Origin of the sequence: Brevibacterium permense (assembly GCF_025506275.1) — a bacterium.
GTDB lineage: Bacteria > Actinomycetota > Actinomycetes > Actinomycetales > Brevibacteriaceae > Brevibacterium > Brevibacterium permense_A.
Genome location: NZ_QYCP01000089.1, coordinates 1 through 113739, shown reverse-complemented (window position 1 = coordinate 113739; position 113739 = coordinate 1). Strand labels below are relative to the sequence as shown.

Below are 113739 nucleotides of genomic sequence, written 5' to 3'. Positions count from 1 at the left end.
ACCTGATGTTCACCCTCCACCGACAATCACAAGGGGTACCCGAGTGGGCTCAGTCATCAAGAAGCGCCGCAAGCGTATGTCGAAGAAGAAGCACCGCAAGCAGCTTCGCAAGACACGTCACCAGCGTCGCAACAAGAAGTAAGACCCAACGGTCCTACGCCCCCGCTCGAGTGATTTCTCGGCGGGGTTTGTTGCACCCGATGAGGAGTGAGCCATGGTCGATCTGACCTTTCTCACGCGTGTCGACTGCCATCTGTGCGCTGACGCGCTGCAGGCCGTCACCGAGGTGGCTGCGGGCAGAGATGTGACCGTGACGGAGATCGACATCGACACCGATGACGATCTGGCCGCGCAGTACGGCTGGGACGTTCCGGTTGTTCTCCTCAACGGGCGACAACACAGTTTTCATCGAGTCGATAGGGATCGGCTGTCCAAGGCGCTCGACGCCTTGGGCGCATGAGATCGATTGAAGGAGTGAGGCGGATTCGTGGGCGAGATTCTGTCCGCCAACAGGATTGAGGGTGTCGTTCGCAAGGACGTACCCGAGCGCGTGATATCCCGACTCCCGATCTATCTGCAGACCGTTGAGACGATTGCCGCCACCGGCCAGGACACAGTGTCGTCGGAGGACCTTGCCGCCCGCAGCGGTGTGTCCCCGTCGATTCTGCGCAAAGACCTTTCCCAGCTGGGACGATCGGGAACCCGCGGGGTCGGCTACTCCTGTCCGGAGCTGGCCGCGACGCTGCGGACGTTCCTCGGCCTTGACCGCGACCGCCGCGTCGCCATCATCGGCGCCGGACGTCTCGGCTCGGCGCTGGCCGACTATGCCGGATTCCGTCGGCGCGGCCTGCGCCTGACCGCCGTCTTCGACATCGACGAGGAGAAGATCGGCACCTCCATCGGCGCCCTGACCGTCTCTTCCCTGGACGACCTTCCCGCCTGGTCCGAACACATCGACCTGGCGGTCATGGCCGTCCCCGCAGCCGCGGCACCCGCGGCGGCCCAGAAGGCCGTCGAAGCAGGTGTGCGCGGCATTCTCAACTTCTCACCCACCGTGCTCGACGCACCGGATACCGTGCGTGTCCATCAAGTCGACTTGGCCAGTGAGCTGCAAGTACTCGCATACTATTCGGCGCTGGACACGGCACCGCTCAACCCTGGTTTTGAGGAGCACAGGAATTGACTCTCTTGGTTCTCGGCATTTCACATCAGTCGGCTCCGATCGACATGCTCGATCGGCTGGCCTTCGGCGCCGGTGAGGTCGGCACTCTGCGACGGGACGCCCTGGCCGGAGAGAACATCGAGGGACTCGCCGTGCTCTCGACGTGCAATCGTCTCGAACTCATTGCCGACGTCTCCGCCTTCCACGGGGGACTGGCCGACCTCGGCAACGCACTCGTGTCGTCGATCGACAAAGAATGGTCCGATATCGCCGGGCACTTCTACGCCCACTACGACCACCAGGCCATGGAGCACCTGCTCAAGGTCGCCTGCGGACTCGACTCCATGGCCATCGGCGAAGCCCAGATCCTCGGTCAGCTCCGGACGGCGTTCACGGAATCGCAGTCGGACAAGGCTCTGACCTCCGAACTCTCCCAGGCGCTGCAGCAGGCGCTGCGTGTGGGCAAGCGCGCCCATTCGGAGACCGACCTCGGAGACGTCGCCCGGTCCCTGTTCGGCGCAGGCATCGAAGCATCGGCCGCGCACATCGGGTCCCTGCGTGCCGCGAATGCACTCGTCATCGGCGCCGGAGCCATGTCGGGGCTCGTCGTGTCCGGACTGCACAAGGAAGGCGTCGCCCACATCACCGTGCTCAACCGGACGCTCGACAAGGCCGAACGCCTCGTCGCCGAGGTGGGCGGACGTGCCCGCGAACTCACTCCGCGCATCATGGCCGAGGAGATCGCCGACGCCGACCTCATCGTCTCCTGCACCGGTGCCCGCGGAGTCGTCGTCAGCCGCGACGACATCGTCGCCGGACTCTCGCAGAACCCCAAGGGCGCAGCGAACAAGGCCTTCATCGACCTCGCTCTGCCGCACGACATCGACCCCAGCGTCCGCGAGTTCGAACATGTCGCCCTCTTCGGCCTCGGCGAGATCCGCGAACTCCTGCGCGGCTCCGACAGGGAAAGCGATGCGAAGGTCGCCGGCACCATCGACGAAGTCCGCGCCATCATCGCCGCCGAGCTGGAGAACATCGCCACCGGCAACAAGGAGCGCTCGGTCGCTCCGACCGTGACCGCTCTGCGCTCCCACGCCAAAGATGTGCTCGCCTCCGAGACCCAGCGCCTGGAGAAGAAGCTCGGCGACTCCGTCGACGAGAAGGCGTTCGCAGAAATCCGCAAATCCCTGCACCGGGTGGCGGAGAAGCTCATCCACACCCCGACCGTGAAGGTCAAGGAACTCGCAGTGACCGAATCCGAGGTCGACTACGCTCAGGCGCTCATGCAGCTCTTCGACCTGCCGGTCAACAAGGTCGCCCACGCCAAGACCGCTCCGGAGACGAAGGTCGCGAAGGCCGCCAGCGTGCATCATGTCGAGGCCGACGGCATCCGCCCGGTCGCCGATCACACCCTCGACATCGTCGAACCAGAACACTTCACCGGCCGCACCGTGCGTCTGGGCACCCGCCGATCGCAGTTGGCTCGCTCCCAGTCCACGGCGATCGCCCACCAGATCGCGGCTCTGACCGGCTGGCGTGTCGAGATCGTCGAGGTCGTCACCGAGGGCGATGTCAATATGTCGCCCCTGGCCGGTTTCGGCGGCACCGGAGTCTTCGTCTCCGCCGTCCGACAGGCCCTCCACCAGGGCAAGATCGATCTGGCCGTGCACTCGCTCAAGGACCTGCCCACCACCCCCGAGGCGGGAATCCAGATGGCAGCCATCCCACCGCGCGTCGACCCGGCCGACGTCCTCATCGGCCGCGACGGGCTGAGCTTGAATGACCTGCCCTCCGGGTCCGTCATCGGCACCGGTTCGCCGCGTCGTGCCGTTCAGCTGCGTGCCGCACGTCCCGATATCGAGGTCCGCGGAGTGCGCGGAAACGTCGACACCCGCATCGCCCATGTCCGCGACGGCCGACTCGACGCAGTCGTCCTCGCCGCCGCCGGAGTGCGTCGCATCGGGCGGCTGGCCGAAGCCACCGATTCGCTCAACTTCGATGTCATGCTCCCGGCCCCGGGCCAGGGCGCCTTGGCGGTCGAGACTCGCAGCGCCGACAGCGCCTTCGCCACCACCGCGGACATCCTCGACGGCGACGCCGAGGTGCGGGCGGCTCTGCGCCGGATCCACGACCAGACGACCGACCTCGCCGTGACCTGCGAGCGCGCGATCCTCTCCCGTGCCGAAGCCGGCTGCTCGGCTCCGATCGGCGCGCTGGCGAAGATCGAGGGCACCGAGTTCATCGTCGACGCCGTAATGGCCGATGATGACGGCAAGCTCGCCCGCACGCGTCAGAGCACCGAGCTGCCCGCCCTGCTCGATGTCGACTGGAGCAGCACCGGCGAGCAGCAGCTGTCGGTAACCGCGAAGGAACTCGCCCGTATCGCCGACGAACTCGGCACCGCAGCGGCTGAGGATCTTCTGGGACGCCTCGGCATCGACCCGGCCGCCAGCGCCGAACACCTCACCCCCGTCAAGGCTCAGGAGCAGGGATGAACAGCGAACCGACAACGGGCCAGGTGCAGCCGCGCCGACTCCTGCCGGCTGCTCCGCGCGTCGTCTTCATCGGCAGCGGGCCCGGCGAATCGGGTCTGATGACGATGCGCGGCGCCGAGATCCTCGCCACCGCCGAAACCGTCGTCTATGACGCCGATGTGCACTCGGAGATCGTCACCGCCTATGTGCCGCAGGCCGCAACGCTCATCGATGCCGCCGACCTCGGAGTCGCCGCCTCGACCCGAGGTCGCCGCATGGCCGAACTCGCCCGCCCGGACAAGACCGTGGTGCGGCTGAGCTCGGACGACGGAATCATCTTCACCACGACGACAGCGGAAGCCGGAGTCTGCCGCAAGGAACAGGTCGAGGTCGAAATCGTGCCCGGAGTGGGACTCTCCGCCTCGACGGCTGCCTACACCGGAACGGCTCTGACGACCAACCGCGTCCGGTCGGTGCGCTTCATCGAAGCAGGACCGCAGACCCATGTCGACGTCTCCCGCCACCGGAACACGACCCACGTGCTCACCGGCAGCGCAGCCGCCCACGAACAGGCCATCGAAGCCCTGCTCTCCGACGGCTGGGACGAGGATACGAAGGTCCTCCTCGGGTGGGGGATCTCCACCATCGAGCAGACGAGCGTGGAGACGACTTTGCAGCAGGCGCTGTCCATGGCGCAGACAGGTTCGGATCGTATGGTGGTGATCATGGGGCAGGGAGTGGAATCCAGAGGAGAGCTCAGCTGGTTCGAATCCAAACCGCTCTTCGGCTGGCAGGTGCTCATCCCGCGGACGAAGGAACAGGGCACCTCCACCGCCGAAGCCCTGGCCGAGCTCGGCGCCGTCGGCACCGTGGTGCCGACCATCGCCGTGCAGCCGCCGCGCACCCCGACCCAGATGGAGAAGGCGATCCGCGGCCTCGTCGACGGATCCTACGAATGGGTCGGCTTCACTTCGGTCAACGCCGTGCGTGCCGTGCGCATGTGGTTCGAAGACTTCGGACTCGATTCCCGTTCGATGGCCGGCGTGAAGGTCGCCGCTGTGGGCGGCCGCACCGCGGCAGCGCTGGTCGATTGGGGGATCACCCCCGACCTCGTCCCCGACGGGGAGCACTCCGCTCGCGGTCTGGCCGCGGCTTGGCCGGACTTCGTCGATGACATCGACCCGATGAACACGGTGCTCCTGCCTCGTGCCGATATCGCCACCGAGGTGCTCGTGGCCGGGCTGCTGGAGAAGGGGTGGGACCCCGACGACGTCACCGCCTACCGCACCGTGCGCGCCTCCCCGCCTCCGGCTCCGATCCGCGAGTCGATCAAGGCCGGCGACTTCGACGCCTTCCTCTTCACCTCCTCATCGACGGTGCGCAACCTCGTCGGCATCGCCGGCAAACCCGCCCCCACCTCGGTGATCTGCTGCATCGGCCCGGCGACGGCGAACACCGCAGCCGAACACGGACTGCGCGTCGACGTCCTCGCCGAGGAAGCCAACCTCACCTCTCTCATCGACGGTCTCGTCGAATTCGCACTCACTCAGCGCGCCGATGACGTGGAAGCCGGGATCTCCCCGCAGCGTCCGAGCCAGAAGCGCCGCAGAAGGAAGGCCTGACATGTCATTGGTTCCCGGAACCGTCCGTCCCCGTCGGCTGCGGTCGACCCCGGCCCTGCGTCGCCTCGTCTCCGAGGTGCGACTCCACCCGACCGAGCTCATCCTGCCGATGTTCGTCAAGGAGGGTCTGAACGAACCTCTGCCGCTGGGTGGAATGCCCGGAGTCGTCCAGCACACGTTGGATTCGCTGCTCGTGGCCGCCCGGGAAGCGGTGGCGGCCGGCGTCGGCGGACTCATGCTCTTCGGCATCCCCGAGCACAAGGATGAGATCGGCTCACAGGCCGACGACCCCGACGGCATCCTCAACCGGGCGCTGTCGCTGCTGGCCGGCGAATTCGGCGACGACACAGTGATCATGGCGGACCTGTGCCTTGACGAGTTCACCTCCCACGGCCACTGCGGAGTCCTCGACGAGTACGGTGCGGTCGACAATGACGCCACCCTCGACCGCTACGCCTCGATGGCGCTGGCCCAGGCCCGCGCCGGGGCCGAGGTGCTCGGGCTGTCAGGGATGATGGACGGCCAGGTCGCCTACTGCCGTGAGGCCCTCGACGCCGCCGGATTCACCGACACCGTCGTCATGGGCTACACCGCGAAGTACGCCTCCGCGTTCTACGGTCCCTTCCGCGAAGCCGTCGACTCCGAGCTCAAGGGCGACCGCAAGACCTACCAGCAGGATCCCGCGAACGGTCGCGAGGCGCTGCGCGAACTCGGTCTCGACCTGGCCGAGGGCGCCGACATCGTCATGGTCAAGCCGGGTCTGCCGTATCTCGATGTGCTCGCCGAGGTGGCCCAGGAATCCATCGTGCCCGTATGGACCTACCAGGTGTCCGGAGAGTACGCGATGATCGAATTCGCGGCCGCCGCCGGAGCCATCGACCGGGAGAAGGCGATCGAGGAGTCCCTCATCGCCTTCAAACGTGCCGGTTCCGATGCGATCCTCACCTATTGGGCCACCGAGGTCGCCCAGCGCCTCCAATCTGAGGCCGCGGGTCATCTGACCAACCGCAGCGCAGTCGGAGGCCGGTGATGACCGAGCCTCGCTGGCTGTCGGCTGTCGACCAGAAGGCCTGGCGCAGTTACCTCAACGGCTCTCAGCTGCTCAGCACACAGCTGGACAAGGAGCTGCGTGAGAAGCACGGCATCGGCCTGCCCGAATACGAGATCCTCGTGCGTCTGTCCGAACACGCGGACCGGACGATGCGGATGGCGCTGCTGGCCACCGATACGACGATGTCCCGATCACGACTGACCCACAGCGTCGCCCGAATGGAGAAGCGCGGACTGCTCGAGCGCTCCGCCATCCCCGAGGACGGCCGTGGGGTCAACTGCGTGATGACCGCGGCCGGATGGCAGCTGCTGCGGGCCGCGGCACCCGATCACGTCGCCGGAGTCCGCAGCCACCTCGTCGATCTCCTCGACCCCGAGGAGATGGAGACCCTGGGGCGGATCTTCACCAAAGTCTTCGACCATATGACAGGCATCGACGGCTCCTGAGTCGTCCCCACGTGTAACTGAGAACGATCCCAGGACGAAACCCGACCCGCGAAGAATCAGAGGAGAACCATGACGACAGCAGAGACGAACGGTCACACCACCGATCGGTCCGCCGCCCTCTTCACCCGCGCCGAGGCGGTCATCCCCGGCGGAGTGAACTCCCCGGTCCGCGCGTTCAAGGCCGTCGGCGGCACCCCCCGTTTCATCACCGAGGCGACCGGTGCGTGGCTGCGCGACGCCGACGGCAACGACTACATCGACCTCATCGGATCCTGGGGTCCGATGATCATGGGCCACTCCCGCCCCGAGGTCGTCGCCGCCGTCCAGGAAGCCGCCGTCAAGGGATTCTCCTTCGGCACCCCGTCGACCGGTGAGGTCGAACTCGCCGAGGAGATCGTGCGCCGCGTCGATCCCGTCGACCAGGTGCGCCTCGTGTCCTCGGGCACCGAGGCGACGATGTCGGCGATCCGTCTGGCCCGGGGTTACACGGGACGGTCCAAGGTCGTGAAGTTCGCCGGCTGCTACCACGGTCACGTCGACTCGCTGCTGGCCCAGGCCGGCTCCGGACTGGCCACATTCTCTCTGCCCGACACACCCGGAGTCACCGGAGCCCAGGCACAGGACACGATCGTCGTCGACTACAACGACGCCGCCGGCCTCGAAGCCGTATTCGCCGATCACGGAGAGGACATCGCCTGCGTCATCACCGAGGCCAGCCCCGGCAATATGGGCGTCGTGCCTCCCCGCGACGGTTTCACGAACACCGTCCGCCGGCTGACCAAGGCCCACGGTGCGCTGATGATCAGCGACGAAGTGATGACCGGCTTCCGCGTCTCCGCTGCCGGCTGGTACGGCTATGAGTCCGAGACTCTCGGCTACCCAGAGGGCCCGGCAGACCTGTTTACCTTCGGCAAAGTCATGGGCGGCGGCTTCCCGGCAGCGGCTTTCGGCGGTCGCGCCGAGATCATGGCCCACCTCGCCCCATCCGGCCCCGTCTACCAGGCCGGAACGCTCTCGGGCAATCCGGTGGCCACCGCTGCCGGTCTGGCCACGCTCAAGCTGACGACCGAACTCGACGTGTACTCGCACATCGGTCGTGCCGCGGACATTCTGCGCCCGGCCGTCGCTTCCAGCCTGGAGGCCGAAGGCGTCGCCCACGTCATCCAGTCGGCGAACTCGATGTTCTCAGTGTTCTTCACCGACACCGACGTGACGAACTACGACCAGGCACGGGCTCAGAACGTCGACCGCTACACCGCTTTCTTCAACGCCATGCTCGATCAGGGCATCCATATGCCCCCGAGCGCGTTCGAAGCCTGGTTCCTGTCCTACGCCCACACCGATGAGATCCTCGACCGGATCGTCAGCGCCCTGCCGGCGGCGGCCAAGGCCGCGGCCGCTGTTCCGGAGGCCGGGAAGGCGCAGTCATGACCACCATCCACCTCGTCCGCCATGGCGAAGTCGACAACCCCGACGGCATCCTCTACGGGCGTCTGCCGCATTTCGGTCTCACCGAACGGGGACACGAGATGGCCGTGCGCGTGGCCGAGCACTTCCACGCCGCGCCCACTCGTCCGGTCGAACTCGTCGCCTCCCCGCTGCTGCGGGCACAGCAGACGATTCGTCCGCTGTCGAAGTCCCTCGACCTGACGGTGTTCGATGACGACCGGGTCATCGAGGCGGCGAATTCCTTCGAGGGACAGAAGCTGGGTGTGCGTCGGCTGGCCGAGCCGAAGAACCTGGTGCGCCTCTACAACCCGCTCACCCCGTCCTGGGGAGAGCCGTACAAGCAGATCGTGCTGCGCATGCGGGCCGCGATGGCCAGCCTGAGAGCCAAGCTCGACCTCCACGGTCCGGATGCCGAAGGAGTCATCGTCTCCCACCAGCTGCCGATCTGGATGACCCGCCTGTCGGGGGAGGGACGATCGCTCGTCCACGACCCGCGCAGACGCGAATGTGACCTGGCTTCTATCACCAGTTTCACATTCGATTCCTCCACACTGGTGTCCGTGAGTTATGAGAGCATCTGTGCGGATCTGCAGCCGGGCACTGCGGTGGCGGGAGCATGAGCTTCGGACGCCATTCCCTCAACCGCCGGGCCCTCTTCACCTCGGCGCTCGCCGCCGGAACGGCCCTGGCGCTCAGCGCCTGCAGCGAGAACGATGAGCTGGCCGATCAGGCCGGATCCGACCAGGGGTACGTCTCCGGTTCGGGAGTCGTCTCGCAGGTTGCGGCCGAGGACCGCGGCGAACCCCTCGATCTGAGCTTCGAGACCCTCGACGGGAAGTCCATGTCTCTGGCCGATCTGCGTCCCACCCCGGTCGTCGTCAACCTCTGGTACGCGGCGTGCCCGCCGTGCCGGAAGGAAGCCCCGGACCTGAAGTCCGTGTCCGAGGAATTCGGGGACAAGGCCCAGTTCATCGGCGTCAACGTCCGCGACCAAGAGGCTGCGGCCAACGCGTTCATCCAGAACTACCAGGTGCCGTACCCGAACATGCTCGATTCGAACGGTGAGATGGTGTCTCTGCTCTCCGGAGTCCTGCCCCCGCAGGCCACCCCTTCGACGGTGGTCCTCGACGCGAAGGGCCGGGCCGCGGCCAGAGTCGTCGGTGAGATCGATGCCTCGACTCTCAAGGGACTCATCGAGGACGTGCTGGCCGAGTGAGTGGGCTCGGGGCGGACTTCGCCCAGACCGTTCTCTCCGGCCCGCTGCTGCTGGCCGCCGGCGCAGCCGCCCTGGCCGGACTCGTCTCGTTCGCCTCACCGTGTGTGCTGCCCCTGGTTCCCGGATATGTCGGGTACGTCACCGGGCTGTCCGGATCCTCGCTGAGGGACAAGCAGACGTGGCGAGTGGTCGTCGGCATCAGCCTGTTCGTCCTCGGCTTCACCGTCGTCTTCGTGCTGCTGGGGACCAGCTTCTCCGCGCTGGGAGCGCTGTTCTCCCAATGGCAGCCGGTCATCCTCCGCGTCCTCGGCGTCATCGTCATCCTCGCTGGTTTCGTGTTCATGGGCGGATTCGGTCTGCTGCAGAACGAACGTCGCATCCGTGCCAGACCGAAGGCCGGACTCTGGGGCGCACCGGTGCTCGGAGCGACCTTCGCCCTCGGGTGGGCACCCTGTGTGGGACCGACCCTGTCGGCGGTGCTGAGCATGTCGGTGAGCTTCGGCGGTGACGGGATGATCTGGCGCGGAGCGCTGTTGGCCTTCGTCTACTGTCTCGGCCTGGGCATCCCGTTCATCCTCCTGGCGCTGGCGATACACAAGGGCGCAGGACGACTCGTTTGGGTGCGCAAGCATCAGACCGCGATCGTGCGGGCCGGGGGCATCATGCTCATCATCCTCGGTGTGCTCATGGCCAGCGGCGTATGGAACATGTGGATGACCTCTCTGCAAGGTCTCATCAATGGATTCGAAGTGGTGATCTAGTGGCGGGCTCAACCGAAGGCTCGGAGAAGACGCAGCCGAAATCGAGTGCGAAGACGACGGCGAAGCAGGGAGACAAGACTGCCGCGAAGTCGACCGTGACGCAGCCGCAGCTCGGATTCATCGGCATGTGCCGCTGGGCCTGGACCCAGCTGACGACGATGCGTGTGGCACTGATCCTCCTGCTCATCCTCGCCCTCGCCGCGATCCCCGGATCTCTGCTGCCGCAGCGGATCCAGGACCCGGGCCGGGTGAACACCTTCCTGGAGAACAACGGTGCCTGGGGGCAGTTCCTCGACACGATCCAGATGTTCGACGTCTACTCCTCGGTCTGGTTCTCAGCGATCTACTTGCTGCTGATGATCTCCCTCATCGGCTGCATCATCCCGCGGACGAAGCAGCACTGGAAAGCGATGCGCTCGTCCCCGCCCAAGGCACCGAGGCGGCTGTCCCGGATGCCCGGATACGCCGCCTTCACCTCGGCGCAGGCAGACGCAGAGACCCGTGAGGATGCGGATGAGGCGTTCCTCGACGCAGCGGAGGCCCGGCTGAAGAAGTCCGGGTACCGCATCAACCGGCAGTCCGATCACATCGCCGCCGAACGCGGCTATCTCCGCGAGACCGGCAACCTCGTCTTCCACATCGCGCTGCTCATGGCAACCCTGACGATGGCGATCGGATCGCTGTTCGGCTACGAAGGTCAGCGCATCCTCGTCGAGGGGGAGACGTTCTCGAATTCGCTGGTCTCCTACGATTCCTTCGAACCCGGCTCCTACTACGATGCCGACAATCTGCCGGACTTCCGGCTCAAGCTCGATTCCTTCACCTCCACCTTCGACGATCAGGCGGCGGGCAACCAGTTCGGTCAGCCGCGCACCTTCGATGCGAAGGTGACGACGACGGCGGATGGGACGACCGAATCGCACGTCCTCAAGGTCAACGAACCGGTGCGCGTGGGCGGCGTCGGCGTCTATCTCACCGGCAACGGCTACGCGCCCGAGGTGACCGTGCGTGATGCGAAGGGCGATATCGTCCAGTCCGGTCCGCAGGTGTTCATCCCGGACGGCGGGGACCCCGGATACACCTCCGAGGGCGTCATCAAAGTCCCGGACTCGGCCGGCACGCAGATGGGCTTCGTCGGGGTGTTCCTGCCGACGGCCGCACAGAATGAGAACGGTGAGCTGATCTCGAGCTTCGCCGAGCTGCGCAACCCCTACCTCGTGATGAGCGGGTACACCGGCGACCTCGGCCTCGATTCCGGCATCCCGCAGTCCGTGTACTCCCTCGACGCCGAGAACATGACGGAGATGACCGATGAGTCGGGCAACCCGCTCGTCATCCAGCTCGCCGAGGGGGAGACGCAGAAGCTGCCGAACGGCGGTTCGGTGACCTTCGACGGAGTCAAGAAGTACATCGCCGTCGACATCTCCCAGGACCCGACACAGGCGCTCATGCTCATCAGCGCGATCCTCGTCCTGGCTGGGCTCGGCCTGTCCCTGTTCATCCCCCGTCGACGCGTTTGGGTGCGAATCAAGAACGGCGACGCCGAGGTGGCCGCCCTGGCCCGCGGTGAGGATCCGCTGGTCGAACGTGCCGTCGATGATCTGGTCAAGGACCTGCGCGATCCGGAACCCGATGAGGATGAGCACGGTGACGACGACGAAAGATGAACCCGAAGTACTACGCGGAGTAGAATAGCCGCGGAGTGCGCGTCGCCGGTGGCTTCGTCACGGAGTCGGCAGTGCGCGCACCGACATGTGGTCAGACAGAGAGTCTGGCAGCAGCAACCTGCGACAGAAGAGCACTTCAGCGGTGCGGAGGATGAATGGACGTCAACACTGACCTCGCAATGTGGTCGAACCAGCTGATCATCTCGGCGATGATCGTCTACGCCGTCGCTATGATTTTCTACGCCTTCGATCTCTTCGGCGCGCGTGAGCTCAAGACATCCGAAGCCGAGGTCGCCACTTCGGCCAAGACCAGCACGGTGCGGCGGACGAACCGGAAGACGGCGACGACTGCCGTCCTCAACCGACCCGGTGACGACGACTCCGCGACGGTGAAGTCGTCCCGGAAGAACAAGCACCGCGGAGCCCGCATCGGCACCTCGCTGCTCGTGCTCGCCATGCTGCTGCACGTCGGCGGCGTGCTCACCCGTGCCCTGTCTGTCGCCCGTGTGCCGTGGGGCAACATGATGGAGTACGTCCTCACCGCCACCGCGATCACCGTCATCGTCTTCCTCGTCGTGCTGACGAAGAAGGACGTGCGCTATCTGGGAACGTTCGTCTCCGGGGGAGTGCTGCTGTGCCTGGGACTGGCGATCACCGTCTTCTACACGCCTGCCGCGAAGCTCATCCCGGCGCTGGATTCGTACTGGATCGCCATCCACGTGCCGATCGCGATCCTCTCGACCTCCCTCCTCTACATCTCTGCGATCCTGGCAGTCTTCCAGATCCTGAAGAGCGTGCACGAGACCAAGGATCCGAAGTGGCTGCGGTTCCTGCACCGTCTGCCCTCGAGCACCGACCTCGAGCGGATCTCCTACCGGATCGCGGCAGTCGGCTTCATCACCTGGACGTTCACACTCATCGCCGGCGCCATCTGGGCCGAAGTGGCCTGGAGCCGTTACTGGGGCTGGGACTCGAAGGAGATCTGGACGTTCGTCGTCTGGGTCATCTACGCCGCGTACCTGCACGCTCGTGCGACTCGCGGTTGGGGCCCGACGAAGGTGGCCGTGCTCAACCTCATCGGCATCGCCTCGGTGATCTTCAACTTCACCGTCGTGAACATGTACTTCAACGGTCTGCACTCGTACTCCGGGCTCGACTGAGGCGCTGGGTCGCTCTCAAGGCCGCTCTGACTTCCAGCACCGGGCGCCACCGCCTGCACCGGGAGCCACCGCCTGCACCGGGGAACCACCGCCTGCACCGGGCGCCACCGCCTGTACCGGGAACCATTACTGCTGACGGCCCAGTCTGAGGCGAACAGCCCATGTTTGAAACTGGGCTCTCCATCTCAGACCGTACCGTTTGCGTGCTGGTTCGATGCCGTGATCAGGCGGCGGGCGACTGTTTCGGCTCAGTCTGCTCTGAAATCACCACGTTCCTCGGTGTGTAATTCAGAGAAAGCAATGACTATTCGCCGAATCGCAGCATGGCAACGCACCTGCGGTATCGATGCCGTCGTCGAGCAGCGGCAGTGCGGCGCGGCTGCGGCAAGGGTCGAGAGCGGGAAAGCTGCTTGTCCGCGAAGACTGTCTGCTTCACAGCAGCAGTTGCCCGCGAGGATCTCTTACCGCGGAGACGTCTTCACGCGAGGATGGTCTCGCATACCAGATGGGTCTTCACGCGAGGATGGGCTCACACACCAGAAACGTCAGCACGCGAGGATGGTCTAGCTCGCCAGAGGCGAGAGCGCGCCGAGGATGGGCTCAATTCGAGCGGCCGCGGCCGTCGCCTTTGGTGCCCCGGTCGTCGGAGTCGGCTGTCGTATCAGCGGAGGAATCCGCGGGATCGCTGTCATCATCCTGCTTGGCAGAATCAGCGCCCGGAGATTCCTTCTCGTCGTTGTCCTGAGGCGGAGGCGCATGCTTGCCGAGCTTGAGTTCGCGATCGACCTGTCGCAGATAGTCCGGATCATCATCCGGGGCGACCTGACCGCGAGGGCGGGTGCCGCGGGTGGGCTTGTCTTCCGAACCGCGTCCGAACAGATACCAGAGGATGAACCCGAGGACGGGAATGAAGAGGATGATGAGTGCCCATACAGGTTTGGGCAGGACTCGAATCAGACCCCGATCGCGTAGCAGGCAATCGAAGAGTCCGTACAGTGTCACCGCTGCCGCCAGGACGATCGCGGCAATGAGTAGTCGAGCCATGCAACAAGGATAGTCCACCAACCTGAGCGCGGCCTCCAGCAGGCGGTGACAAGACTGTCACGATCGGAGGCTAAAATGAGTTCAATGCGCACCTTCTGGCTCTACACACTCGCTCGCTTCGGCCTCATCATCGCCGCCGGCCTCGTTCTGTTCCCGTTCCTCGGCTTCAACCTCGTCATGGCGATCGCCGCCATCATCATCGGCGCGCTGCTGAGCTACCTCTTGCTCGGCAAGATGCGCGCCCAAGCAGCGACCGAGATCGAAGCAAAGGTCGCCAAGCGAGCCTCCAAGCCCAAGCGCGTCGGCGCCGATGAAGCGGCAGAAGATGAGATCGTCGAGGAACGCCTTGGAGAAGACGGCGACCAGTTCAAATGAACTTGTGGCTCGGCCGAATGAGCTGCGGCTCGGCTGAGCCGGTTCAGATCCGAATGAGCTGGGGCCTTTCAGCGCGCTGAGCCTTGGAACGACAGGCGGCTGATCCTTGGAACGCCAGGTTTCAGCACTGAAATGCTTCAGAGCGCCAGACCGAGACCCATCAGTGCGGAGAAGGCCAAACCGGTCAGTCCAGTGGATTTGATCGGCGGAATCAGGCCAGGGCCCGTTGTGCCGCTGAGCACCGTCTTGAGCGGATTGAGTGCTGGGACGAGGGCGAGGATCGCCAAGGCCACGGCGGGATGTCCGTCGAGGATCGCCAGCGCCAGCAGCGCGAATGGCAGCAGCACGAGCACCGCATAGGCGATGCGTGCGGCATTGTCGCCCATCCTCACGGCCAGGGTGATCTTGTCTGCCTCGATGTCTGTCGGGATATCGCGGAGGTTGTTGACCATGAGCACAGCCGAGGCCAGAGACCCGATTGCCACGGCACCGGCCCAGCCGCTGAGGCTGAGATGACCGACCTGCATCCACATCGTGCCCAAAGTCGCCACGAGCCCGAAGAACACGAACACGAAGACCTCGCCGAGGCCCATATAGCCATAGGGTCGTTTGCCCCCGGTGTAGAACCAGGCGGCGGCGACGGCTGCGGCTCCGACGACGAGGAACCACCACGCCTGTGAGATGAGAATGAGCACGATGCCCGCGACTCCGGCCAAGCCGAAGAAGATGAAGGCGGCCCGTTTGACTTCGTGAGGTTCGGCCAGGCCGGTCGCGGTGAGCCGGACCGGTCCGACGCGTTCGTCATCGGTGCCGCGGACGCCGTCGGAGTAGTCGTTGGCGTAGTTCGAGCCGATCTGCAGGCACAGGGAGACGAGGAGAGCGAGGAATCCGCGCAGCAGGATCTGTCCGAAGCTGACGTGGTCGTCCTCGCCCGAGATGTCGTCGAGGATGAAGGCGGTGAATCCGCCGAGCGATCCGATCGCGGCGCCGGTTCCGATGAGGACGGGTGCGAGAGCCAGGGGCAGAGTTCGCAGTCGAGCTCCAGAAATCCACTGGGCGGCATCAGCCATAGTCCTCGCTCACCTTCCTGTCGAATTGTGGAGCCGTCTTATGTTACCGGTAGTTCACCGGTATGGGTATTCGCATCACTCGCGATGAGATCGGCGGCGATGCGGGCCGCCGCCTGGCGATCGGGCTTGCCGATCGACCGGTTCGGAATCTCGGCGACCTGGAAGACGAGCTGCGGCAGCAGCTGCCCCGTCATCCCGTGATCGAGGGCGTTGAGCCTCTGTGCTGATTCTTGCGGATCCTCGGCTCCGAAACCACCTCCGCCGTCGGCGAGGCGGACGAGCGCGACGATCCGTCTGCCCCATTCCTCGTCGGGCACCCAGGTCACGAGCATCTCTTCGATTCCCGCCTTCTGCCAGCTCGGCAGCAGGCCGGTCTCCAGGGCGTGCGGGGAGACGTTCGTGCCCCCGGAGACGATGATGTCATCGGCTCGACCGAGCACGCTGAGCACGCCGGAATCGATCCGGCCCAGATCGCTGGTGTGTATGATCCGCCGTCCCGCCTCGTCGACGGTGAGGGCAGGGGACTCGACCGGTCTGATGGTTCCATCGATGCCGATCTCGACGTAGCCGTCGGCGACGACGGGGCCGCTCAGATCGATCGTCCCCGCCTCGGTGATGGTGATGTCGACTCCGTCGAACGGAACCCCGTCATAGACGCAGCCGCCCGCCGTCTCGCTCATCCCGTAGGTCCGTACGATCGCCAGGCCCGCGGCCTCGGCGCGCTCGAGCAGGGACGGAGAGATCGCCGCCCCGCCGAGGAGGATGTGCGTGATCCGTGCGGCTGCAGCGGTCGCCGAGTCGTCCTCGAGGATGCGGTGGAGCTGGGTGGGCACGAGCGAGGTGTACGTCGGTCGGTCGCCCGCCCGCTCCAGCAGAGTCGTGATCTCGGCGGCGAAGGACTGGGCGGTGAACCTCGCCGAGGCCGCCCTGACCGGGGCGCGGCCCGCCAGCCGGGCGCGCAGTTCGACTTGGAACCCGGCGATGTGGTTGACCGGCAGGCACAGATGCCAGTCACCCGGCCCGGAGAGGAACCGTTCGGTCGCCCGGGCCGAGGTTGTCAGTGCGTCTGCTGACAACGCCACCGCTTTCGCCTTCCCTGTCGACCCGGAGGTGAAGAGGATGAGGGCCGGAGCGGGACTAGGTCCTGCCCACTTGCCGGGGGACGCCTCGGTGACGGCACCGTCCCGATCCGAGGGGAGGATGAGGATCGAGGTCCGGGTCAGTGCCCGATCAATCGCCTCGGGCAGCTCGTGAGGGCTGAGTTCGCGCATGGACACAGTTGTGGGAACCGGCCGCTCAGTAGTACCAGGGGAACGGCGACCAGTCGGGATCGCGCTTTTCGAGGAAGGCGTCGCGGCCCTCGACCGCTTCGTCGGTCATATAGCCAAGTCGGGTGGCTTCTCCGGCGAAGACCTGCTGGCCGACGAGCCCGTCGTCGACGAGGTTGAAGGCGAACTTGAGCATGCGCTGCGCGTTCGGTGACTTGCCCAGGATCTCCCGCGCCATCTGGAGGGCCGCGGTCTCGAGATCGGCGTGGTCGACGACTTCATTGACGGCTCCCATATCGGCCATCTCCTGCGCGGTGTAGGTGCGGCCCAGGAAGAAGATCTCACGGGCCTTCTTCTGCCCGACCATCTTCGCCAGGTAGGCGGAACCGTAGCCGGCGTCGTAGGAGCCGACGTCGGCATCGGTCTGCTTGAACTTCGCGTGTTCGCGTGAGGCGATCGTCATATCGCAGACGACGTGGAGGCTGTGGCCTCCGCCGGCTGCCCAGCCGGGGACGACGGCGATGACGACCTTCGGCATGGTGCGGATGAGGCGCTGGACCTCGAGGATGTGGAGGCGGCCGGCACGAGCCGGATCGACGCTTTCACGGGTCTCACCGGAGGCGTACTGGTAGCCGGAGCGGCCTCGGATGCGCTGATCGCCGCCGGAGCAGAATGCCCAGCCGCCGTCCTTCTCGCTCGGGCCGTTGCCGGTGAGCAGCACTGCGCCGACGTCGGAGGTCTGGCGGGCATGGTCGAGGGCGCGGTAGAGCTCGTCGACGGTGTGAGGACGGAAGGCGTTGCGGACTTCGGGGCGGTCGAAAGCGATGCGCACACAGCCGATGTCGTTGCCGCTGGCGGGGTCGATGGCCCGATGGTAGGTGATATCGGTGAAGTCGAAGCCGGAGACTTCGCGCCAGGCAGAAGGGTCGAAGATTTCAGAAACCGTCATGACCCCAGCCTAGCGCTTGGTCGTTGTGGTGAGGTCCGGGGCCGGGCGGCGGACGGTGAGGTTCCGAACGGCAGACAGGGGTGGCAGGGTCGGCGGAGGCTAGTCTGGGCTCATGGCCGATTTCGCACGTTCGCACACTGGCGCACTGGACTCAGAGGCTCCGGCTGCGGCACCTCTTGATCTGCCCCAACGCTTCGATGAGGTCATCGAGGACCTGCATGTGGTGCGGCTGCCGATGGTCACCCGGTTCCGGGGGATCACGGAGCGGGAAGTGGCGCTGTTCACCGGTCCTTCCGGGTGGGCGGAGTTCTCCCCTTTCGTCGAATACGGCACCGAGGAGGCCAGCCGGTGGCTGCGCGCCTCCCTCGAATTCTCGGGGCTGATCCCGCAGAAGACTGCCCTCGCCGAGGCGGCACCCTCCACCGTTCCCGTGCGCGGTTCCTTTCCGGCGGAGGCTGAGGCGGAGGGTGAGATCGTATACGTCAACGGCACCCTGCCCGCCTGTCCACCTGATCAGGTCGCACCGATCCTGTCTCGCTATGACCGGGTCGGCACCGTCAAGGCGAAGGTCGCCGAGCACGGATTCGCCTCCCTCGAGGAGGATCTGACACGCCTGCGGGAATTCCGCAGGCTCTACTCCGAGACGACGCTGCGCCTGGACGCGAATGCCGGTTACACGCTCAGCGAAGCCCTTCAAGCTTGTGAGGCATTTGCCGAGTTCGATATCCAATACTTCGAACAGCCCGTGCCCGAGGTCGAGCAGCTGGCCGAACTGCGCGATGAGCTCGCCCGGCGAGGACTGCCGATCGTCATCGCCGCCGACGAATCCATCCGCAAAGCCGAGGACCCGCTGCGCGTGGCCGAACTCGGAGCGGCCGAGGTCATCATCGTCAAGGTCCAGCCGCTGGGCGGGATCGGCGCCGCCCTCGAGGTCATCGGCGCTTCGGGCCTGCCTGCTGTCGTGTCCTCGGCTCTCGAGTCATCCGTCGGTCTGGCCGCCGGCGCCGAACTCGCCGCCAGACTGCCGCGCACCGATCGCAGCCTGAACATCCTCGGTGATCGGGTGGCCTGCGGTCTGGGCACCGGGCGCCTCTTCACCGCCGATGTCGTCGCGGAGGATGAGGCCCTGACTCCGGTCGACGGCGCCATCCCGGTCACGCGAATCGTCCCGGACCCTGACCGCCTGGAGCAGTTGGCGGTGGATCCGGGACGATTCGCGTGGTGGGCTGACCGGCTCCAGAGCTGCTGGAGCGCCCTGCGCGGTTGAGCCGATTCTGATTGAACCGATCGAGACTGAACCGGCTCAGCCTGCGTTCTTCACCGCGTCGACGAAGGCACCGGCGGTCTTCGTCACGGTGGCCTCTTCGACATCGGCGATATTGGAAACGGCCACGACGTTGTTGCCGACGAGGGCGTAGACCATGCGCAGGTTCATGGCTGTCTGTCCGCCGGCCTCGACGGAGGCGACGATTCCATTGGTCTCGTCTGCCCCGTCGACCTTGGCGTCGAAGGTCTTGTACTTCATCGACATCTCGACGCCGGCGGTCTTGATCTTCACATCGCTGCATTCTTCTGCGATCTTCGAGGCGCCCTCGATCTGGGTCTGTGCGCCGTCCAGATCGTCATAGCTCGACAGTGCCGCGGAGAGGATGTTGTCGGTGGAGGTTCCGGCGACCGTAGTGCCTTTGGAAGCGAGGTTGGCGTTGAGGAGGTTCATGGTGATGTCTTTGCACTTGGCCGGTTCGAACTCAGAACTCTCCAGGGCCTTGACTGCCTCGCTGGAGGAATTGCCGGCACCGTCGACGGCCTTGAACGACTGACCCTCGGCCTTGGTCGACTCAAGGATCTCCTTGAGCTTCGCCTCATCGAGTTTGCTTGCCTGCGGGGTCTCTTCGGCTGACGCCTGCGAGGAGTCCCCGCCGCTGTCAGCCTGGTCCGGCTTGTCTCCTCCACCCGTGCAGCCGACGAGGGAGAGTCCGGCGAAAAGAGCGATGGCTGGGAGTATGCGTTTCATGGTTGACCTCTCGAGTCAGCGTTCTGAAGAATCAGCGGCCGTCGATTCGCGACCGCTCTCAATATAAACGCCAGTGGGATCGTCCGCGGATTCTGTCTGTGACGGATCTGGAACATCGGCTGTGGATCGTTCGCCATCGACGGCCGCCTTACCGCTGACCTCGGCCGCAGCTGTGTGTCGGCCATCGGCCGCCGCCCTGTCGACCTCAGCCGAGCTGTGCCTGCGGTCTGCTGCCGCGTCGACCGGTGCCGAGGCGATCCTCACCGTGGTCACCTCGTCCTGTCCCAGCGTGGCGAAGTGAGCGGTGCGCTTTCCGGGGATGATCGGATCGTGCATGGCCGCGGCCAGGCGACCGGTGAATGTCAGCCGCCCCTTCTTGTCGGCCTTCTGCTGATAGGCATTGTCCCCGCTGGGACCGGACACGCTGATGTCGTAGCGGCGGCCGGGATCGAAGAGACCGGGAGTGCGCACACGGAAGCTGCCGGTCCCGGTCAGAGAGAAACCGGAGGCGCTGACTGCGTCGAAGCGCACCACCTGCGCGCGACGACGGGAGATCTCCACCCGCCACCCATGGATGTCGAAGAGGGCATGGCCGGTGAGGAAGGTGAACTGTCCGCCATCGGCCACGCGATCGGTCCGACGGCGATCCGAACTCGCATAGTTGCGCCGCTTGGCGAGGGTCTTCAGCCAGGCTCCGAGTTCCCGTTCCCAGCTCGTCCAGTTGTGCAGGCCGCTGGTGCGCGGAAACCAGGAATGGCGGATGCCGAGGGAGTTGAGACGGGCGGAGAAGCGCTCGCCCTGCGAGCTGATCATCGACTCCAGCAGGTCGCGATCCTTCGCCCCTTCGAGGCTGCCGGAACCGGCGCTGAACCACAGGTCGAGGCCGCGGAGGTTCTCGGCCAGAGCGTACGGGGAATTCGCCAGCCATTCGCTGCGGTCGAGAGCGGGATCGCCGAACAGGCTCAGTGATCGCGCGCCTTCGCGCATCGCGATGATGTCGAAGGCGGGCACGGTCGACAGGGGATCCAGAGGAGAGGAGAACGCGGCGGCCGAGCCGTACCTGTCGGGATGCCAGGCTGCGTACTTCATCGCCCCGTACCCACCCATCGACAGCCCCGCCACCAGCTGGCTGGCAGGCGCCCAGTCGACGGAGAAATTTGCCTTGAGGAACGCCGGGATCTCCTCGGTGTGGAAGCGCGGCCAGTCGTGGACCTCGCTGCCGACAGCCAGACGCGAATAGGTTCCTGCCCCGCCGTCGGGCATGACGACGAGGTACGGGGAGTCGAGGGTGAGCTCCTCGGCGGAACCGAAATCCGTCCATGAGCGGAAATCATCGCCGCCTCCGTGGAAGAGGTGGATGACGGGGCTGACCTCGGCTGGAATCCCCGGCAGCAGCACACGCACGCCGACGGTGCGACCGAGCGCGGGGGAGTAGAGGAAGAATTCGCGCAGCCTTCGCGAGAGTTTCCGTTTGTCCCGGATATGCCAGGTCCGGGCATCCTTGCCACGGGGTTCGGGGCCGAGGAAGGAAGTGGTCTGGTCGCGAGCGGGATAGCGTCCGCGATGGGAGCGGGCCGCGGTCAGAGTGCGGATGGCTCGTGCTCCCATCGCAATGATCAACGAGCGGCGCATTTCTCGAGGTTAGAGGGCGGAGGTGAACCACAGATGGTCAGGTGGTTGAATATCAGGTGATGTCGAATTCGAGCGCGGTGGCGCAGCAGATTGCCCGAAGCCTGGTCCATTCCGGGGTCAGTGATGTCGTCTTCGCCCCCGGTTCACGGTCCGCCCCCTTGGTCTATGCTCTGGCTCCGCTCGCCGAGGCGGGGCTCATCCGCGCTCATGTACGCGTCGATGAGCGTGATGCCGCCTTCCTCGCCCTCGGCCTGGCCCGCGGTCTGCGTGCGCGCGGCAGTGAGTCCGCTGTGGCGGTCGTGACGACGTCCGGCTCGGCCGTGGCCAATCTCCATCCCGCCGTCCTCGAGGCCTCGTACGGGCACCTGCCGCTGCTGGCACTCACCGCGGATCGTCCCGCTCGGCTGCGCGGCACCGGAGCCAACCAGACCATCGACGACCAGTCGCAGGTGCTCAGCGATGTCCGTGCCCGTTTTGACATCCCCTCCGGCGACACCGCGGAGGCGGTCCACCGAGCGATGTCAGACGCCGTGGCCGCAGCATTGGGATCACGCTTGGACACCGCCACCGAGGCGGCCGGCCCCGTCCAATTCAATGTGCAGTTCGACACCCCCTTGGTTCCCACCCCGGAGGAACTGGACACGTGGAAGGACGAGATCGGCGAGCTGGTCGGGAGCATGGCCGGGCAGCGTTCGGCCACAACCGCGTCGGAGTCTCATTCGAACCTCAGTGTCACCGTGACCGAGGGAACCGTCATCGTTGCCGGAGACGCAGGCGGGCATTCGGCCGAGTCCCTGCGCGCGCTCGCCGCTGATCATCATCTTCCGGTGCTTGCCGAACCCTCGAGTCCGCTGGCCCGCGCCTCTGCCGATCATTCGAACTCGTCGGCCACAGGAGCCGCCGAAGCGTCAACCCTCGTGCCCGCCCATGCCCGAGTGCTCAGCGAACACCCCGATCTGCGCGAGTCGATCCGCACCGTCATCCTCCACGGAAAACCGACCCTGACCAGACCCGTCGCCGCACTGCTCGCTGACGAAACCGTGACCGTGCAGCGCATTCCCGATGCCGTCGATGCATTCGACCTGACCGTCCGCGACGAGAGGACCGTCGCAGACGACGAGACGGCTGCGGGCGAGACGCAGGGCGCCGCCGCCTCGGAGCAGACCTGGGTGCGCGCCTGGATCGACGCCGGGACGTCCCTTGTCACAGCCGCACGAACAGAGCGGTCTGCGGAACGATCCCCGGAACCGAGCACGGGAGAGAAATCGGGTGCCGCCTCGGCGAAGGACTTCCAGTCGACGGCACGGACGATCACCGAGCACCTGGCCGCCCAGGACATCACACTCTTCGTCGCCAGCTCGAACTCGGTGCGTTATCTCAGCGACGCCACCGACATCCGCGCCCGCATCCACGCCTCACGCGGTCTCGCCGGAATCGACGGACTGATCTCGACGGCGACAGGACTGTCCGTGGGCATGGGGGAGCCGGTCGTCCTGCTCATCGGTGATATCGCCATGCTCCACGACATCGGCGGACTGCTCACCCCGAGCGCCGAGGACGCCGGTGACGTGACGATCGTCGTGCTCAACGACGACGGGGGAGCGATCTTCTCCGGGCTCGAGCATTCCCAGCCCCACCTCGAAGGTTTCCTGGAACGATATTTCACTGTCCCCCACGGTCGCGGTTTCGCCGACCTCGCTGCAGGGTACGGCTGGGATCATGTTGAGGTGACCGGTGCGGAAGAATTCGAAACGACTCTCGGCCGTATCGAGGGTCTGCGAGACGCCGGTGCCCGTCGCATCATCGAGGTGACGGCACCGCACTAGGCGACGGAATTCTCACCGGTCTTCCGGCGACACCGGTCTTCCGACAACAGGGTAGGCGCGGTGAGCGCGAAAAGTCAGTCTCGGTCGAGACCGAGCGCCCGACGCATCGGGGCCAGCTTCGCGTTCGTCTCGGCCACCTCGGTGGCAGGATCCGAATCCGGCATGATCCCGGCACCGGCATACAGTCGGATGCGGTTGCGGTCCTCGAGCTGGCCGCAGCGCAGCGCGATGCCGAACTGGCCGTTGCCGCGCCCGTCCATCCATCCCACGGGACCGGAGTAGCGGCCGCGGTCGAGGGGTTCGAGCTCATCGACGTGCGCCACGGCGCTCGCCTGCGGGTAGCCGCCCACGGCGGCAGTGGGGTGGACCGCTGCGGCGACGTCGAGGGCGGTGAGCCCGGAATCGGGGGAGAGGTTCGCCTGCGCATCGGAAGCCGAATGGATGACATTGGCCAATGGCAGCAGGTGAGGGCGCTCATCGACGGTGACATCCTCGGCGACCGAACCCAGACTGCGCTGCAGGGAGGCGATGGCGAATGCATGTTCGGTGCTGTCCTTGTGCGCGCTCAGCAGCTTCCGAGCCGCCGACATCTCCTCCATCGGGTTCTTCTCCACCCGGTAGGTTCCGGCCAGCACTCGTGAGGTCACTCTGTTGTTCTCGACCCCGATGAGCAGCTCCGGGGTCGACCCGATGAGACCGGCGATGTCGAAGGTCCAGCAGCTCGGGTAGCTGCGGTTGAGTGCCCCCAGCACCGCACGCACGTCGATGTCCTCTTCGGTGGTGACGACTTCATCGCGGGCGAGGACGATCTTGCGCAGAGTCGGATCATCCGAGAACGCGTCCACCTCCGCCGAGTTATCGATCGGAGTGAGCATGGCAGCGACCTGCTCGACGAGCCTGGACCACTTGTCGGGATCGAGCTCCCCGGCCTCGGCCCGGGCCGATTGCACACGCTGCAGCGGCTCGGCATGGAGGATCGGCGGCAGAGGAGGCTCCTCTGCCACCGAGATCGAGGTCAGCCACACGCGGCCGCCGCGGCGGCCGAGAACGAATTCGGGGACATGGATGATCGAATCGAGCGCTGATTCCCCCGAATAGGCGACCGTGGCAAAGCACATGAGTCCGGAACCGAGCAGATCGACCTCATCCTCGATCGCAGCCGCCTCGGTGATGGCCTTCCACGCATCCGAGAGTTCGGTGAACCTCTCGGGGCCGCAAGCCCGAATGCGCAGAGTGCGGCCGAAGCCGATGAGGCCGGAGGTGTCACGGACCCAGCAGGAGAAGCCGTCGGTGGGCAGCAGTTCGAGCGTCTGCTCCACGGTCGTGGGCAGTCCCGATTCGAAGGGGAAGCCGGGCCCGGGATCGACATCGTCGACGAAACGGGACCGCACATGCAGGCGCGGAGGGGCGGAGAGGATGTCGGAAGTGCCGAAAGTCGTAGTCATGTCGCGTCGATTCTAGTTCAGGATCGCGGGTACCAGCGATCCGGATTCGCCCTCCCGGTTCAGGTGTTGAGAGAATATGGTCATGAACCGTGCCAAGCTGGACAAACAGCCCGCAGACGTCGCGTCGATGTTCGACGATGTCGCCTCCCGCTACGACCTCACGAACGATGTCCTCTCCTTGGGCTTCGCCCGTGCCTGGAGGCGCACCGTGGCCCATTCCGTGGCCGCCGGGCCCGGTGAGCGCGTGCTCGACCTGGCTGCCGGCACCGGCACCTCCTCGATGACGTTCACCCACCACGGCGCCGAGGTGGTGGCCGGGGACATCTCCACGGGAATGCTCGCCGAGGGGCGTCGTCGGCATCCGCAGATCGACTTCATCTACGCCGATGCGATGGACCTGCCCTTCGCCGATTCGAGCTTCGACGTCGTCACGATCTCCTTCGGCATCCGCAACGTCCACGATGTCGACCTGGCGCTCACCGAGATGCTGCGCGTTCTCAAGCCCGGCGGACGTCTCGTGATCTGCGAATTCTCCACTCCGACGCTCGATGCCTTCAGCCTCGTGTACAAGGAGTACCTGATGAGGGCCCTGCCGCCCTTGGCCAGTGCCGTGTCGTCGAACCCCGAAGCCTACGTCTACCTGGCTGAGTCGATCCGAGCCTGGCCGAACCAGGACGCCTTCGCCCACCAGATCCTCGACGCCGGCTTCGACCAGGTGAAGTACCGCAACCTCACCGGCGGAATCGTCGCAGTCCACCATGCCCTCAAACCCGCCGAGGCGGCAGGCGCCTCGGAGCCGACCCAGCCTTGACGATGAATGAGTTCGATGCCGAAGCCGTCGTCGTCGGTGCCGGCCCGGCCGGCTCGGCGATCGGCGCCTACCTCGCCCAGGCCGGGCACGAGGTCATCATCCTGGAGAAGTCCGGATTCCCGCGCGACAAGATCTGCGGCGATGCCCTGACTCCGCGCGCGGTCAAGGAGGCCGGCTATCTCGGAATGGATCTGCCGGAATCCGACGGCTGGCACAGGAACAAGGGGCTGCGCCTCATCGGCGGCGGCCACCGGCTCGAACTCGACTGGCCCGAGATCGACGGCACCCCGAACTACGGGGTGACCCGCCCGCGGATGAGCATGGACGAGGCCTTCGCTCGTCATGCCCAGCGCAGCGGGGCCCGGCTCTTCGAACAGGTTCGCGCCATGTCCCCGGACGTGGGCGACGACGGGTGGATCCGCGGCGTCCACGCCTCCGGAACAGATCACCGCGGTCGCCGAGTGGGGCCCGAGGCTCACTTCCGGGCACCGATCGTCATCGCAGCCGACGGAGTCTCCTCCCGCCTGGCCGTGTCCATGGGGCTGGAGAAGCGCGACGACCGTCCGATGGGAATCGCCGCCCGTGCCTATCACACGACGCCACGGCACGCCGATGACTACATCGAATCCTGGGTGGAGATGCGGTCGACGAACGCGGCCGGGGAATCCGAGACCCTGCCCGGATACGGGTGGATCTTCCCCCTCGGCGACGGCACAGTGAACATCGGCGCCGGACTGCTCGACTCCTCGCCCCAGTTCGGATCCGTGGATCTGCGCGGAATGATGAACCAGTGGATCGCCGACATGGGCCACGAGTGGGGCATCGACGAAACCACCTCATTGGGTCCGATCAAATCCGCGGCCCTGCCGATGGCCTTCAACCGCACACCGCACTTCCACCGTGGTCTGCTGCTCGTCGGCGACTCCGGAGGAATGGTCAACCCGTTCAACGGCGAAGGCATCGACTACGCCCTGGAATCCGCACGCATCGCCGCCGAGGTGATCTCCACCTATTCGCGCTACCCGCAGTCCGTGATGCGTCGTCGGTTGGAGGAGTACCCGGCTCTGCTCGGAGATTCGCTGGGCGGCTACTTCACCCTGGGACGCGTTTTCGCCTCGATCATCGGCCATCCTGCGCTCATGCAGTTCGGAATCAAGTACGGTATGGGTGTTGACGTTGTGATGGAGTTCGTCGTCAAATTGTTGGCGAACCTCTACCGCGACCCGAAGGTCTCCGAGGCCGATCTCATCGACAGGATCATCTCGGCCCTGACCCGAATCGTCCCGGCCACCAGCAATGTCTGAGCGCAAGGACCACGGTGAGACCACAGTGAAGAACTCTGAGCGCAAGGGCTGCGACAACACCATGCCGACACCGACTACGACGAATGACGAGGACATGAGCCACCCAGCCTCTCCGGCCACCTTCACCGGTGACGACGCCCAGCTCGCGGCAGAGCTCTCGACTCAGTTGGAAACCGTGGAGGCCCGTCTCTACGAGGTCACCGAACAGACGCGGAGACTGCCGGACGAGACATCGAAGCATCTGCTGGCCGCCGGCGGAAAACGCGCCCGCCCGAACCTCGTGCTGCTCACCGCCCGCCTCGGCGATGCGGAGAACGACGACATCATCGATGCGGCCGTCGCTGTCGAACTCATCCACCTCGCATCGCTGTACCACGACGACGTCATGGATGATGCTCCCGTGCGCCGCGGTGCGAAGGCCGCCCACGAGGTGTGGGGCAATTCGGTGGCGATCCTCACCGGCGATCTGCTGTTCTCCAAGGCCTCCGGCGTCACCGCGAAGCTCGGTCCCGAAGCCGTGCGCATCCAGGCCGAGACGTTCGAGCGTCTCGTCCTCGGTCAGCTCAACGAATTCGCCGGCCCGCCCGAAGGCGCCGACGAGATCGAGCATTACATCCAGGTGCTCGCCGATAAGACCGGATCGCTCATCGCGACCTCGGCGCGCTTCGGCGTCATGTTCTCCGGAGCCGATTCTGCTCTGGCCGAACCCGTCCGGGTCTTCGGCGAACGCGTCGGTGTGGCCTTCCAGCTCGCCGATGACATCATCGACCTCACCACCACATCCTCTGAGTCGGGAAAGACCCCGGGCACGGATCTGCGCGAACGCGTTCCCACCCTGCCCGTGCTCTACGTTCGGGCTGCTGCCGCCGACGGGGATGCCGCCGCCGCCGAAGTGGTCGACCTCCTCGACGCGGATCTGACCTCCGATGACGCTTTGGAGACCGCCCGTGCGGCGCTGGCAGCGCATCCGGTGACGGAGAAGGCCCGAGCAGAGGCTGCGCGCTGGGCCGATGAGGCCAAGGCGGCTCTCGCGCCGCTGCCGGAGGGCCAGATCAAGGAATCGCTGTTCGCCTTCGCCGACTCCGTCGTCGCCCGCACCTCCTGAGCTCCCACCCCTCACCGTTTCTCTTCTGTCTCTCAGCCGTGTCGGCACAGGCACAAAGGACATACCGCGATGACGCATACCTCGGCTTCGGCACCGATTCGGACTCCGCAGAGGCTCGGCGCCGCCGACTGGATCGGGGTCGGCGTACTCGCTGTGCTGCTCGTCGTCGGCCTGAGCTGGTCGAAATGGCTGCCGTATTGGGACAAGGCGTGGACGATGAGCCGGACGTCCCTGTGGGACGGTGCCCCGCTGTTCGATGCCGCCGGGGACACGGTGTCGCTGTCGGGCGCGTGGGTCTTCACGCTCGTGTACTTCACCGCCGTGTGGAAAGCGCTGCTGGTGGCACTGCTCGTCGCGGCGGCTATCGACGCACTGGTGCCGCGTGGCTGGCTGCTGAGGCTGCTCAACCGCCGCAGCCACACCGGTCAGTCCCTCGTCGGTGCCGCCTTGTCGATGCCATCGATGATGTGCACCTGCTGTGCGGCACCGGTGGCTGCAGGCCTGCGGGACTCCGGTGTGCGCCGTTCGGCCGCTCTTGCCTATTGGGTGGGCAATCCGCTGCTCAACCCCGCGGTCATCATCTTCTTGGCCCTCGTCCTGCCGTGGCAGTACATGGCGGTGCGCATCGTCTTCGCGCTCCTCGTCGCGGTCGGTGCCGCCGCGCTCATCGGACGGTGGGTGAGCGGACCCGCCGAGGCGGCACCGGAGCCCGCACCCGCCTCGGCGAATCTGCTGTCTCTGCCCATGCGCTATCTGCGGTCCTTGGCCAGGTTCACCCTCATCCTCGTGCCCGAACATCTCGCGCTCGTCTTCGTCATCGGACTCATCGCACCGTGGCTGACCGGTGTCTTCGGGCTCGAAGCCCGATTGGGTGCCGGTGCCGTCCTCATCGTGGCGGTTGTGGCGACCCTCTTGGTCATCCCCACCGGCGGAGAGATCCCGATCATCCTCACCCTCGTTCCCCTTGGGGTCGGGGCCGGTGTCACGGGTGCTCTGCTCATCGCCCTGCCGGCGCTGAGCATCCCGTCGATGGTCATGGTCGGACGGGCCATGGGGTGGAAGACGACAGCAGCGATGGGTGCGGCCGTGGCGGTTGCCGCGGTACTGGCCGGGGGAGCGCTGGCCCTGCTCAGCTGAGCTGCTGACCGCGTCGCCGCCTCGGTGAGGGCGATTGCGGACTATGTCGTCAGGCGGCGCAGGGTGAGGTACGAGCCCATGGCGAAGATCACTGTCAGCCCCAACGCCCACAGGGCCAGACCGATCGCCTGCGTGTCCGCCAACCACATCCACAGCTCGCCCCACGCCTGCTCGAAGCTCAGCCGAGCGGCGCCTGCCAACAGCACCAGGGCGATGACGATGAGCGAGAGTGTGAGGATGAGTGCCCCGAAGCGCTTGTTGACGATGGCGAACCAGAACCCGAGGATGAACCACAGCATCGTGAGGACGAAGTAGATGATCCCGGCGGCGAGCGGTCCGCCTTCCCAGACCCACGGCAGGTAGGCGAAGTAGCCGCCCATTCCATAGCCGCCCGTCGCCTGTTCGATGACTCCGAGCGCGACGAAGACGGCGGAGACCCCCACGGCGCTCATCGCGGCCGCGAGCAGCGAGCCGAGGTAGAACTCACGCCGGGTCAGGCTCATGGCCTGCGAGAAGTAGAACGTGAGGTTCATCGCCTGGGCCCCGACGACGGCGAAATACCACAGCGGGGCCTGTGATCCTCCACTGTACATCGGCCCGTCGACGCCCGAAGCCGAGATGATCCAGTAGATGGTGAGGGTGATCAGCCAGACTCCGCCGAGCACCAGGACGGGGACCCATACGAAGGTCTGAGTGTTCGTGAACTGGAGGCGGACGACCCCCAGGGTGCGGTTCTTCGGACGGGAAGTCGGTGAATGGGGCGAGTGGTCGATTGCGGCGGTCATGACTGCAGGCTCCTGACTTCGATGTCGTCGGCGGGCTGGTCGTCTGCCTGCGTGCTGCGCACGATGAGCTGCTGCAGGGAGACGGGAATGAGGTCGAGATTGGCGTCGGCGATGAGTTCGCGATCGGCATTGCTGAGCTGGCCGAGCATCGTCACCGAGGCGACTCGCCCGAGGGACTCGCGGTGGATGACCTCGCGACCGGCGACGAGCCGATTGATCGCGTCGGCATCACCGACGACGTTGACCGCGCGACTGCGGACCTCCTCGGTGGTCTCATCCATTATGATGCGGCCACGGTCGATGACGATGACATTCTCGATGAGATCGGCCACCTCGTCGATGAGGTGGCTCGAGAGCACGATGGTGCGCGGGTGCTCGGCGTAGTCGGCGATGAGGTGGTCGTAGAAGGTCTGCCGGGCCACCGCGTCGAAGCCGAGGTAGGGCTCGTCGAAGAAGGTGATTTCGGCGCGGGAGGCCAGCCCGATGATGACGCCCACGGCCGACTGCTGGCCCCGTGAGAGCTTCCTCGTCATCGTCTTCAGCGGCAGTCGGAACTCATCGACGAGTTCTTCGGCGAGGTCCTGATCCCAGTGGGGGAAGAACAGGCGGGCATTGGCCAGGGCATGTCCGGCATTGGAGTCATCCGGGTACTTCTGGCTTTCGCGGACGAAGCACATGCGGCTGAGCACCCGGGCGTTCTCGTACGGGTCCTCTCCGAAGACTTCGACGTCGCCGCTGGTCGCGAAGTTCTGGGCGGTGAGGATCGACATCAGCGTCGTCTTGCCGGCGCCGTTCCGTCCGAGCAGTCCGTAGATCGAGTCTTTTTCGATGCTGAGGCTGACGTCTTCGAGTGCGTTAGCGGTCTTGTACGTCTTGGTGAGGTGGCGGACCTCGACGACGGAGTTCATGGGTCATCCCTTCGCTGCGGTCGGATCGAGTGCGGTGGTCAGGTGGAGTTCTCGGGAGCGCTCTTCGATGAGCGCGATCACGTCCTTCGACCCCAGCCCGAGGCGATTGGCCTCATTCAGCAGGGGGCTGATGAAGTTCTCGGAGAAGGTGGTCCGGTGTTCGTTGATGAGCAGAGCGCGGGCCCCCTCGGTGACGAACATTCCGATGCCGCGGCGCTTCTCGAGCACGCCTTTGTCGACGAGTCGGTTGATGCCTTTGGCGGCGGTGGCCGGATTGATGGAGTAGAAGGTCGCGAGTTCGTTCGTCGATGGCGCTCGGGAGAGCTCGGGCAGGGTGCCGTTGAGGATCGAGTCCTCGACCTTCTCGGCGATCTGAGTGAACAGGGGTTTGGCGTCGTCGATCACATTCGGCTCCATGCGAGTTGGTTAGTTACTTAACTAAGGAACCATGGTGCCAGACGTGGTGTCAAGGGCCGGAGGCGATCCGAGCGGGTAATCCTGGGACCCGCCCCTATTGCTACCTGACGGCGGCTCAGCAACCTCGCGCGAGGTTGCTGAGCCGCCGTCAGGTAGCAATAGAGAGGTGTCGGGGGTTTCGTTCCTGGTCAGCGGTGCCGGCTGTGGCGGATCATGTCCGTGCACAGCAGGATCACGGCGATCCATATGACGAAGAACCCGATCCAGCGGGTCGTCGACATCATCTCGCCGAGCACCGTGACGCCGAGGGTGAATTGGATGGTCGGAGTGAGGTATTGGAGCATACCCACCCAGGACAGCGGGATGCGGCGGGCGGCGGCGCTGAAGAGGATGAGCGGGATCGCAGTCGCGGGACCGGTGATGATGATGACGAAGACGTGCCAGCCGCCGACGCCGGTGAACGTCTGCAATCCCAGTGAGCCGAGGGCGATGAGGTAGATCGCCGAGGGGACAGCGAGGACGAGGCTTTCGACGGCCATGCCCTCGAGGGCGCCGACTCGGCTGCCGACCTTGTTCTTCACCAACCCGTAGAGGCCGAACGAAAGGGCGACGGTGAAAGCGAGGTAGGGGACGCGGCCGAGGCCGATGCCGACGATGATGACCGCGAGCAGACCGAAGCCCACGGCCGTCCACTGCAGCGGACGCAGCTTCTCACCGAGGAAGACCACGCCCAGACCGATGGAGATGAGCGGGTTGAGGTAGTAGCCGAGTGAGATTTCGACGAGCTGATTGGTTTCGACCCCGTAGATGAACGTCGTCCAGTTGATGGCGATGAGCACCGAGGCCAGAAGCAGCAGTCCGAAGAGGCGCGGTGAGCGCAGAATCTGCCAGGTGCGCAGGAACCCGCCGGTGAAGACGAGGAGAATGGCGCAGAAGACCAGCGACCAGATGACTCGGTGGGAGACGAGTTCGAGGGCGCCGGTGGGTGCCGCGGCCGCGAAGAGCAGCGGCATCACACCCCAGAGAAGGTAGGCGGAGAATCCGTTGATCAGGCCGGCACGGCGGATTGCGCTCTCATCGGGGGCAGGGTTCTGGCTCACAGGCTTAAGTCTAATGAAGCGGGCTGTCGAGGGTGCGGTGGGACCGACGGTGAGATGGCGTCGTGTGGGGGAGGCCTGCCGTCTGCTTGTCATGCTGCGGCAATGCGAGTTTGGTCACGTCATTGTAAGGATGACCTACATTGACGATAGACTCGGTGGGACTGAACAGAGAGGTGTGAGAATGACTCGTCCCTTCCGGGTGGCCATCGTCGGCGCCGGTCCTGCTGGGATCTACGCGGCCGATCTTATGACTAAGGCGGAACGTGATTTCGATCTGAGCATCGATCTCTTCGATCGTCTGCCGACTCCCTTCGGGCTCGTCCGCTACGGAGTCGCTCCCGACCACCCGCGGATCAAGGGCATCATCAATGCCCTGATCAAGGTCCTCGACCGAGGCGACATCCGCCTGTTCTCCAACGTCGAGTACGGAGTTGACCTCCACCTCGAAGAGCTTACCGACCGCTACGACGCGGTGATCTTCTCCACCGGATGCTTCGTCGATGCCGCACTCGATCTGCCCGGCATCGATCTGCCCGGATCCTACGGTGCAGCGGACTTCGTCAACTGGTACGACTCGCATCCCGACGTCCCGCAGTCCTGGCCGTTGGACGCCGAACGCGTCGCCGTCATCGGCAACGGCAATGTCGCCCTCGACGTCGCCCGCGTGCTGGCGAAGCAGGCCGACGATATGCATACCACGGAGATCCCCGATCACGTGTACGAGGGGCTGAAGTCCTCGAAGGTCACCGACGTCCACATATTCGGCCGTCGCGGACCGGCTCAGGCGAAGTTCACCCCGCTGGAGCTGCGCGAACTCGGCGCCGTCAAAGACGTCGACCTCATCGTCTACCCGGAGGACTTCGAGTTCGACGAAGGGTCGATGCAGGCGATCGAGTCGAGCAACCAGACCAAGCAGGTCGCAAAGACGCTTACGGACTTCACCATGCGTGAACCCACCGGAGCGAAGCGGCGTCTCCACCTGCACTTCCTGCACTCACCGGTCGCCATCCTCGGCGAGGACAAGGTGACGGGGCTGCGCACCGAACGAATGGAACTCGACGGTTCCGGCGGTGTCAACGGCACCGGCAGCTTCCACGATTGGGAACTCGACGCGGTCTACCGCGCCGTCGGATATGCGGGCACTCAGCTGCCGCAACTGCCCTTCGACGACCGCAAGCGTGTGATCCCGAACCATGAGGGTCGCGTCGTCGACTCCGATGATCAGACCACGGCTGCCGAAGCCGATGTCGTTCAGGGCGTGTACACCACGGGATGGATCAAGCGCGGACCCGTCGGTCTCATCGGCCACACGAAGGGTGATGCGCTCGAGACCATCGGCCACATCCTCGACGACCGCGCCGCCGGCGTGCTCACCGATCCGGTCTACCCGGATGAATCGGCCATCTTCGAACTCCTCGAGTCCAAGGGCGTCGACTTCGCCGATTGGGAGGGCTACCACCGGGTTGAGGCCGCTGAGAAGGCGGCCGGCGAGGTCGAGGGGCGTGAGCGGATCAAGCTCGCCACCCGCGAAGCCATGCTCGCCGAGGCGCGCGGACACGTCACCGCCGAATCCGTCGGGCAGCCGTCCGCAGGCATCTGAGGTATGCCACCGGGCGCTCTTCGCGCCGTCGGAGTGTCACACATGGCTGAGGCCTCCCGCGCCGTTCGAGCACCACGCACGACCGTGGCACCTCCCAGAGCTTAGGCATCCAGCACCGTTAGTGCCTTACCGTCCGCTTAGCCTTACTTTCTCCACTCCTGGGGCCATCTGGCACCGGCAGTGACTTCTCCTCCCGTAGCAATGGCTGGACGAGTCGCTGCCGGTGCCTGATGCTTCCACCGCGTAGAGTCGGAGACGTCCAGAGCACGCCAGCGCACACCAAGTCACGCCCGCGTGCAGCAGATCGCACCAGCGAGCATGGACCATTGGACTGAAGGCCGGCAGGGGAGACCGCGTGAGAAATGAATCGCAGCTCAAAACGATCGTCGAACGTGCCTATGTCGAACGGCTCAACGCCTGGCAGACGGCGGCGGTGCGGATCAAACACTGGCTGACCGAACAGCAGAAGGGTCTGCTCAAGGACAAGGACATCTCCCGCCTCGACGTCGATGGTCATCGGATCAAGGACGCCGCCCGGACCCTGGCGAAGCTGACGGAGAAGACCGCAGACGATCCGAATCTGACGATCACCTCTACCGAGGATGTCGAAGACCAGGTCCGTGACATCGTCGGCGTCAAGGTGCTGTGCAAATCACCGCGTGATCAGTCGATGATTTTCGCTGCGCTGCGCGATCCCGATCAGCTGGGCGCCTTCGAACTCATCGAGTGGAAAGACTATACGGACCCGCCGAAGGCCAGCGGCTATCGCGCCTGCCACGTCATCCTGCGCATCCCATCTGACCAAGGGCCGCCGGTCTTCGCCGAGATCCAGGTCAAGACCCGCCTCCAGGACGCCTGGAGCGAACTGACCCACGAGGACATGTACAAACCCGGCGCTGCGATGAAGCCGAGCAAGCTGCACGGCGAATTCGCCCGTGCCATGGCGAACATGCTCGCGACCGTCGATGACATGGCCGATACCCTGGCCGTCGAGCTCACCGCGCTGACGAACCCGGAACCCGTCGTCGAACTCGACGAACTGCGGGAACAGGACACGGGCATCGACGTTCGGGTCCGCGCGACCGGCCCGAAGTACGCGCTCGCCGTCGACGCTTCGGGACGCCAGGGGCTCATCCCAGCCTTCGCCATCCGCCGCCTCAGCGGCCAGAAGGGCACCATCAAGGTCAACGATTTCATCCACCTCGACGATCGCCTCCGGGCCATTGTCGAAGAGGACTCGAAAGGTCTGTACTACATCCCACTCGAGCTTCCCGAACACTGACCCGGACCCTGCCGGGGTGACCCTCGCCGAGGCGGCTCAGACCGTGACCGGGACCGATTCCACCACGGCCTGCCGCGCGGCGACGAATTTGGCCAGAGAGGCGCGCACCTTAGTGTAGTCACGCGTCTTCAGTCCGCAGTCGAGTTTGATCCACAGACGATTCGCGGGCACATGCTTGAGCGCCGTCTCGATGAGTTTGCGCAGCTCCTCCACGCTCGGCACGCGTGGGGAGCGGATGTCATAGATTCGCGGGCCGATGCCGAGAGCCGCGGGGTGACGAAATGAGTCGTCGACGGGCCGAGCCGGGCCGGTCCATGACCCGGCTCACCCCGAGGCGGGATCAGCGGTAGTTCGTGAACTGCAGGTCGACGTCGAGGTCCTGTCCCTTGAGCAGAGCGATGACTTCCTGCAGGTCGTCACGCTTCTTTGAGCTCACGCGCAGCTCGTCGCCCTGGATCTGGGCTTTGACGCCCTTGGGGCCCTCGTCGCGGATGATCTTCGAGATCTTCTTCGCATTGTCCTTGTCGATGCCCTCCTTGAGGGACGCATCGATGCGGTATTCCTTGCCGGAGGGGTACGGTTCGCCGTCCTCGAGGGACTTCAGCGAGATTCCGCGCTTGACCAGCTTCGACTGGAAGACGTCGAGGATGGCCTTGACCCGGTCCTCGCTGTTGGCTTTCAGCTGCACGGCTTCGCCGCTCCAAGCGATCGACGCATCGGTGCCGCGGAAGTCATAGCGGGAGTTGATCTCCTTCGCGGCCTGGTTGAGTGCGTTGTCGGCTTCCTGGCGGTCGACCTTGCTGACGATGTCGAATGAGGATTCGCTGGCCATGAATGCTCCTTAGTCTGCGATCGTTGATGCCCGTTGGAAACGGGCTCGGCTGTTGAGTCCGAGTCTAGTCGAGGCCTCGAACTGTGATCTGCGTCTACCGAGTTGGAGATTCGGGTCCGAGCCTTGTATTCTTTTCAGGTGCTCATCGAGCGCCACCTGCGGCAGATTGCCCGAGCGGCCAAAGGGAGCTGACTGTAAATCAGCCGGCATTGCCTTCATAGGTTCGAATCCTATATCTGCCACGCAGACCGGAGAAGCTCCGTGACCGAGAGGTCACGGAGCTTCTCTCTTTACCGCCTCTTTCCCTTGCCCGGCGGCCGCACCGACGCCTACGGTGTGAGGACAGGGCGGAAATGCTCCGCCGAGGAGGGCGAACCGATGAGCGATGACATGGACGACGCGCAGTCGCCTCGGCGTCTGAATTCACTCGAGGACCGAAACGCCGTCGTCGAATCCGCCCTCGACCGAGCCATCAAGCGCGGTGATTTCGATGATCTGCCGGGGCTGGGCAAGCCGCTGTCCGGGTTGCACAGCTCATCTGATCCTGATTGGTGGATCAAGCAGAAGATGGATTCCGAAGGCATCAACGGCGTCGCTCCGGCGGCGTTTCAGCTGCGCAAGGAGAACGCCGTTCTCGAAGATACCGTCGACGCTTTCTCCACCGAGTCTGAGGTTCGCGACTACCTCGCCGGCTTCAATGCTCGGGTGCGCGAGGCCGTGATGGATCTGCGTGACGGACCGCCCGTGTTCACTCCGCCCCGCGATGTGGAGAAGGAAGTCAGCGCGTGGCGGCTGCGACGCAGCCACCGAACCACGAACACCGATAACGCCGAGGTGGCCCCGCCCGTGAGTGGTCAACTGCAGACGGACGGCGGCCCTGAAATGGCGACCGGTGACGCTGGGCCCGGGGGGTCACCTCGGCGATGGTGGCACTTCTTCCACAGGTGAGGCAGCTACGGATGGTCGCGGCCTTGACGCACTCGTAGGTTCGCGGTCGGCTGCGGAACGCAGTTATGACGTCAGCGTCTCCTTCGCAAGTCTCTCGATCGCGAGGTGGGACAGAAGAGCCGCCTGAACGCCGAGCACCGAATCGTCGAAGATGACGAAGGGGGAGTGGTTGTTGCCTTGTCGATCGGCGGGCACGTCCGTGCGCTCGGCCCCGAGCATGAGATAGGAGCCCGGCACTTCACGGAGGACGAATGAGAAGTCCTCACTCGGCATGATCGGTTGCTCGAGCACCTCCACTCGCTCCTCGCCGAGTAGGCTGCTGAGCTCGTCGATCGCCCACGCGGTCTCATCGAAGTCGTTGACGGTCACCGGGTATTGGACGTTGAAATCCACCTCGGCGGTGCAATCGTGAGCCGCGGCGATGCCGTCGGCCAGCTGCTTCGACCGGGTGCGAACGATGTCCAGGGACTCGTCGGAGAGCGTGCGCACGGTCGCTCCCAGGCTCGCCGAGGCGGGGATGACGTTGACCGCATCCGAGGCACGCAGCTGAGTCACGGACATCGCGATGGGGTCGAAGACATTGATGCGGCGGCTGATCATGTTCTGCAGTGCCGTGACGAGTTCGGCCAGAGCCGGCACAGGGTCGATGGCGGTCTGCGGCTGAGACCCGTGTCCGCCCCGTCCGTGGATGGTCACCTGAAGCGTATTCGAACCCGCCTGCAGAGTTCCGGGGCGAGTGGCGACAACGCCGCGAGTATGCGGGAGCACATGGACTCCGAACGCGGCGATCGCCCGCTTCCCGGCGGCATCGAGCACACCCTCGTCGATCATCACCGAAGCGCCGTTGCAGCCTTCCTCTCCGGGCTGGAACATGAAGACGACGTCGCCAGCCAGCCGTTCCCGATGTGCGTGGAGGAGTCGTGCGGCTCCGACGAGTCCTGCGGTGTGCAGGTCATGGCCGCAGGCGTGCATATTTCCATTCGTCGAGGCGAACGTCTCATCGGTCTCCTCCGCGACAGGGAGTGCGTCCATGTCTCCGCGCAGGAGCACGGCGGGAGCCTCGACGGGTCTGTCCGGATGCGAGCCGCGCAGAACGGCGACCACCGAGGTGGTGCCCACGCCCGTGGTCACCTCAAGATCGAGGTCGGCCAGGGCTTCGAGGACCGCGGCCTGAGTGCGGGGCAGGTCGAGGCCGATCTCAGGGTCCGCATGGAGGAGACGTCGCAGGTTCTGGAGTTCGGGCAGCATGGCCTCGCCCTCGGCGAGGAGTCCCCGCGTGCCGCTGTCCGCCGCGCTCACAGCAGGCTCACGAGGACGCTGGCGATGACGACGGATCCGGCCGACACCGAGGTGAATCCTCCGACGAGCATCGGCGGCAGCATGACGTTGAGCAGCGCTTCCTTCTCGTCCTCGTCGCGAGCGATGGAACGTGCTACCTCATTGGTGAGCAGATAGTCGGCAGGGAAGCCGTACATGGCGGTGAGGGCGACCGACATGCCGAGCCCGGACTTCCAGCGCAGGAGCTTGGTCGCGACGAATCCGCCGAGGACGATGCCTGAACCGCCGACGATGAGGATAGTCACGGTGGGGATGAACGCGTTGATGACGTCCTGCACCGAGGCAGTCACCAGTGGGGCCATGACGATGGCGATGACGCCGGCCATCGCGATGCCGAAGGAGTTCGACCGTTCCATGGCTCGGTCAGGGGACAGACCGACCGCAGTAGCAAGAATGCCGAGGATGAGCGCGAGGATGGATGAGGGGATGTGCGTCGGGACAGCCAGCAGCGTCGCGAGCGACCCGCCGACGAGGATGAGGAAGAGCATGAACAGCTGATTGTCGACGAGGAACCCCGGCAGAGTGACGAGCTTCTTCTTCTGGGCGGCCGCCTCTTCCTCCTCGTGGTGGGCTTGAGCGAGTTCGTGCAGCTCTCCGCTGTCGCGCAGCTTCGTGGCATAGCGACGCAGGAAGTAGTTCGTCAGCGGCATCGAGGGCAGGGACTGCAGCATGAGGACCAGAGCGGGGAGCACGACGATCGACGAGGCGGCGCCTTGCGCCGACAGCCCCTCCGTCGTCAGGCTGGTGGCGACGATGCCGCCGGCCAACGGCCCGGATCCGGCGACGAAGGTTTCGAAGCCGAAGAGCGGGGCGACGATCGCCAGAATGAGCAAGACGGCCACGAGCATGCCAGAGACGGCGATGATCACCGACCGCCACTGCTTGAGCATCACGCGCAGAGGGATCAGTGAGCCCATGTGGAAGAGCAGGGGTGCAACGAGGAAGGTGTACGCCTGAAGCAGCAGAGAGTCATCGATGACAGTTTCTGGGACTACGCCGATCTTGGCGAAGATGAATATGCCGAGCATCGCAACCAGAAGGCTGGGGACACGCGCCTTCGACCAGATCGAGACCAACTCACCGAGCGCGATGAAGGCGAGGACGATTGCGGCAGCGTAGATAGCTTCCATGGTGAACCTTCGCATCTAGGAAGTGAGGTTCCTCACAAGATATCCGCTGCAGTCGTGTCTGTGTCGAAAATGAGGCGAGTTCCCATCATTCGGGACACGTCCGCGGTGCGTACCGTTCACCGGCGGCATCTCCTCCGTGGCTGATCCGTGGAAGGGCGGCCGCCTGTCATGCGACTTTGTGCTCTCAGGGCATAGGCTGAAGCCATGAGTTTTCTGCAGTTCCTCCACGAACGGGGCATCGTCGAGCGCCCCGGATCCGGAAGCCGCCCACTGGTGATCGCGCACCGCGGCTATTCGGCTGTTGTGCCCGAGAACAGCCTCGCCGCTGTCGACGCCGCGCGTGCCCTGGGTGTCGACTTCATCGAGGTCGACACCTCGACCAGCGCCGACGGTGTCCCTGTCATCCTCCATGACCCGGATCTGGACCGAACCACGAATCGCAGAGGTCCCGTCGTCAATCTCACCGCCGAAGAGCTGTCGTTCGTCGACGCCGGTTCGTGGATGGGCCCGGGATTCAACGGAGTGCGCATCCCGACCCTGTCGGCCGTGATGAGGGATATCCAGCACCGAGGCGGCGAACTCCTCCTCGAACTCAAGGGGGAGTGGTCATCGGGCGCGGTGGCGAGGATCTCCGAACTGGTGGTCGAAACCGGGATTGCCGACCGGATGATCGTCCAGTCGTTCAACATCGAGACGCTGGAGACCTGTCGGGACATGCTGCCGATGGTCGCTCGCTTCCTTCTGCGTATGGTTCCCAAGCCTGAGGACATCGAGATCGCTCGCGAGCTCGGGGCGGTGGCGATCAATCCTTCGTACAAGGGATTCTCGATGCGCAAATCGGTCGTCACCGAGATCATGGACAACGACCTCGGCGTCTTCGTCTGGACTGCCGACGAGATGAACGAATGGCGGGAACTCCTCGGTGCCGAGGTCGATGGGATCATCACGAACCACCCAGGTCGACTGCAGGGATTCCTTGCAGGGCGATTCGATCCCGTGAAATAGATACTTTCGCTGGTCGCACCGATGCGGGGCAGGGCTCGATGGGCGTTTTCGCCTCCGACTCCAGGGCGTGTGAGTGACGTCACTGAAATCCGATTTGCCCGGAGCGAGCGAACCCGTGTAAATTCTTACCTGTTGCCCCGATAGCTCAGTCGGCAGAGCATCTCCATGGTAAGGAGAAGGTCAAGGGTTCGATTCCCTTTCGGGGCTCTCGTGCCGCCTAGAATGCGGTGCTGGGGCGGGGTAGCTCAGCTGGTTAGAGCGCACGACTCATAATCGTGAGGTCGGGGGATCGAGTCCCCCTCCCGCTACCGATAAGCCCCTCACCAGGGATTGAGTCCCGGTGAGGGGCTATTTTTCCGCTCGACTCCCGACATCTATGCGGTTACGATGCGCTTTGAAACCATTCGTCGAGCACGCCAACCACGCCCTGCGGCCCAATATTGACCTTCTGCACATAGTGCTTCGCAGTCACTCCCACCTCAGAATGTCCAAGCTGCTGGGACGCATTGTCCAAGCTATCCGAGTTGTAGATCGTCGCCGCCACGGTCTTGCGAATCGTCTTCGGTGTAACCCAATCCAAGCTGGCGAGCTCACGCACCTGTCGGAAATGCACTCGATACGCGGACGGGTTCCGCCACGTCCCCACCTCGGATACAAATACGGCTTCAGACTCCGGGCGGAACTCCCTGTCAGCGAACTGCCGCCGCAAAGCCTCAACAGCGATCGACTGCAGATAGAGAGTCCGCTTCGATGTCTCCGACTTCGGCGCCGGCTTCCAAACCACACCCTGGCCTTTTTTGGAAGACACAGTGCCCATCACCGACACCGTCGGCACATCCGCGTCGAGGTCAATGTCCTGCCAGCGAATGCCGAGCAGTTCGCCGGTGCGAACACCGGTGCCGAGCATGACGTCGATACTGTCGAGAATGTCGCGCCGGTACGGCCTGAACGACTTATGCGGTGTCGCCTCCCAGGTCCGGGCACCGTTGCGCAAAGCCACCACATCGCCCTGAGCCATGGCCCGCACCTCGCCTGCCCTCGGTTTGATGGGGGAGACGCCGAGCGCCGGGTTCGTCGCCAACGCATCGAGGCGTACTGCGTCCGCAAAGATGTGGCGTAGAACTGTGCGAGCTTGTTTCGCGGTCGTCTCGCTGTGTCCTTCCGCGATGCGCTTCACCCCGTTTTCGAGTTTCCAGGTCCCGCATTCGACGAGGCGGAGCATGCCGAGCTCTTCGCGGATCCATTTCACCGCGGCCGTGTAGGTGGCAAGGGTCGCCGGCGGGTGCTCGTCCGACTCTTCCCACCTTTGCAACCAGTCGTTCGCGAACGAGCCGACAGTGGTGGAGTTGGAGAGCCCACCCGCGATCGCCTGCTCTCGAAGCTCGGTGAGATGCTCGAGGAGCGCGTGGCGGGCTGCCTCTTTTGTGGTTCCGAACCGTGACCGCGTGATGGTTCGCCCGTTAGCTTGCCGCAACCTCGCGGCGGCCCGGTAGTCCCCGCGCTTTCCGGAGACGCTGATGTTGCCCCATGCGCCCACGGGGATGGGTTATGCGTGCCATTTCGTCGTTTCTCTTTCTACGCGTGCCTGGAGGCAGCAATGAGTCTCAGCAGGCTCTTCTCGTGAGGGCGGAGGAATCGGAGACGGTCCTCAAGGACTTCGGGTGTCACCCACAGTTCGTCGGCGGCTTCTAAGGCTGTGTGGGCCCATTTGAAGACGTCGACGAGGGCATCCCGGTGAATGAGCTTCTGGGCGGTGAGTCGGCGTGCTGCTTGTTCTTCTCTCGGGTTGTCACATTATGTGTACCCGAGGTCAATGTGTGCTTGCTCGTGTTGGATGGCGAAGCGGCGCTTCCTAGCCTCTGCAAGGAAATCGTAGACGCCTACCAGGTCATGTTCTACACAAACCGCGGTCGTCCATATTTCCAGATTCCATCGTGGGAAGGCCATCAAGTGACGCAACGTCGAGCAAAACGCAGATTCCCAACCTTCGAGGATGAGAACTCAGTACTTGACCAGGCAATACATGATCTTCCTTGCGGTGACCAGGAACTTCCTAGCCGAAGCAAGGAAAACGCTAGTACGGAACAGAGGAACAGGGGAACAGTTCTTCTCGTCCGGGATCGCAAGCGATCCCGAACCCGATGAACAAGAGCCCGAACCGAGAGACGACATCGACGGACTCCTCAACCTCCTCGACCTCGAGATCGAACGCAATGGCAACAAACGCCCGAAGCGCAACAAGACCAACCACGACGCCATGCGACTACTCCTCGACCGCGACCAGGCCACCGAAGAGCAGGTCGCCTACGTCATCCGCTGGTCCCAGCAAGACCAGTTCTGGAAGGCCAATATCCTCTCCGCTGCCAAGCTGCGTGAGAAGTTCCCACAACTCGTCGCAAAGATCCGCTCCGAAGCCGAACGACCAACGAGGCGGGACGCACCCCGCAACCGAGCCCAGGAACGCATCGACAACAACAAAGCCGTCATCGAGGAGCTCCGGCGAATCGAAGAAGACATGGACAACAACCACAACACATTCCAAGGAGAACTGCTGTGAGACTCAGCGAAGCCGGTGAAGTCATGGAACTCATCAACATGTACGACAACCGACAGATGACCAAAGAGGTCTCGACTGCCTGGTACGACCTCATCTACCCGTACACGCTGGACGAAGCGAAGTACGCGGTGAAGAAACACTACAACGAATCGGACGAATGGCTGATGCCCGTCCACATCATCAAGATCATCAAGGCCAAACGCCGGGCACGCCTGGCCAAGGTTGGGGTCATCGCCACCTCGCGGGCAGACATGACCGACACGGCAACCGAACTGGATACGGCACGCCAACTCACTCGGGCGATCGCATCCGGGCAGCTCACCCCGGAGCAGTACGAAGCCTACGTGCACGGCAACACCCCGTGGTCGCGTACTGGCGGGGGATCCTCGCACTCAGGGGAGCGGCATGAGCACCGTCAACGAAATCCTGACCTCGGGCCGATACACGGACAGGCGCGGGCGGCAGTGGGGCGTTGTCGCCTTTGATCGCGGTTGGGGGCGAGTTGACCATAGTGGCTACGCGCTTGGCGGTCCCACCTTCCGGCCCTCCGAGGTGCGCCTGTTGATCGAACGCGACCAACATCGGGACGTGTGCCCCGGTCTGCGGCAGTGCGGAAAACACCCGGTGCCCGTCGTGGTCAATTGGACGCGTGAGGCGGGCTACTCGCAGTTTGGGGCGCACCACCTCGGCAAGCATCACTGGGTTAGCACGCATGTCGCAGCCTTAGGCGCTGCCCGTGCATTGGCGGTGGGCGAATGATCCGCCTCATCGAGTACCTCATCACCCGCCGGCGACTCACCTTGGCACACCGAACCTCACCAACCATTGAGTTCGAAACCGAACCTCACCAACCGCGTGTCGGCACTGGGAAAAATGCCGTGAAATAGAAGAGACTAAAGGCATGAACTTGAAGCGGTGACCGCGGAGGCTTTGGGACAGGCGTTATCCAAGTAGCCTCGGCGGTCCACCGAGTGCCGACAGTGGTGGGTCAAGAGCGGCGGGAGCTCGTATGGACAAGCAGGAACTGATTGAGAAAACCAGCGAAGACTGTGGATTCTCAGTACACGCAATAACAGGCGTCATCAACTACCTCGACGACGAGGGGTGGTTGCGTAACCCAGATCCAGTTGGCATTGAGAGAGAGCATGCTGAAACTGTGAGCGCGCTCGAAGAAGCTCTCTATGACAGTCGGTCGAAAATCGATGATCTGCGTGATGATCTTGTCGAATTGCATTCGAAGCACATGACTTTGACCGAACGGCTCGAGGTAAATAGAGCAGATGAGTGGAGAGAGCATGAACGCATGATCAAGCTGAAGACAGAGAACGAAGTGCTTAGAAAGCAACTCGAAGATAGAGACGTCCTGATTGAGCGGCTAGTGGAAAAGTCACGCAAACGGCTCGGGCTCTTCTAGGCGGCCCCCCCGACTGAAATCGACATCGTCGACTGCTCCGTACCCGAACATATGAACAGTCACGGCATCTCTACAGCCATAGAATCAAGACCATGATCGAACTTGACCCCTCGGACCCCGACCATAACTGGGACAACTACGACTCGGAAGACCTCGTGACCGCCAATATCCGTGAGTACATGATCGAAGACGGAGACGACGACCGCATCGACCTGGAATCACTCAAGGAGGCAGAGGGCCAACTGCGGAACCGCCTCAACGACGACCAGAACCAACGCAGAGACCAGCACAAAACGGCAGAGTCGAAGAAGACGATTAAACGCTTCGCACAGCTCACCAAAGGCGGACCCGCCTCCGAAGCGTTCAAGAAGCTCGGCATCACGAATTCCCTCACCGGCACGGGCAAACCAGAAGACCTCGTTGGCAGCAAGATGAAACGCGTCTCCGTCGATATCCCCGAGTACGAACCCGCACCTAACCCAGTGCCCGAAAAGCTCGATGACCTCATCAAAGCGGCTTCAGACCAGCTCACCGAACAGAAGGAAATCACGAAGACCGCGAAGCAGGCAGCAGCGGATTCCAAGAAGCGTGCCGACGACGCAGAAATATCGGCGCAGAGAAGTATGTACCTGGCCATCGCCAGCATGCTAGTCGCAATCCTCGGCATAGCCACAAGCATTTACTTCTCGGCCACCCCTCACGGCCCCCAGACGCCACCGCAACCAAACAGCACGCCAACAATCGAGCAGACCACCAAATAGCCTCCACCGAGTTGCAGGAAGCCCTAAACCGGGAACGCGATCGCTACTCCAGACTGCTGGACTGGTTCACCGCCGCTCCGAGTATTTCCCAGGATGGAGTACACAATGAGCACCACCAGCGACCCGGCCGGCCGCCTCGTCCGCCCCCTGCTGGGCCGAAAGTATTTCAACCTCATGCCGACATGGACACGAGGCGAATGGCACTGGCACTGGCTGCTGACGAGCGGGCAGTACATCAATACCAGTGACCCCGACATGCGCAAAGGATACGGGTGGAAGATCGTCGGAGAGGCTGGGCCGGAACTGGTGAAACTTCCCTGGGCGAAGTAGCCTCGTCGAGGTCAACCGTGGCCGATGAGCCATGGAAAGCGAAAGCGCCGCGAACGTCCAGTTCGCGGCGCCAGTTTGGATTCAAGTCGTATCATAGATCCGGAGTACTCATAAGGCTTCCTCTCCAGCAATTATCTAGTCTGTTATTGCGATACTACCCGCTCCTAGCTCGCTCGTCACACTCTCTAGCGATCTTTTATAATCTCGGACACCACGCAGAAGTGGCCAGGTCAGAAGATGTGACTCGGGTAGCTCCCCGTTCGCGATCATGCGTTGCGCGATCTCATACGCTTTCTCGTTCTCATCGAGGAGTGCATGTTTGGCCAACTTGTAATCGTCTGACCGATTCGCAACAGGTAGATCCTCGACTTCTTTACGCGCAGTTTTGAACCTACCCATCTCTTTGAGCGCTATCCAGCGATTCACGCGAATTATGAAAGCGCAGTGTTCTCCCTTTTCGCCCTTCAGACTCTTGAGGGGCGCCGTCTCTCCAATCTTCTGCACAAGTTCAAAGCGATGCTCCTGAAGAAGGAAGAATGTCCTGTTAGTGAAGGTGGTGACAAAATGGTCTCGCCAGTAGGGTTCAGGATTAATTTTCATGGCGAGGGCCCAGGATAAGCTATACGCAATCATGAACATGGAGTCAGCTGCAGTCTCCACATAGTCGGCATCGACGTCCAAGAGGTCGTTGAGCTTGGTCTCGACATTGAAATCACTGAGCTTGTTCAAATACTGCTGTGAGGCGTGTCCAGCGTTATGGACGATGCAGTGCCGACGCTGGGTTGCTTCAATTGCTTCGAACGTCCTCGCTGCGTCGATTTGATCGAGACCAAACCGCGTCTCAAAGAACTCCACCCATTGCAAGAGTGAGCCGCGTAGCAATTCGTCAATTGTCTCGTCCACTACCATGTCGCGGACTTCGTCAATAGAGTCGCACCCTGCGATGGTCGCCCACGTAAGTTGCCGACCGCCTTGGTCCAACGCCCCCGGTCTGACTTCGAAGCATGCTCTTGCGAGCTGATTGATGAACATCTCCATTTCGCCAACGAGTATTGTAAGTAATGAAGAGTGGAGGAACCTCGAGCCAACCGACCGACGCGTCGCTCGCGTGATTGCCGCCACGTATGTTGACTCAATACCTTTTGGAAGTTCACTCCCAACGGCGTTCAAGCCTTCAGCGAAGGCAATTTCGCGTTCACTCCGAGTGGTTTCATCGTTCTCGACCGCGAGTTCATCGTAGCTTTCGAATACTCTTAAATATCGGTCGAGGAGATCTTCATCTACTTCTTCCTGCAGGTGTCTTTCAATGCTGCGTTTCGCCCTCAGCTTCGAATCGTTGAGCTCTGCGTCTCGCTCGGCAAAATACTCGGACATCCGAAGAATCTCTGTTTGGCGATGGGCGAAAGTGGCTAGGAGGGACCTTAGCCTCAGATAGAATGCTTCGCCCGGTGTTGCTTCTCGCTCCTCCTGGCCGGTAGGCGCTTCGTGGTCGCCTTCATGATCTGAGTTACTCATCTCCGCATCCTATCCCGGAAAACTACATCCAGCGTCGCGGGGACGACCTATCGCATGAACGTTTTCCATCGGCCTTGCCGGCGTTCGAACGCGAACCGTTCCGCCCGCAACCGCCTCACCCGCTCCACAACCTCCGGGGCGTAACTGTACGCCGCATCCGTATCCGCCAGCCCCTCAAGCACAACAGCGTACTTCTCGACCGGCAAGTTGATGCGCCGGCACAACGCGTCACGCGCAGCCACCGTGTGCGCGGCCTTCTCCAGGTCAAGGATCAACCGATCATGCTCGGAGAGCTCATGCACAGTGCCAGGAACCATAGATGCCAGTGTGGCACAACGGGCGAAATTTCATACTTTTAGAGGATGCGAGACTCGTCCAGTTCCTTATAGATTCATCAAGGCTGCCTGATGTGGGCAGTACCCCCCCCCTGAGAGAATCCGGAAAGGAACATCCCCATGAAACTGCTCAAGTCTCTAATGGCCAGCGCTGCTATGGCGACTATGCTCGTCAGCTTCGCTGTCACCCCGGCTGCGGCCTCGAATCAGAGCGAGGTCACCGACGAAAAACTGACGAGCATGCAAGGAGCCTCACCCTACGTCGAAGCCGACACCGAAGAAGAGGCCATGAAGAAACTCGACAAAATCGAGCAAGAGAACCCTGGTGGAATATCGGTTCAGGCCGCCAGTGTCCGGTTCGGGCCGTGCGTTCTATATCCAGAAAGCTTCCATACCAGGAAATCGAGCGGTCATAAGCACGGCGGGGTCAAACCAGTCACCGTGTGCACGAAGAAGGTAACTGGGATCAAGATGGCCTCCCAGCTGCGCTACAAGAACGCGTTGATGTGGGTGAAAACCGGTGTACAGATACCGCAAACTGCGACCGACAAGGACCTGAAGCCTGGAAAGTACCGGTACAAAAAGAAGGACTGGGTCGTTAAGTTCCAGCAAACGAACATGGAATACAAGTGCAAGGGGACCAAGAGCCACAAGTGGTCTGCGAGCACGATCGGGCGTCTGCGCTATCAAGGTCGAACACTGTGGGCGCGGGTATACGCATCGCCAATCAGTGCAGAATGCGGACCACACTAACTGACAGGATGCGAGACTTAACCAATGAGTAAGCAGAAGTTGTACCTACTGTTCGCTGAACAGACGTCTCCATTCGATCCAGACGAAAAGATCGATCCGCTGGTCGGCATATTTAGCGATGAGGCCGAGTGCGAACGAATCGAAAGGGAACAAACGGGCTACAAGATCAGCTGGGAGGAACGGGACGTCGAGGATGCAGGTGAACACACGATCGAGCCCGGCGACACCGTTTACGCCTACCACTACATGGCAACTTACAGGCCGACACCAGATGGTGGGGAAGCCATCGAGGTTCTGAGCGACGCCGCAGTAGAAGATGTCTTCTTTCAGGAGGAGAACGCCCGGAAGATGCTTGAAGTCGGCGACCTCCAGGTGATCACGGTCGGCGAACTTCGGCTGAACGGCGACTTTCAGATCATCGAAAGCTAACACACCAGAGTAATCTCCACCTCGAGGAGTGGCCCACGCAAACGCGGTCGGGCCACTCTTCTTTTGTCACCCGCGTGTCGCCCCTGGTAACTCTCCCGTGCCTGCCCACAAGCTTCGGGCATGATCGTCAGACACCTCAATGCAAGCGACCTCGGCAAAACCGTCACCCTGCCGACCCTCGCAGCCCTCGGCCGATGCCGAAGCGGCACACTCCACTCCTTCACCCTCGAAACCGCCACCGACACTAGCACCCTCCGCGTCGGCGACCACCTCCACTCGGTACCCAACGACGCGACCGTGTACGTCACCACCGAAGTGAGCGGACTCTGATGGTCGACAAAACCGGTTGGGATCCGGAGAAATGCCAAGCCACGTCGAAGAAGCGCGGCGACCAGTGCAAGAACTACCCCGTCCGCGGCCTCCGCGTATGCCTCCGCCACGGCGGGGGATCGAAGAAAGCCCGCGCCGCAGCCACCCGCAACCTCGAGCATGAGAAACTCACCTGCGTCGCCCGCAGGCTCGGCACACCCCACGAGCACCTCGACCCCGCGCAGGCGCTCCTCGACCTCGTCGCATCCAAAGCCGGCGAAGTCGAATGGCTCAGGCATCAGGTGGAGTTGCTCGAAACCGATGGGGACCTGTGGTGGGGTGAAACGAAGGTCGTCGGCAAGGACAACCCGGAGTTCGGGGAACAGTTCGAACGTACCGAGGAGGCCCGCCAGCACGTCGTGTACACGCTGCTGCACAAAGCGCAGGACCAACTCGCCAGGTACGCGGCTGAGACGTTGAAGGCCGGCGTCGACGAACGCCAGGTCAAGCTGGCAGAGCAGACGGGCGCCCAGTTCGAAACCGTCCTCACGTCCCTCCTCATCGCTATCCAAGCCACACCGGAGCAAATGCAGACTGCGGCGACTGAGATCCCGCGGATCCTCCGCAACCTCGCAGGGGGAGGCAACTGACCATCCAACAGGTGATGGCACAACGTCAACGCCTCTTCCGCGCCGCGGGACTCCTCGCACTCGAATACGACCGTCTCGGCCGCACACCGGACGGTTGGGCTATCGCCCATCACCAAGAGGTCATCGCAACTGAGGCGATCGAGCAGGCCGAAAACATGGCGGCAACCGGGGCAATGCGATGGACTCACGCGGCCAGCATGATCGCCGAAAGGCTGGAAGAGAACGTGCAAGGACTACAGGAAGTGAACACGCCATGAGTTACGACATAAACGCAGGCGGGGAGTGGTTCAACTACACCTCGAACATGCACCGGTTCTTCACCGACTTCGGAGCTTACCCCGGCGACTGGGCAGGGCAGAACAGGCATGAAGTTGCCGACAAGCTCGACGTGGCGATCAAGCAGATCGAATCCAACGACCTCGACGCCCTCAAGGTCGAGTACGACGCGCCCAACGGCTGGGGTGAGGTCGGAAGCGCGACCCAGTTCCTCCACGATTTGCGCGACGCCTGCCGCAGAGAGCTGCCCGACACTGTGGAGGTGTCGCGATGACCGATAACCCGTGGCTGCCGATCGACTCCATGCCACTATCCACAGTCGGAACGAAGGTGGACGTGCGCGAAGATGAGCGCGCCCACACGGGTGTCAAAGTCACCGGTATCCGATACGAACGTGAAGTCGTCGAAGAACAGATAATGTTCGGCGAAGCACCCAGCATCACCATCGGCCGCATCGCAGACTTCACCATCACCCACACCGCCGGAACCATCTGCGCCACCCTGGCGGTCGAATGGAGGCCACGTGACTGACCCATCCCCAGCTCAGCAGATCCGGAACCTCTGCGACCAAATTTCAGACCTCATCGAAACCATCGAACCTGCAGCGCCCGTCCCCACCTGCGGCGGGTCTGAAGGCGGGGGAGGAGCCGCGGCATCCAAAGCACCCATGACCGACAACATGGTCATCGCCCGCGATAACCTCAAACAGACCCTCACTTCCTGGGCGCTCCTCATCGTCGAAGAAGGCCACCATGAATATTCGGGCCGAGACGAAACCACAGCCATCGCCGCCTGGATCTACGGGTACGCCGACTGGATGGCCCACCACCCAGCATTCGACGACTTCATCACCGAAGTGGGCAACGACATGCGGGCCATCCACGATGAACTCAACCGACACATCGACGACCGACGCTTCTGCGGCTGGCACAACGGACACCCCGTCTACGCCCGCCACGACCAAGCCAGCGTCATCATCGACGGCACCACCTACACCCCACAAGAAGGCCAAGACAAACTCAAAGCCGGCATCGCCGACGTCGACCTCACCGCCAAAGAATGCGCCCTCGTCCTCACCCAAGTCCACGGCATCAAAACCACGGCGAAACAGATCCTCAAACTCCTCGAAGTCGACAACCGCAACCGAACCACCGGCACCCTCGGCCAGTACGAAGGACTCCACCCCGTCGGACGAAAAGGGCCCGGACCGAAATCACCCCTCCTATTCCGGTTCGAAGAAGTCCTCACCCGCAACCAACAGTCGGGATGTCGATCTGGACAAAAAGCAAGTTAGGGGATTAGCTATGCGGTAGATGGGTCGAAGTGTCTACGGGCACCGGTCCATCTTTCGCATTCCCGGGGTGTTTCGTCACTTTTCTACCCGCGGAATGCGACCCCACGCCCCTTGTTGAAGACGCGTTGCTGCTGGCTCCGAGGGGCACTCAAACCAACCCCAGCTGCCGGGCGTTCGCTACCGATGGTCGTTGCGGTTGCCGAGTTGCCGGAACTCGCACCCAAAACCGGCATCAACTTCATGGAAGTGCGCCGTGTCCGTTGACTAGAAGACGTGGCTTACTCGCCCCGTAGCTCGCCCCACGCGAACGAAGACTCAGCGACATAGTCCTGAAGATCGTCAAAGAACTGCTGCGCGACAAACTCAACTGTGTGATCGAACTCGTGCTCACGAACCCGAGGCTCGAACTCCTCGTCACCGACAGTAATTCGATAAACCAAATTGCGCGGTTCGATGGAATCTGGGACCAGCCGTGCATCGTCGATCTCACCGGGTTTGAAGATGCGCTCGACTGCCGGTCGCACCACTGATTCCATCAGCTTTTCGTCCGTGCAGTCATCAACATGTCGCTCATCGACCATTTCGCCAGTTTATTGCGTGAGTTTACGTTGCGGAATGTTTCCAACGTAGGAGGAGGCACCAATGAGCGTCGACTGGATGACGGCGCTCGCAGACAAACTCGAAGCACACAACGCCAACAACGCCGACGACACACCCGTCTGGGACACCCCCGGCGCCATGGCACAACACCTCGACCACCGCACCAAACAAACCCCAGCACTCGAACTCATCGACCAAAAACTCGTCGAAGCATTCAACACCCCAGACTCGCGGCTCATCATCTCCATGCCACCCCAGGAAGGCAAAAGCCAACGCGCATCACGCCGATTCCCACTCTGGGCACTCACCCAAAACCGTGACCTGCGCATCGCCATGGCCTCCTACGAAGCCCGCATCGCCGAACGCTGGGGCCGCGCAGTCCGCGACGACATCCGCCAAAACCCCGACATCGGCCTCACCATTCGCGACGACGTGTCAGCACAACGCGAATGGCAGCTCATCGGCCACGACGGCGGCATGTTCTCCACCGGTGTCGGCGGCGCTATGACCGGCCGCCCAGTCGACCTCCTCCTCATCGACGACCCCATCAAAGGCCGCGAACAAGCCGACAGCCCCGCCATCCGCGAAAAAACGTGGGAATGGTGGACCGACGTCGCCTTGTCCCGCCTCGCGCCCGGCGCACCCGTCATCATCATCCTCACCCGGTGGCACGCCGACGACCTCGCTGGCCGCCTCCTCGCGGAAGCCGACACCGACTGGGACTTCCTCAACATTCCCGCCCAAGCAGACCACCGTCCAGAACAGGGCGAGACCGACATTCTCGACCGTGAACCCGGCGAGTTCATGATCTCCGCCCGAGGACGCACCCTGGCCCAGTGGGAGTCCCGGATCGTCGGCAGGGCCGTGTACAGATGGAGCAGATCCCGGTTCGCTGGCAGGCGTGGGCGCCGGGTTAAGTGCTTGTGCCCGGCCTGACGGATATGGAAATAGCAGCGTTGGATGCGCGTGTCAGGCCACTGCTGCTTCACTGTGGCGTTGAGGGGGGGGTGCCGTCGATGATCGCGACTGTCGGGGCTGGGATACGGGTCAGCAGTGCTGTCCAGGACGCGGTGTTCTCGCGGTCGCACCATTGCCAGTCGATGACGTGGGTTTCGGTGTGGGTGATGAGGACGCACCAGCCGTTGAAGTAGGTGCCATCGAGCATGATCTGGTCGTGGATCCCGCCGTTGCGCGGTGGAGCTGGTTGGACGTTCCAGCACCATTGGGTGCGGCGGGTGAAGGTGCGAGTGCTGCGGGGCGAAGTCACCGCGTAGTTGAGGACTGGTCAGCCATGCGATGTGTCGGGCGAAGTCGGCCTTTCTCGTCGTGTCGGGCCTGGACTGGGTGGTTGAAGCACCACAGTGTTTGCATCGCCATCGTGTGCGACCGGAACTGGTCGTGCCGTTCTTGACGAGTTTGTAGGCGCATACACCACAGACGGGGTGATTCCTGGGATTGGACACTGAACATGCCTCCAGAGCATGTTCGACCTGTCCGTGTCCTACCGCTTGTTGGGAACGAGGCCCATCCCGTACACACTTTTTGCCTATAACCCGTACTAGGTCAAGAATGGCCCCACCGCCAATCGCGGTGGGGCCATTTTCTAGTTCGGCTTACGGTCCGATTCAGAGCTTCGCATCCTCCTGCGCATGAGCCTTGACGCTGAGGTTCGAGCTAATCGTCGCGTATGGCGCCAGAGCGTCACTGACCTCAAGAACACTATCCACTGGAACTGTTATCCGCATACGGGTCAACTTCCCGAGAAAACGCGCGTCAACGTAGAAGTCAAAAATGTTAGCTTGCAAGCTGAGCAACCGATCCGACGGAATGAACGACTCAACGGAGACTCGACCATCTTGGGAACTAATCGCGGCGGCCACGCGACCATATAAGTCGTGAGTACGCGACTTCCAAGCGATAGCTGCCCAATCGGGCAAAACGTCTCCATCCTCAATCTCAGCAACAATACGGAGTCCTTCAGCCGTCGACTTCGCCTCGAGCGCAGAAGCAGTTGCGACATGCTCCGTGCTGTTCCGCTTCGCGTTGAGAGCGCCCCGCAGTACATCTCCCCATTTCGGCACCATGCTGGTGGGCAGGTACTCCCGCGCCCGGGCAACCCCGGCACGACGCATTCGGATCAGTGTTTCGTCGTCAAGACTTGTGACGTGGTCGATGGTGGCTGCTAGCGCGTCAACATCACCACCTGGAACAAGGAACCCATTAACACCGTGGTCAATGATGGAAGACGGCCCGTAACGGATGTCATAGGCGATCGGGATGCACCCCGCAGCCATGCTTTCGATGAGGACGAGACCTTGACCCTCATACAGGCTCGGCAAAAGACTGAACGACGCCTCTTTGAAATGCTCCCGAGCCATTGAGTCATAACCCTGGAGTCGGACTCTGTCACTGACACCCAGAGATTCAATAAGTTTGTGGAGTTTCTGCTCGTCACGCTCATCGTAGGCGAACCCGTAGATATCGACGGTGGCGTTGTTCGATGTCGCTACAGCCCGGATAGTGTGGTCAATTCGTTTCTGCGCGGTCAAACGGCTGAGTTGGACACCGGCATATTTTGGCCTCGGCTGGGGATCTTCGACCACCTCGCCTTGATACATGTTTGAGAGAACAGCGAGATTGCCTGGGTTCAATTGGGTCGTGTCCAGGTCTCTTCGCTGGTCTTCGGTGAGTACGCCAATGACTTCATACCGGTCGGAGTTGACGATGATGTTCTTGTACCGGGGCGAGATCGAACTGTCGATCGCTCCGATCGGATCCGCCAGGTGGTAGTTGTGGAGTACCTGGGCTCTCACTACGTTCTTACGTTCATAGAAGCGCATGCGCGAGCCAATGCCAGGCGAGTCCAAGATGAGAACCGACTCCCTGTCTTTGATCACAAAGTCGAGCCATGCGAAGTACAGCTCAGACAGATTCGACCACTGTGCGAGTTGCTTGCCTCTCTTCGAAAACAAAGTGAACCGTTGGACTCGTTTCCCGTCGTTGCCAATCATTCGTTGATTGGACACCACCACAGTCCCGTTGCACCGAAAGTAGTCGGTGCCGCAGGTCTTTCCATCGTCGTCGGTTCGGTCGAGAAGTAGTTCTTTGGAACTTCGATTGAGTAGTGAGCTAGTATCGACCTCGAGCTGGGCATCAACATTTCCGCGTAGTTTGCGGAGGTCTTTCCCGCGCATTTTGCGGAGTTCGTCCCACATGTTCCGAATGACCACTAGCTTCGATATTCGGCCAGCCTTCATCAGCTGCTGCCTGCGGAGCTTCGGATCCATCAACGGATCCACCGTGAGGAACTCCATCTTCCTGCCCGTGATCTCAGCAAAAGAAAAGGTGCGCTGCAACGCAGCCATCGTAATGCCGCCATACTGTTCACCCACTGCCCAGGTCAATGTGTAGAACGGTAGGTCAGGAAGCGCGGGTGAGGGGGTGCGGTTCATTCACTCTCCAACTGGAGATCTGCGAGGGGGATTCCGAAACCATACGGGTATTCCACGTGATCGCTGGCCCAACACAGGAGTGTTGATGAAATCGTTATGTGCGCATACTGCGCATACTGCGCGTACTGCGCGCATCGCGATGGCGGGTCGGACAATTGATGGTGCTCGCTCTACTAGGAAGCTGTACAAGCTGCATTCGGCGTTATCCTCGGTGTGGTCTCAAGTCGTCTCAATGCGAGAGTTCACTGAAGCTTGAAATCGAGCACCTGCTTTTCTCCCAGGTCACCTGCAACCCGCCCGTCTTCCTCTGGGCGGGTGGAGCTAGGGCATGTCTCCTTTAGTGGCGGAGCGATGTCAGGATCGCGCTGATCACGACGGCTGCTCGATAGGTGATGGCGAGCTTGTCATACCTCGTCGCTAACCCTCGCCACTGCTTGACGTTGGCAAACGAACGCTCAACGGCATCGCGCCTCCGAGAGACACCGGCGTCGAACGCCGGCGGTCGTCCACCTTTGCTGCCGCGCTTCTTCCTTGTAGCGATCTGGTCTTTCTCCTCCAGGATCACCGCCCGGATGCCGCGAGAACGCAGGTATTCGCGGTTGCCTTTGGACTCGTAAGCTCGATCCGCCAGAACGGCGTCCGGACATGTGCGGGGACGACCACCACCAGCCCGCGGTACTCGGATATCAGCCATCACCTGCGGCAGGATCACCCCGTCATGGCGCTGTCCGCCAGTGACCACGACAGCCAAAGGTCGACCTTTACCGTCGACGGCATGGTGGATCTTCGTCGTCAGCCCACCACGCGAACGACCGATGCTGTGCCCCGCCGGCTCGCACTCCGAATCAGGCAGATTCTTGTAGTTCGATGTAGCCCCCTGTGTCCTGGTCAGGGCGCGTCGTGTTCGTTGCGTGCTGGTGAGCACGGTTGATGGTGCCGTCGATGGAGACATTCCAATCGATGTCACCGGCAGCATCAGCATCGGAAAGCACCTGGGCCACCACTCGGTCCCAGGTGCCGTCGGCGGCGTAGCGGCGGTGGCGTTTCCATACCGTCTGCCAGGGCCCGAACTGCTCACGGGGCAGGTCGCGCCAAGCGATACCGGCCCGGTAGCGGTAGACGTTTCCTTCGACGATTCGACGGTTGTTCTCATACGGACGGGCTCTCTTTCCGACGTCCGAGGGCAGGAGTGGTTCGATCCTCGCCCACCGCTCATCGGTGAATACTCGGTGTCGTTGCTGTGTAGTTACGCCTCCACCGTGGCAGTCCTGGAATGGCCAATAGAGGAGACACGCCCTAGTTCGAACTGGAGATGTAGGCCTGGAATCACTTCGAGTACGTTGACGTCTTTGGTTACATCCCCGGTGATCGCGACGCGATAGGCGGTCGTGGCACCGTTGCGGAGAGTGCACTTGTCGTTGCCTTACCGAACCAGTTCCATGGCTCGCTCCTGCGGTAGGCTTGGGCGACGATTATAGCGAGCGTAGCTGGGAGTCGAGGGCTTAGTTGAAATCCTTGGCAGCTACCTTCGGCAATCTGCAGTAACTGAGGGGCACCCATCTGATGGCAAGTCATAATATTCCAGAGCTCCTCATGCGCACTCATGAGATCAGGGCACATCAATCGTCGCAATCACCTGGTGTTGCATGGGTGAAAACGAATGCACAGCATGAAGAGCTCAACTTGGTTCTGTGGTCGACTCCAAAGCGCATCGACGGAACGATCGAAGTGTTCGGACGCCTGCCAACACTCTGGCATTCTTGGCCGAACCACCCTCAGTACAACATCGAGCGCGAGCTAGAGGAGCGGGGTCTTCTCTTCGTAGAAGAGGAACCTGTGATGGTGGCAGATCTGCGATCAGCAGTTGACCTCGTCTACTATCAGCCGTGGATGCAGGTAAGAGTCGCTGAGACCGAAGCTGATCTTGCAGAGTGGGCTCGCGTATGGACTGGGAGCCGCCCGAGTGATCGGTTGCTGAGTGCGATCGCTCCATTCGGTATTGGGCCCGATCGTACAGTCGTCCATCTGTTAGCAGACGTTCATGGTCAGCCCATTGCCTGTAGTGCGATAGCGCTTGCCGGCGATGTCGCCGCTATTGAACATGTGGTCACAGTGGAAAACTATCGGCGGCAGGGTGTCGGAGCCGCCATGACTAAAGCAAGCATCGAATGCGCAAGAGACCGAGGTGCCCATACCGCTGTTCTCACCGCATCGCCAGAGGGCGAAGGAATCTACCGTCGCCTGGGGTTCGCGGAGGTCGACCGAGTCCGGCGATTCCGAGATCCGATCCAACTCTGAGTTGAGCCTTGGCTTGCCCCATGTTCTCAGACCCAGCCAGGCGGGCGGAGCATGGCTGTTTCTTGAAGATGTGTGGAGGAAAGGGGAAGCCCATCAGCTCTCAGCCGCGTTCTTCTCCATATATTTGAGCGCGATCGGGCATGTCACAGTCACCTTCAGCCATCGGCCGCGAGCATCTTCCAGAGCCCGTTTCATGATTTCCTGGCAGTGGACATCCTTGTCGATGTCCTCGATCGCTTCACAGTAGACGAACATGACGTCGTTGGCTTCGTCGTCGATCTTGTAGTGCAGCGAAGCGACCAGCCTGCCCGGCAAGTAAAGGTCGAACTTTGAAGCTTCCTGGTTGTTGAGCATCGTGTACACGAGACGTACTCCTCCTATGGATTTATCAAAGATCTGCTTGGAAGAAGACTTTAAGCAGGGGACCGCGTCTGCTCAATAGTTCTTCTCCATTCGTCTCGAAACCCGGCGCATAATAGAACGTATGATCGAATACGAGGACCAAGGTACTGCGACGTGGCGCTACTGGCAGAAGATCCGCAACGCCGCCGGCGCCCGCGGTTCGTACCGGGATCGCCCGCCGATGCGGGTGCGTGCTCGTGTCGTGTTCGAGCGTGACGGTGAAGTGTGGCTCGACGGTACGGCGACCCGCCTCGGATTCGACGGTGCGATCTTCGTTGAGCTCAAGGATCGTCGGGTCCAGGTGATCGGCGTATGGCTGATGCAGGATGATGTGTGGTGGCCGGGGAAGTGACACGGAAATGACACGTTTTAACCTGGAATCGCGCACTTCAGTAGCCGTGTGGATCTCGCGTTCAGATTGAGTATTGTCCCTGGTCATAAGGTCTTTTCGTCTGCTTTCACCGCCTTTCTTGTCCGCCGTAGTTTCGACCTAGTTAGAATCGTGAGGTCGGGGGATCGAGTCCCCCTCCCGCTACCGATCAACTCCCTCATCAGGATGATGAATCCGATGGGGAGTTTCTGTATTCGGGAACTCCCCGAGACGGTATTGCGCGACTCCTTCCGGCCGTGCCACTCTTGCCGAGTGAAGCACACAATGACTCTCGATTTCACCAGCGAAGCCCACGCACTTGCCGATGACCTGCGCGAACTGCGCCGCGACCTCCACCGGGACCCTGAAATAGGACTCGATCTGCCGAAGACCCAACGTCGGATCCTCGATGCCCTAGAAGGGCTGCCGCTTGAGATCACGCTCGGACAGGAGCTCAGCTCGATCATCGCCGTCCTGCACGGAGCGCTCCCCGGCCCGACGGTGCTCCTGCGCGGGGATATGGACGCACTGCCCGTCGACGAGGCGACCGGAGTCGACTTCGCATCGACGAATGGAAACATGCATGCCTGCGGGCATGATCTCCACGTTTCAGGACTCGTCGGAGCCGCGAAGCTGCTGTCCGCTCATCAGTCCGAGCTGAAGGGCACGGTGGCCTTCATGTTCCAGCCCGGTGAGGAGGGAATGGGCGGGGCGAAGATCATGCTCGAAGAAGGAATGTTCGACACCATCGGCCAGAAGCCCGATGCGGCTTACGCGATCCATGTGGCACCGGGGGCGCCGGGAACCTTCGTGACCAGACCGGGCACGATCATGGCCGGGGCGAATACGCTGCACGTGACGATGCACGGCAGCGGAGGTCACAGCTCGCGACCGGAAGATGCTGACGACCCGGTGCGTCCGATTCTCGAACTCGGACAGGCGCTGCAATCGATGGTCACCGGATCATTCAGCGTGTTCGACCCCATCGTCGCCCAAGTGACGCAGTTGGAAGCAGGGGAGGCCGTCAATGTCATCCCCGCCTCGGCGAAGCTCGGAGCCTCGGTCCGCACGCTCTCCCACGAGTCGACGCGAAGGTTCCCCGAGCGGGCCACACAGTTGGCGGAGTCGATTGCGGCCGCACACGGGTGCACGGCCGAGGTGGTGTGGACCGAGCAGTATCCCGTCACGGTGAACGACGGCGGCGAAGCTGACTTCGCCCTGAGAGTGCTGGCCGATCGTTTCGGTGCCGAGCGGGCACTGCAGGTGCCGGACCCGCTCATGGGGTCCGAGGATTTCTCCTTTGTGCTCGAGCAGGTGCCCGGTGCTTTCGTGTTCTTCTTCGTGACACCCGAAGGCATCGATCCGAGGTCGGCGGCGACGAACCACTCGCCGGAAGTCCAGTTCGACGATGCGCACCTGCCCGACCAGGCTGCGGCGCTCGCAACCCTGGCCTGGGAGCGGTCACTGCGCGGATGATCACAGCGAGGCCGACGACAACTGGTTCATCCCACTTCCACGGGCCGGGGTATGGTCATCAGCCGATTCGGCGCCTACTCTCGAAGTGACTGTTCGACCGAAGTGGGAGATCGACGATGATCAGCACAGAACTGTCCGACTGGCTCCTCGACTCGGACCCGGCCCTGCGCTGGCAGGTCGAACGTGACCTGCTCGGAGCAGAGGAGACGGCCTGGCAGGAGACCCGCGCACGCGTGGAACACGAAGGCTTCGGCGCAGAGCTGCTGGCCCATCAAGACCCGGACGGACAATGGGCAGGCGGCGCTTTCTTCCCCTCCGACTTCGCATTCGACGACGACGGATCACAGCCGTGGACGGCGACGACGTGGGCTCTGAAGGACCTGCGCGATTGGGGACTGACCGCCTCGGCGTTGGAGGGAACGGCAGAGAAACTCGAATCCGCACGCTGGGAATATGAGAACCTGCCCTACTGGGGCGGTGAGGTCGACGTGTGCATCAATTCCTGGACGCTGTCGAATGGCCTGTGGCTTGGCGCCGATGTCGACGGCATCGTCGACTGGTTCCTGGGCCACCAGCAGTCCGACGGCGGATGGAACTGCGAATGGATCGAAGGTTCGAAGGTCTCGTCGTTCCACTCCACCCTCAACGCCCTCGTCGCGCTGCTCGACTACCAGCTGGCTAGGGACGACGCCGCACGTGTGCAGGAGGCCCGAGCCAGGGGAGAGGAGTACCTGCTGTCGCGGGACCTATTCCGCACGCGCAGCACCGGTGATCCTTTCGACGGTCGTGCCCTCGCGCTGTTCCACCCCCGCCGCTGGTTCTACGGAATCCTGCCCGCACTCGACTACTTCCGCGAATCGACGAGCGCGGACGGAACCGCCCCGGACCCGCGAATGGAGGAAGCAATCGGGATGATCAGGGACAGACGCTCCGCCGACGGCACCTGGACTCAGGACCATCGCCTCGACGGCGACGTCTGGTTCCATGCCGACGCTCCGGTCGGCGAACCCTCGAAATGGGTGACCCTGCAGGCCCAGCGAGTCCTCGACTGGTGGGACGGAACACAAACCGACTGAGCATCCACAGCCGCGGCCCAGAAACGCCACAGTCCCACGCCAGAGCCGGTCACCACGATGGTGTCATCACACATCATCGAAGGCAGGACAGCTCACGGCTCTCGTACCCGAACCGGACCCCAAAGGACCCGCCTACGAAGGCAGACTCCTCGACCGTCCCGACGAGGAGGTCGTCGACCAAGGCTCCTCCTTCGACATCCGCACCCTCTTCAGCCGACGAGGAGTCCTCGAGCTCGTCGGCGCCGGCGTCGGCACCATGGCCCTGGCCGCCTGCACCTCCGGGGCCGCGGGATCGACGAAATCGAGTTCGACCGGCAGCGGATCGGTCACCGAGACTTCGAGGTCTACCCGGACGTCGATTTGATCGTCGATGCCGAGAACGCCATCGTCACCGGCGTCGCCTTCGTCCTCCCGGTCTTCCTCGTCGTCCTCAACTTCATCGGCCTGCTCTCTGCGGGATCGATCGCGCAGGCCTGGCGAGTAGCCATCGTGGCCATCGTGGTCTTCGCCGCACTGATCACCCCGGCCGCCGACGTGCTCTCGATGTTCTTCGACGCGGCCCCGATGACGTTGCTCTTCCTCGCTGAAATCGTCATCGGCCCACAGGGGCTGACCTACTACGCGCAGAAGCCCGGCGAGTTCGCCCGCCTGCTCCGTGCCCAGGTCGACACAGCGCGGTCTCGGGCCGCTGAATCTATCGGCGCCGAGGACTGGAGAACCCTTGATCCACGACGATACGATCCGCGCCAGATCATCTGAGAGGCCCTGGACGAACCGGGCAGCGCCCGGAGCTCGGAGACTGAGGCCCCGGGTTCGACGGAGCGTTCCGAACGTGCCGTGGACGGGGAGAGCCGATCACTCGCCGAGGCGGCCGGCAGCTTTGTCATCACCGGTTCGTCCGGACATCCGCGGAGACGATTCGTCGCCCGCACGGACGAAGGTCGTACGGGCGACGATGAGTGTGCAGTCGCAATCTCAGGAACCAATCGATGACCGGGGGAGGGGCCGCCTCGGTGATCAGTCCTTGAAGTCGAAGTCTTCCTTGTCGATGCCGGGGAACATGAGTTCGTACTTGATCATCTGATCCTTGTGATCGACGATCTTCACGGTGCCGAAGTACTTCTTCCTTCCTTTGTATGCGTCCTTGTCCTTGACGGTGACCTGGCACGATTTGAAGCCGTACCACTCTCGCAGCTCCATATCGGAATCGCACTTGGCTTCCTTGACCTTCCAATCGAGCTTGTTCTCGAACAGGTCGATGAGGTCGGCCTCGATCGACGATGCGGGCACGATGCCGTTGCCCTTCTTGTCGATCTTCATCCCGTCGTCGCTGGCCCAGTTCGTCGTCTTCGCGGCATCGGCGAACGGGTCGGTGGACTTCGTGTCTGTCGGCTCCGCCTCGGCGGGTTCGGATCCCGGGGCGTCGGCCTCTTTCGATTCGACGGCTCCTCCGCCGAATCCGCCTTCTTCGGTCTGAGCGGCCTCGGACTTCTGATCCTCGGCGGGCTTGTCCCCTCCGGAGCCTCCGCAGGCGGTCAAGGACAAGGCGAGAACGGTTCCAGCGGCCACCGTCAGCAGGTGGGGCATCCAGGTGGACCGGCGAATCGGGGTCATCGTGTTTCTCCTTCGCGCTCTGGCGATCACAAGCGTTGTCGATACACCACGATTCTGTCACGGTCGGTTGCCGCGAACCCGGGTTCGGTGTGCGGATCCGGCGACACCTGTGGCGATTCGGGCACATCCGCACCGGGAGATGGCCCCGAATCCGGTGGCGGGAGGGAGCCGGATCCAACCTGCTCCGCGGCGACCGGCTCCGGCTACTCCGCGGCGAGGGAGTTGACGGCCTTCGCGAGAGCCTCGAATGCGCGGATCGTCGGGAACAGCTTCGTCGCATCCTGCGGCAGCCCCCAGCTCGAGAGCTTGACGCCGAGGACGTTGGCACCCGGGTTCATATAGATCATCTGCCCGTGGATGCCGAGGGCGAGGAACGCATGAGAATCGGGGAACGGGAACCAGAACTGGTTGTGATACGCCCCGCCCGGCATTCGATTGTCTCCGGGCCCATCGGCAAACGCCTGACGCACATCCTCGGAGGTGGTCAGCGTATCGCCGATCCACGTCGTCGGCGCCACCTGCTGTCCGGTCAGCGACTGCCCGCGGTTGGTGTAGACGTAGCCGAATCGGGCGAGATCACGCAGAGTAGTATTGATTCCGCCGTCGAACATGCCGACCCCGTACTGGTCAGTGGCGATGATCGCGTCCTGTTCGGCGCCGATCCGAGACCACAGCACCCGCGACATGAGCGACTGCATGCGCTCGCCGGCGATCTTCTCGCACACCCATCCGAGCACATCGGTCTCGCACGACCGGTATTCGAAGACCCCGCCGTGCCCGGACTTCGCCTCCAGGGTGGTGAGGAACTCGTACATGCCGATGCCCGGGTTCTCCCGCTTCGCCTCGGACCAGCCGATCGACTCTTCGATCTGCCGGACCTCGGACTTCGGGTCGAGGTAGTCCTCGGAGAAGCGGATGCCCGAACGCATATCAAGGACATGGCGCACGGTTGCACCGGCGTAGCCGGACTCGGCGAGTTCGGGCACATAGTCGGAGACGAGGCGGTTCGGGTCGAGGTCCCCCGAACCGGCGAGAACCCCGGCGACAGTGCCGACGAGCGATTTGGACACCGACATGAGCAGATGCTCGGTCGACGCGGTCATCTCCCCGAAGTACTCCTCGGTGAGCACGGTCCCGTTGTGCATGAGCAACCAGGCATCCGTGTCGGTGGATTCGATGACGCTGCGGACGCTGCGGGCCTCCGAGTACTCCGTCGCGGGAACCTCGACCTCGCCGAGATCCTGCGGATCGGCAGGCAGCTCGGCCACCGGACCGGTGCCCCGAGAGATCGGCGTCGTGGGAAGGACCCGTGCGACGTTCTGGAACGACCAGCGCACATTGTCGGGATCCTGCCAGTTGTCCCGGTCGATTCCGGCCGCCGGATCGACGGGAGCCGATGGGGTCACGGGCTGGTCCGGCGGGGGAGTGGCCGCGGTCTGTTCCGGTGACGGTTCGATCACTCTTCACCTCTGATTCTCGCATCAATCTGTCCGCGGAACGGCTCCGCGGGCGGCAGCTGGGAGCCGCCTCGGGTCGTGTTGAGATTATCACCGAGGCGGCTCCGCGTTTCGCGTATGTCTGCCCTTCGCGTATAAGGGAGCGGTGCCGGGCTCAGTCGCCTTTGGCTCCGGGCCCGCCGAGGGCCGGCGCCGGATCGTCGGCGACGACCGGAACTCCGGCGTACATCGCCCTGATCGAATCGATGAAGTGCTTGGCCCGGATGCTCAGCGCATCGGGTCCGCCGACGTTCGTCTGCAGCGGATTCTTCGTCACCAGGACCCCGAGGTCCGCGCCCTTCCACCGGTAGTCTCCGGCCCCGAAGATACGCAGGTAGAACACCTCGCTGCCGTTCTGCAGGGGGTGCCAGTCGAGTGCCGCACGTTTGTACGTCAGCGTCCCGTACTGGTCGAGATAGTACTGACCGGTCAGCGGGGAATGCGTGATGTACTCGGTGATCGGAGCCGTCTCCTTGATGATCATCTGGCTCCACTCGTCGGCGCCGGAGAGCTCCTCCCACCGCTCGTTGATCTCGGTGACGTCGAGGTCGAATTCGACGTCGAGGTATTCGAGCAGGTGGAACAGGAACAGAGGCACATCGGCATAGGCGCCTGCCGTGACGTTCGTGATCGCTGAGGCCCCGGAGATGCGCGGATTGAGCTCACCGAGGTAGCAGTCGTCGTTATCGAGATCGACGAGGACATCGACTTCGAAGAACCCGCGATAGCCGCGTTTGCGCAGACCTTCGCCCATCTTGCGCACGAGCTCACGGGTCTGCGCCCGCTGCTCTGCGTTGAGCACATCGGGTTTCATCTCGTTTCCGCACCAGCCGCCCTTGTATGGGGTGAGCTCGGCGAAGCCGGCCAGCTCTGTCAGATACGGACCGACGACGACACCACTGGAAGTAATGACCGCCTCGACGGCGACCGGAGTGTTGTTGATCCGCTTCATCACCTTCAGCTGCTCGCCGATGATGTCGTCCTTATGCGCCTCCCAGCCCGAGGCATCGGAAATGAAGAACGTCGTCTTCCCGGAATCGCCATACGGAGTCTGCACGACGAGATCCGTGCCCAGCCCTTCCTCGGCGGCTCGCTCCTTGAGCTCTTCATAGGTGTCAGCGGTGGTCAGCACGTTCGGGACGGAGAACGCACCGGCCTCATTGCCGAGCTTCGTCGTCTCGATCTTCGAATCGAGCTGATTGCGCAGGGCTGCCGACGGCAGGATGAGGTCGTAACCGAGCTCTCGGCAGATCCGCTCGGTCTCCTCATCGAAGAAGACCATCGCGACCTTGACTCGCTCACCATGAGGGACGTTGCGCGTCATATGGGCACGCACCTCGGCGTTGAGGAGCAGCCAATTGTTGATCGCCTCGCCCGATTCGAACTCGACATAGGGCTTGTAGCGCGGGGAGAAGACACGCGGATGTCCGCCGTCCCAGCCGTCGTAGTAGGTGATGTACGAGAAGTTGCGCACCCACCGGTCGAGACCGAGCAGGTTGAACGGAGTGGCTCCGACGAAGAAGATCGGGGTCTGATTCGTGCGGAAGAAGTGCCGGACCTCGGAGATGTTGCGCAGCGGTCGACGCAGTTGGACTCTGTCGGCTTCTCTGCCGGCGTAGGCGGCGTCGGTGGCCACTGCCACTTCGACCTGCGGCGGGTCGACGTCGGCGGGCGCCGGTGCCGGATCAGGACCGGCGGCTGCCGGTGCGGGCGCAGCGGGGGCGCCGGGACCAGGTGCGTGCGGTGAGGGGACCGCGACTGCGTCTTTGACTCGTGCTCCGGAGGCCACCGTCTGTGCCTCGTGGCTCTTCGGGTCAGCCCCCGGGGATTCGTTCGTCATCGCACTACTCCTTACCGAATGTGATGTGGACAACATATACCAGTTTCGAAGCCATGAGACCGATGGTGGAGCAATTGTGTGAACCGGATACGAACGCGCGATCAATTCTTCGCCGGTGAGCCTCATCCTGAAGCCGTGCTTTAGGCTGGTGTCGATACCGACCCCAGTGGAAGAGAGAGCGCATATGCCGGTGAATACGGAGAAGCAGGGGGCCACGTTCTCCCTGCTTCAGCCCTATGAGGTCTCCAGGGAGGCGATCGTGGAATTCGCGCTCGCCACCGGAGCGAAGGCCGATTACCATTTCGACGCCGAGGCGGCCACCGCGCTGGGCTACCGCGACGTCGTCGCCCCGACCACCTTCGCCGTGATCATCGCGCAGAAATCGGAAGCTGCCTATATCTCCGACCCGGATTCGGGCATCGACTTCTCGAAGGTCGTCCACGGCTCCGAACAGTTCTCGTTCACCCGTCCCATCGTCGCAGGTGACTCCCTGTCCGCCGTCACCCACGTCGACGGAGTCCGGGCCGCCGGCAGCAACGCCATGATCACCACCCGCACCGAGATCACCGATGCCGCGGAGCAGCCCGTCGTCTCCGTGACCTCGACCATCGTCGTGAGAGGAGACGGAGAATGAGCGCCATCGACTTCTCCACACTGACCATCGGAGACACCGTCGTGGAGTCCGAGATCCCACTGTCGCGTGCCTCCCTCGTCGACTATGCTGCAGCCTCGGGCGATCACAATCCGATCCACTGGAACGAACGCTTTGCCCGCGAGGTCGGCCTCGACGATGTCATCGCCCACGGGATGCTCTCGATGGCGGCGGTCATCGCTCCGGTGGCCGAATGGCTCGGCGACCCCGGCGCGATCGTCGATTACCGGACCCGCTTCTCCGCCCCCGTCGTTGTCCCTGACGCCGATACCGGATCACCGGCGACCCCGACGACCTCGCTCAAGCTCACCGCCACCGTCGGTGCCGTCGACTCCGCTGTCGGCACGGCCCGCATCGACATCTCCGTGAAGTCCGGCGAGGCCGATGTCCTCAGCCGCACGCAGGTTCGGATCTCGGCGTGACCGAAGCCCACCCGCAGGAACTCTCCGGCTTCACCACCTTCCGCCTCGGCGGACCGGCCCCGCAGGTCACTGTCGCGAACACCCGAGACGAACTGCTCGACTTCTGCGCCGCCCACCCGCTCGAACTCAGCGGTCAGGAACGGTCCCGCGTCTTGTTCATCGGCGGCGGATCGAATCTGCTCATCGCCGATGCCGGATTCGACGGTGCGGTCTGCGTGGTCCGGACCACCGGAGTGGAGACGGCCCAGACCACGACGACCGACACCCGGGTCACCGCCGAAGCGGGGGAGGACTGGGACGCCTTCGTCGCCCACACTCTCGACCTGGGGCTGTCCGGGCTCGAAGCACTGTCCGGGATCCCCGGGTCGGTCGGTGCAACCCCGATCCAGAACGTCGGTGCCTACGGCACGGAGGTCGGCGAGCTCATCTCCTCCGTCGAGGTCTTCGACCGGGTGGCCGGTCAGATCCGCCACCTCACCGCAGTCGAACTCGAATTCGGCTACCGCACATCGGCGCTCAAGCGCGCCCAGATCGCGGCCGGAACCCCGCAGTTCGTCGTGCTCTCGGTGACCTTCGACCTCCAGCGCAGCGACGAGTCGCTGCCGGTGCGCTACGCTCAGCTCGCCTCGACTCTCGACGTCGAGATCGGCAGCCGCGTCCCGGCCGCACGGGTGCGCGAGAACGTCATTGCGCTGCGCAGGTCGAAGGGCATGGTCCTCGACGCAGCCGACCACGACTCCTGGTCGGCGGGATCCTTCTTCACCAACCCCATCGTCGAGAACGCCGAGATCCTGCCCGCCGAAGCTCCTCGCTACCCGGTGACCGATCCGCTCAGCGGAGCGAAGATCGAAGGGAAGACGAAGACCTCAGCGGCCTGGCTGATCGAACACGCGGGATTCTCCAAGGGCTTCAGCCTCGGTGAGGGACTGGCTTCGCTGTCGACCAAGCACACCCTGGCGCTGACGAATCGGGGACACGCGAGCACGGCCGATGTCATCGATCTCGCGTCGACCGTCGTCGCCGGCGTCGAGGACGCCTTCGACATCACCCTCGAACCCGAACCGACCTTCATCGGCTGCTCCATCGACGACGGGAAACGTCCTTAGACTGGTGGCCGTGTCATCACGACGGAGAATCACTGCACTCGTCATCACCGTGGCCGCAGTTGCGCTTGTGACCCTGCCCTGGGCGCTGTTCACCTCGCGCGCCGATCTCACCTTCGGCCCGCATGAGGCGCAGTACCGGATCACCGCGGATTCCCGACTCACCGTCGACTTCGGCCCCCTGGGCAGACTGCTCGTCCCCGCAGAGGATGTCATCCCCCTCGGCCTGGGACTGTACGTCGATATCGGTGAGATCCCCGTGTCCGGTGATACCGGCGACGACGAGCGACCTGCGGCCGATCCAGCGGAGGTGGCGGATCCCGGCGGGGGAACCGTCGACGCCCTCGGCGGCGACATCGCCTCCTACGCTTCTCTGTTCTCGGCCCCACAGGCGCAGATCGACCAGGTCATCGACGGACTCAGCCAGGAGATCCTCACCCGATGGGCGCTGGCCGTGTGCATCATCACCGGGGGACTCGCCGGCCTGGCTCTCTTCCTCGGGCCCGCCCGGGTCGACACCATCATCCGCGCCTTCGTCGGCAAGGAACTCCTCGGCATCGGACTGGTGCTCGTGCTCGTCCTCACCGGACTGGGCACCGTCGTTCTCAACCGTCCGAAGCCGATCGCGGCCGATCCGGCGTTCGAGGGCACGCCACTGGCCGGATCCCAGGTCACGGGCCGCCTCGGCGGAATCATCGACACCGCATTCGGCGCAGTGCAGGACTTCGCCGACGACAACGACGCCTTCTACGACGAGGTGCTCGCAGCCCTGCGAGCGCAATGGAACGACCGCCCGATCACCGGGAACTGGACCGATCGCGGACTCATCCCGACTGCCGGAGTCGGCGCACCCGCTGCCGACAGTGGTGGGGGCGAAGGGCAGAAGGGTGTGTCCACGTTCGTCTACGGCTCCGACATCCACTGCAATATCGGAATGGCCCGCGTCGTCGGTGCGGTGGCGGAGATGAGTCGGGCCGATGCCTATATCGACGGCGGAGACATCTCCATGACGGGCACCTCGGCCGAGAACTACTGCCTCGACGTCGTCGACGACGAACTGCCGGAGAAGCTGCCGCGCATGATCGTCAAAGGCAACCACGATTCCATGGAAACGACGCGGCACGCGAGGGCCCGCGGGTGGAACGTGCTCGAGGACTCCAGTGCAGAGATGGCCGGGGTGACCTTCTTCGGTGCCGCCGACCCGCGCCGGACCGTGTTCGGGTCCGGTCCGCAGCTGGAGACGGACCTCACCGCCGACCAATACGCGCAACGGCTGCGCGACGAAGCCTGCCAGGCCGATTTCGACATCATGCTCATCCACGATCCCGCCGTCGGCGGACCGAGCCTGCGCTCGGGCTGCGCCGACTACGCTCTCAGCGGACACTGGCACCGACGGGTCGGACCGGAGAACTTCGGTTCGGGAACCCGATACGTCAGCTCGACGACCGGGGGTGCACTGGCGAACGCCCTGACACCGGGACCGCTGAAGATGAACGCGGAACTGAGCATCATCCGCGTCGACAATGAGACGAAGCGCCCCATCGACGTGCAGATCATCACCGTCACACCCGACAGACAGGTGCGGATCGATCCCTGGGTGCGGTTCCCCGAACCCAGGCCCCTCGTGGGCCAACCGCCTGTCGATGAACCGGTGGGTGAGTGAGCGTCGACACGTTCGAGACATTGCTTCGACACTCGGTTCGACGAACAACGGTCGAGCACGGTATGCTCGTTTCTCGTGGTCGGACACCACAGAGATCGACACGATCGCTCAAGTCCGATCAGAGGGGTGTGGCGCAATTGGTAGCGCAACGGTCTCCAAAACCGTAGGTTGCAGGTTCGAGTCCTGTCACCCCTGCGCAGTTGACTCTGCCGAAGTCTCATCGGCCAGGCGCCGTCCTCGACCGGCACGAACAATTGTGAAGCCAAACGAAACCGACCGAGTGAGGATGTGTGAGCGACACACCGGCAAAGCAGACTGGCAGCGCACCCAACAGTGCCTCCGGTCCAAAGAAGCTCGGATTCTTCGGACGAATCCTGCAGTTCTTCCGCGAAGTGGTGGCAGAGCTCAAGAAGGTCGTCACTCCGACCCGGAAGCAGCTGCTCAACTACACGCTCGTCGTATTGGGCTTCATCCTGTTCATGATGCTTCTCGTCACGGGCCTCGACCTGGTCTTCGGCAAGCTCGTCGGCTGGGTGTTCGGCGGAACTCCGCTGTGGCCCCTGTGGTGATACGGCCTCAGCCGTGAACCACCCCAAGCTCAAACTTCACTCCCTACCGGGAATCACAAAACGCGAAGCGAGGAATTGATCGGTGTCGGATACCAACTCACCTGAGCAGGAGACCCCTGAGACCCAGGACGTCACTCCCGAGGAGTCGGGTGCCGCTGTGGTGCCCGAAACCGAAGAGACGGCCATCGACGCCGAGGCGACCGCCCCCGTCGAGTCCGCTGACGCTGACTCCGCTGGCGAAGCCGATACCGCTGACGCAGCCGACGGCGAGCAGGACGATGCTGCCGAAGACGTCGCCGACGCCGACGAGGTCGACCCGGCCGAAGAATTCAAGGCCGAGCTGCGCATGCAGGAGGGTGACTGGTACGTCATCCACTCCTACGCAGGCTACGAGAACCGCGTCAAGCAGAACCTTGAGAACCGCACCGTCAGCCTCAACCTCGAAGATTTCATCTTCGAGTCGCAGGTGCCGATGGAAGACGTCGTCGAGATCAAGAACGGACAGCGCAAGCAGGTCCGTCGTGTGCGCATCCCCGGCTACGTGCTCGTGCGCATGGAACTGACCGACGAGTCGTGGGGCGCCGTCCGCCACACTCCGGGTGTCACCGGGTTCGTGGGCAACGCATACGACCCGACTCCGCTGTCGATCGACGAGGTCTTCTCGATGCTCGCCCCGATCTTCGAAGAGCGCCAGGCCGAAGTCGCCGCTGCCGAAGGCCCCGCCGCCGAGGCTGCTGCGAAGTCCGCGCCCATCACCGAGGTGGAGTTCGAGGTCGGCGAGTCCGTGCTCGTCAAGGAGGGCTCCTTCGAGGGCCATCCCGCGACGATCCAGGAGATCCGTCCGGAATCGCAGAAGCTCACCGTGCTGCTGTCGATCTTCGAACGCGATGTTCCCGTCGAACTCGGCTTCGACCAGGTCTCGAAGCTCTGATCGCCATATAGTTTCACTGATCGCCTCGGCGCGATCGTGACCGAAGGGGCCCGGAAATTTCCGGGCCCCTTCGGCGTTCCCGCGCTCCCTGGCTCGGCCGCCTCGGCGAGGGGATTGTCTCGATCAAGGCTGAGCGCAGTCGTCGAACCGTCTGCGGGGCGATATCCGGGCCCGCGCTTGAACGACGGCGCCGAGGCGGTCACATCCGCCGGCGACGTTGTCCCGCCTCGGCGAGGGAATGATCGGGTGATGCCCCTCACGAGCATTTGCCCGCAGGCGGGCGCGCATGGAATACTGGTGTGGTTTGATTGCGGCCCTTATCGGAAGGCCGCCGTCGAACGATGTGCTGTATATGTCTGGCACATCGAAACCTCAAGATTAAGGACCGTACATGCCTCCCAAGAAAAAGGTAGCCGGCCTCGTCAAGCTCCAGATTCAGGCAGGTGCCGCTAACCCGGCTCCTCCGATCGGTCCGGCGCTTGCCCAGCACGGCGTCAACATCATGGAATTCTGCAAGGCCTACAACGCCGCCACAGAATCCCAGCGTGGAAACATCGTTCCCGTCGAGATCACCGTGTACGAAGATCGTTCGTTCGACTTCGTGCTCAAGACCCCGCCGGCAGCCGAGCTGATCAAGAAGGCCGCCGGAGTGAAGTCGGGTTCGGCTACTCCGCACACCGTCAAGGTCGCTCACCTGAGCGCCGACCAGGTGCGCGAGATCGCCACCACGAAGATGCCCGACCTGAACGCCAACACCCTGGATCAGGCCGACCGCATCGTCGCCGGAACCGCGCGTTCCATGGGCATCACCACCGACATCGAGGTCTGAGACCTCACCCCACACAGTGGCAGGGCCCACGCAGCCCACACCACGACTGCAAGGAGTAAAGCAGATGGCAAAGCGTTCGAAGGCCTATCAGGCCGCGGCTGAGAAGATCGCCGCAGATGTGAACTACGAACCGGCTCAGGCGATCGCCCTGGCCAAAGAGACCAACGTGGCGAAGTACGACGCCACGGTCGAGGTCGCTCTCCGCCTGGGTGTTGACCCCCGCAAGGCGGACCAGATGGTGCGCGGCACCGTCAACCTTCCGCATGGTACCGGTAAGACCGCTCGGGTCCTGGTGTTCGCTGCCGGCGACCGTGCAGAAGCTGCCCGTGAAGCAGGTGCTGACTACGTCGGCTCCGATGACCTGCTGGAGAAGGTGGCCGGAGGGTTCACCGACTTCGATGCCGCTGTTGCGACCCCCGACATGATGGGCAAGGTCGGTCGTCTCGGTAAGGTGCTGGGTCCCCGCGGCCTGATGCCGAACCCGAAGACCGGCACCGTGACCATGGATGTCGCCAAGGCCGTCAACGACATCAAGGGCGGAAAGATCGAATTCCGCGTCGACAAGCACTCGAACCTGCACTTCATCATCGGAAAGGTCTCCTTCTCCGAGGAAGCTCTGCAGGAGAACTTCGATGCTGCGATCGAAGAGATCCTGCGTCTGAAGCCGTCCTCCTCGAAGGGCCGCTACATCAGCAAGGCCACGATCACGACCTCGAACGGCCCCGCCGTTCCGGTCGACCACTCGGGTCTGCGCATCTGATCTGATCGATGCACCGGCAGAGGGCGGGAAGCGATTCGTTCGCTTCCCGCCCTCTTCCTTCCCAATTGCTACCTGACGGCGGCCCAGCAACCTCGCGCGAGGTTGCTGGGCCGCCGTCAGGTAGTTCGGGGAGTGGACGGGCTCTTGTCCGCAGGCGGGTTCGCGATTAGATTATGAGCAGTTGAGGCTCTCTTCCGACACCCGCCGATGGAGGTGGACCGTCCGCCATGGATTCGACGCTGCTGCTCGAAGACACCTATCAGCGTGCTGTTCGCCGCGCACATGAGCGTCTGGCCGGGCCATCGGATCCGCTCCTCCCTGCACCATCGTGGGAGCCTGGGGTGCGCGCCTCGGTGTTGGAATCCTGGGACCGGTCTCTGGCCCGGCTGCGCGACCCCGACAGCGTGGAGGTCCAAGTCCCGTTCGAAGCCGATCGCCTCGCCGAGGTGCGCCGACGCCATCCCTTCCACGCGATCATGCCGCTGCTGCGATCCCACCTCATCGAACCCGCCAAGGATGCCGGTCTGCTCGCCGCCCTCGGCGACGAACAGGGGCGATTGCTCTGGGTCGAGGGGGAGCGAGGCGTGCGCAACCGCGCCGAAGCCATGGGATTCGTGTCCGGCTCGGACTGGTCCGAAGAGGTCATGGGCACCTCCGCCCCGGCGCTGGCTCTGCGCTCGGGCCGCCCGGTGCAGGTCAGCCGCGCCGAACATTTCGCGCCCGACGTCCATTCCTGGAGCTGCAGTGCGGTCCCCGTCAACCACCCTCTGACCGGGCAGGTCATCGGCATCATCGATGTCACTGGGGGCGACGACGCCGTGTCCTCTATCGTGCTGCCGCTGCTGTCCTCGACAGCCAAGGCCGCAGGTGCCCAGCTGTCCCAGCTCTTCACCCCGCAGCAGATGCTCACCGGCACCGAGGCGGTCGGAACCAGACTCACCGTGCTCGGTCCCAGCCCCGCCTTGGCAAGCCCGAACGGCACCCGGATCCCGCTGACCCGCAGGCACGCCGAGATCCTGCTCCTGCTGCACCGGTTTCCCGACGGCATCAGCGGAGCCGGTCTGGTGGAGCGGCTGTGGACGGTCGGCGGCAGCGAAGTCACGGTCCGGGCGGAGATCAATCGTCTGCGCAGAACGATCGACAGCCTCGGCGATCTGCGCATCGATGCGCGCCCCTATCGACTTCGCGGGGATGTCGATTCGGATCTTGAGCGAACTGTTCAGGCGCTGGCCAAAGGTGACGCGGATTCGGCCCTCGAACAATTCATCGGAACCGTCCTGCCGGACTCCGATGCTCCGGGAGTGCGGGAGATAGGAGCAGAAGTCAACGCACTCATGCGCGAGACCCTGCTGCAGGACGGAACCTGGCAGCAGCTGTGGCGGTTGGCCGATCTTCCCGACTTCCGTGACGACGTCGAAGTCCTCATGACCGTGCTGCGTCTGGCCCCGCCCGAGGCCGCCGAACGCAACGCCGCGGTCGTGCGTCTGGAGGCGCTGGGTCTCTGAATTCGGCGAACCCATCGCGGTTCGGTGTGCGGGACGGTTCGACCGCCTCGGCGATATGATGCAACCCACATGCAACGTTGCGCTCGGTAGCGTCGTGGTCACACGGAGCAATCCGGTGGAATCAGACGCATCAAAGGAGTTGCAATGACTGTCTACGCACAGCCCGGTCAGGACGGGTCGCTCGTCACGTTCAAGTCCCGCTACGAGAACTTCATCGGCGGTCAGTGGGTGCCGCCGGTCAAGGGCAACTATTTCGAGAATCCCAGCCCGGTCACCGGCAAGACCTTCACGGAGCTCCCGGCCAGCACCGCCGAGGATATCGAACTCGCTCTCGATGCCGCGCACAAGGCGGCTCCGGCCTGGGGCAAGACGGCGGTGGCCGAACGGGCCAACATCCTCAATCGGATCGCCGATCGCATCGAAGAGAACCTCGAGACGCTCGCCGTCGCCGAGACCTGGGACAACGGCAAGGCGATCCGTGAACCCCTCAACGCCGACCTGCCGCTGGCAGTCGACCACTTCCGCTACTTCGCCGGAGCGATCAGGGCGCAGGAGGGCGGACTCTCGCAGATCGACGAGGACACGGTGGCGTATCACTTCCACGAGCCGCTCGGCGTGGTCGGTCAGATCATTCCCTGGAACTTCCCGATCCTCATGGGCGTGTGGAAGATCGCTCCGGCGCTGGCCGCGGGCAATGCGATCGTGCTCAAGCCCGCCGAGCAGACTCCGGCGTCGATCCTCGTCCTCGTCGAACTCATCGCCGACCTTCTGCCCGAGGGCGTGCTCAACGTCGTCAACGGCTTCGGCCTCGAAGCCGGCAAGCCGCTGGCGTCGAACAAGCGGATCTCGAAGATCGCGTTCACCGGTGAGACGACGACCGGCCGCTTGATCATGCAGTACGCCTCGCAGAACATCATCCCGGTCACCCTCGAGCTCGGCGGAAAGTCGCCGAATATCTTCTTCGAGGATGTTTTGGCCAAGGACGACTCGTACGCGGACAAGGCCCAGGAGGGCTTCACGATGTTCGCCCTCAACCAGGGCGAGGTCTGCACCTGCCCGTCGCGTGCACTCATCCAGGAATCGATCGCCGATCCCTTCCTCGAGAAGGTCGTGGCCAGGACGAAGAAGATCGTCCAGGGCAACCCGCTCGACACGGACACGATGATGGGCGCCCAGGCCTCGAACGACCAGTTCGAGAAGATCATGTCCTACCTCGACATCGGCCGTCAGGAAGGCGCCGAGGTGCTCACCGGCGGCGGCAAAGCCGAACTCGACGGGGATCTGGCCGGCGGATTCTACGTGCAGCCGACGATCTTCAAGGGCACGAACAAGATGCGCATCTTCCAGGAGGAGATCTTCGGGCCCGTCGTCTCGGTCGCGACGTTCTCCGACTACGCCGACGCTTTGGCCACGGCCAACGACACGCTCTACGGCCTCGGCGCCGGAGTCTGGTCCCGTGACGGCAACACTGCCTACCGGGCCGGTCGTGAGATCCAGGCCGGGCGAGTATGGGTGAACAACTACCACGCCTACCCGGCCCATGCGGCTTTCGGCGGGTACAAGGCTTCGGGCATCGGACGCGAGAACCACAAGATGATGCTCGACCACTACCAGCAGACGAAGAACTTGCTCGTCAGCTATTCGGAGAACGCCCAAGGCTTCTTCTGACCCAATTGCTACCCGACGGCGGCGCAGCAACCTCGCGCCAGGTTGCTGGGCCGCCGTCGGGTAGTTCTTCCACCTCAAGTTCAAACCCCGCATCGCTTCATGAACCATCATCACAAAGGAGAGAATGATGTCCGCTATGAAAGCTGCAGTAGTCGAGGGTTTCGGCCAGGAACTGGTCGTCGGGGACAATGCGATTCCCGACCCCGGCCCGGGCCAGGCCTTGGTCAAGCTCGTCGCCTCCGGCGTCTGTCACACCGATCTCCACGCCGCCCATGGTGATTGGCCGGTCAAACCGAAGGTGCCGCTCATCCCGGGACACGAAGGAGTCGGCATCGTCGAAAAGGTCGGCGAGGGCGTCACCGATGTCGAGGTCGGACAGATGGTCGGCAACGCTTGGCTGTGGACCGCATGCGGGACCTGTGAGCACTGCCGTCAGGGATGGGAGACCCTCTGCGAATCCCAGGTCAACGGCGGCTACGGCGTCGACGGCTCCTTCGGCGAGTACATGCTCGTCGATACGAAGTTCGCCGCCATCATCCCCGACGGTGCCGATCCCTATGAGATCGCACCGGTCCTCTGCGCCGGCGTCACCGTGTACAAGGGACTCAAACGCACCGAGGTTCAGCCGGGCCAATGGGTCATCATCTCCGGAATCGGCGGACTGGGACACATCGCCGTCCAGTACGCGGTCGCCATGGGCATGCGCGTTGTCGCCGTCGATGTCGCCGACGACAAGCTGGCGCTGGCGAAGAAGCACGGTGCCGAAATCACCGTCAACGCTTTCGCCGAGGTTCCGGCCGAGATCATCCAGGACAGGATCGGCGGCTCACACGGAGTCCTCGTCACCGCCGTCCACCCCGCGGCGTTCGGTCAGGCGATCGGAATGACTCGCCGAGGCGGCACCATCGTCTTCAACGGACTGCCGCCCGGTGACTTCCCGGCTCCGATCTTCGACATCGTGCTCAAGGGCCTGACGATCCGAGGTTCGATCGTCGGCACCCGACAGGACATGGTCGAGGCGTTGGAATTCTATGCCGCCGGCAAGATCCACCCGACGTTCACGAAGCGACCGCTCGAGGACATCAACGCGATCTTCGACGAGATGGAACACGGCAAGATCGACGGCCGCGTCGTCATCGAATACTGACGAACCTGCACACCCGAGCCCTAGAACTACCCGACGGCGGCGCAGCAACCTCGCGCCAGGTTGCTGCGCCGCCGTCGGGTAGTGTGGGAGGGGTCTCGGTGGTCGGATTGGACTTGCCGCGACAGACTTCGTTAGACTTGAACCACCCAAGACCGTCGGTCTCTGTGGAATCATCGGAATTCGCCATCGAATCCCGGTGCCCGCAGACGAAGACTCCTAGAGAGTGACCCGCGCAGGTGAGCTCGAAATCCTTCCGTCGGATTCCTCTGGAATCGACGGCCAAGCGTTTCACGCCTTCCTGCGTGGAGCGCTTTTTCTGTTGTCGGGGCAGACCGGACGACTTATGAAAGGAACACCATGGCGAGGCCAGACAAGGCAGCCGCAGTCGAGGAGATCAAACAGCAGTTTGAGAACTCCGACGCTGTGTTGCTGACCGAGTACCGCGGTCTCACCGTCGCGCAGATGAAAGAACTGCGCGTCTCTCTCGGTGAGAACGTCAGCTACGCCGTGGTAAAGAACACGCTGACCAAGATTGCAGCCAAGGAAGCCGGAGTCACCGGTCTCGATGAGCACCTCAATGGGCCCACCGCGATCGCGTTCGTCAACGGCGAACCACCTGAGGCTGCCAAAGCTCTGCGTAACTTTGCCAAGGCGAACGACAAGCTCGTGGTGAAGGGCGGCTACTTCGATGGAGCCGCGCTCAGCCCCGAACAGGTCAACCAGCTCGCCGACCTCGAATCCCGCGAAGTGCTGCTTGCAAAGGCAGCCGGTGCCATGAAGGCAAGCCTCCACCAGGCGGCTTACCTCTTCACCGCTCCGCTGGTCAAGGCCGTGCGCACTGTCGATGCCCTCCGCGAGAAGCAGGACGACGCTCCTGCCTCCGACGCCTGAGCATCACCACAAACCGAACCGGTCGCTGATCGTGACCAAAACAGGAAGGACTAGCCACCATGGCTAAGCTCACCACCGACGAGCTCCTCGAGGCTTTCAAGGAGCTCACCCTCATCGAACTGTCCGAGTTCGTCAAGAAGTTCGAAGAAGAGTTCGACGTCGAGGCTGCCGCTCCGGCCGCCGTCGCCGCTGCTCCTGCCGCTGGCGGAGCCGGCGAAGCCGCTGCTGAAGAGCAGACCGAATTCGACGTCATCCTCGAATCGGCCGGCGAGAAGAAGGTTCCCGTCATCAAGGAAGTCCGTGGACTCACCTCCCTCGGACTCAAGGAAGCCAAGGACCTCGTCGACGGAGCTCCCAAGGCCGTCCTCGAAGGCGCTTCGAAGGAAGACGCCGAGAAGGCCAAGGAGACCCTCGAGGCTGCCGGCGCCACCGTCACCCTCAAGTGATCTTCTGCGCAGCAGCCTGACTGCTGCATAGGCTTCGAACCCCCACGGTCCGCCGTGGGGGTTCTCTGCATCCCCACCGGGAATGCCCACTCCAACAGGAATGCCCTCATTCGCCGAGGATGTCCGCCCGTCCCGTGTCGATGTGACCGATTCGGAACACCGATCGACAAGGGCCGGGCAGAAGCTGAACTATCCTTGACTGGTGACTGAGACGACGAGCTACGCCCGCGCACAGCAGCAGTTGCGCGACCGCATCCGCGGAACCTGGGCGCAGCATCCCCTCTACATCGACGAGATCATCAGGCCCGGACTGACCGAGAGTCAGATCAAGACCATTCGGCAAGCCTCACAGCAGACCGAGGGCACCGGCCTCACCCACTATCTCGCGATCATTCCCGGACTCCTGACCATGGGCTACGGCGATTGGGCGAAGTTCACCTCCGACTTCGCCTTCGACATGCATCAGGAATCGGGGGAGAAGCAGACCCTCGTCCTCTTCAGTGAAGGCGAGACCTCCGCCCGCTCGTTCGCCTACCTCGTCACCGACAACGGACCCGTCGTCCCCACGGGTGCCCCGGAACTCATGAAGTCCAGCAGCGACGACTTCATCCCCGTCGAACTTGCCGTGCCCTACTATCTGCAGGTCCTCGTCGCCGCCGCCAAGGGCACCGAACCTCCCCCGGCACCGGATTTCGACACCCGCGACGTCGGTGACCGCGATGAGGACTACATCGAACGCTTCGGCCTCGACAACTCCGACCCCGACGCGCTCGTCTTCGGTGCCACGGCCGTCGCAGCCCTCGGTGCGACCCTGTGGCTACTGCATCGCCGTCATCGCTATTCCTGGCGGTCGGAGCTGACCACGAATCCCGAACTGGTCACGTCGCACAAACTGAAGAAGGCCGTCACCGAGGCGGCTGGCCCGATCCCCGAACCCGACCATCCCGATGACGACACGTGGGCCCTGTATGACCGAGGCAGACGAATCCAGGATGCGCTGGCGGCTCTGACCGCGGCCCACCCGGATTGGGCAGAATCGGTCGACTTCGCCCACCGCAACGGGGTGTTCGTCCTCGTCGCCCTCGACCGTTGGCTGCGCCGACAGCTGCGCAGACGCTCCAGCCGAGTCGAAGACGAACCGCGCTTCTGCTTCCTCTTTCCGCATCATCGCAACGACATTGAGGACCATGTGCTCAAACAGTCGGGCCGCAGCCTCACCGTGGGGCTGTGCGCCGACTGTCGTCAGGAGCTGGCGACCGGCCACGACCCTGAACGACTGATGGTGCCCAAACGTCCCGGCTCCACCCGTGCAGTTCCGTACTTCCAACGCGATGACGCTTATGCACTCTCCGGTTTCGGCAGTTTCCAACCTCTCGACGAGGCGGTGTTGGATGAAATGAGCCCACAGCGCTCCGCTGCTGTCGGAAGGAGCCGATGATGGCCGCCGGAAGCGTGCGTTCGAACACCCCACTCGACTGGCTCATCGCCGTCGTCGCGGTCGCCGCAGTGTCGATCGGCGCCACTCTGCTGAGCACACATCTGTTCGATCAGGCGAAGGCCGAGAGGATCACCGCAGCCGACAGTGGCGCGATCGTCGTCGACTCGATCTACGACGACCGCATCGAAGGCGCCCATGACCCGAACTACGCAACAGGCCGCTACCAGGCGATCGCGAAGTCCTTCGCAGCAGATCCCGTCTACTTCGACGGCTACCCGGAGTTCGAGATCGAAGAGGGCGATGTCGACTCCATCCGCGCAGAGATCGCCGACGCCGACAGCCCGATCTATGTGGCGTTCCTCAACGTCTCGGATCTCGACGATGCCGATGGAGACCTCGATCTGTTGGCGGCTCGGATCGTCACCGAGATGGATGACCCCGAGGCTGCAGTGCTTACGGTCGACGCCACCGGACGCATGGGATTGGCGGAGAAAGACCTCATCCGACCTTCGCTGCTGACTCTGTCGGGGGACTTCGACGACAGCGACTCCGATGCCGCGCTCGCGGGAGTGCGTAAGATCAGTGCTGCCGAGACCGAGGATGTCGAATCGCGCTACTCGCACCGTCACGATGACGACGGGAACCCAGAGGTGACCTCCGAGGACACGACGAAGGACCCGCACACGCTGTCGTACAGCACCGGCGGCGCTGTGGCCGGAGCCGTCTTCGGCATCCTCGTCGGCGCGGGAATCGGCGTCGGAACATACTTCATCCGCCGCGCACTGAAGAAACGGACAGCGAAGCAGTGACCCAACAGGCCCAGACGATCGCCGAGGCGCTCAACACCGATCCCGTCTACGTGACGAATGCCGCGAAGGGGGAGATCAATGAAGCGCTGCTGCAGAAGGCGGAGACGAAGATCGACAGCCTCGACTTCGATGTCTACGTCATCGTCACCGGAGGCGAGGGTGCCGATCCGGATCTGCTCGAGCAAGTCAAGGTCTTCAACGGCGATGAGGGGGCGTTCATCATGATCGATACGAACACCGACCTCGCCGTCGACTACACCTTCGAGGACCAGCACGATCTGCAGATGCAGGTGATGGAGCAGATGTCGGTCGGGCGCGAACAATGGAGCCACAGCACTCCGTCGCAGACGAAGCTGAACATGCTCCTCGACCTCTACGCCGATCCGCAGGAAGCACCCGAGTACGAAACCGGACAGGAGGCCTCGGGCAGCGAGGTGCAGACGGTCGACGGTTCGAACTCGACAGCCACTCTGTTCCTCGGCGGAGCGGTTCTGGTGCTGGCTCTGGTCATCGCCGTCATCTGGTTCGCCAGGTCTCGGCGAGAGCGGGCGAAAGCCGCCCGCACCCGCCGCCGCTTCGAACTGCCCGCTCGACTGCTCGACCGGGTCGATGACCTGCAGCGGAAGACCCTGCGAGAAGGACTGAACGAGGACACGACAGAGCTGGCCGACGAGATCACGCAGCTGCAGACCCAGGACCTCAGCACCACAGATGCCGAGGGAGTGGAAAGAGCGCTCGACGCCTACCAGATGGCCAGATCCATCGTCGACGACACCGAGGCCGAACGCATCGACCTCGCCGGGGCCATGGTGCTGCTGCGTCAGGCCGGACGCGAGATCGCCGAGGTGAAGCTGCACAGATCGACCAAGCGCGGGGCGAGGACCGGAAAGTCCGATTCTGCCCGCTCTACTGGCTCGACGAAGTCAGCAAAGACGCGGGGACTCCCGCAGAGTCTGTGCACTGTCAACCCCCTCCACGGAGAGGCGCGATCGAATCAGCTGGTGAGCACCGAGCGCAAGGGACACTTGGCGGGAAAGAGCGTTCGCGTCCCCGTCTGCAGCAGCTGCCTGTCCGATCTGCACTCCGGCCGCGAACTGCAGTGGATCTTCGACGGCGACCGACCCTACGTCGAGGGCCGCAGCGTTTGGGCACAGACGCTGTTCGGAGCGATCGGCGGCGATCTCGTCACCGCCCTGCACCGGCACGGCTCCTAGGAAAACGGCCGCCTGAGTCCACTCAGTCAGTGCGCGTCCGACCGTTGCTCAGGCGGGTCCGGAATCAGACCAGGCGGTGCTCCCGGGGAATCGTCCGATCATGATCACCCGGCATGGAGCGGGCGGGCAGAGCCACCTCGGCGTCTCCCTGATCGATCCTCATCCCCTCGATATCGGCGAGCTGCCGGGAAACGAAATCACGGTCGACCGGGACCCCGTGACCGGGAACGAAGGTCCTCGCTTCAGGAAACGACAGCAGGGTGTGCAGGCTCGATGCCCATTCGCTCAAGGAAGCATCGGCCCCGGCCTGAGGTGCATCCGCCTCTTCGACGAGGTCGCCGGTGAAGACGATGCCGAACTCGGGCAGTCGGACGACGAGGTCGGCCGTCGAATGTCCTCCGAGCACATGGAACTCGACCGGACAGCCACCGAGGTCGAGGTGCCACACATCACCGGGTGTCGGATCGACGGGCGAGACGTCGACGATGAGCTCACCGGGATCCGTGGGTAGGCTCGACCGATATTCCTCCGGGAAGTCACCGCCCGCGACTCCGTCGAGAGCGATCCAGGCCGTGGCCTCCTGATCGGCGGCGAACGATGAAGATGCGTACACGGCGGTGACCCCGGCGGAGACGGCTGCGGCGGCGCCGAAGAAGTGATCCCAATGATCATGGGTGATCGCGAGCTCGATCGCGCGGGGATGGCTGCCTCCGATCTCCTCGCCGAGGCGGCCCGCCCGCTCCACCAGATATGCGGCGGCCGCGGGGCCAGGGCCCGCGTCGACGAGCAGAGAGCGATCGGCGCCGACGATGATTCCGCAGTTGACTGCGGCCGGATCGAAGCTGAGGATACTCACTCGTGTCATGGTCGCAGTCTAGAATGTCTCCCACCGGCTGTCAGCGCGACGATGCGCGAAGGAGACATTGCAATGCGAGGCGGCCATCAGGGACGACAGAGGCCACAGATGGAGATCACCCGGATCAGGTCCGGACACGGCGACCCGGCGGCAATCGAGGCATTGATACCCGAGCTGCTGGCTTTCGACACTGTCATCAATCGAGCATCCGGGCTGGGGGAGGACTTCGACCCGATTCCCGAGGATGTGCGGCACGCGCTGACCAGCAGGAGCGAGTACCGGACTACGCTCACATGGATCGGTCGCAACCACGGAGACATCGTCGCCAGGGGCACTGCAGACCTGCGTCTGACGAGCAACACCGACACCGCAGAGCTCTGGTGCGCGGTCCGACCCGATCTGCGCCGACGAGGACTGGGCGCGGCCCTGCTCGAGCGGATGGAGTCCGACCTGGCGGCAGACGGACGGACCGCGCTGTCGACCTATTGTGAGATCCCGGAGTCTGTCAGAACTGCCGACCTGCGCGGCGCCCATCTTGCCGCCGAGACCGGTGCCGGGACGCTGCCGGTCGCTCTGCCGGAAGTGTCGTTCCTCAGCGCTCGCGGATACGGGCTCGCGCAGATCGAACGGTGCTCCGTCGCTCCGACCGCAACTGCGGCCGAGCTCGACCTCGGTGCCATGGCCGACGACTACGTCATCGAGACATGGCGAGGTCCGGTCCCGGAACAGCGGCTCGAGCACATCGCACTGTGCAAGCGACGGCTGAGCACCGACGTGCCGGGAGCAGCGAAATTCGGGGGAGAGGAGACCTGGGGCGGTGAGCGGGTGAGGGCCCTCGACGCAGAGAAGGAAGCAAAGGGCGAATCCATGGCCACGGCGCTCGCCCTCCTCGACGGGGAGCCGGCGGGATACACGCAGGTCGGACACTCGGCCGATCGGCCGACCGTCGGGTGGCAGGGCGGAACCCTGGTGCTGAGCGAGCATCGTGGCCACCGCCTCGGCGCCAGGCTCAAGATCGCCAATCATCGCAGCCTCGCCGAGAACACGGCGGTCGACCGGGTGTACACGTGGAACGCCGTGGAGAATTCGTGGATGCTGGCGATCAACGATCAGGCGGGATTCGCCACGTGGGCCTGGGTGGGGATGTGGACGAAGAATCTGCACTGAAACCGCCGTCTTGCCAGACTTGACCAGATGCTATAAGCTTGATATTTGCATCGTTCTGCCTGTGGTGTGCCTTCATATAGCGGTGGGCACAGCATTTCCACTCAAGTGAACCATGCCGACGCCGGGAGTCGAAATCTGACACACCCCGTATATGTCGTGGATGTCCGGACGTCGCCGGAGTGAGTGGGCAGACGAAGTATCAGATGGTGAAGCACTCGGAAGGAACCAATTGGCCGCCGCCAACGACAACACCAGGACCGCTAATCCCCCCAAGAGAATTTCCTTCGCGAAGATTCGCGAGCCCCTCGAGGTTCCCGATCTGCTCGGTCTGCAGACGGACAGCTTCGACTGGCTGATCGGATCGGAGGCGTGGCAGGACCGCGTCGCCGAGGCCATCGAGTTCGGGGACGACTCAGTCGCAACCACCTCGGGACTCGAAGACATCTTCGAAGAGATCTCGCCGATCGAAGACTTCGGCGGATCCATGTCGCTGTCGTTCCGCGAGCACCGGTTCGAAGCTCCAAAGTACTCGATCGATGAGTGCAAGGAACGCGATATGACCTACTCGGCGCCGCTGTACGTCACAGCCGAGTTCATGAACAACAACACCGGCGAGATCAAGAGCCAGACCGTGTTCATGGGTGACTTCCCCCTCATGACCGACAAGGGCACGTTCATCGTCAACGGCACCGAGCGCGTCGTCGTCTCCCAGCTCGTGCGTTCGCCCGGCGCCTACTTCGAATCCAGCGTCGACAAGACCACGGACAAGGACATCTTCACCGCGAAGATCATCCCGTCCCGCGGTGCCTGGCTGGAGTTCGAGGTCGACAAGCGCGACCAGGTCGGTGTTCGCCTCGATCGCAAGCGCAAGCAGTCCGTGACTGTTCTGCTAAAGGCCCTCGGCTGGTCCGAAGCGAAGATCCTCGAAGAGTTCGGCGAGTTCGAATCGATCCGCGAGACGATGGCCAAGGACACCGTCACCACGCAGGACGAAGCGCTACTCGACATCTACAAGAAGCTGCGCCCGGCAGAGCCCGCGACCGCTGAGGCCGCTCGCAACCTGCTCAACAACCTGTACTTCAACCCGAAGCGCTATGACCTGGCCAAGGTCGGCCGCTACAAGGTCAACCGCAAGCTCGGCGTCGAAGCCCCGCTGTCGGACTCGGTGCTCTCCACCGAGGACGTCGTCGCCACCATCCGCTACCTCGTGTCTCTGCACGCCGGAGTGGACACGGCCAAGGGCACCCGCGACGGCGAAGAAGTCGAGATCAGCGTCAAGCTCGACGACATCGATCACTTCGGCAACCGCCGCATCCGGGCCGTCGGCGAGCTCATCGAGAACCAGATCCGCACTGGTCTGTCCCGGATGGAGCGCGTCGTGCGCGAGCGCATGACCACACAGGACGTCGAGGCGATCACCCCGCAGACCCTGATCAACATCCGCCCCGTGGTGGCTGCGATCAAGGAGTTCTTCGGCACCTCGCAGCTCTCGCAGTTCATGGATCAGAACAACCCCCTCGCGGGTCTGACCCACAAGCGCCGTCTCTCCGCACTGGGGCCCGGCGGTCTCTCGCGTGACCGTGCTGCCATGGAAGTCCGTGACGTGCACCCCTCGCACTACGGCCGCATGTGCCCGATCGAGACCCCCGAAGGTCCGAACATCGGTCTGATCGGTTCGCTGGCGTCCTACGCCCGCATCAACCCCTTCGGCTTCATCGAGACGCCTTACCGCAAGGTCGTCGACGGTGTCGTAACCGATGAGACGCAGTACCTGACCGCCGATGACGAACTCGAGTTCAACATCGCCCAGGCCAACGCACCGCTGACCGACGACCAGCGTTTCGCCGAGGTCGAGGTCCTGGCCCGTCCGAAGGGCGGCGGCGGTGAGGCCGAGCTGGTCCAGCACGACCAGATCGACTTCATGGACGTCTCCGCACGACAGATGGTATCCGTGGCTTCGGCTCTGATTCCGTTCCTCGAGCACGACGACGCCAACCGCGCCCTCATGGGTGCGAACATGCAGCGTCAGGCCGTGCCGCTGGTGATGGCCGAATCCCCGGTCGTGGGCACCGGCATGGAATACCGTGCCGCCGTCGACGCCGGCGATGTCATCACCGCTGAGAAGTCCGGTGTCATCACCGAGGTCTCGGCCGACTACGTCACTGTGCTCGCCGACGACGGAACCCAGCTGACCTACAAGGCGGCGAAGTTCAAGCGGTCGAACCACGGCACCTCGTACAACCAGCGCATCCTCGTCGACGAAGGCGACCGCGTCGAGGCCGGAACCGTCCTCGCCGACGGACCGTCCACCGAGAACGGCGAGATGGCTCTGGGCAAGAACCTCCTCGTGGCGTTCATGTCCTGGGAAGGCTACAACTACGAGGATGCGATCATCCTCTCGCAGCGTCTCGTCCAGGACGATGTGCTCTCCTCGATCCACATCGAAGAGCACGAAGTCGATGCTCGCGACACCAAGCTCGGTGCCGAAGAGATCACTCGGGACATCCCGAACATCTCGCCCGATGCTCTGGCCGACCTCGACGATCGCGGAATCATCCGCATCGGCGCCGAGGTCACCGACGGTGACATCCTCGTCGGCAAGGTCACCCCGAAGGGTGAGACCGAGCTGACCCCGGAAGAGCGCCTGCTGCGGGCGATCTTCGGTGAGAAGTCCCGTGAGGTCCGCGACACCTCGCTGCGTGTTCCCCACGGCGAGATCGGCACCGTCATCGGTGTGCGCGTCTTCGACCGCGAGGACGATGACGAGCTCTCGCCGGGCGTCAACCAGATGGTCCGCGTCTACGTGGCTCAGCGCCGCAAGATCACCATCGGTGACAAGATGGCCGGTCGTCACGGAAACAAGGGCGTCATCTCGACGATCCTGCCGGTCGAGGACATGCCGTTCCTCGCCGACGGCACCCCTGTCGACGTCATCCTCAACCCGCACGGTGTTCCCCGTCGTATGAACATCGGACAGGTCTTCGAGGTTCACCTCGGATGGATCTCGAAGCAGGGCTGGAAGATCGAGGGCAACCCCGAATGGGCTGCCGAGCTGCCCGATGCCGCTCGCGAAGCCGAGGCCGGCACCAACCTGGCCACCCCGGTCTTCGACGGTGCGCACGAGCAGGAGCTGCGCGGACTGCTGGATTCGACGACCCCGAACCGCGATGGGGACCGCCTCATCGACTCCTCGGGCAAGGCCCAGCTGTTCGACGGACGCTCCGGTGAGCCGTTCCCGTACCCGATCTCGGTCGGCTACATGTACATGCTCAAGCTCCACCACCTCGTCGACGACAAGATCCACGCGCGTTCGACCGGACCGTACTCGATGATCACCCAGCAGCCGCTCGGTGGTAAGGCGCAGTTCGGTGGTCAGCGCTTCGGTGAGATGGAAGTCTGGGCCCTCGAGGCCTACGGCGCCGCCTACACCCTGCAGGAGCTTCTGACGATCAAGTCCGATGACATCCCAGGCCGTGTGAAGGTCTACGAAGCCATCGTCAAGGGTGAGAACCTGCCCGACCCGGGAATCCCGGAGTCGTTCAAGGTCCTCATCAAGGAGATGCAGTCCCTGTGCCTCAACGTCGAAGTCCTGTCTTCCGACGGAGGCCATGTCGAGATGGGCGAGTCGGAGGACGAGGTCTACCGCGCCGCCGAAGAGCTCGGCATCGACCTCTCCCGCCGCGAAGCACAGACCGTAGAAGAAGTCTGAGGACTTCCACTTCAACCGACACAACTTTTTGATGAACGATTCGTTCATCGCCAGGAAAGAGGATTTACGTGCCTGACGTCAATTTCTTTGATGAACTGCGCATCGGTCTTGCCACCACGGAGAACATCCGCGGCTGGTCACACGGTGAGGTGAAAAAGCCTGAGACCATCAACTACCGCACCCTGAAGCCGGAGAAGGACGGACTCTTCTGCGAGAAGATCTTCGGACCGACCCGTGATTGGGAGTGCGCCTGCGGAAAGTACAAGCGAGTCCGCTTCAAGGGCATCATCTGCGAACGCTGCGGCGTCGAGGTGACCCGTGCCAAGGTGCGTCGTGAGCGGATGGGCCACCTCGAGCTCGCGGCTCCCGTCACCCACATCTGGTACTTCAAGGGTGTGCCCTCGCGCCTGGGGTACCTGCTGGACCTGGCTCCGAAGGACCTCGAAAAGGTCATCTACTTCGCGGCCTACATGATCACATCGGTCGACGAGGATTCCCGTCACCGTGATCTGCCCAGCCTGCAGAACAAGATCGACGTCGAGAAGCAGCAGATCGGCACCTGCCGTGACGCCGACATCGACCGTCGTGCCAAGAAGCTCGAAGAGGATCTCGCCGCACTCGAGGCCGAAGGCGGAACCGCCCAGGCCAAGAAGAAGCTGCGCGACACCGCTGAGAAGGAAATGGACAAGCTGCGCAAGAACGCCGACCGCGAGGTCGACCGTATCGAGCAGGTGTGGGACCGGTTCAAGAACCTCAAGGTCAACGACCTTGAAGGTGACGAGAGCCTGTACCGCGAGATGTTCCACCGCTTCGGCCTGTACTTCACCGGTGCCATGGGTGCCGAAGCCATCCAGAAGCGCCTCATCGACTTCGATCTCGAAGGCGAAGCCGAGAAGCTGCGTGAGCTCATCGCCACCGGCAAGGGACAGCGCAAGACCCGTGCGCTCAAGCGCCTCAAGGTCGTCAACGCGTTCCTGACCACCGACAACAACCCCGAGGGCATGGTCCTCGACGTCGTTCCGGTGATCCCGCCGGAGTTGCGCCCGATGGTGCAGCTCGATGGTGGACGATTCGCGACCTCGGATCTCAACGACCTCTACCGTCGCGTCATCAACCGCAACAACCGCCTCAAGCGTCTGCTCGACCTCGGTGCTCCCGAGATCATCGTCAACAACGAGAAGCGGATGCTGCAGGAGGCCGTGGACTCGCTGTTCGACAACGGACGTCGCGGTCGTCCGGTGACCGGACCGGGCAACCGCCCGCTCAAGTCGCTGTCGGACATGCTCAAGGGCAAGCAGGGACGCTTCCGTCAGAACCTGCTGGGTAAGCGTGTGGACTACTCGGGTCGTTCGGTCATCGTCGTCGGTCCGCAGCTGCACCTGCACCAGTGCGGTCTGCCGAAGACCATGGCTCTCGAGCTGTTCAAGCCCTTCGTGATGAAGCGCCTGGTCGATCTCAACCACGCTCAGAACATCAAGTCGGCCAAGCGAATGGTCGAGCGCCAGCATCCGCAGGTGTGGGACGTCCTCGAAGAGGTCATCACCGAACACCCCGTGCTGCTCAACCGTGCACCGACCCTGCACCGTCTGGGCATCCAGGCGTTCGAGCCGCAGCTCATCGAGGGTAAGGCCATCCAGCTGCACCCGCTCGTCTGCTCGGCGTTCAACGCTGACTTCGACGGTGACCAGATGGCTGTGCACCTGCCGCTGAGCCCCGAGGCGCAGGCCGAGGCCCGCATCCTCATGCTCTCGGCCAACAACATCCTCAAGCCCTCGGACGGCAAGCCCGTGACCATGCCTTCGCAGGATATGATCATCGGTCTGTTCCACCTCACCTCCGAGCGCAAGGGACTGGCCGGCGAGGGCCGTGCGTTCTCCGGTATGGGCGAAGCCATCATGGCCTTCGACCGCGGAGAGCTCGACCTCGGTTCGCCGATCACCATCCGCCTGGAAGACGTCGTTCCCAACGCGGACATGGAGCTCCCTGAGGGCTGGGAGGCCGGCGACCCGCTGGACGTGGCGACCACCCTGGGCCGCGCGACGTTCAACGAGTACCTGCCTGCCGACTACGCGTTCGTGAACTCCACGATCGACAAGAAGGCCCTGAGCCGGATCGTCAACCACCTCGCCGAGGAGTACCCGAAGGTCGAGGTTGCCCACACGCTGGACAACTTCAAGGCCGGCGGCTTCCACTGGGCCACCCGCTCGGGCATTACCATTGCGATGTCGGATGTCGTCTCACCCGAGGCGAAGACCGAGATCATCAACGATGCCGAGGTTATCGACACGAAGGTTCAGCAGCAGTACGAGCTCGGTGCACTCACCGACGACGAGCGCCGTAACGAGCTCGTCAAGCTGTGGACGGAGACGACGGAGAAGGTCGACCAGATCATGCGCACGAACTTCCCCGTGGAGAACTCGGTGCTGCGTCTGGTCGAGTCCGGTGCTTCCGGTAACTGGATGCAGGTGCGTCAGCTGGCCGGTATGCGCGGACTGGTGACGAACCCGCAGGGTGAGATCATCCCGCGTCCGATCGTGTCGAACTACCGTGAGGGACTCGCCGTGCTCGAGTACTTCATCGCCTCGCACGGTGCTCGTAAGGGTCTGGCCGATACCGCTCTGCGTACCGCTGACTCCGGTTACCTGACCCGTCGTCTCGTCGACGTCTCGCAGGATGTCATCATCCGCGCGGCAGAGGCCGAGTCGAACAAGGGCATCACCCTGCCGATCGCCGAACGCGATCACGAGGGCAATCTGGTTCCGCACGAGTACGCCGAGACCAGCGTCTACGGTCGTCTCACCGTCTCCGATGTCACCGACGCCGAGGGCAATGTGCTCCTTCCGGCCAAGTCCGATGTCACCGGTGCAGTGGTGGACATGCTCGTGGCCAACGGCATCGAGGAGCTCAAGGTCCACTCCGTGCTGACTGCCGATTCAGATGCGCAGATCTCCGCCGAGCACTACGGTCGCTCGATGGCGACCGGCCAGCTCGTCGACATCGGCGAGGCCATCGGCACCGTCGCAGCACAGTCGATCGGTGAGCCCGGTACCCAGCTGACGATGCGTACGTTCCACACCGGTGGTGCCGCCGCTTCGACAGGTGATATCACGCAGGGTCTGCCGCGTGTGACCGAGCTCTTCGAAGCTCGCACACCGAAGGGCTTCGCCCCCATCGCCGAGGCGACCGGACGGGCGAAGATCGACGACAGCCGCAAGACCCGCTTCGTCATCATCACCCCTGATGACGGCAGCGAAGAGATCGAGCACGCAGTGTCCAAGCGCGCCCGTCTCATGGTCGAGGACGGTCAGCACGTCAAGGCCGGAGAGCAGCTCATCGTCGGTGCCGTCGATCCGAAGCAGGTGCTGCGCATCCGCGGACGCCGTGAGGCCGAGCGCTTCCTCGTCGAGGAAGTTCAGAAGGTCTACCGATCGCAGGGCGTGGGCATCCACGACAAGCACATCGAGGTCATCGTGCGGCAGATGCTGCGTCGCGTGACCGTGATCGAGTCGGGCGATACGAATCTGCTGCCCGGCGAGCTCGTCGACCGCGGCCGCTATCAGGCGGAGAACCGTCGTGTGGTCGCCGAAGGCGGCCAGCCGGCATCGGCTCGTGACGAGCTGATGGGCATCACGAAGGCTTCGCTGGCCACCGAGTCGTGGCTGTCGGCCGCGTCCTTCCAGGAGACCACCCGCGTCCTCACCGAGGCGGCCATGGAAGGCAAGTCCGATACGCTCATGGGTCTCAAGGAGAACGTCATCCTCGGTAAGCTCATCCCTGCCGGCACCGGCCTGCAGACCCACCGCAACCTCGTGGTGGAGCCGACCGAAGAGGCCAAGGCCGAGATGTTCACCAACAGCTACGGCGACTTCTACGCAGGCATCGGAGCCGATTCCGGTTCCGCCATCCCGCTGGAAGACTACGACTACGGAGCATTCAGCTGATCAGCTGATCTCCCGGCCGTAAGGCAGACAGGAGGGGCATCCACCATTCGGTGGGTGCCCCTCCCGCCATTCATGTCTGCGGCATCGAGAAACGGGTGGAGTGTCGTAACACGGGTGTGTGCCCGTGTTACGACACTCCACCCGTTTCTCGATGAAGCTGCCGTGGTCTCAGCCGAAGAGCACCTGCGCCTCTTCCCAGCGATGCAGCGGCACCGATTTGAGACTGTGCACCGCCGAGGACATCTCCACGGAGACGATGTCCGTGCCTTTGAGGCTGGCCATCTTCCCCCAGTGGCCATGCTGGGCGAGGTCGACCGCCGCCATGCCCAGCCGCGTGGACAGTACGCGGTCGTACGCAGTGGGGGAGCCGCCTCGCTGCAGGTGTCCCAAGATCGTGGCCCGGGATTCGATTCCGGTGATCTCTTCGATCTTCGGAGCGAGGTAGTTCGCGATCCCGCCGAGGCGGACGCGGCCCTTGTTGTCCACGCCGTGGTCGGCGACCTGGGAATCGAACCCTTCGGGAACGAACCCTTCCGCGACGACGACGATCGGTGCACGTCCGCGATCTTTGGCCGAGGTCACCCATTCGGCGATCTGGTCGAAGTCGACGGGGAACTCGGGCATGAGGATCGCATGGGCGCCTGCGGCCATGCCCGCGTGCAGAGCGATCCAACCGACGTTGCGTCCCATGACCTCGATGACCATGCAGCGGTGGTGCGATTCGGCTGTGGTGCGCAGCCGGTCGATCGCTTCCGTGGCGATGGACTGAGCGGTGTCGAAGCCGAAAGTGTAGTCGGTGCTGCCGAGGTCGTTGTCAATGGTCTTGGGGACGCCCACGATGTGCAGACCCTCCTCGTTGACCAGTCGCGAGGCCCCTGCGAGTGTGCCCTCGCCGCCGATGGCGATGAGCGAATCGATGCCGTGGGCGGCCATGACTTCGCGCATGCGCTCGGGACCGCCGTCCTCATACGGGTGGGTGCGTGAGGTGCCGAGGATGGTGCCGCCGCGACCGGAGAGGCCTCGGACATCGAGCATGGTCATATCAAACATGTCGTCGTGGAGCAGGCCACGCCAGCCGTCGCGGATGCCGACGAATGAGGCATTGTGGGTGCGGATTCCCTTGCGGACGATGCCGCGGATGACAGCGTTGAGGCCCGGGCAGTCTCCGCCCGATGTGAGTACGCCGATCTTCATTCCAGTTGACCCTGATCCTTTGCTCGGTAGCCTTTGGCCAGATGGACATCGTGTCCGGCCATGAGTGAGAAGCCCTTGAGGACGACGGTGCCGTTCGATCCGTCGCCCCGCGCGGCCTGACGGACCTCATTGCCCGCCATGATGTTGATCGTCTCGTCACGGATGCGCACACCCGGCGGGACGTAGATGTCGTTGCCGCCCCACATCGAGTAGGAAACCAGCTCGACAGTCACACCCGGTCCCATGACGGCGCACAGATCGATATTGTCCCCGCCCATGAGCGCATAGGTGGTGACCTGTCCGGTGCCCGGCGCCACGTCGATCTCACGGCCGGACATGATGGCCACCGAGTTCGTGGGCGGGGCGGAACCCGGATCGACGGCCGGGCTGAGCTCGGCCGGTCCCCGTCGCTGCAGAGCCGACCCCGGACCCGATTCCTGACCATGCCCGGTCTGGCGGGCGAGCCTCTGGTGGAGTCGGTGACCCTCCGGCAGATCGTCGATCAGCGGCATGAGGTCGTCGAGGAACTTCGCGGAGATGGCATCATCCTGCCGCTGCGCGGTCTCTTCGGGGTCGAGGCGTCCGTTGGTCACCGCCTCCGTGATCACGGAGAGGACCTCGTCCCGGTCCATGTCGGAGGCACGGATCCGGCGCTTCGGGGCAGGGGAGTCATCTTCGGCCATGGCCACCAGTGTAGCGGGAATCACCCGCACGGACCGGGCCTTCCGCCGAGGCGGTCGGACAGGGCACTGTGTCGTGTCGTCCCGTCCACAGCCGGGCCACAGCTGCGACCGATGGTGGGCCTAAGCAGGGACGCGAATGTGGTCCCCATGAGATACGAGAGCAGCGCCGGGAACCAGCCCGCAGCGCACCCAGCAGCCCCGTCCCTGCGAACGCCCACGACCGTAGACCTCGTCGTCCCGGTCTACAACGAGGAGGTTTCGCTGGCCGCCTCGATCGAGGCCCTCCTGGCCGTCGAACACTCCCGAGGCACCGAGGTCACGATCATCATCGCCGACAATGCGAGCACCGATTCGACCCCGAGAATCGCCGCAGCGCTAGCGGCCGAACACCCGAAGGTCGAATACGTGCGGCTCGAGCAGAAAGGCCGCGGGCGCGCACTGTCCCGGGTGTGGCAGTCCTCGACGGCGGATATCGTCGCCTATACGGATGTCGATCTCGCCACCGACATCCGAGTCCTCGAGCCGATGGTCGAGGTGATCCGCTCGGGACTGGCCGATGTGGCCATCGCGTCCCGTCTGCAGCCCGGTCTTGCGGTCGAGCGGGGCATCAAGCGCGAGATCATCTCCCGCTGCTACAACCGACTGCTCAAGCTCAGCCTCGGTGTCAGGTTCAGCGACGCTCAATGCGGTTTCAAAGCGCTGTCGCAGCGTGCGGCGAGAGACCTGCTCCCGCAGGTCGAGGACAGCGAGTGGTTCTTCGACACGGAGCTGCTCGCTCTCGCCGAGTGGGCCGGGTACCGCATCCACGAGTTCGGCACGGACTGGACGGATGACCCCGACTCCTCCGTCGACGTGGTCAGCACGGCGTGGAAGGACATCAAGGGCATCGTCCGGCTGCGCACGGGCGGACGCATCCGGACCAGTCACGAAGTCCCGGCACCGAACACCGGGGCGCAGATCCTCCACTTCATCGACGTGGGGATCATCAGCACCGTGCTCTACGCCGTGCTGTTCCTCCTCGGCATCCAATTCGTCTCGGAACCCACGGCGAACATCATTGCGCTGCTCCTTTCGACGATCGCGAACACCGCCCTCAACCGGGGCCACACCTTCGGGGTGAGATCCCCGCACCGCCGACTGACCTCCCAATTGAAGGGTCTGGCGGCCTTCGGCCTGTGCCTGGCCTTCACCTCGGCAGGTCTGGCCGTCGCAGATGGATTCTCCGGACCCTGGGCAACTGTCGGCACGCTCGCCGTGCTGACGGCGGCGAACCTCGCCGCCACCGTGGTCCGGTTCGTGCTCATGCGCACATGGGTCTTCGCCCGCGGTTCCCACCAGAGCGTCCACCCCGCCACCACGACTGCTGCAGCCGGAACGGCGCTCCCGAACGACAAGGACATCGACCATGTCTGAGACCCCCACCCGATATGCCCGCACCCGCGGACTGCGACGGCACTGGTACCCGATCACACTCACCGTGCTCACACTCGGCACGATCGCGGCGTTCCTCGCCAACCTCACGGCCAACGGGTGGGCGAACTCCTTCTATGCGGCGGCTGTGCAGGCCGGATCGGAGAACTGGGAGGCGTTCCTCTTCGGCTCCCTCGACTCGGCGAACGCGATCACCGTCGACAAACCCCCGGCCTCCCTGTGGCTGATGGCCCTGAGCGCCCGGGTCTTCGGCTTCTCTTCGTTCTCGATGCTCCTGCCCCAGGTCCTCCTGGCCGGGGTGAGTGTGCTCCTCATCGTCCATTCGGTGCGGCTGAGCCTGCGGTCCCATGTCGGACCAGGGCTTGAGAAGGCCGCCGCTCTGGGGGCCGGCGTGATCTTCGCCGTCTCCCCGGTCGTGGCGCTGATGTTCCGGTTCAACAACCCGGACGCGCTGCTCGTGACCCTGATGATCGGTGCGGTCGTCGCGACCCAGCACGCCCTGCGCACGCTCACCGAGGCCCACCGGCGACGCCCGTCCCGCCGCATCGCCGGCTGGCTCATCCTCGCCGGAGTCTGCCTCGGCCTGGGGTTCCTGACCAAACAGTTCCAGGTCCTCCTCATCGTCCCCGGCCTCGCTGTGTCCTGGGTGCTCTTCGCCCGCACCTCCTGGCCACGCCGTCTGCTGTGGCTGCTCGTCCCGCTCGGGTCGATGATCGTCAGCGCCGGCTGGTGGATCGCCCTCGTCGAGCTCACCCCTGCAGGCTCCCGACCCTACGTCGGCGGCTCGCAGTCGAACTCCTTCCTCGAGCTCACCTTCGGCTACAACGGCTTCGGACGGCTGACCGGCAACGAGACCGGGTCCGTCGGCGGAGGAGGCGGCGGCCAGGGCGGCGGATGGGGCGAGACGGGCGTCACCCGCCTGTTCACCGGCAGCTTCGGCCAGCAGGTGTCGTGGTTCCTGCCCACCGCACTGTTCCTCCTGATCGTGACGATCGTTCTCCTCATCCTCGCCGAGGCGGCCCGCCGTCGCCGTGTCCCCACCGTCACGGACGGAACCGTTCCGACCGGAACACGTTCGACGGACACCATCCCGGACACCGTCACGGACGGTGAGAAGGACGCCGGCCTCGCAGTGCGCGCGTCCGGCGCAATCGGCGGGGGCAGCCTCGGCGCGGGACTGCTCATGTGGGGTGCATGGCTGATCGTCACGTGGCTCGTGCTGTCGAATATGAACGGGATCGTCCACGAGTACTACACGGTTGCGCTCATTCCCGCGATCGCCGCCGTCATCGGTCTCGGCGTCGCGGTGCTGCTCGCCCGTGACGGATTCCTCCCACGTCTGCTGCTGGCGGTGGCTTGGGCCCTGACCGGAGCGTGGCAGTTCATCATCAGCTCGCAGATGACCGGGGTCCCGGGCGTCCTGCGCTGGTGCGTGCTCATCGTCTCGATCCTCGGCGCTCTGGTCCTCATCGTCACCGCGCACCGGCGGATCGGCACGGCGCTCGCCTCGGTGCTCGTCGCGCTGGCCATCCTCGGCAGCGCTGCGATTCCGGCTCAGCTGGCCGTGCGCACGATCGCCGGGACGACGCAGGGATCGATCGTCACGATCGCCGGCACGAGCTCGGGCATGGGCGGTGGACCCGGCGGTGGCGGAATGCCCGGCGGCGGCGTCAGACCCGGCGGAGGCGCCGGCGGCACGGATGGCACGACCGGTGGCACGCCCGGTGGGACACGCAATTCCGAAGCCGGCACGGGCAGTACCGGGGGGATGCCCGGCGGAGGAGGCGGGATGGGCGGTCTGCTCAACGGCTCCGAACCCTCCGACGAACTCACGCAGCTGCTCGAAGAGGATGCCGCGGACTACACGTGGGTGGCTGCGACGACGGGGGCGAATCAGGCGGCGGGATACCAACTCGCGCTCGAAGAGCCCGTGATGGCGATCGGCGGGTTCAACGGCACCGATCCATCGCCCACCCTCGCCGAGTTCAAACAGCTCGTGGCCGACGGCAAGATCCACTACTACATCGGATCGGGCTCCGGCGGCGGTCAGGGTCCAGGCGGCGGGAACGAGGACTCCGCCTCGTCCCAGATCGCGGCCTGGGTGGAGGCGAACTATGAGGTGACGACCGTCGACTCCGTTTCGCTCTACGATCTCAGTGCGGGTTGAGGGGATAATCGAGCTATGAACCCGACAGCGAATCCGCCGGCGCGCATCCTCATCGTCGACGACGAGGCGAACCTCTCCGAGCTCCTCGTGATGGCCTGCCACGTCAGAGGTTGGGAAGCCGAGGGAGTCGGCACCGGCCGCGAGGCCGTGGCGCTGGCCAGGAGCGAACGCTTCGACGCGATCGTCCTCGACGTCATGCTGCCCGACCTTGACGGGTTCGCCGTGATCGAGAAGATCCGAGCCGAGGGCATCGACACTCCGGTGGTCTTCCTCTCTGCCAGAGACGAGGTCGATGACCGGCTGACGGGTCTGCGGCTGGGCGGGGACGACTACGTGACGAAGCCGTTCAACCTCGATGAGGTCATCGCCCGGATCGAGGTGCGCCTGCGCCGGGGGGCCTCGAACGGTCCGGTCGATGAGGATGATGTGCTGCGCGTGGGTGACCTCGAACTCGACGAACGCTCCCACGAGGTCACCCGCGCCGGCCATCCGATCGAGCTGACGGCTCGCGAATACGAGGTGCTGCTGCTGTTCATGCGCAACCCGCGGGTGGTGCTGTCGAAGGCCCAGATCCTCGACCGCGTGTGGGACTACGACTTCGGCGGCAACGGCAACATCGTCGAACTCTACGTCTCCTATCTGCGGAAGAAGATCGACGCGCCGTTCCCGGACCTGCCGAACCTGTTCCACACGAAGCGCGGGGCCGGCTACATCATGCGGGCGGAACAGTGACTCTGCGTCGCTGGCGGCTGCAGACGAGGCTCATCGTCCTCGCCGGTCTCGTCCTCCTCCTCGTCGGCGCCGGAATCGGCACCGCCTCCTGGCTGAGCGTGCGCGGATCTCTGATGACCGACCTCGACGCCCAGCTGACGTCGATGACCTCGCATGCACGCTCGGGTGACGGCCCCGGTGCGGGCCCCGGGACGAGCGGCAATCCGGGCACCTCCGGTGGGGGCGACGACTCGGTGGCGGCGGTCGATTCGGCTCTGCGCTATCTCTTCCAGCCGGGGGTCGGCGATGGTGCTCTCGTCGTCGTCGATTCCGGCGACGGGGGAGAGGGGCTCATCGCCGAGGCGGGGCTGACCCGTCCGCGCTCTTTGTCCGCCGAAGCGATCGATGCCCTGCTCGACGTCGATGCTCACGGCGGCGAATCCGCCCATGAGTCCGTGCGGGTGCCCGGGTTCGGCGCCTACCGGGTCGTGGCCTTCGATGACGGCGCAACCACCACCGTCTACGGTGTCCCGCAGGGCAGCGTGGACTCCGCGCTCGAACGCACCGCCTGGACGACCGCGTTCGTCGTCCTCATCGGCGTCATCGCCACGGCTGCGCTCATGGCGGTGATCATCCACCGCCAGCTGCGGGACCTGCGCGACGTCGCCCGCACTGCCAGGGAGGTCGCCGACCTGGAGTTGAGCGCCGGCAAACCCGAGCTCGCGCTGCGGGTTCCCGCCGAGCTGGCGGTGCCGGGCACGGAGGTCGGCGATGTGGGAGCCTCGGTCAATCGGATGCTCGACCACGTCGGCTCCGCCCTCGAAGAGCGCTACCGCGGCACGGAGCAGATGCGCCGCTTCGTCGCCGACGCCTCCCATGAGCTGCGCACTCCGATCGCGACGATCCGCGGCTGGGCCGACCTCACCCGCCCGTACCGTGATGATCTGCCCGCCGAGGTGGCCACCTCCTTGGGCAAGATCGATTCAGGAGCGATGCGGATGTCCTCCCTCGTCGATGATCTCCTCCTCCTCGCCCGACTCGAAGCCGGCCGCCAGCCGACGAGGGAGGACACCGTCGACGTCTCCTCCCTGCTCGTCGAACTCGTCGAGGACGCCCATGTGGTCAATCCCGACCATTCGATCTCCCTCGATGTTCCCCCGGAGGCCCTCGAGGTGCGCGGAGCAGCCGATCAGGTCCGTCGGGTCGTGTCGATCGTGCTCACCAACGCCTGTGTGCACACGCCCCCGGGCACCAGCGTGCACGTCGAGGCACTGGCGGCCCGGAAGCCGGTCTCCGGGCAGCTGCCCAGCGATGTCGTGGCGATCCGCATCAGCGACGACGGTGGGGGCATTCCGCCCGAGATCCGGGACCGGGTCTTCGACCGCTTCGTGCGTGGAGACCCCTCGCGGGCACGGCAGGACGGAGCCAAGGGAGGTTCCTCGGGGCTGGGACTGTCGATCGCCGCCGGACTCGTCGAACTCATGCGCGGCGGCATCTCGATGTCGACCACGGACGCTGGTACGAGCTTCGAGCTGCGCCTGCCTGCCGCCTGAGGCGAGTCGCACAGGTTGGCCACAGGCACGACTGGGAGGGGCTACAGCGAGTCGGCGGAGAGTGGAATCACCGACAACCAGAGGAGATTCCATGACCGAGAACCAGAACCCCGACCAGAACCCCGATCCGGACCGCAACCACGCGGAGAACACAGCGTCGGGCCCGAACGCCGCAGACAGCACCCGTAGGGTCGAAGCTCAGGAGGGCACGGCAGGACCTCATGCCGGACCCAACTGGGCGATGCAATCGGATCCGGGAGTCCAGGGCAGGGCGAACGAATGGGGCGAGCAGACGACCCGCTCGGCACCCGATCCGCGGGCCGGAAGCCCGGAGGGACAGCGGCCGTGGGTGAACCCCTATGACCGGTCCGCTCCGATCGCCCAGTCCGGCGGTTCCGAGGGACCACGTAAGCAGAAGCGACGCGTCCCGCTCATCCCCGCAGTGCTCGCCGGATCGGCTCTCTTCGTCGTCGGCGGTCTCGCCGGAGGAGCGATCGGTGCATCGGCGGCCATGGCGACGAACGATTCGGGGACGAGTCAGGGGCCGGGAGGCCAGAACGGACCCGGCGGAATGGGCGGCCAACAGGGCGGTGCTCAGGATGGCGGCGGACAGTCGAACGGCGGCGGAATGGGCGGCCAACAGGGCGGTGCTCAGGATGGCGGCGGACAGTCGAACGGCGGCGGAATGGGCGGCCAACAGGGCGGTGCTCAGGATGGCGGCGGACAGTCGAACGGCGGCGGAATGCCCGGAGGACAATCGAACGGCGGAGGCATGCCCGGCGGACAGGCCAACGGAATGCAGGGTAATCAGAGCGGCAGCGCCGACTCCGGGGGCTCCTCTGACGGATCCAGCTCTGACGGATCCAGCTCTGACGGATCCAGCTCGGACGGCAGCGCCTCTGACTCCGACGGATCGGACGCAAGCGCCGGCACCACCTCGGCGGACACCGACGAGACGACGATCGAGAACGCAGCCGTCACGCACTTCGACCGGATCTTCACCGGATTCGCCGTCCTCAACCGGGAGGAGTGAACGCTGTCTGATATCGGCGCAGCAAAGACGATGCCCCCACCGATCGGTGGGGGCATCGTCATGCTGACGCGTCGGTCACCTCGGTGACCGTCGCCGGATCAGCGCTTGAGGTCGAAGCGGTCGGCTTCGACGAGCTTCGTCCAGGCCTTGACGAAGTCGGCGACGAACTTCTCGTTCGCGTCATCCGAGCCGTAGACCTCGGCGATCGCACGCAGTTCGGAGTTCGCTCCGAACAGGAGGTCGATCCGGCTGCCGGTCCACAGCTTCTCGCCCTCGGGGGAGAAGCACTCGTAGACATTGGCCGTCTCTGACGGTCCGACGGGCTTCCAGACGTTGCCGAGGTCGAGCAGATTGACGAAGAAGTCGTTCGTCAGCTCGCCGGGGCGATCGGTGAAGACACCGAGCTCGGAATCTTCGTAGTTCGCACCGAGGACGCGGAGCCCGCCGATGAGGACCGTGAGCTCCGGCGGGGTGAGACCCAGCAGGCTGGCCTTGTCGAGCAGGAGGTACTCGGCTTTGAGCGGAAGTCCCTCGGTGAGGTAGTTGCGGAAACCGTCGTGGGTCGGCTCGAGGTAGCCGAACGAGTCGACATCGGTCTGCTCTTGGGTTGCGTCGCCGCGACCGGTGGAGACCGGAACCGTGATCGAGTGACCGGCCGCCGCGGCAGCGGTTTCGACTCCGACGGCGCCGGCGATCGCCAGCACATCGGCGAACGATGCACCGGTGGACTCGGCGATGCCCTCGAGCACGGGAAGCACCTCGGCGAGCTTGGCAGGCTCATTGGCCTCCCAGCTGCGCTGCGGTTCGAGGCGGAGTCGACCTCCGTTGACGCCGCCGCGCATGTCCGAGACGCGGTGCGACGAGGCCGCGGCCCATGTCGTCGAGACGAGCTGCGAGACGGTCAGCCCGGACTCGCGGACGGCTGTCTTGACGGCTTCGAGGCCGGCGACATCAAGCGGGGTGCCGGCAGGAACCGGGTCCTGCCAGATGAGCTCTTCGCTCGGAGCTTCGGGGCCGAGGTAACGAGTCGCCGGGCCCATGTCGCGGTGGGTGAGCTTGAACCAGGCGCGAGCGAAAGCATCTTCGAACGCCTTCTGGTCGTCCTTGAACCGGCGCGAGATCTTCTCGTACGCCGGGTCGAAGCGCAGCGACAGGTCGGTCGTGAGCATACGGGGCTCGCGACGTCCGTCGCCCTGGGCCATGGGGACCATATCGTCCCCGCCGCCGTCCTTGGGACGCCACTGCAGGTGTCCGCCTTCGTTCTCGAAGACCTCCCACTCGTAGGCGAAGAGAATATGGAAGAACTCGTTGTCCCAGCGGGTCGGGTGGTAGGTCCACGTGACCTCGATGCCCGAGCCGATGGAGTCGTTGCCCTGTCCAGTGCCGAAATCGGACTTCCAGCCCATGCCCTGCTCTTCGAGCGGAGCGGCTTCCGGGTCGGCACCCTTGTGCGATTCAGGACCGGCACCGTGCGTCTTGCCGAAGGTGTGTCCGCCGGCGATGAGGGCGACGGTCTCCTCGTCGTTCATGGCCATGCGTCCGAAGGTCTCGCGGATGTCGATCGCGGCCTTGACCGGATCGGGTTCGCCCTCCGGGCCCTCGGGGTTGACGTAGATGAGGCCCATGGTGGTCGCCGCCAGAGGCTTCTGCAGCTCACGGTTGCCCACGTAGCGCTTGTCGGTGCCCAGCCATTCGGTCTCGGAGCCCCAGTACACATCGTTGTCGGGTTCCCAGACGTCCTTGCGGCCGCCGGCGAAGCCGAAGGTCTTGAAGCCCATCGATTCGAGAGCGACGTTGCCGGCGAGGATGAAGAGGTCGGCCCAGGAGATCTTCTTGCCGTACTTCTTCTTCACCGGCCACAGCAGACGGCGAGCCTTGTCGAGCGAAACGTTGTCGGGCCAGGAGTTCAGAGGTGCGAAGCGCTGCTGACCCTCGCCGCCGCCTCCGCGGCCGTCCTGAACGCGGTAGGTGCCGGCCGAGTGCCAGGCCATGCGGATCATGAACGGACCATAGTGTCCGAAATCAGCGGACCACCAGTCCTGGTTGTCCTTCTGCAGGGTTTCGATGTCGGCCTTGAGCTGGTAGTAGTCAAGGCTGTTGAACTCCGCGTCGTAGTCGAAGTCAGGATCCATGGGGTCTCGTGCCGGCTGTCCCTTGGCGAGGATCTTGAGGTTGAGGCGGTTGGGCCACCACTGAGCGTTGGCATCACCCTGGACGGGGTTGACCAGCTGGTCCGAATCCGGCGCCGCAGCCGGCTCCGTGGAAGTGTGGGCGACCGGGCAGCCGCCGGTGGTCGTCTGGGTCATCGTGTTCCTTTCACAGTCGAGTCGCGTTCGACGACTCGGATGACGGGATGGGCAACCCTCGCAGAAAGGGCATAGTCGTGTCCTCGGAAGAGGACGGGTGGTGATGGACGGAAGCCGGGGTCACACGGCCGAGAACTGATCGTCGCCGGTGCGCTGAGCACCAGCGGCCGTGCAGTCGGGGCACAGGCCCCAGAATGTCACTTCGGCCTGATCGATGACGAAGCCGGCATCGTGGGACGGCGTCAGGCACGGAGCCTGACCGATAGTGCAGTCGACATCGACGATGAGACTGCATGACCGGCACACCAGGTGATGGTGATTGTCCCCGATGCGGCGTTCGTATCGAGCCACAGAGCCCGAAGGCTTGATGCAGCGGAGGAGCCCTACCTCGGTGAGAGTGTGGAGCGAGTCATAGACAGCCTGGTGAGAGACCGCCGGCAGCGATTCCCGCACCGAGCGGATCACGGTTTCGGTATCCGTATGCGGGTGAACCCGCACGGCATCGAGGACTGCGACCCGCTGTTTCGTCACACGCAGCGACGTCTGCCGCAGAGCCGCGGCAGCGTCTTCGTCGTGTTCTTGCTTCGTCCCGTTCACAGCACCAGAATGCCTGCTTCTCTTGAACGAGTCAAGGAAAGTGATGGCAGGTCCTCGCCGAGGCGGCCGTCGGGTCGCGCTGCGGGTGCGGGTGTCGGGGTGGTGCGGTTCGACGGCAGTTGAGGAACATGACGTAGTTCTGAGTCGTCCGAGGTGAGAGGCGTGATCCTCGGGGTGAACGATGTGCTGCGTGATTTCCGCGGCAGGGCGGGGTAGGATGAACGATCGCCATTTTGACCAGACGTGCTCGAGAGAGATATTCTGGTAGGCGACTGATTGTGTTATCTGCGTCGTCGACCGATCCTGCCGGGTGTTCTGTGAAGCCCGGAATCCTTGAGAGAAGTCGTCGTTGCAGGCTGCCGAGCAGGCGTCGCTGCGCTTCCGTGTCCTTGCGACACACCCGGGCGCAGGGGTCGATGACTCGCGTGGTTACTGGCATCGGGAGCCAAGCTTCACCCGGTGTCCGGTCGGATATGTCCCACGGTTCACAGAGACGACTGCGGTCGTGGCCGGAATTGGGAATTAGGTCTATCGAGAAGCAAATGGAGAACGCTTAGTGCCGACTATCCAACAGCTCGTCCGCAAGGGACGGCATGTCAATACAGCAGGATCAGACGCTCCTGCCCTCAAGGGCAGCCCGCAGCGTCGTGGAGTGTGCACCCGTGTGTACACCACTACCCCCAAGAAGCCGAACTCGGCTCTTCGCAAGGTCGCTCGTGTCAAGCTTTCGAGCCAGATCGAAGTGACCGCATACATTCCGGGCGAGGGACACAACCTGCAGGAGCACTCGATCGTGCTCGTGCGCGGTGGCCGCGTCAAGGATCTGCCCGGTGTTCGCTACCGGATCGTCCGCGGTTCGCTCGACACCCAGGGTGTCAAGGGTCGCCAGCAGGCCCGCAGCAAGTACGGTGCGAAGAGGGAGAAGAAGTAATGCCACGTAAAGGTCCTGCACCCAAGCGACCGATCGTCGTTGACCCGGTCTTCAGCTCACCGCTCGTCACGCAGCTGATCAACAAGATCCTGCTCGACGGCAAGCGCTCGACCGCAGAGCGGATCGTCTACGGTGCCCTCGAAGGCACCCGCGAGAAGAACGGCAACGACCCCGTTGTCAACCTGAAGAAGGCTCTCGACAACATCCGTCCGTCCCTCGAGGTCCGCTCCCGCCGTGTCGGCGGTGCGACCTACCAGGTGCCGATTGATGTTCGTCCGGCTCGTTCGACCACCCTGGCTCTGCGGTGGCTCGTGGGATACTCCCGCCAGCGCCGTGAGAAGACCATGACCGAACGACTCATGAACGAGATCCTGGACGCCGGCAACGGCCTCGGCGCAGCAGTCAAGCGCCGCGAGGACACTCACAAGATGGCCGAGTCCAACAAGGCCTTCGCCCACTACCGCTGGTAATCGCCTGCCCTGTGCGCCGGTCGGCGGACCTCTTTCGCGAGTTCTGTCGGCCGGCAGCGCAGGGGAGTCGAGCAAATCATCGATTGAGAGAGAGACACCGTGGCACTTGACGTGCTCAGCGACCTGAACAAGGTCCGTAATATCGGCATCATGGCCCATATCGATGCCGGTAAGACAACTACGACCGAACGCATCCTCTTCTACACCGGCGTGAACTACAAGATGGGCGAGACCCACGACGGCGCCGGCACCATGGACTGGATGGACCAGGAGAAGGAACGCGGCATCACGATCACGTCGGCCGCGACGACCTGCTACTGGGACAACAACCAGATCAACATCATCGACACCCCCGGTCACGTCGACTTCACGGTCGAGGTCGAGCGTTCGCTGCGCGTCCTCGACGGCGCCGTCGCTGTGTTCGACGGCAAGGAGGGCGTTGAGCCCCAGTCCGAGACCGTGTGGCGTCAGGCCGACAAGTACGATGTTCCGCGCGTCTGCTTCGTCAACAAGATGGACAAGCTCGGTGCTGACTTCTACTTCACCGTCGACACCATCAAGGAGCGGCTCGGCGCGAAGCCGCTGGTCATCCAGCTGCCGATCGGTGCCGAAAGCGAATTCGCCGGTGTCGTCGATCTGCTCGAGATGAAGGCCTACATCTGGCCCGACGAGACCAAGATGGGTCAGGACATGACCGAGATCGAGATCCCCGAGGATCTCCAGGACAAGGCTGTTCAGTACCGTGCGCAGCTCGTCGAGGACGTCGCCGAGAGCTCGGAAGAGCTCATGGAGAAGTACCTCGAGGGCGAAGAGCTCACGACGGCTGACATCAAGGCCGGCATCCGCGAACTCGTCATCAAGTCCGAGGCGTTCCCGGTCATGTGCGGTTCCGCTTACAAGAACAAGGGCGTGCAGCCCATGCTCGACGCGGTCATCGACTACCTGCCTTCGCCGCTCGACGTGCCTCCGATGATCGGACACAACCCGAACAACGACGAAGAGGAACTGACCCGCAAGCCTTCGACGGACGAGCCGTTCTCGGCTCTGGCCTTCAAGGTCGCCTCCCACCCGTTCTTCGGATCGCTGACCTATGTGCGCGTGTACTCCGGTCACGTGAAGTCCGGTGATCAGGTGCTCAACACCACGTCGGGCAAGAAGGAACGCATCGGCAAGCTCTTCCAGATGCACTCCAACAAGGAGAACCCTGTCGAAGAGGCATTCGCAGGTCACATCTACGCCTTCATCGGTCTCAAGGAGACCACGACGGGCGATACCCTGAGCGACCCGGCGAACCCGATCGCTCTTGAATCGATGACCTTCCCGGAGCCTGTGATCTCCGTGGCCATCGAGCCGAAGACGAAGAGCGACCAGGAGAAGCTGTCCTCGGCCATCCAGAAGTTCGTCAAGGAAGACCCGACCTACCAGGTCGAGCTCGACGAAGAGACCGGTCAGACCGTCATCCGCGGAATGGGCGAGCTGCACCTCGATATCCTCGTCGACCGCATGCGTCGCGAGTTCAAGGTCGAGGCGAATGTCGGCAAGCCGCAGGTCGCCTACCGTGAGACCATCCGTCGCACTGTCGAGAAATACGATTACACCCACAAGAAGCAGACGGGTGGATCGGGACAGTTCGCGAAGGTCCAGGTCACCTTCGAACCCCTCGAGGTCGAAGGCGATACGATTTACGAGTTCGAGAATGCCATCACGGGCGGACGCGTTCCGCGCGAATACATTCCGAGCGTCGACGCCGGCATCCAGGACGCCATGCAGTTCGGTGCCCTCGCCGGTTACCCCATGGTCGGTGTCAAGGCCACTCTGGTCGATGGCGCCTACCACGATGTCGACTCTTCGGAGATGGCATTCAAGATCGCCGGTTCGATGGTCTTCAAGGAGGCCGTCCAGCGGGCGAACCCGGTTCTTCTCGAACCGGTCATGGACGTCGAGGTGCGTACCCCTGAGGAATACATGGGTGACGTCATCGGCGACCTGAATTCCCGGCGTGGACAGATTCAGTCGATGGACGATGCTTCCGGTGTGAAGGTCGTCAAGGCTGTGGTCCCGCTCTCGGAGATGTTCGGCTACATCGGTGATCTGCGGTCGAAGACCCAGGGCCGTGCGGTGTACTCGATGACTTTCTCCAGCTATGCGGAGGTCCCGAAGGCTGTTGCCGAGGAGATCATCCAGAAGGTGCGCGGCGGAGAGTAATCTCCGAATTCCGGTCGCCCCGGTGATCAACAACATGATCGCCGGAATGAAAGATAACCAACAAAAGGTCTAAGATATGAATCGCATATCTTTTGACAACCACGAGGAGGAACCCAGTGGCAAAGGCTAGTTTCGAACGGACTAAGCCGCACGTCAACATCGGCACCATCGGCCACGTTGACCACGGAAAGACCACCCTGACCGCCGCGATCACCAAGGTCCTGGCGGATCAGTACCCGGATCTCAATGAGGCTCGCGCCTTCGACCAGGTCGACAACGCACCTGAGGAGAAGGAGCGCGGCATCACCATCAACGTCTCGCACGTTGAGTACCAGACGGAGAAGCGTCACTACGCTCACGTCGATGCCCCGGGTCACGCCGACTACGTGAAGAACATGATCACCGGTGCCGCTCAGATGGACGGTGCGATCCTCGTCGTTGCCGCCACCGACGGCCCGATGCCCCAGACCCGTGAGCACGTGCTGCTCGCTCGTCAGGTCGGCGTTCCCTACATCGTCGTGGCTCTGAACAAGTCCGACATGGTCGATGACGAAGAGCTCCTCGAGCTCGTCGAATTCGAGGTTCGCGATCTGCTCTCGAGCCAGGAATTCGACGGAGACAACGCTCCTGTCGTCCCGGTGTCCGCTCTCAAGGCGCTGGAAGGCGACGAGAAGTGGGTCAAGAGCGTTCAGGAACTCATGGCAGCCGTCGACGAGAACGTTCCCGAGCCGGAGCGCGATGTCGACAAGCCGTTCCTCATGCCCGTTGAGGACGTCTTCACGATCACCGGTCGTGGAACCGTCGTCACCGGTCGTGTCGAGCGCGGCGTCCTCCTGCCGAACGACGAAATCGAAATCGTCGGCATCAAGGAGAAGTCGTCCAAGACGACCGTCACCGCCATCGAGATGTTCCGCAAGACCCTGCCGGATGCCCGTGCAGGTGAGAACGTCGGTCTGCTTCTGCGCGGCACCAAGCGCGAAGACGTGGAGCGCGGTCAGGTCATCGTGAAGCCGGGTTCGATCACCCCGCACACCAAGTTCGAAGCTCAGGTCTACATCCTGAGCAAGGACGAGGGCGGACGTCACAACCCGTTCTACTCGAACTACCGTCCGCAGTTCTACTTCCGGACCACGGACGTCACCGGCGTCATCACGCTGCCCGAGGGCACCGAGATGGTCATGCCCGGCGACAACACCGACATGTCGGTCGAGCTCATCCAGCCGATCGCCATGGAGGACGGCCTCCGCTTCGCTATTCGCGAGGGTGGACGCACCGTCGGTGCCGGTCGAGTCACCAAGATCAACGCCTGATCTGACTCACTGAGTACCACCGGCTAGGGCCGCAGTTCTTCGGAACTGCGGCCCTTCCGCATGTTCCGGCCGCTCCTGCCGGCGACCGGTCAGATGATGCAGACGGGGGAGTTGCCGAGGGTCGTCTGATGGAAGACCACCACGAACGGGATTCGCTCCGACCTTGAGAGTTCCCTCACAGGCACCGTTCCCGGAATTGCGCGGGCGAAGTGCTCTATGACAAGATGGTGAAGTTGCGTTTTGGGCGTTGACCCCTGCACTGCGGTAGTGATACCGCGAACAGCCTGAAACACTATCGGATCGATGAATCTGCATCATGCGGGTTCGGACCGAGCAGCCAATGAGTAGAAGCGCCGTCGGCGCTGAGGGAGAAGTGAGAATTTCTCCGTCAGGATTAGCCGACACGCCCGACCTCGGGGGTCGGTCATGGTCAGCCGGCACAGACGGCAGAGAGTCTCCGACGCTCTGCGAGTTGATGGCCGGAAGCAACTAAAGAAAGAGACGACGCCATGGCGGGACAGAAGATCCGCATTCGGCTCAAGTCGTACGACCACGCTGTGATTGACAGTGCTGCACGCAAGATCGTGGACACCGTCACTCGCGCAGGTGCGACTGTTGTGGGCCCCGTGCCGTTGCCAACGGAGAAGAACGTTTACTGCGTCATCCGTTCGCCGCACAAATACAAGGACAGCCGTGAGCATTTCGAGATGCGCACGCACAAGCGTCTGATCGACATCGTCGACCCGACGCCGAAGGCAGTCGACTCGCTGATGCGTCTCGACCTCGCTGACGACGTCAACATCGAGATCAAGCTCTAAGGGAGGCAGCAATGGCGAACACTCGTTCATCCGCTCTCCCGACCACCCGCAAGGTCAAAGGCCTTCTGGGAACCAAGCTGGGCATGACCCAGGTCTGGGATGAGCAGAACAACCTCGTGCCGGTGACCGTGGTGGCCACCGGTAACAACGTCGTAACCCAGGTCCGCAACGAGGAAACCGATGGTTACCCCGCTGTGCAGATCGCGTTCGGCGAGATCGATCCTCGCAAGGTCAACAAGCCGACTGCAGGCCACTTCGAGAAGGCCGGTGTGACCCCACGCCGTCACCTCGTCGAACTGCGCACTGCAGATGCTGCTGACTACGCGCTCGGCCAGGAACTCGGCGTCGACACGTTCGAAGCCGGACTCAAGGTTGATGTGACCGCGAAGACCAAGGGCAAGGGAACCGCCGGTGTCATGAAGCGTCACGGCTTCTCCGGTGTCGGTGCCTCCCACGGTCAGCACCGCAACCACCGCAAGCCAGGTTCGATCGGCGGAGCCGCGACACCTGGTCGCGTGTTCAAGGGTATGCGCATGGCCGGCCGTATGGGCGCTGTCAAGCACACTACCCAGAACCTCACGATCCACGCCGTGGACAACGAGAACAACTTCCTGCTCATCAAGGGCGCCGTTCCCGGCCCCAAGGGTGGAGTCGTCCTCGTTCGCTCGGCCGCGAAGGAGGCCTGAACGTCATGACTGATTTCAAGACAGTCGACGTCATCGATGCCGCTGGTGCCAAGGCCGGCTCCGTTGATCTGCCCGCCGAGGTCTTCGGTGTGCCGACCAATGTGCCCCTGATCCACCAGGTCGTCGTTGCACAGCTGGCTGCGGCCCGTCAGGGTACGCACAAGACGAAGACCCGCTCCGAAGTTCGCGGTGGCGGCCGCAAGCCCTACCGTCAGAAGGGAACCGGCAACGCCCGTCAGGGTTCGATCCGCGCTCCTCAGTACAACGGCGGTGGAATCGTGCACGGACCGGTCCCGCGCGACTACTCGCAGCGGACCCCCAAGAAGATGAAGGCCGCCGCTCTGCGCGGAGCCCTGTCTGATCGTGCACGCCTCGATCAGGTCTTCGTGATGAAGAGCCTGGTCACCGGCGACGCCCCGTCGACCAAGCAGGCGAAGGCCGCACTGGCCGGTCTGTCCGAACGCAAGAACACCCTCGTGGTGCTCGAGCGTGACGACGAGCTCACCTACCTGAGCGTGCGCAATCTGCCCCACGTCCACGTGCTCACCGCCGATCAGCTCAACACCTATGATGTGCTGCTCGCCGATGACATCGTGTTCACCGAGGTAGCTCTTGCCGCGTTCCTGAGCGGAAACCGCAAATCGGAGGACGCATCATGAGTCTGAACTTCAAGGACCCGCGCGACATCATCGTCGCACCGGTCGTCTCGGAGAAGACCTACAGCCTGATGGACGAAGGCAAGTACACCTTCCTCGTCGACCAGGACTCGAACAAAACCGAGATCAAGCAAGCCATTGAAACGATCTTCGATGTGCAGGTCGCCAAGGTCAACACCCTGAACCGTCAGGGCAAGCGCCGCCGCACCCGCACCGGTTGGGGAAAGCGCAAGGACACCAAGCGTGCCATTGTCGCCCTCAAGGACGGATCGATCGACATCTTCGGTGGATCGCTCTAAGCGATCCTTCGTCAAAGAAGGACAAGACTCATGGGAATCCGTAAGCACAAGCCGACGACCCCGGGCCGCCGTGGCTCGTCGGTCGCCGACTTCGTCGAAGTGACCCGGTCTACACCGGAGAAGTCGCTTCTGCGCCCGCTGCCCAAGCGCGGCGGCCGCAACAGCCAGGGACGCGTGACCACCCGCCATCAGGGCGGCGGTCACAAGCGTCAGTACCGTGTCATCGACTTCCGCCGCCATGACAAAGATGGCGTTCCGGCGAAGGTCGCGCACATCGAATATGACCCGAACCGTACGGCTCGCATCGCTCTGCTGCACTATGCAGACGGAGAGAAGCGCTACATCATCGCCCCGCAGAACCTCAAGCAGGGCGCTCAGGTGGAAGCCGGTCCGGGTGCAGACATCAAGCCGGGCAACAACCTTGCCCTGCGCAACATCCCAGTCGGCACCGTGGTGCACGCAGTTGAAATGCGTCCCGGTGGCGGTGCCAAGATCGCTCGTTCTGCCGGTTCGTCCGTGCAGCTCGTGGCGAAGTACGGCCGTTTCGCACAGCTGCGGATGCCTTCGGGCGAAATCCGCAACGTCGATGCGCGCTGCCGTGCGACGATCGGCGAGGTCGGCAATGCCGAGCAGTCGAACATCAGCTGGGGCAAAGCAGGCCGCATGCGTTGGAAGGGCAAGCGCCCCACCGTCCGCGGTGTTGTGATGAACCCGATCGACCACCCGCATGGTGGTGGCGAGGGCCGTACTTCGGGTGGTCGTCACCCAGTCAGCCCGTGGGGTCAGTTGGAGGGCCGCACACGCCGGCCGAACAAAGAGAGCGACAAGTACATCGTGCGCCGTCGCCGGACCGGCAAGAAGCGCTGATTGGAGTACTGACTTATGCCTCGTAGCCTCAAAAAGGGTCCTTTCGTCGACGAACACCTCTTCCAGAAGGTGGCTCGTCAGAACGAGAAGAACACCAAAAATGTCATCAAAACATGGTCTCGTCGCTCGATGATCATCCCGGACTTCCTGGGACACACCATCGCAGTACATGACGGACGCAAGCATGTCCCCGTCTTCATCACTGAGTCGATGGTCGGACACAAGCTCGGCGAGTTCGCACCGACACGGACGTTCCGTGGCCACGAAAAGGACGATCGCAAGGGTCGCCGCCGCTGAGGCGGGGCACTCTTTCGATCCTAGAGAAGAGAGAAGGAAGCGATGGAAGCCAAGGCTAAGGCGCGGTACCTGCGCGTTACGCCTCGCAAGGCTCGGCGCGTCATCGACCTCATTCGTGGTCAGCAGGCGACCGAAGCACTTGCAGTGTTGAAGTTTGCAGAACAGTCGGCATCAGATCCGATTTACAAGCTCGTGGCCTCCGGCATCGCCAACGCGCGTGTCCGGGCCGACGAGGAAGGCGTTGCGTTCGACGAGAACGAACTGGTCATCTCCGAAGCCTTCGTGGACGAGGGGCCGACCATGAAGCGGTTCCGTCCGCGTGCCCAGGGTCGCGCTTTTCGCATCGAGAAGCGCACCAGCCACGTGACAGTGGTCCTGGCCAGCGGTGACGACCTGCCTCAGCGCAAGAGCCGGAAGGGGAACCGTTAATGGGCCAGAAGATCAATCCGAATGGATTCCGACTCGGAATCACCACGGATCACAAGTCGAAGTGGTTCGCTGACTCGACCAAGCCGGGGCAGCGCTACCGCGACTACGTGCTCGAAGATGTCAAGATCCGCCAGATGATGAACACCGGCCTCGAACGGGCCGGCATCTCGAAGGTCAACATCGAGCGCACGCGTGACCGTGTCCGCGTCGACATCCACACCGCACGCCCGGGCATCGTCATCGGCCGTCGCGGAGCCGAAGCAGACCGCATCCGCGGTCAGCTCGAAAAGCTCACCGGCAAGCAGATTCAGCTCAACATCCTTGAGGTGAAGAACCCCGAGGTCGACGCTCAGCTCGTCGCCCAGGGCGTTGCCGAGCAGCTCGCCAGCCGCGTGGCCTTCCGCCGCGCGATGCGCAAGGCGATCCAGAGCGCCCAGCGCGCAGGTGCCAAGGGCATCCGCGTGCAGTGCTCGGGCCGCCTCGGCGGTGCTGAGATGAGCCGGTCCGAGTTCTACCGCGAAGGTCGTGTGCCGCTGCACACCCTGCGCGCGAACATCGACTTCGGCGTTCACGAAGCCCACACCACTTTCGGACGCATCGGCGTCAAGGTGTGGATCTACAAGGGCGACATGACCGACAAGGAGCTTGCCGCCGAGCAGGCCAAGGCTCCTGCTGCTCGTGGCCCGCGTGGCCGTGGGCGCGGTCGTGGAGGCCGCGGACGTGGTCAGGATGGCGCACCGCGCCGTGGCGACCAGGCCCGTAATACTGAGAACAGCGCCGAAGCCCCCGCGGCTGAGGCCGGATCGGAGGGCTGAGAAATGCTGATCCCTCGTCGAGTGAAATTCCGCAAGCAGCACCACCCCAACCGGGGCGGCGCCGCCAAGGGAGGCACGACGGTGTCCTTCGGTGACTACGGCATCCAGGCTCTCGAGCCGGCTTACGTCACCAACCGCCAGATCGAGGCCGCACGTATTGCCATGACCCGCTACATCAAGCGCGGCGGCAAGGTGTGGATCAACATCTACCCTGATCACCCGCTGACGAAGAAGCCTGCCGAAACCCGCATGGGTTCCGGTAAGGGTTCGCCGGAGTGGTGGATCGCCAATGTCAAACCCGGTCGAGTCATGTTCGAACTCGGCGGTGTGTCCGAGGAAGTTGCTCGCGAGGCTCTGCGCCTGGCGATCCATAAGCTTCCGCTGAAGGCCCGTATCGTGGCCCGCGAAGGTGGTGAGTGAGAATGGCTATCGGTTCGAAGAACCTTTCCATCGACGCGCTTGACGGTTACGACAACGAGCGTCTGCAGGAAGAGCTCAAGAAGGCCAAGGCCGAGCTGTTCAACCTGCGTTTCCAGTCGGCCACCGGCCAGCTGGAGAGCCACGGTCGCCTCAAGGCCGTGCGTCGCGACATCGCTCGTATCTACACCGTGCTCAACGAACGGGAGCTGGACATCCGTCCGAACCCCGCTGATGCCAAGGAAGAGAGCAAGTGATGGCGGAGACCACGAACACCGAGGCCACTGCTGCGGAACGCAACTCCCGCAAGACCGCACGTGGCTACGTCGTATCCGACAAGATGGACAAGACCATCGTCGTCGAGGTTGAGGAGCGTATGAAGCACCGCCTCTACGGCAAGGTCATGCGCAAGTCGGTCAAGTACAAGGTTCACGACGAAGAGAACACCGCCGGCATCGGCGACCTCGTCCTCGTGGCCGAGACGCGGCCCCTTTCGGCCGCGAAGCGTTGGCGGCTCGTCGAAATCGTCGAACGCGCCAAGTAGTCAACGCCACCCCACCCACC

Annotated in this window: 113 protein-coding genes, 4 tRNA genes and 1 pseudogene; 86 read left to right on the top strand and 32 right to left on the bottom strand. The window is 63.7% G+C overall.

What is annotated here, in order from left to right; genetic code table 11:
* Window positions 1-43 precede the first annotated feature (43 nt).
* The 13 genes from D3I60_RS11340 (at window position 44) to ccsB (ending at window position 13008) form a co-directional block, all read left to right on the top strand.
* A complete protein-coding gene (locus D3I60_RS11340) occupies window positions 44-142 on the top strand; it encodes a 30S ribosomal protein bS22 (RefSeq protein WP_009882927.1) in 99 nt (32 codons plus the stop codon).
* Window positions 143-214: 72 nt separating this feature from the next.
* Window positions 215-460, top strand: a complete 246-nt coding sequence (locus D3I60_RS11335; protein ID WP_101546808.1) for a glutaredoxin family protein — start codon at window positions 215-217, stop codon at window positions 458-460.
* Window positions 461-487: 27 nt separating this feature from the next.
* Window positions 488-1183 carry a redox-sensing transcriptional repressor Rex gene (locus tag D3I60_RS11330; protein WP_262776384.1) on the top strand — a complete coding sequence of 232 codons (696 nt, stop codon included), beginning with the start codon at window positions 488-490 and terminating at the stop codon, window positions 1181-1183.
* Window positions 1180-3657: a glutamyl-tRNA reductase gene (gene hemA / locus D3I60_RS11325; RefSeq protein ID WP_262776383.1), complete on the top strand. Its 2478-nt coding sequence runs from the start codon at window positions 1180-1182 to the stop codon at window positions 3655-3657. Before D3I60_RS11330 ends, hemA begins: the two co-directional genes overlap by 4 nt.
* Complete coding sequence (locus tag D3I60_RS11320) at window positions 3654-5258, top strand: uroporphyrinogen-III synthase (protein ID WP_262776382.1); 1605 nt, start codon at window positions 3654-3656, stop codon at window positions 5256-5258. The genes hemA and D3I60_RS11320 overlap by 4 nt, the downstream gene beginning before the upstream one ends.
* 1 nt (window position 5259) lies before the next feature.
* Window positions 5260-6288 carry a porphobilinogen synthase gene (gene hemB / locus D3I60_RS11315; RefSeq protein WP_262776381.1) on the top strand — a complete coding sequence of 343 codons (1029 nt, stop codon included), beginning with the start codon at window positions 5260-5262 and terminating at the stop codon, window positions 6286-6288.
* Window positions 6288-6755 (top strand): MarR family winged helix-turn-helix transcriptional regulator, encoded by a 468-nt coding sequence (locus D3I60_RS11310; RefSeq protein WP_262776380.1) that lies wholly within the window; start codon window positions 6288-6290, stop codon window positions 6753-6755. Before hemB ends, D3I60_RS11310 begins: the two co-directional genes overlap by 1 nt.
* 69 nt (window positions 6756-6824) lie before the next feature.
* On the top strand, window positions 6825-8186 hold the full coding sequence (hemL, locus tag D3I60_RS11305; RefSeq protein ID WP_262776379.1) for a glutamate-1-semialdehyde 2,1-aminomutase: 1362 nt from the start codon (window positions 6825-6827) through the stop codon (window positions 8184-8186).
* The gene (locus D3I60_RS11300; RefSeq protein WP_262776378.1) at window positions 8183-8824 is read left to right on the top strand and encodes a histidine phosphatase family protein; all 642 of its coding nucleotides are present in this window, start codon (window positions 8183-8185) and stop codon (window positions 8822-8824) included. Before hemL ends, D3I60_RS11300 begins: the two co-directional genes overlap by 4 nt.
* Entirely contained in the window at window positions 8821-9420 is a 600-nt protein-coding gene (locus D3I60_RS11295; protein ID WP_101556064.1) for a TlpA family protein disulfide reductase, read from the top strand. Before D3I60_RS11300 ends, D3I60_RS11295 begins: the two co-directional genes overlap by 4 nt.
* Complete coding sequence (locus tag D3I60_RS11290) at window positions 9417-10181, top strand: cytochrome c biogenesis CcdA family protein (protein ID WP_262776377.1); 765 nt, start codon at window positions 9417-9419, stop codon at window positions 10179-10181. Before D3I60_RS11295 ends, D3I60_RS11290 begins: the two co-directional genes overlap by 4 nt.
* Window positions 10181-11848, top strand: a complete 1668-nt coding sequence (gene resB / locus D3I60_RS11285) for a cytochrome c biogenesis protein ResB (RefSeq protein WP_262776376.1) — start codon at window positions 10181-10183, stop codon at window positions 11846-11848. Before D3I60_RS11290 ends, resB begins: the two co-directional genes overlap by 1 nt.
* A gap of 155 nt (window positions 11849-12003) precedes the next feature.
* Window positions 12004-13008, top strand: a complete 1005-nt coding sequence (gene ccsB / locus D3I60_RS11280) for a c-type cytochrome biogenesis protein CcsB (protein ID WP_262776374.1) — start codon at window positions 12004-12006, stop codon at window positions 13006-13008.
* Window positions 13009-13608: 600 nt separating this feature from the next.
* Here ccsB and D3I60_RS11275 read toward each other — a convergent pair.
* A complete protein-coding gene (locus D3I60_RS11275; protein ID WP_262776373.1) occupies window positions 13609-14052 on the bottom strand; it encodes a PLD nuclease N-terminal domain-containing protein in 444 nt (147 codons plus the stop codon).
* An 84-nt stretch (window positions 14053-14136) separates the two neighbouring features.
* Here D3I60_RS11275 and D3I60_RS11270 point away from each other — a divergent pair, with 84 nt between their 5' ends.
* Window positions 14137-14427 (top strand): DUF4229 domain-containing protein, encoded by a 291-nt coding sequence (locus D3I60_RS11270; RefSeq protein ID WP_262776372.1) that lies wholly within the window; start codon window positions 14137-14139, stop codon window positions 14425-14427.
* A 137-nt stretch (window positions 14428-14564) separates the two neighbouring features.
* Here D3I60_RS11270 and D3I60_RS11265 read toward each other — a convergent pair whose 3' ends face one another.
* The 3 genes from D3I60_RS11265 to D3I60_RS11255 are packed head-to-tail and all read right to left on the bottom strand — an operon-like array spanning window position 14565 to window position 17714.
* Entirely contained in the window at window positions 14565-15497 is a 933-nt protein-coding gene (locus D3I60_RS11265; RefSeq protein WP_262776370.1) for a 1,4-dihydroxy-2-naphthoate polyprenyltransferase, read from the bottom strand.
* A gap of 38 nt (window positions 15498-15535) precedes the next feature.
* Window positions 15536-16768, bottom strand: coding sequence for an AMP-binding protein (locus D3I60_RS11260; protein WP_262776369.1), 1233 nt, complete (start codon window positions 16766-16768; stop codon window positions 15536-15538).
* Between the two features lie 25 nt (window positions 16769-16793).
* Entirely contained in the window at window positions 16794-17714 is a 921-nt protein-coding gene (locus D3I60_RS11255; protein WP_262776368.1) for a 1,4-dihydroxy-2-naphthoyl-CoA synthase, read from the bottom strand.
* Between the two features lie 112 nt (window positions 17715-17826).
* On the opposite strand from D3I60_RS11255, the gene D3I60_RS11250 reads away from it, so the two are divergent.
* Window positions 17827-18981 (top strand): o-succinylbenzoate synthase, encoded by a 1155-nt coding sequence (locus tag D3I60_RS11250; RefSeq protein ID WP_262776367.1) that lies wholly within the window; start codon window positions 17827-17829, stop codon window positions 18979-18981.
* Window positions 18982-19017: 36 nt separating this feature from the next.
* Here the strand turns inward: D3I60_RS11250 and D3I60_RS11245 are convergent, their stop codons facing one another.
* Complete coding sequence (locus D3I60_RS11245) at window positions 19018-19728, bottom strand: hypothetical protein (protein ID WP_262776365.1); 711 nt, start codon at window positions 19726-19728, stop codon at window positions 19018-19020.
* A gap of 15 nt (window positions 19729-19743) precedes the next feature.
* On the bottom strand, window positions 19744-21360 hold the full coding sequence (locus D3I60_RS11240) for an alpha/beta hydrolase (protein ID WP_262776364.1): 1617 nt from the start codon (window positions 21358-21360) through the stop codon (window positions 19744-19746).
* A gap of 59 nt (window positions 21361-21419) precedes the next feature.
* Between D3I60_RS11240 and menD the strand changes: the two genes are divergently transcribed.
* Entirely contained in the window at window positions 21420-23186 is a 1767-nt protein-coding gene (menD, locus tag D3I60_RS11235) for a 2-succinyl-5-enolpyruvyl-6-hydroxy-3-cyclohexene-1-carboxylic-acid synthase (protein ID WP_262776362.1), read from the top strand.
* A 74-nt stretch (window positions 23187-23260) separates the two neighbouring features.
* On the opposite strand, the gene D3I60_RS11230 is transcribed toward menD, so the two are convergent.
* Window positions 23261-24631 (bottom strand): isochorismate synthase, encoded by a 1371-nt coding sequence (locus tag D3I60_RS11230; RefSeq protein WP_262776360.1) that lies wholly within the window; start codon window positions 24629-24631, stop codon window positions 23261-23263.
* Between the two features lie 82 nt (window positions 24632-24713).
* On the opposite strand from D3I60_RS11230, the gene D3I60_RS11225 reads away from it, so the two are divergent.
* From D3I60_RS11225 to D3I60_RS11210, 4 genes are all read left to right on the top strand, one after another.
* Window positions 24714-25442, top strand: a complete 729-nt coding sequence (locus tag D3I60_RS11225; RefSeq protein WP_262776358.1) for a demethylmenaquinone methyltransferase — start codon at window positions 24714-24716, stop codon at window positions 25440-25442.
* Window positions 25443-25444: 2 nt separating this feature from the next.
* Window positions 25445-26746 carry a geranylgeranyl reductase family protein gene (locus D3I60_RS11220; RefSeq protein ID WP_262776356.1) on the top strand — a complete coding sequence of 434 codons (1302 nt, stop codon included), beginning with the start codon at window positions 25445-25447 and terminating at the stop codon, window positions 26744-26746.
* A gap of 94 nt (window positions 26747-26840) precedes the next feature.
* Window positions 26841-27851 (top strand): polyprenyl synthetase family protein, encoded by a 1011-nt coding sequence (locus tag D3I60_RS11215; protein WP_172173675.1) that lies wholly within the window; start codon window positions 26841-26843, stop codon window positions 27849-27851.
* 69 nt (window positions 27852-27920) lie between these two features.
* A complete protein-coding gene (locus D3I60_RS11210) occupies window positions 27921-28988 on the top strand; it encodes a permease (protein ID WP_262776354.1) in 1068 nt (355 codons plus the stop codon).
* 41 nt (window positions 28989-29029) lie between these two features.
* Here the strand turns inward: D3I60_RS11210 and D3I60_RS11205 are convergent, their stop codons facing one another.
* The 4 genes from D3I60_RS11205 to rarD form a co-directional block, all read right to left on the bottom strand.
* A complete protein-coding gene (locus D3I60_RS11205) occupies window positions 29030-29773 on the bottom strand; it encodes a hypothetical protein (protein ID WP_262776352.1) in 744 nt (247 codons plus the stop codon).
* Window positions 29770-30681, bottom strand: coding sequence for an ABC transporter ATP-binding protein (locus D3I60_RS11200; RefSeq protein WP_262776350.1), 912 nt, complete (start codon window positions 30679-30681; stop codon window positions 29770-29772). Before D3I60_RS11200 ends, D3I60_RS11205 begins: the two co-directional genes overlap by 4 nt.
* Window positions 30682-30684: 3 nt before the next feature.
* Complete coding sequence (locus D3I60_RS11195) at window positions 30685-31086, bottom strand: GntR family transcriptional regulator (protein WP_172174274.1); 402 nt, start codon at window positions 31084-31086, stop codon at window positions 30685-30687.
* Window positions 31087-31286: 200 nt separating this feature from the next.
* Complete coding sequence (gene rarD / locus D3I60_RS11190) at window positions 31287-32198, bottom strand: EamA family transporter RarD (protein WP_262776348.1); 912 nt, start codon at window positions 32196-32198, stop codon at window positions 31287-31289.
* A 181-nt stretch (window positions 32199-32379) separates the two neighbouring features.
* Between rarD and D3I60_RS11185 the strand changes: the two genes are divergently transcribed.
* Complete coding sequence (locus D3I60_RS11185) at window positions 32380-33798, top strand: FAD-dependent oxidoreductase (RefSeq protein ID WP_262776346.1); 1419 nt, start codon at window positions 32380-32382, stop codon at window positions 33796-33798.
* Between the two features lie 355 nt (window positions 33799-34153).
* Window positions 34154-35080: a GTP pyrophosphokinase gene (locus D3I60_RS11180; protein ID WP_262776344.1), complete on the top strand. Its 927-nt coding sequence runs from the start codon at window positions 34154-34156 to the stop codon at window positions 35078-35080.
* 36 nt (window positions 35081-35116) lie between these two features.
* Here the strand turns inward: D3I60_RS11180 and D3I60_RS11175 are convergent, their stop codons facing one another.
* Both D3I60_RS11175 and D3I60_RS11170 read right to left on the bottom strand, forming a co-directional pair.
* Window positions 35117-35338, bottom strand: coding sequence for a hypothetical protein (locus D3I60_RS11175; protein ID WP_262776418.1), 222 nt, complete (start codon window positions 35336-35338; stop codon window positions 35117-35119).
* Window positions 35339-35420: 82 nt separating this feature from the next.
* Window positions 35421-35912, bottom strand: a complete 492-nt coding sequence (locus D3I60_RS11170; RefSeq protein ID WP_167194552.1) for a YajQ family cyclic di-GMP-binding protein — start codon at window positions 35910-35912, stop codon at window positions 35421-35423.
* Window positions 35913-36072: 160 nt separating this feature from the next.
* Here D3I60_RS11170 and D3I60_RS11165 point away from each other — a divergent pair.
* Together D3I60_RS11165 and D3I60_RS11160 are read left to right on the top strand one after the other, a co-directional pair.
* Window positions 36073-36154, top strand: a tRNA-Tyr gene (locus D3I60_RS11165).
* Window positions 36155-36290: 136 nt separating this feature from the next.
* Window positions 36291-36860, top strand: coding sequence for a J-domain-containing protein (locus D3I60_RS11160; RefSeq protein WP_262776340.1), 570 nt, complete (start codon window positions 36291-36293; stop codon window positions 36858-36860).
* A gap of 63 nt (window positions 36861-36923) precedes the next feature.
* Here the strand turns inward: D3I60_RS11160 and D3I60_RS11155 are convergent, their stop codons facing one another.
* Both D3I60_RS11155 and D3I60_RS11150 read right to left on the bottom strand, forming a co-directional pair.
* Complete coding sequence (locus D3I60_RS11155; protein ID WP_262776417.1) at window positions 36924-38108, bottom strand: M20 metallopeptidase family protein; 1185 nt, start codon at window positions 38106-38108, stop codon at window positions 36924-36926.
* A gap of 47 nt (window positions 38109-38155) precedes the next feature.
* Window positions 38156-39328: a hypothetical protein gene (locus D3I60_RS11150; protein WP_262776339.1), complete on the bottom strand. Its 1173-nt coding sequence runs from the start codon at window positions 39326-39328 to the stop codon at window positions 38156-38158.
* 204 nt (window positions 39329-39532) lie between these two features.
* Between D3I60_RS11150 and D3I60_RS11145 the strand changes: the two genes are divergently transcribed.
* The 3 genes from D3I60_RS11145 to D3I60_RS11135 all read left to right on the top strand — a co-directional run bounded on the left by D3I60_RS11145 (window position 39533) and on the right by D3I60_RS11135 (window position 40641).
* Window positions 39533-40333 (top strand): glycerophosphodiester phosphodiesterase, encoded by an 801-nt coding sequence (locus D3I60_RS11145; RefSeq protein ID WP_139468584.1) that lies wholly within the window; start codon window positions 39533-39535, stop codon window positions 40331-40333.
* A gap of 134 nt (window positions 40334-40467) precedes the next feature.
* Window positions 40468-40540, top strand: a tRNA-Thr gene (locus D3I60_RS11140).
* A gap of 27 nt (window positions 40541-40567) precedes the next feature.
* A tRNA-Met gene (locus tag D3I60_RS11135) sits at window positions 40568-40641 on the top strand.
* A gap of 74 nt (window positions 40642-40715) precedes the next feature.
* On the opposite strand, the gene D3I60_RS19180 is transcribed toward D3I60_RS11135, so the two are convergent.
* Window positions 40716-41870 carry a site-specific integrase gene (locus D3I60_RS19180; RefSeq protein WP_262776338.1) on the bottom strand — a complete coding sequence of 385 codons (1155 nt, stop codon included), beginning with the start codon at window positions 41868-41870 and terminating at the stop codon, window positions 40716-40718.
* A 456-nt stretch (window positions 41871-42326) separates the two neighbouring features.
* On the opposite strand from D3I60_RS19180, the gene D3I60_RS11125 reads away from it, so the two are divergent.
* From D3I60_RS11125 to D3I60_RS11105, 5 genes are all read left to right on the top strand, one after another.
* Entirely contained in the window at window positions 42327-42890 is a 564-nt protein-coding gene (locus D3I60_RS11125; protein WP_262776337.1) for a hypothetical protein, read from the top strand.
* Window positions 42887-43375 (top strand): hypothetical protein, encoded by a 489-nt coding sequence (locus D3I60_RS11120; protein WP_262776336.1) that lies wholly within the window; start codon window positions 42887-42889, stop codon window positions 43373-43375. Before D3I60_RS11125 ends, D3I60_RS11120 begins: the two co-directional genes overlap by 4 nt.
* 524 nt (window positions 43376-43899) lie before the next feature.
* Window positions 43900-44304: a hypothetical protein gene (locus D3I60_RS11115; protein ID WP_262776334.1), complete on the top strand. Its 405-nt coding sequence runs from the start codon at window positions 43900-43902 to the stop codon at window positions 44302-44304.
* 92 nt (window positions 44305-44396) lie between these two features.
* Window positions 44397-45065 carry a hypothetical protein gene (locus tag D3I60_RS11110; RefSeq protein WP_262776333.1) on the top strand — a complete coding sequence of 223 codons (669 nt, stop codon included), beginning with the start codon at window positions 44397-44399 and terminating at the stop codon, window positions 45063-45065.
* A gap of 105 nt (window positions 45066-45170) precedes the next feature.
* Complete coding sequence (locus tag D3I60_RS11105; protein ID WP_262776331.1) at window positions 45171-45395, top strand: hypothetical protein; 225 nt, start codon at window positions 45171-45173, stop codon at window positions 45393-45395.
* Between the two features lie 135 nt (window positions 45396-45530).
* Here D3I60_RS11105 and D3I60_RS11100 read toward each other — a convergent pair whose 3' ends face one another.
* Together D3I60_RS11100 and D3I60_RS11095 are read right to left on the bottom strand one after the other, a co-directional pair.
* A complete protein-coding gene (locus tag D3I60_RS11100; RefSeq protein ID WP_262776330.1) occupies window positions 45531-46910 on the bottom strand; it encodes a hypothetical protein in 1380 nt (459 codons plus the stop codon).
* A 47-nt stretch (window positions 46911-46957) separates the two neighbouring features.
* The gene (locus tag D3I60_RS11095) at window positions 46958-47227 is read right to left on the bottom strand and encodes a DUF3263 domain-containing protein (RefSeq protein WP_262776328.1); all 270 of its coding nucleotides are present in this window, start codon (window positions 47225-47227) and stop codon (window positions 46958-46960) included.
* Between the two features lie 138 nt (window positions 47228-47365).
* Here D3I60_RS11095 and D3I60_RS11090 point away from each other — a divergent pair, with 138 nt between their 5' ends.
* The 8 genes from D3I60_RS11090 (at window position 47366) to D3I60_RS11055 (ending at window position 50956) form a co-directional block, all read left to right on the top strand.
* Window positions 47366-47998 carry a hypothetical protein gene (locus tag D3I60_RS11090; protein ID WP_262776327.1) on the top strand — a complete coding sequence of 211 codons (633 nt, stop codon included), beginning with the start codon at window positions 47366-47368 and terminating at the stop codon, window positions 47996-47998.
* Window positions 47999-48022: 24 nt separating this feature from the next.
* The gene (locus D3I60_RS11085; RefSeq protein ID WP_262776326.1) at window positions 48023-48427 is read left to right on the top strand and encodes a hypothetical protein; all 405 of its coding nucleotides are present in this window, start codon (window positions 48023-48025) and stop codon (window positions 48425-48427) included.
* 120 nt (window positions 48428-48547) lie between these two features.
* Complete coding sequence (locus D3I60_RS11080; RefSeq protein WP_262776324.1) at window positions 48548-48757, top strand: hypothetical protein; 210 nt, start codon at window positions 48548-48550, stop codon at window positions 48755-48757.
* Entirely contained in the window at window positions 48757-49386 is a 630-nt protein-coding gene (locus D3I60_RS11075) for a hypothetical protein (RefSeq protein ID WP_262776322.1), read from the top strand. The genes D3I60_RS11080 and D3I60_RS11075 overlap by 1 nt, the downstream gene beginning before the upstream one ends.
* An 11-nt stretch (window positions 49387-49397) precedes the next feature.
* On the top strand, window positions 49398-49643 hold the full coding sequence (locus D3I60_RS11070; RefSeq protein ID WP_262776320.1) for a hypothetical protein: 246 nt from the start codon (window positions 49398-49400) through the stop codon (window positions 49641-49643).
* Complete coding sequence (locus D3I60_RS11065; RefSeq protein WP_262776319.1) at window positions 49640-49936, top strand: hypothetical protein; 297 nt, start codon at window positions 49640-49642, stop codon at window positions 49934-49936. The genes D3I60_RS11070 and D3I60_RS11065 overlap by 4 nt, the downstream gene beginning before the upstream one ends.
* On the top strand, window positions 49933-50193 hold the full coding sequence (locus D3I60_RS11060; RefSeq protein ID WP_262776317.1) for a hypothetical protein: 261 nt from the start codon (window positions 49933-49935) through the stop codon (window positions 50191-50193). The genes D3I60_RS11065 and D3I60_RS11060 overlap by 4 nt, the downstream gene beginning before the upstream one ends.
* Before the next feature lie 136 nt (window positions 50194-50329).
* Window positions 50330-50956 carry a hypothetical protein gene (locus tag D3I60_RS11055; protein WP_262776315.1) on the top strand — a complete coding sequence of 209 codons (627 nt, stop codon included), beginning with the start codon at window positions 50330-50332 and terminating at the stop codon, window positions 50954-50956.
* Between the two features lie 278 nt (window positions 50957-51234).
* On the opposite strand, the gene D3I60_RS11050 is transcribed toward D3I60_RS11055, so the two are convergent.
* A complete protein-coding gene (locus D3I60_RS11050) occupies window positions 51235-51537 on the bottom strand; it encodes a hypothetical protein (protein WP_262776314.1) in 303 nt (100 codons plus the stop codon).
* Window positions 51538-51598: 61 nt separating this feature from the next.
* Here D3I60_RS11050 and D3I60_RS11045 point away from each other — a divergent pair, with 61 nt between their 5' ends.
* A complete protein-coding gene (locus tag D3I60_RS11045) occupies window positions 51599-52492 on the top strand; it encodes a terminase large subunit domain-containing protein (protein ID WP_262776312.1) in 894 nt (297 codons plus the stop codon).
* 49 nt (window positions 52493-52541) lie between these two features.
* Here the strand turns inward: D3I60_RS11045 and D3I60_RS11040 are convergent, their stop codons facing one another.
* The 4 genes and pseudogenes from D3I60_RS11040 to D3I60_RS11030 form a co-directional block, all read right to left on the bottom strand.
* On the bottom strand, window positions 52542-52823 hold the full coding sequence (locus D3I60_RS11040; RefSeq protein WP_262776311.1) for a hypothetical protein: 282 nt from the start codon (window positions 52821-52823) through the stop codon (window positions 52542-52544).
* Between the two features lie 85 nt (window positions 52824-52908).
* Window positions 52909-53019 (bottom strand): annotated as a pseudogene (locus D3I60_RS19515) (transposase-like zinc-binding domain-containing protein); the annotation flags it as partial.
* Window positions 53020-53181: 162 nt separating this feature from the next.
* Complete coding sequence (locus D3I60_RS11035) at window positions 53182-55008, bottom strand: glycosyltransferase (RefSeq protein ID WP_262776309.1); 1827 nt, start codon at window positions 55006-55008, stop codon at window positions 53182-53184.
* A gap of 337 nt (window positions 55009-55345) precedes the next feature.
* Window positions 55346-56207 (bottom strand): IS5 family transposase gene (locus D3I60_RS11030; RefSeq protein ID WP_440588573.1). Its coding sequence is split into 2 segments (ribosomal slippage): window positions 55346-55885 and window positions 55887-56207, totalling 861 coding nucleotides; the frame shifts between segments, so codons are not numbered across the junction.
* A gap of 364 nt (window positions 56208-56571) precedes the next feature.
* On the opposite strand from D3I60_RS11030, the gene D3I60_RS11025 reads away from it, so the two are divergent.
* Entirely contained in the window at window positions 56572-57306 is a 735-nt protein-coding gene (locus tag D3I60_RS11025; protein WP_262776308.1) for a GNAT family N-acetyltransferase, read from the top strand.
* A 93-nt stretch (window positions 57307-57399) separates the two neighbouring features.
* On the opposite strand, the gene D3I60_RS11020 is transcribed toward D3I60_RS11025, so the two are convergent.
* Window positions 57400-57669 carry an N-acetyltransferase gene (locus D3I60_RS11020; RefSeq protein ID WP_262776306.1) on the bottom strand — a complete coding sequence of 90 codons (270 nt, stop codon included), beginning with the start codon at window positions 57667-57669 and terminating at the stop codon, window positions 57400-57402.
* A gap of 121 nt (window positions 57670-57790) precedes the next feature.
* Here D3I60_RS11020 and D3I60_RS11015 point away from each other — a divergent pair, with 121 nt between their 5' ends.
* From D3I60_RS11015 to D3I60_RS11000, 4 genes are all read left to right on the top strand, one after another.
* Entirely contained in the window at window positions 57791-58060 is a 270-nt protein-coding gene (locus D3I60_RS11015; protein ID WP_262776304.1) for a hypothetical protein, read from the top strand.
* Window positions 58061-58363: 303 nt separating this feature from the next.
* On the top strand, window positions 58364-59554 hold the full coding sequence (locus D3I60_RS11010) for a M20 metallopeptidase family protein (RefSeq protein ID WP_262776415.1): 1191 nt from the start codon (window positions 58364-58366) through the stop codon (window positions 59552-59554).
* Between the two features lie 116 nt (window positions 59555-59670).
* Window positions 59671-60630 (top strand): squalene cyclase, encoded by a 960-nt coding sequence (locus D3I60_RS11005; RefSeq protein WP_262776303.1) that lies wholly within the window; start codon window positions 59671-59673, stop codon window positions 60628-60630.
* Window positions 60631-60990: 360 nt separating this feature from the next.
* Window positions 60991-61389, top strand: coding sequence for a twin-arginine translocase subunit TatC (locus D3I60_RS11000; protein WP_262776302.1), 399 nt, complete (start codon window positions 60991-60993; stop codon window positions 61387-61389).
* Window positions 61390-61647: 258 nt separating this feature from the next.
* On the opposite strand, the gene D3I60_RS10995 is transcribed toward D3I60_RS11000, so the two are convergent.
* The 3 genes from D3I60_RS10995 to D3I60_RS10985 all read right to left on the bottom strand — a co-directional run bounded on the left by D3I60_RS10995 (window position 61648) and on the right by D3I60_RS10985 (window position 65580).
* Complete coding sequence (locus tag D3I60_RS10995; RefSeq protein ID WP_262776301.1) at window positions 61648-62244, bottom strand: hypothetical protein; 597 nt, start codon at window positions 62242-62244, stop codon at window positions 61648-61650.
* Between the two features lie 203 nt (window positions 62245-62447).
* Window positions 62448-63704 (bottom strand): serine hydrolase domain-containing protein, encoded by a 1257-nt coding sequence (locus tag D3I60_RS10990; RefSeq protein ID WP_262776299.1) that lies wholly within the window; start codon window positions 63702-63704, stop codon window positions 62448-62450.
* 151 nt (window positions 63705-63855) lie between these two features.
* The gene (locus D3I60_RS10985; RefSeq protein WP_262776297.1) at window positions 63856-65580 is read right to left on the bottom strand and encodes a biotin carboxylase; all 1725 of its coding nucleotides are present in this window, start codon (window positions 65578-65580) and stop codon (window positions 63856-63858) included.
* Window positions 65581-65764: 184 nt separating this feature from the next.
* Between D3I60_RS10985 and D3I60_RS10980 the strand changes: the two genes are divergently transcribed.
* The 17 genes from D3I60_RS10980 to D3I60_RS10900 all read left to right on the top strand — a co-directional run bounded on the left by D3I60_RS10980 (window position 65765) and on the right by D3I60_RS10900 (window position 81627).
* Entirely contained in the window at window positions 65765-66214 is a 450-nt protein-coding gene (locus D3I60_RS10980) for a MaoC family dehydratase N-terminal domain-containing protein (RefSeq protein WP_262776296.1), read from the top strand.
* Window positions 66211-66654, top strand: coding sequence for a MaoC/PaaZ C-terminal domain-containing protein (locus D3I60_RS10975; RefSeq protein ID WP_262776294.1), 444 nt, complete (start codon window positions 66211-66213; stop codon window positions 66652-66654). The genes D3I60_RS10980 and D3I60_RS10975 overlap by 4 nt, the downstream gene beginning before the upstream one ends.
* Window positions 66651-67760, top strand: coding sequence for a UDP-N-acetylmuramate dehydrogenase (locus D3I60_RS10970; RefSeq protein ID WP_262776292.1), 1110 nt, complete (start codon window positions 66651-66653; stop codon window positions 67758-67760). Before D3I60_RS10975 ends, D3I60_RS10970 begins: the two co-directional genes overlap by 4 nt.
* Before the next feature lie 10 nt (window positions 67761-67770).
* Window positions 67771-69420: a metallophosphoesterase family protein gene (locus tag D3I60_RS10965; protein WP_262776290.1), complete on the top strand. Its 1650-nt coding sequence runs from the start codon at window positions 67771-67773 to the stop codon at window positions 69418-69420.
* 122 nt (window positions 69421-69542) lie between these two features.
* A tRNA-Trp gene (locus D3I60_RS10960) sits at window positions 69543-69615 on the top strand.
* 95 nt (window positions 69616-69710) lie between these two features.
* Entirely contained in the window at window positions 69711-69989 is a 279-nt protein-coding gene (secE, locus tag D3I60_RS10955; protein WP_101547325.1) for a preprotein translocase subunit SecE, read from the top strand.
* Window positions 69990-70071: 82 nt separating this feature from the next.
* Window positions 70072-70920, top strand: a complete 849-nt coding sequence (nusG, locus tag D3I60_RS10950) for a transcription termination/antitermination protein NusG (RefSeq protein ID WP_262776288.1) — start codon at window positions 70072-70074, stop codon at window positions 70918-70920.
* A gap of 391 nt (window positions 70921-71311) precedes the next feature.
* A complete protein-coding gene (rplK, locus tag D3I60_RS10945) occupies window positions 71312-71749 on the top strand; it encodes a 50S ribosomal protein L11 (protein WP_025776636.1) in 438 nt (145 codons plus the stop codon).
* A 64-nt stretch (window positions 71750-71813) separates the two neighbouring features.
* Entirely contained in the window at window positions 71814-72509 is a 696-nt protein-coding gene (rplA, locus tag D3I60_RS10940) for a 50S ribosomal protein L1 (RefSeq protein ID WP_101555448.1), read from the top strand.
* 227 nt (window positions 72510-72736) lie between these two features.
* Entirely contained in the window at window positions 72737-74014 is a 1278-nt protein-coding gene (locus D3I60_RS10935) for a helix-turn-helix domain-containing protein (RefSeq protein WP_262776286.1), read from the top strand.
* 144 nt (window positions 74015-74158) lie between these two features.
* The gene (gene exaC, locus D3I60_RS10930; RefSeq protein WP_262776285.1) at window positions 74159-75682 is read left to right on the top strand and encodes an acetaldehyde dehydrogenase ExaC; all 1524 of its coding nucleotides are present in this window, start codon (window positions 74159-74161) and stop codon (window positions 75680-75682) included.
* Between the two features lie 127 nt (window positions 75683-75809).
* Complete coding sequence (adhP, locus tag D3I60_RS10925) at window positions 75810-76829, top strand: alcohol dehydrogenase AdhP (RefSeq protein ID WP_262776283.1); 1020 nt, start codon at window positions 75810-75812, stop codon at window positions 76827-76829.
* 357 nt (window positions 76830-77186) lie between these two features.
* Window positions 77187-77720: a 50S ribosomal protein L10 gene (rplJ, locus tag D3I60_RS10920; RefSeq protein ID WP_062244493.1), complete on the top strand. Its 534-nt coding sequence runs from the start codon at window positions 77187-77189 to the stop codon at window positions 77718-77720.
* A 59-nt stretch (window positions 77721-77779) separates the two neighbouring features.
* The gene (gene rplL, locus D3I60_RS10915) at window positions 77780-78166 is read left to right on the top strand and encodes a 50S ribosomal protein L7/L12 (protein WP_101546927.1); all 387 of its coding nucleotides are present in this window, start codon (window positions 77780-77782) and stop codon (window positions 78164-78166) included.
* Window positions 78167-78368: 202 nt separating this feature from the next.
* On the top strand, window positions 78369-79604 hold the full coding sequence (locus D3I60_RS10910) for a hypothetical protein (RefSeq protein ID WP_262776280.1): 1236 nt from the start codon (window positions 78369-78371) through the stop codon (window positions 79602-79604).
* Window positions 79604-80413, top strand: coding sequence for a hypothetical protein (locus D3I60_RS10905; protein WP_262776279.1), 810 nt, complete (start codon window positions 79604-79606; stop codon window positions 80411-80413). The genes D3I60_RS10910 and D3I60_RS10905 overlap by 1 nt, the downstream gene beginning before the upstream one ends.
* Window positions 80410-81627, top strand: a complete 1218-nt coding sequence (locus D3I60_RS10900) for a hypothetical protein (RefSeq protein ID WP_262776278.1) — start codon at window positions 80410-80412, stop codon at window positions 81625-81627. Before D3I60_RS10905 ends, D3I60_RS10900 begins: the two co-directional genes overlap by 4 nt.
* 64 nt (window positions 81628-81691) lie before the next feature.
* Here D3I60_RS10900 and D3I60_RS10895 read toward each other — a convergent pair whose 3' ends face one another.
* Window positions 81692-82492, bottom strand: a complete 801-nt coding sequence (locus D3I60_RS10895) for an MBL fold metallo-hydrolase (protein WP_262776276.1) — start codon at window positions 82490-82492, stop codon at window positions 81692-81694.
* A 99-nt stretch (window positions 82493-82591) separates the two neighbouring features.
* On the opposite strand from D3I60_RS10895, the gene D3I60_RS10890 reads away from it, so the two are divergent.
* From D3I60_RS10890 to D3I60_RS10880, 3 genes are all read left to right on the top strand, one after another.
* Complete coding sequence (locus tag D3I60_RS10890; RefSeq protein ID WP_262776274.1) at window positions 82592-83650, top strand: GNAT family N-acetyltransferase; 1059 nt, start codon at window positions 82592-82594, stop codon at window positions 83648-83650.
* Between the two features lie 229 nt (window positions 83651-83879).
* On the top strand, window positions 83880-87359 hold the full coding sequence (gene rpoB, locus D3I60_RS10885; RefSeq protein ID WP_262776273.1) for a DNA-directed RNA polymerase subunit beta: 3480 nt from the start codon (window positions 83880-83882) through the stop codon (window positions 87357-87359).
* A 68-nt stretch (window positions 87360-87427) separates the two neighbouring features.
* Entirely contained in the window at window positions 87428-91300 is a 3873-nt protein-coding gene (locus tag D3I60_RS10880) for a DNA-directed RNA polymerase subunit beta' (RefSeq protein WP_346659567.1), read from the top strand.
* A 168-nt stretch (window positions 91301-91468) separates the two neighbouring features.
* Here the strand turns inward: D3I60_RS10880 and D3I60_RS10875 are convergent, their stop codons facing one another.
* Both D3I60_RS10875 and D3I60_RS10870 read right to left on the bottom strand, forming a co-directional pair.
* Window positions 91469-92494 carry an ATP-dependent 6-phosphofructokinase gene (locus D3I60_RS10875; RefSeq protein WP_262776272.1) on the bottom strand — a complete coding sequence of 342 codons (1026 nt, stop codon included), beginning with the start codon at window positions 92492-92494 and terminating at the stop codon, window positions 91469-91471.
* Entirely contained in the window at window positions 92491-93177 is a 687-nt protein-coding gene (locus tag D3I60_RS10870) for a DUF1707 SHOCT-like domain-containing protein (protein WP_262776271.1), read from the bottom strand. The genes D3I60_RS10875 and D3I60_RS10870 overlap by 4 nt, the downstream gene beginning before the upstream one ends.
* Window positions 93178-93324: 147 nt before the next feature.
* Here D3I60_RS10870 and D3I60_RS10865 point away from each other — a divergent pair, with 147 nt between their 5' ends.
* The 5 genes from D3I60_RS10865 to D3I60_RS10845 all read left to right on the top strand — a co-directional run bounded on the left by D3I60_RS10865 (window position 93325) and on the right by D3I60_RS10845 (window position 100072).
* Complete coding sequence (locus D3I60_RS10865) at window positions 93325-94590, top strand: glycosyltransferase (protein WP_262776269.1); 1266 nt, start codon at window positions 93325-93327, stop codon at window positions 94588-94590.
* Complete coding sequence (locus tag D3I60_RS10860) at window positions 94583-96775, top strand: ArnT family glycosyltransferase (RefSeq protein WP_262776268.1); 2193 nt, start codon at window positions 94583-94585, stop codon at window positions 96773-96775. Before D3I60_RS10865 ends, D3I60_RS10860 begins: the two co-directional genes overlap by 8 nt.
* A 15-nt stretch (window positions 96776-96790) precedes the next feature.
* A complete protein-coding gene (locus D3I60_RS10855) occupies window positions 96791-97507 on the top strand; it encodes a response regulator transcription factor (RefSeq protein WP_139468560.1) in 717 nt (238 codons plus the stop codon).
* Window positions 97504-99039, top strand: coding sequence for a sensor histidine kinase (locus tag D3I60_RS10850; RefSeq protein ID WP_139468559.1), 1536 nt, complete (start codon window positions 97504-97506; stop codon window positions 99037-99039). Before D3I60_RS10855 ends, D3I60_RS10850 begins: the two co-directional genes overlap by 4 nt.
* A 91-nt stretch (window positions 99040-99130) precedes the next feature.
* Window positions 99131-100072, top strand: a complete 942-nt coding sequence (locus D3I60_RS10845) for a hypothetical protein (RefSeq protein WP_262776266.1) — start codon at window positions 99131-99133, stop codon at window positions 100070-100072.
* A 98-nt stretch (window positions 100073-100170) separates the two neighbouring features.
* Here D3I60_RS10845 and katG read toward each other — a convergent pair whose 3' ends face one another.
* Both katG and D3I60_RS10835 read right to left on the bottom strand, forming a co-directional pair.
* Window positions 100171-102378 carry a catalase/peroxidase HPI gene (katG, locus tag D3I60_RS10840; protein ID WP_262776265.1) on the bottom strand — a complete coding sequence of 736 codons (2208 nt, stop codon included), beginning with the start codon at window positions 102376-102378 and terminating at the stop codon, window positions 100171-100173.
* Window positions 102379-102498: 120 nt separating this feature from the next.
* A complete protein-coding gene (locus D3I60_RS10835) occupies window positions 102499-102975 on the bottom strand; it encodes a Fur family transcriptional regulator (RefSeq protein ID WP_262776264.1) in 477 nt (158 codons plus the stop codon).
* A 556-nt stretch (window positions 102976-103531) separates the two neighbouring features.
* Here D3I60_RS10835 and rpsL point away from each other — a divergent pair.
* The 15 genes from rpsL to rpsQ all read left to right on the top strand — a co-directional run bounded on the left by rpsL (window position 103532) and on the right by rpsQ (window position 113719).
* A complete protein-coding gene (rpsL, locus tag D3I60_RS10830) occupies window positions 103532-103906 on the top strand; it encodes a 30S ribosomal protein S12 (RefSeq protein WP_025777935.1) in 375 nt (124 codons plus the stop codon).
* Window positions 103906-104376 (top strand): 30S ribosomal protein S7, encoded by a 471-nt coding sequence (rpsG, locus tag D3I60_RS10825; RefSeq protein ID WP_039206341.1) that lies wholly within the window; start codon window positions 103906-103908, stop codon window positions 104374-104376. Before rpsL ends, rpsG begins: the two co-directional genes overlap by 1 nt.
* 99 nt (window positions 104377-104475) lie before the next feature.
* Complete coding sequence (gene fusA / locus D3I60_RS10820; protein ID WP_262776262.1) at window positions 104476-106581, top strand: elongation factor G; 2106 nt, start codon at window positions 104476-104478, stop codon at window positions 106579-106581.
* A 116-nt stretch (window positions 106582-106697) separates the two neighbouring features.
* The gene (gene tuf / locus D3I60_RS10815) at window positions 106698-107891 is read left to right on the top strand and encodes an elongation factor Tu (RefSeq protein ID WP_173156442.1); all 1194 of its coding nucleotides are present in this window, start codon (window positions 106698-106700) and stop codon (window positions 107889-107891) included.
* A 509-nt stretch (window positions 107892-108400) separates the two neighbouring features.
* Window positions 108401-108709, top strand: a complete 309-nt coding sequence (gene rpsJ / locus D3I60_RS10810; protein ID WP_009379191.1) for a 30S ribosomal protein S10 — start codon at window positions 108401-108403, stop codon at window positions 108707-108709.
* An 11-nt stretch (window positions 108710-108720) separates the two neighbouring features.
* Window positions 108721-109395: a 50S ribosomal protein L3 gene (gene rplC / locus D3I60_RS10805; protein WP_101546942.1), complete on the top strand. Its 675-nt coding sequence runs from the start codon at window positions 108721-108723 to the stop codon at window positions 109393-109395.
* 5 nt (window positions 109396-109400) lie between these two features.
* Complete coding sequence (gene rplD, locus D3I60_RS10800) at window positions 109401-110054, top strand: 50S ribosomal protein L4 (RefSeq protein WP_262776257.1); 654 nt, start codon at window positions 109401-109403, stop codon at window positions 110052-110054.
* A complete protein-coding gene (gene rplW, locus D3I60_RS10795; protein ID WP_025777929.1) occupies window positions 110051-110350 on the top strand; it encodes a 50S ribosomal protein L23 in 300 nt (99 codons plus the stop codon). Before rplD ends, rplW begins: the two co-directional genes overlap by 4 nt.
* 30 nt (window positions 110351-110380) lie before the next feature.
* A complete protein-coding gene (gene rplB / locus D3I60_RS10790) occupies window positions 110381-111217 on the top strand; it encodes a 50S ribosomal protein L2 (protein WP_025777928.1) in 837 nt (278 codons plus the stop codon).
* Between the two features lie 15 nt (window positions 111218-111232).
* The gene (gene rpsS / locus D3I60_RS10785; RefSeq protein WP_025777927.1) at window positions 111233-111514 is read left to right on the top strand and encodes a 30S ribosomal protein S19; all 282 of its coding nucleotides are present in this window, start codon (window positions 111233-111235) and stop codon (window positions 111512-111514) included.
* 42 nt (window positions 111515-111556) lie between these two features.
* Window positions 111557-111943 (top strand): 50S ribosomal protein L22, encoded by a 387-nt coding sequence (rplV, locus tag D3I60_RS10780; protein ID WP_025777926.1) that lies wholly within the window; start codon window positions 111557-111559, stop codon window positions 111941-111943.
* On the top strand, window positions 111943-112758 hold the full coding sequence (gene rpsC / locus D3I60_RS10775) for a 30S ribosomal protein S3 (RefSeq protein ID WP_262776254.1): 816 nt from the start codon (window positions 111943-111945) through the stop codon (window positions 112756-112758). The genes rplV and rpsC overlap by 1 nt, the downstream gene beginning before the upstream one ends.
* A gap of 3 nt (window positions 112759-112761) precedes the next feature.
* Entirely contained in the window at window positions 112762-113178 is a 417-nt protein-coding gene (rplP, locus tag D3I60_RS10770; protein WP_025777924.1) for a 50S ribosomal protein L16, read from the top strand.
* Between the two features lie 2 nt (window positions 113179-113180).
* Window positions 113181-113432, top strand: coding sequence for a 50S ribosomal protein L29 (rpmC, locus tag D3I60_RS10765; protein ID WP_025777923.1), 252 nt, complete (start codon window positions 113181-113183; stop codon window positions 113430-113432).
* Window positions 113432-113719, top strand: a complete 288-nt coding sequence (gene rpsQ / locus D3I60_RS10760; RefSeq protein WP_025777922.1) for a 30S ribosomal protein S17 — start codon at window positions 113432-113434, stop codon at window positions 113717-113719. The genes rpmC and rpsQ overlap by 1 nt, the downstream gene beginning before the upstream one ends.
* The last annotated feature ends 20 nt before the right edge of the window (window positions 113720-113739 follow it).

What these genes read in the sequence shown, in the direction of transcription:
- D3I60_RS11335 (WP_101546808.1), top strand. Translation starts at nt 215, where the DNA reads ATGGTCGATCTGACCTTTCTCACGCGTGTCGACTGCCATCTGTGCGCT.
- D3I60_RS11320 (WP_262776382.1), top strand. Translation starts at nt 3,654, where the DNA reads ATGAACAGCGAACCGACAACGGGCCAGGTGCAGCCGCGCCGACTCCTG.
- hemB (WP_262776381.1), top strand. Translation starts at nt 5,260, where the DNA reads ATGTCATTGGTTCCCGGAACCGTCCGTCCCCGTCGGCTGCGGTCGACC.
- D3I60_RS11310 (WP_262776380.1), top strand. Translation starts at nt 6,288, where the DNA reads ATGACCGAGCCTCGCTGGCTGTCGGCTGTCGACCAGAAGGCCTGGCGC.
- hemL (WP_262776379.1), top strand. Translation starts at nt 6,825, where the DNA reads ATGACGACAGCAGAGACGAACGGTCACACCACCGATCGGTCCGCCGCC.
- D3I60_RS11300 (WP_262776378.1), top strand. Translation starts at nt 8,183, where the DNA reads ATGACCACCATCCACCTCGTCCGCCATGGCGAAGTCGACAACCCCGAC.
- D3I60_RS11295 (WP_101556064.1), top strand. Translation starts at nt 8,821, where the DNA reads ATGAGCTTCGGACGCCATTCCCTCAACCGCCGGGCCCTCTTCACCTCG.
- ccsB (WP_262776374.1), top strand. Translation starts at nt 12,004, where the DNA reads ATGGACGTCAACACTGACCTCGCAATGTGGTCGAACCAGCTGATCATC.
- D3I60_RS11275 (WP_262776373.1), bottom strand. Translation starts at nt 14,052, where the DNA reads ATGGCTCGACTACTCATTGCCGCGATCGTCCTGGCGGCAGCGGTGACA.
- D3I60_RS11270 (WP_262776372.1), top strand. Translation starts at nt 14,137, where the DNA reads ATGCGCACCTTCTGGCTCTACACACTCGCTCGCTTCGGCCTCATCATC.
- D3I60_RS11265 (WP_262776370.1), bottom strand. Translation starts at nt 15,497, where the DNA reads ATGGCTGATGCCGCCCAGTGGATTTCTGGAGCTCGACTGCGAACTCTG.
- D3I60_RS11260 (WP_262776369.1), bottom strand. Translation starts at nt 16,768, where the DNA reads ATGCGCGAACTCAGCCCTCACGAGCTGCCCGAGGCGATTGATCGGGCA.
- D3I60_RS11255 (WP_262776368.1), bottom strand. Translation starts at nt 17,714, where the DNA reads ATGACGGTTTCTGAAATCTTCGACCCTTCTGCCTGGCGCGAAGTCTCC.
- D3I60_RS11250 (WP_262776367.1), top strand. Translation starts at nt 17,827, where the DNA reads ATGGCCGATTTCGCACGTTCGCACACTGGCGCACTGGACTCAGAGGCT.
- D3I60_RS11245 (WP_262776365.1), bottom strand. Translation starts at nt 19,728, where the DNA reads ATGAAACGCATACTCCCAGCCATCGCTCTTTTCGCCGGACTCTCCCTC.
- D3I60_RS11240 (WP_262776364.1), bottom strand. Translation starts at nt 21,360, where the DNA reads ATGCGCCGCTCGTTGATCATTGCGATGGGAGCACGAGCCATCCGCACT.
- menD (WP_262776362.1), top strand. Translation starts at nt 21,420, where the DNA reads ATGTCGAATTCGAGCGCGGTGGCGCAGCAGATTGCCCGAAGCCTGGTC.
- D3I60_RS11230 (WP_262776360.1), bottom strand. Translation starts at nt 24,631, where the DNA reads ATGACTACGACTTTCGGCACTTCCGACATCCTCTCCGCCCCTCCGCGC.
- D3I60_RS11225 (WP_262776358.1), top strand. Translation starts at nt 24,714, where the DNA reads ATGAACCGTGCCAAGCTGGACAAACAGCCCGCAGACGTCGCGTCGATG.
- D3I60_RS11220 (WP_262776356.1), top strand. Translation starts at nt 25,445, where the DNA reads ATGAATGAGTTCGATGCCGAAGCCGTCGTCGTCGGTGCCGGCCCGGCC.
- D3I60_RS11215 (WP_172173675.1), top strand. Translation starts at nt 26,841, where the DNA reads ATGAGCCACCCAGCCTCTCCGGCCACCTTCACCGGTGACGACGCCCAG.
- D3I60_RS11210 (WP_262776354.1), top strand. Translation starts at nt 27,921, where the DNA reads ATGACGCATACCTCGGCTTCGGCACCGATTCGGACTCCGCAGAGGCTC.
- D3I60_RS11205 (WP_262776352.1), bottom strand. Translation starts at nt 29,773, where the DNA reads ATGACCGCCGCAATCGACCACTCGCCCCATTCACCGACTTCCCGTCCG.
- D3I60_RS11200 (WP_262776350.1), bottom strand. Translation starts at nt 30,681, where the DNA reads ATGAACTCCGTCGTCGAGGTCCGCCACCTCACCAAGACGTACAAGACC.
- D3I60_RS11185 (WP_262776346.1), top strand. Translation starts at nt 32,380, where the DNA reads ATGACTCGTCCCTTCCGGGTGGCCATCGTCGGCGCCGGTCCTGCTGGG.
- D3I60_RS11170 (WP_167194552.1), bottom strand. Translation starts at nt 35,912, where the DNA reads ATGGCCAGCGAATCCTCATTCGACATCGTCAGCAAGGTCGACCGCCAG.
- D3I60_RS11160 (WP_262776340.1), top strand. Translation starts at nt 36,291, where the DNA reads ATGAGCGATGACATGGACGACGCGCAGTCGCCTCGGCGTCTGAATTCA.
- D3I60_RS11155 (WP_262776417.1), bottom strand. Translation starts at nt 38,108, where the DNA reads ATGCTGCCCGAACTCCAGAACCTGCGACGTCTCCTCCATGCGGACCCT.
- D3I60_RS11150 (WP_262776339.1), bottom strand. Translation starts at nt 39,328, where the DNA reads ATGGAAGCTATCTACGCTGCCGCAATCGTCCTCGCCTTCATCGCGCTC.
- D3I60_RS11145 (WP_139468584.1), top strand. Translation starts at nt 39,533, where the DNA reads ATGAGTTTTCTGCAGTTCCTCCACGAACGGGGCATCGTCGAGCGCCCC.
- D3I60_RS11125 (WP_262776337.1), top strand. Translation starts at nt 42,327, where the DNA reads ATGAGAACTCAGTACTTGACCAGGCAATACATGATCTTCCTTGCGGTG.
- D3I60_RS11115 (WP_262776334.1), top strand. Translation starts at nt 43,900, where the DNA reads ATGGACAAGCAGGAACTGATTGAGAAAACCAGCGAAGACTGTGGATTC.
- D3I60_RS11110 (WP_262776333.1), top strand. Translation starts at nt 44,397, where the DNA reads ATGATCGAACTTGACCCCTCGGACCCCGACCATAACTGGGACAACTAC.
- D3I60_RS11105 (WP_262776331.1), top strand. Translation starts at nt 45,171, where the DNA reads ATGAGCACCACCAGCGACCCGGCCGGCCGCCTCGTCCGCCCCCTGCTG.
- D3I60_RS11100 (WP_262776330.1), bottom strand. Translation starts at nt 46,910, where the DNA reads ATGAGTAACTCAGATCATGAAGGCGACCACGAAGCGCCTACCGGCCAG.
- D3I60_RS11095 (WP_262776328.1), bottom strand. Translation starts at nt 47,227, where the DNA reads ATGGTTCCTGGCACTGTGCATGAGCTCTCCGAGCATGATCGGTTGATC.
- D3I60_RS11090 (WP_262776327.1), top strand. Translation starts at nt 47,366, where the DNA reads ATGAAACTGCTCAAGTCTCTAATGGCCAGCGCTGCTATGGCGACTATG.
- D3I60_RS11085 (WP_262776326.1), top strand. Translation starts at nt 48,023, where the DNA reads ATGAGTAAGCAGAAGTTGTACCTACTGTTCGCTGAACAGACGTCTCCA.
- D3I60_RS11080 (WP_262776324.1), top strand. Translation starts at nt 48,548, where the DNA reads ATGATCGTCAGACACCTCAATGCAAGCGACCTCGGCAAAACCGTCACC.
- D3I60_RS11075 (WP_262776322.1), top strand. Translation starts at nt 48,757, where the DNA reads ATGGTCGACAAAACCGGTTGGGATCCGGAGAAATGCCAAGCCACGTCG.
- D3I60_RS11065 (WP_262776319.1), top strand. Translation starts at nt 49,640, where the DNA reads ATGAGTTACGACATAAACGCAGGCGGGGAGTGGTTCAACTACACCTCG.
- D3I60_RS11060 (WP_262776317.1), top strand. Translation starts at nt 49,933, where the DNA reads ATGACCGATAACCCGTGGCTGCCGATCGACTCCATGCCACTATCCACA.
- D3I60_RS11055 (WP_262776315.1), top strand. Translation starts at nt 50,330, where the DNA reads ATGACCGACAACATGGTCATCGCCCGCGATAACCTCAAACAGACCCTC.
- D3I60_RS11050 (WP_262776314.1), bottom strand. Translation starts at nt 51,537, where the DNA reads ATGGTCGATGAGCGACATGTTGATGACTGCACGGACGAAAAGCTGATG.
- D3I60_RS11045 (WP_262776312.1), top strand. Translation starts at nt 51,599, where the DNA reads ATGAGCGTCGACTGGATGACGGCGCTCGCAGACAAACTCGAAGCACAC.
- D3I60_RS11035 (WP_262776309.1), bottom strand. Translation starts at nt 55,008, where the DNA reads ATGAACCGCACCCCCTCACCCGCGCTTCCTGACCTACCGTTCTACACA.
- D3I60_RS11025 (WP_262776308.1), top strand. Translation starts at nt 56,572, where the DNA reads ATGGCAAGTCATAATATTCCAGAGCTCCTCATGCGCACTCATGAGATC.
- D3I60_RS11015 (WP_262776304.1), top strand. Translation starts at nt 57,791, where the DNA reads ATGATCGAATACGAGGACCAAGGTACTGCGACGTGGCGCTACTGGCAG.
- D3I60_RS11010 (WP_262776415.1), top strand. Translation starts at nt 58,364, where the DNA reads ATGACTCTCGATTTCACCAGCGAAGCCCACGCACTTGCCGATGACCTG.
- D3I60_RS11005 (WP_262776303.1), top strand. Translation starts at nt 59,671, where the DNA reads ATGATCAGCACAGAACTGTCCGACTGGCTCCTCGACTCGGACCCGGCC.
- D3I60_RS10995 (WP_262776301.1), bottom strand. Translation starts at nt 62,244, where the DNA reads ATGACCCCGATTCGCCGGTCCACCTGGATGCCCCACCTGCTGACGGTG.
- D3I60_RS10985 (WP_262776297.1), bottom strand. Translation starts at nt 65,580, where the DNA reads ATGACGAACGAATCCCCGGGGGCTGACCCGAAGAGCCACGAGGCACAG.
- D3I60_RS10980 (WP_262776296.1), top strand. Translation starts at nt 65,765, where the DNA reads ATGCCGGTGAATACGGAGAAGCAGGGGGCCACGTTCTCCCTGCTTCAG.
- D3I60_RS10975 (WP_262776294.1), top strand. Translation starts at nt 66,211, where the DNA reads ATGAGCGCCATCGACTTCTCCACACTGACCATCGGAGACACCGTCGTG.
- rplK (WP_025776636.1), top strand. Translation starts at nt 71,312, where the DNA reads ATGCCTCCCAAGAAAAAGGTAGCCGGCCTCGTCAAGCTCCAGATTCAG.
- rplA (WP_101555448.1), top strand. Translation starts at nt 71,814, where the DNA reads ATGGCAAAGCGTTCGAAGGCCTATCAGGCCGCGGCTGAGAAGATCGCC.
- D3I60_RS10935 (WP_262776286.1), top strand. Translation starts at nt 72,737, where the DNA reads ATGGATTCGACGCTGCTGCTCGAAGACACCTATCAGCGTGCTGTTCGC.
- exaC (WP_262776285.1), top strand. Translation starts at nt 74,159, where the DNA reads ATGACTGTCTACGCACAGCCCGGTCAGGACGGGTCGCTCGTCACGTTC.
- adhP (WP_262776283.1), top strand. Translation starts at nt 75,810, where the DNA reads ATGTCCGCTATGAAAGCTGCAGTAGTCGAGGGTTTCGGCCAGGAACTG.
- rplJ (WP_062244493.1), top strand. Translation starts at nt 77,187, where the DNA reads ATGGCGAGGCCAGACAAGGCAGCCGCAGTCGAGGAGATCAAACAGCAG.
- rplL (WP_101546927.1), top strand. Translation starts at nt 77,780, where the DNA reads ATGGCTAAGCTCACCACCGACGAGCTCCTCGAGGCTTTCAAGGAGCTC.
- D3I60_RS10905 (WP_262776279.1), top strand. Translation starts at nt 79,604, where the DNA reads ATGGCCGCCGGAAGCGTGCGTTCGAACACCCCACTCGACTGGCTCATC.
- D3I60_RS10895 (WP_262776276.1), bottom strand. Translation starts at nt 82,492, where the DNA reads ATGACACGAGTGAGTATCCTCAGCTTCGATCCGGCCGCAGTCAACTGC.
- D3I60_RS10890 (WP_262776274.1), top strand. Translation starts at nt 82,592, where the DNA reads ATGGAGATCACCCGGATCAGGTCCGGACACGGCGACCCGGCGGCAATC.
- D3I60_RS10875 (WP_262776272.1), bottom strand. Translation starts at nt 92,494, where the DNA reads ATGAAGATCGGCGTACTCACATCGGGCGGAGACTGCCCGGGCCTCAAC.
- D3I60_RS10870 (WP_262776271.1), bottom strand. Translation starts at nt 93,177, where the DNA reads ATGGCCGAAGATGACTCCCCTGCCCCGAAGCGCCGGATCCGTGCCTCC.
- D3I60_RS10865 (WP_262776269.1), top strand. Translation starts at nt 93,325, where the DNA reads ATGAGATACGAGAGCAGCGCCGGGAACCAGCCCGCAGCGCACCCAGCA.
- D3I60_RS10860 (WP_262776268.1), top strand. Translation starts at nt 94,583, where the DNA reads ATGTCTGAGACCCCCACCCGATATGCCCGCACCCGCGGACTGCGACGG.
- D3I60_RS10855 (WP_139468560.1), top strand. Translation starts at nt 96,791, where the DNA reads ATGAACCCGACAGCGAATCCGCCGGCGCGCATCCTCATCGTCGACGAC.
- D3I60_RS10845 (WP_262776266.1), top strand. Translation starts at nt 99,131, where the DNA reads ATGACCGAGAACCAGAACCCCGACCAGAACCCCGATCCGGACCGCAAC.
- katG (WP_262776265.1), bottom strand. Translation starts at nt 102,378, where the DNA reads ATGACCCAGACGACCACCGGCGGCTGCCCGGTCGCCCACACTTCCACG.
- rpsG (WP_039206341.1), top strand. Translation starts at nt 103,906, where the DNA reads ATGCCACGTAAAGGTCCTGCACCCAAGCGACCGATCGTCGTTGACCCG.
- rpsJ (WP_009379191.1), top strand. Translation starts at nt 108,401, where the DNA reads ATGGCGGGACAGAAGATCCGCATTCGGCTCAAGTCGTACGACCACGCT.
- rplC (WP_101546942.1), top strand. Translation starts at nt 108,721, where the DNA reads ATGGCGAACACTCGTTCATCCGCTCTCCCGACCACCCGCAAGGTCAAA.
- rplD (WP_262776257.1), top strand. Translation starts at nt 109,401, where the DNA reads ATGACTGATTTCAAGACAGTCGACGTCATCGATGCCGCTGGTGCCAAG.
- rplW (WP_025777929.1), top strand. Translation starts at nt 110,051, where the DNA reads ATGAGTCTGAACTTCAAGGACCCGCGCGACATCATCGTCGCACCGGTC.
- rplB (WP_025777928.1), top strand. Translation starts at nt 110,381, where the DNA reads ATGGGAATCCGTAAGCACAAGCCGACGACCCCGGGCCGCCGTGGCTCG.
- rpsS (WP_025777927.1), top strand. Translation starts at nt 111,233, where the DNA reads ATGCCTCGTAGCCTCAAAAAGGGTCCTTTCGTCGACGAACACCTCTTC.
- rplV (WP_025777926.1), top strand. Translation starts at nt 111,557, where the DNA reads ATGGAAGCCAAGGCTAAGGCGCGGTACCTGCGCGTTACGCCTCGCAAG.
- rpsC (WP_262776254.1), top strand. Translation starts at nt 111,943, where the DNA reads ATGGGCCAGAAGATCAATCCGAATGGATTCCGACTCGGAATCACCACG.
- rplP (WP_025777924.1), top strand. Translation starts at nt 112,762, where the DNA reads ATGCTGATCCCTCGTCGAGTGAAATTCCGCAAGCAGCACCACCCCAAC.
- rpmC (WP_025777923.1), top strand. Translation starts at nt 113,181, where the DNA reads ATGGCTATCGGTTCGAAGAACCTTTCCATCGACGCGCTTGACGGTTAC.
- rpsQ (WP_025777922.1), top strand. Translation starts at nt 113,432, where the DNA reads ATGGCGGAGACCACGAACACCGAGGCCACTGCTGCGGAACGCAACTCC.